General features: G+C 38.1%; 104 protein-coding genes, 3 pseudogenes and 1 riboswitch (2 of these 108 only partly in view). Of the genes and pseudogenes, 86 read left to right on the forward strand and 21 right to left on the reverse strand.

All coding sequences use genetic code 11. The features are described 5' to 3' along the window. Positions 1 to 463, forward strand: partial view of a M14 family zinc carboxypeptidase gene (locus F7731_RS11850; protein WP_246197194.1) — the final stretch only. The gene continues 686 nt to the left of window position 1, outside the view; the window shows 463 of its 1,149 coding nt (coding positions 687–1,149); its start codon lies beyond the left edge, outside the window; its stop codon occupies positions 461 to 463. Between the two features lie 96 nt (positions 464 to 559). On the opposite strand, the gene F7731_RS11855 is transcribed toward F7731_RS11850, so the two are convergent. From F7731_RS11855 to F7731_RS11870, 4 genes are all read right to left on the reverse strand, one after another. Further along, entirely contained in the window at positions 560 to 1,645 is a 1,086-nt protein-coding gene (locus tag F7731_RS11855; RefSeq protein ID WP_151534990.1) for a YkvI family membrane protein, read from the reverse strand. Between the two features lie 603 nt (positions 1,646 to 2,248). Beyond that, entirely contained in the window at positions 2,249 to 3,133 is an 885-nt protein-coding gene (locus tag F7731_RS11860; protein WP_151534991.1) for a LysR family transcriptional regulator, read from the reverse strand. 91 nt (positions 3,134 to 3,224) lie between these two features. Next, entirely contained in the window at positions 3,225 to 3,929 is a 705-nt protein-coding gene (gene cuyB / locus F7731_RS11865) for a cysteate racemase (protein WP_151534992.1), read from the reverse strand. A gap of 334 nt (positions 3,930 to 4,263) precedes the next feature. Continuing rightward, entirely contained in the window at positions 4,264 to 5,187 is a 924-nt protein-coding gene (locus tag F7731_RS11870; RefSeq protein ID WP_151534993.1) for a carbon-nitrogen hydrolase family protein, read from the reverse strand. 102 nt (positions 5,188 to 5,289) lie between these two features. On the opposite strand from F7731_RS11870, the gene F7731_RS11875 reads away from it, so the two are divergent. From F7731_RS11875 to F7731_RS11925, 11 genes are all read left to right on the forward strand, one after another. Then, entirely contained in the window at positions 5,290 to 6,168 is an 879-nt protein-coding gene (locus F7731_RS11875; RefSeq protein WP_151534994.1) for a LysR family transcriptional regulator, read from the forward strand. A gap of 290 nt (positions 6,169 to 6,458) precedes the next feature. Further along, positions 6,459 to 7,904, forward strand: a complete 1,446-nt coding sequence (gene aspA, locus F7731_RS11880) for an aspartate ammonia-lyase (protein ID WP_151534995.1) — start codon at positions 6,459 to 6,461, stop codon at positions 7,902 to 7,904. A 108-nt stretch (positions 7,905 to 8,012) separates the two neighbouring features. Beyond that, positions 8,013 to 9,314: an NAD-dependent malic enzyme gene (locus tag F7731_RS11885; RefSeq protein WP_151534996.1), complete on the forward strand. Its 1,302-nt coding sequence runs from the start codon at positions 8,013 to 8,015 to the stop codon at positions 9,312 to 9,314. Positions 9,315 to 9,389: 75 nt separating this feature from the next. After that, entirely contained in the window at positions 9,390 to 9,938 is a 549-nt protein-coding gene (locus tag F7731_RS11890; protein WP_151534997.1) for a hypothetical protein, read from the forward strand. A gap of 485 nt (positions 9,939 to 10,423) precedes the next feature. Next, entirely contained in the window at positions 10,424 to 10,693 is a 270-nt protein-coding gene (locus F7731_RS27290; RefSeq protein ID WP_151535166.1) for a DUF559 domain-containing protein, read from the forward strand. 311 nt (positions 10,694 to 11,004) lie between these two features. Beyond that, on the forward strand, positions 11,005 to 11,625 hold the full coding sequence (locus F7731_RS11900; RefSeq protein ID WP_151534998.1) for a hypothetical protein: 621 nt from the start codon (positions 11,005 to 11,007) through the stop codon (positions 11,623 to 11,625). Beyond that, positions 11,600 to 12,172 (forward strand): 7-cyano-7-deazaguanine synthase, encoded by a 573-nt coding sequence (locus tag F7731_RS11905; protein ID WP_151534999.1) that lies wholly within the window; start codon positions 11,600 to 11,602, stop codon positions 12,170 to 12,172. Before F7731_RS11900 ends, F7731_RS11905 begins: the two co-directional genes overlap by 26 nt. After that, a complete protein-coding gene (locus F7731_RS11910; protein ID WP_151535000.1) occupies positions 12,165 to 13,133 on the forward strand; it encodes a hypothetical protein in 969 nt (322 codons plus the stop codon). The genes F7731_RS11905 and F7731_RS11910 overlap by 8 nt, the downstream gene beginning before the upstream one ends. Beyond that, positions 13,134 to 14,045 carry a CBASS oligonucleotide cyclase gene (locus tag F7731_RS11915; RefSeq protein ID WP_151535001.1) on the forward strand — a complete coding sequence of 304 codons (912 nt, stop codon included), beginning with the start codon at positions 13,134 to 13,136 and terminating at the stop codon, positions 14,043 to 14,045. Between the two features lie 855 nt (positions 14,046 to 14,900). Then, a complete protein-coding gene (locus F7731_RS11920; RefSeq protein ID WP_151535002.1) occupies positions 14,901 to 15,494 on the forward strand; it encodes a hypothetical protein in 594 nt (197 codons plus the stop codon). Further along, the gene (locus F7731_RS11925) at positions 15,491 to 16,549 is read left to right on the forward strand and encodes a DUF262 domain-containing protein (protein WP_151535003.1); all 1,059 of its coding nucleotides are present in this window, start codon (positions 15,491 to 15,493) and stop codon (positions 16,547 to 16,549) included. The genes F7731_RS11920 and F7731_RS11925 overlap by 4 nt, the downstream gene beginning before the upstream one ends. A 381-nt stretch (positions 16,550 to 16,930) precedes the next feature. On the opposite strand, the gene F7731_RS26470 is transcribed toward F7731_RS11925, so the two are convergent. After that, a complete protein-coding gene (locus tag F7731_RS26470) occupies positions 16,931 to 17,095 on the reverse strand; it encodes a hypothetical protein (protein WP_170289694.1) in 165 nt (54 codons plus the stop codon). Positions 17,096 to 17,337: 242 nt separating this feature from the next. On the opposite strand from F7731_RS26470, the gene F7731_RS11930 reads away from it, so the two are divergent. The 7 genes from F7731_RS11930 to F7731_RS11960 all read left to right on the forward strand — a co-directional run bounded on the left by F7731_RS11930 (position 17,338) and on the right by F7731_RS11960 (position 24,949). Further along, on the forward strand, positions 17,338 to 19,566 hold the full coding sequence (locus F7731_RS11930; RefSeq protein WP_151535004.1) for an AAA domain-containing protein: 2,229 nt from the start codon (positions 17,338 to 17,340) through the stop codon (positions 19,564 to 19,566). A 154-nt stretch (positions 19,567 to 19,720) separates the two neighbouring features. Then, complete coding sequence (locus F7731_RS11935; RefSeq protein ID WP_425481996.1) at positions 19,721 to 20,137, forward strand: MarR family winged helix-turn-helix transcriptional regulator; 417 nt, start codon at positions 19,721 to 19,723, stop codon at positions 20,135 to 20,137. A 100-nt stretch (positions 20,138 to 20,237) separates the two neighbouring features. Then, positions 20,238 to 21,230: an LLM class flavin-dependent oxidoreductase gene (locus F7731_RS11940; protein WP_151535006.1), complete on the forward strand. Its 993-nt coding sequence runs from the start codon at positions 20,238 to 20,240 to the stop codon at positions 21,228 to 21,230. Between the two features lie 162 nt (positions 21,231 to 21,392). Further along, positions 21,393 to 21,716: a hypothetical protein gene (locus F7731_RS11945; RefSeq protein ID WP_151535007.1), complete on the forward strand. Its 324-nt coding sequence runs from the start codon at positions 21,393 to 21,395 to the stop codon at positions 21,714 to 21,716. A gap of 92 nt (positions 21,717 to 21,808) precedes the next feature. Next, complete coding sequence (locus F7731_RS11950; protein ID WP_151535008.1) at positions 21,809 to 22,063, forward strand: DUF1292 domain-containing protein; 255 nt, start codon at positions 21,809 to 21,811, stop codon at positions 22,061 to 22,063. Between the two features lie 310 nt (positions 22,064 to 22,373). Next, on the forward strand, positions 22,374 to 23,582 hold the full coding sequence (locus F7731_RS11955) for an MFS transporter (protein WP_151535009.1): 1,209 nt from the start codon (positions 22,374 to 22,376) through the stop codon (positions 23,580 to 23,582). 83 nt (positions 23,583 to 23,665) lie between these two features. After that, positions 23,666 to 24,949, forward strand: coding sequence for an MFS transporter (locus F7731_RS11960; protein WP_425481997.1), 1,284 nt, complete (start codon positions 23,666 to 23,668; stop codon positions 24,947 to 24,949). Between the two features lie 302 nt (positions 24,950 to 25,251). Here the strand turns inward: F7731_RS11960 and F7731_RS11965 are convergent, their stop codons facing one another. Next, on the reverse strand, positions 25,252 to 26,781 hold the full coding sequence (locus F7731_RS11965; RefSeq protein ID WP_151535011.1) for a class I adenylate-forming enzyme family protein: 1,530 nt from the start codon (positions 26,779 to 26,781) through the stop codon (positions 25,252 to 25,254). A gap of 442 nt (positions 26,782 to 27,223) precedes the next feature. Here F7731_RS11965 and F7731_RS11970 point away from each other — a divergent pair, with 442 nt between their 5' ends. From F7731_RS11970 to F7731_RS12020, 11 genes are all read left to right on the forward strand, one after another. Then, complete coding sequence (locus tag F7731_RS11970; RefSeq protein ID WP_170289695.1) at positions 27,224 to 28,399, forward strand: CaiB/BaiF CoA transferase family protein; 1,176 nt, start codon at positions 27,224 to 27,226, stop codon at positions 28,397 to 28,399. Positions 28,400 to 28,424: 25 nt separating this feature from the next. Further along, complete coding sequence (locus F7731_RS11975; protein WP_151535013.1) at positions 28,425 to 29,591, forward strand: acyl-CoA dehydrogenase family protein; 1,167 nt, start codon at positions 28,425 to 28,427, stop codon at positions 29,589 to 29,591. Positions 29,592 to 29,710: 119 nt separating this feature from the next. Further along, positions 29,711 to 30,583, forward strand: coding sequence for an HpcH/HpaI aldolase/citrate lyase family protein (locus tag F7731_RS11980; RefSeq protein ID WP_151535014.1), 873 nt, complete (start codon positions 29,711 to 29,713; stop codon positions 30,581 to 30,583). Positions 30,584 to 30,722: 139 nt separating this feature from the next. Continuing rightward, on the forward strand, positions 30,723 to 31,202 hold the full coding sequence (locus tag F7731_RS11985) for a MaoC family dehydratase (protein ID WP_151535015.1): 480 nt from the start codon (positions 30,723 to 30,725) through the stop codon (positions 31,200 to 31,202). A 61-nt stretch (positions 31,203 to 31,263) separates the two neighbouring features. After that, a complete protein-coding gene (locus tag F7731_RS11990; RefSeq protein ID WP_151535016.1) occupies positions 31,264 to 32,037 on the forward strand; it encodes an enoyl-CoA hydratase/isomerase family protein in 774 nt (257 codons plus the stop codon). A gap of 32 nt (positions 32,038 to 32,069) precedes the next feature. Then, complete coding sequence (locus F7731_RS11995) at positions 32,070 to 33,269, forward strand: CaiB/BaiF CoA transferase family protein (protein ID WP_151535017.1); 1,200 nt, start codon at positions 32,070 to 32,072, stop codon at positions 33,267 to 33,269. 148 nt (positions 33,270 to 33,417) lie between these two features. After that, complete coding sequence (locus F7731_RS12000; protein ID WP_170289696.1) at positions 33,418 to 34,506, forward strand: TRAP transporter substrate-binding protein; 1,089 nt, start codon at positions 33,418 to 33,420, stop codon at positions 34,504 to 34,506. Between the two features lie 177 nt (positions 34,507 to 34,683). After that, entirely contained in the window at positions 34,684 to 35,220 is a 537-nt protein-coding gene (locus F7731_RS12005; protein ID WP_151535019.1) for a TRAP transporter small permease, read from the forward strand. 14 nt (positions 35,221 to 35,234) lie between these two features. Then, positions 35,235 to 36,527: a TRAP transporter large permease gene (locus F7731_RS12010; protein WP_151535020.1), complete on the forward strand. Its 1,293-nt coding sequence runs from the start codon at positions 35,235 to 35,237 to the stop codon at positions 36,525 to 36,527. A 185-nt stretch (positions 36,528 to 36,712) separates the two neighbouring features. Continuing rightward, positions 36,713 to 37,936: a CaiB/BaiF CoA transferase family protein gene (locus F7731_RS12015; protein WP_151535021.1), complete on the forward strand. Its 1,224-nt coding sequence runs from the start codon at positions 36,713 to 36,715 to the stop codon at positions 37,934 to 37,936. Positions 37,937 to 38,036: 100 nt separating this feature from the next. Then, positions 38,037 to 39,485: a sigma-54 interaction domain-containing protein gene (locus tag F7731_RS12020; RefSeq protein ID WP_170289697.1), complete on the forward strand. Its 1,449-nt coding sequence runs from the start codon at positions 38,037 to 38,039 to the stop codon at positions 39,483 to 39,485. 406 nt (positions 39,486 to 39,891) lie between these two features. Here F7731_RS12020 and F7731_RS12025 read toward each other — a convergent pair whose 3' ends face one another. Beyond that, complete coding sequence (locus F7731_RS12025; RefSeq protein WP_151535023.1) at positions 39,892 to 41,088, reverse strand: DUF4085 family protein; 1,197 nt, start codon at positions 41,086 to 41,088, stop codon at positions 39,892 to 39,894. 96 nt (positions 41,089 to 41,184) lie between these two features. Between F7731_RS12025 and F7731_RS12030 the strand changes: the two genes are divergently transcribed. From F7731_RS12030 to F7731_RS12055, 7 genes and pseudogenes are all read left to right on the forward strand, one after another. Continuing rightward, positions 41,185 to 42,261, forward strand: coding sequence for a DUF1835 domain-containing protein (locus tag F7731_RS12030; protein ID WP_212031180.1), 1,077 nt, complete (start codon positions 41,185 to 41,187; stop codon positions 42,259 to 42,261). A gap of 1,012 nt (positions 42,262 to 43,273) precedes the next feature. Continuing rightward, the gene (locus F7731_RS26475; RefSeq protein ID WP_170289698.1) at positions 43,274 to 43,447 is read left to right on the forward strand and encodes a hypothetical protein; all 174 of its coding nucleotides are present in this window, start codon (positions 43,274 to 43,276) and stop codon (positions 43,445 to 43,447) included. A 195-nt stretch (positions 43,448 to 43,642) separates the two neighbouring features. Beyond that, positions 43,643 to 43,744: riboswitch (purine riboswitch) on the forward strand. Positions 43,745 to 43,959: 215 nt separating this feature from the next. Beyond that, positions 43,960 to 45,207, forward strand: coding sequence for a nucleoside permease (locus tag F7731_RS12035; protein WP_151535024.1), 1,248 nt, complete (start codon positions 43,960 to 43,962; stop codon positions 45,205 to 45,207). Positions 45,208 to 45,627: 420 nt separating this feature from the next. Next, positions 45,628 to 45,924 (forward strand): annotated as a pseudogene (locus F7731_RS12040) (WapI family immunity protein); the annotation flags it as partial. A 402-nt stretch (positions 45,925 to 46,326) separates the two neighbouring features. Beyond that, positions 46,327 to 46,836 (forward strand): RNA polymerase sigma factor, encoded by a 510-nt coding sequence (locus tag F7731_RS12045; RefSeq protein WP_151535026.1) that lies wholly within the window; start codon positions 46,327 to 46,329, stop codon positions 46,834 to 46,836. Next, positions 46,829 to 48,538, forward strand: coding sequence for a hypothetical protein (locus tag F7731_RS12050; RefSeq protein ID WP_151535027.1), 1,710 nt, complete (start codon positions 46,829 to 46,831; stop codon positions 48,536 to 48,538). The genes F7731_RS12045 and F7731_RS12050 overlap by 8 nt, the downstream gene beginning before the upstream one ends. A 483-nt stretch (positions 48,539 to 49,021) precedes the next feature. Continuing rightward, on the forward strand, positions 49,022 to 49,573 hold the full coding sequence (locus tag F7731_RS12055; RefSeq protein ID WP_151535028.1) for a dihydrofolate reductase family protein: 552 nt from the start codon (positions 49,022 to 49,024) through the stop codon (positions 49,571 to 49,573). A gap of 381 nt (positions 49,574 to 49,954) precedes the next feature. Here F7731_RS12055 and F7731_RS12065 read toward each other — a convergent pair whose 3' ends face one another. Both F7731_RS12065 and F7731_RS12070 read right to left on the reverse strand, forming a co-directional pair. Further along, positions 49,955 to 50,365, reverse strand: coding sequence for a DUF3021 domain-containing protein (locus F7731_RS12065; protein ID WP_151535029.1), 411 nt, complete (start codon positions 50,363 to 50,365; stop codon positions 49,955 to 49,957). Then, the gene (locus F7731_RS12070; protein ID WP_151535030.1) at positions 50,362 to 50,820 is read right to left on the reverse strand and encodes a LytTR family DNA-binding domain-containing protein; all 459 of its coding nucleotides are present in this window, start codon (positions 50,818 to 50,820) and stop codon (positions 50,362 to 50,364) included. Before F7731_RS12070 ends, F7731_RS12065 begins: the two co-directional genes overlap by 4 nt. 591 nt (positions 50,821 to 51,411) lie before the next feature. Between F7731_RS12070 and F7731_RS12075 the strand changes: the two genes are divergently transcribed. The 22 genes and pseudogenes from F7731_RS12075 to F7731_RS12180 all read left to right on the forward strand — a co-directional run bounded on the left by F7731_RS12075 (position 51,412) and on the right by F7731_RS12180 (position 77,649). Beyond that, positions 51,412 to 51,951: a hypothetical protein gene (locus tag F7731_RS12075; protein ID WP_151535031.1), complete on the forward strand. Its 540-nt coding sequence runs from the start codon at positions 51,412 to 51,414 to the stop codon at positions 51,949 to 51,951. Positions 51,952 to 52,140: 189 nt separating this feature from the next. Beyond that, complete coding sequence (locus F7731_RS12080) at positions 52,141 to 52,737, forward strand: hypothetical protein (protein ID WP_151535032.1); 597 nt, start codon at positions 52,141 to 52,143, stop codon at positions 52,735 to 52,737. Between the two features lie 268 nt (positions 52,738 to 53,005). Then, a complete protein-coding gene (locus tag F7731_RS12085; RefSeq protein WP_151535033.1) occupies positions 53,006 to 53,539 on the forward strand; it encodes an HXXEE domain-containing protein in 534 nt (177 codons plus the stop codon). Positions 53,540 to 54,467: 928 nt separating this feature from the next. Then, on the forward strand, positions 54,468 to 57,923 hold the full coding sequence (gene pyc, locus F7731_RS12090; protein ID WP_151535034.1) for a pyruvate carboxylase: 3,456 nt from the start codon (positions 54,468 to 54,470) through the stop codon (positions 57,921 to 57,923). Between the two features lie 17 nt (positions 57,924 to 57,940). Then, the gene (ystJ, locus tag F7731_RS12095; protein ID WP_151535035.1) at positions 57,941 to 59,146 is read left to right on the forward strand and encodes an NADP-dependent malic enzyme; all 1,206 of its coding nucleotides are present in this window, start codon (positions 57,941 to 57,943) and stop codon (positions 59,144 to 59,146) included. A 742-nt stretch (positions 59,147 to 59,888) separates the two neighbouring features. Beyond that, a complete protein-coding gene (locus F7731_RS12100) occupies positions 59,889 to 61,568 on the forward strand; it encodes a sigma-54 interaction domain-containing protein (RefSeq protein WP_151535036.1) in 1,680 nt (559 codons plus the stop codon). A gap of 262 nt (positions 61,569 to 61,830) precedes the next feature. Beyond that, positions 61,831 to 62,144, forward strand: a pseudogene (locus F7731_RS12105) (3-hydroxyacyl-CoA dehydrogenase NAD-binding domain-containing protein); the annotation flags it as partial. A 53-nt stretch (positions 62,145 to 62,197) separates the two neighbouring features. Then, a complete protein-coding gene (locus F7731_RS12110; protein WP_151535037.1) occupies positions 62,198 to 63,346 on the forward strand; it encodes an acyl-CoA dehydrogenase family protein in 1,149 nt (382 codons plus the stop codon). Positions 63,347 to 63,498: 152 nt separating this feature from the next. Next, positions 63,499 to 64,254: an SDR family NAD(P)-dependent oxidoreductase gene (locus F7731_RS12115; protein ID WP_151535038.1), complete on the forward strand. Its 756-nt coding sequence runs from the start codon at positions 63,499 to 63,501 to the stop codon at positions 64,252 to 64,254. 20 nt (positions 64,255 to 64,274) lie between these two features. Further along, a complete protein-coding gene (locus tag F7731_RS12120) occupies positions 64,275 to 65,510 on the forward strand; it encodes an acyl-CoA dehydrogenase family protein (RefSeq protein WP_151535039.1) in 1,236 nt (411 codons plus the stop codon). After that, complete coding sequence (locus tag F7731_RS12125; RefSeq protein ID WP_151535040.1) at positions 65,511 to 66,605, forward strand: phosphotransferase family protein; 1,095 nt, start codon at positions 65,511 to 65,513, stop codon at positions 66,603 to 66,605. A gap of 24 nt (positions 66,606 to 66,629) precedes the next feature. After that, positions 66,630 to 67,355 (forward strand): 2-phosphosulfolactate phosphatase, encoded by a 726-nt coding sequence (locus F7731_RS12130; protein ID WP_151535041.1) that lies wholly within the window; start codon positions 66,630 to 66,632, stop codon positions 67,353 to 67,355. A 408-nt stretch (positions 67,356 to 67,763) separates the two neighbouring features. Next, positions 67,764 to 67,928, forward strand: a complete 165-nt coding sequence (locus F7731_RS27295; RefSeq protein ID WP_425481999.1) for an AMP-binding enzyme — start codon at positions 67,764 to 67,766, stop codon at positions 67,926 to 67,928. Then, complete coding sequence (locus F7731_RS12140) at positions 67,929 to 69,110, forward strand: thiolase family protein (protein WP_151535042.1); 1,182 nt, start codon at positions 67,929 to 67,931, stop codon at positions 69,108 to 69,110. Between the two features lie 106 nt (positions 69,111 to 69,216). Further along, the gene (locus F7731_RS12145; RefSeq protein ID WP_151535169.1) at positions 69,217 to 70,083 is read left to right on the forward strand and encodes a 3-hydroxyacyl-CoA dehydrogenase family protein; all 867 of its coding nucleotides are present in this window, start codon (positions 69,217 to 69,219) and stop codon (positions 70,081 to 70,083) included. Positions 70,084 to 70,149: 66 nt separating this feature from the next. Continuing rightward, complete coding sequence (locus F7731_RS12150; protein WP_151535043.1) at positions 70,150 to 70,926, forward strand: enoyl-CoA hydratase/isomerase family protein; 777 nt, start codon at positions 70,150 to 70,152, stop codon at positions 70,924 to 70,926. Positions 70,927 to 71,427: 501 nt separating this feature from the next. Continuing rightward, the gene (locus F7731_RS12155; protein ID WP_151535044.1) at positions 71,428 to 72,696 is read left to right on the forward strand and encodes an MFS transporter; all 1,269 of its coding nucleotides are present in this window, start codon (positions 71,428 to 71,430) and stop codon (positions 72,694 to 72,696) included. Positions 72,697 to 72,875: 179 nt separating this feature from the next. Further along, the gene (locus F7731_RS12160; protein WP_151535045.1) at positions 72,876 to 74,207 is read left to right on the forward strand and encodes a cytochrome P450; all 1,332 of its coding nucleotides are present in this window, start codon (positions 72,876 to 72,878) and stop codon (positions 74,205 to 74,207) included. A gap of 137 nt (positions 74,208 to 74,344) precedes the next feature. Next, positions 74,345 to 75,085 (forward strand): SDR family NAD(P)-dependent oxidoreductase, encoded by a 741-nt coding sequence (locus F7731_RS12165; RefSeq protein WP_151535046.1) that lies wholly within the window; start codon positions 74,345 to 74,347, stop codon positions 75,083 to 75,085. A gap of 13 nt (positions 75,086 to 75,098) precedes the next feature. Then, complete coding sequence (locus tag F7731_RS12170; RefSeq protein ID WP_151535047.1) at positions 75,099 to 75,857, forward strand: SDR family NAD(P)-dependent oxidoreductase; 759 nt, start codon at positions 75,099 to 75,101, stop codon at positions 75,855 to 75,857. A gap of 29 nt (positions 75,858 to 75,886) precedes the next feature. After that, positions 75,887 to 76,663 (forward strand): 3-oxoadipate enol-lactonase, encoded by a 777-nt coding sequence (gene pcaD, locus F7731_RS12175; protein ID WP_151535048.1) that lies wholly within the window; start codon positions 75,887 to 75,889, stop codon positions 76,661 to 76,663. A gap of 179 nt (positions 76,664 to 76,842) precedes the next feature. After that, the gene (locus F7731_RS12180; RefSeq protein WP_151535049.1) at positions 76,843 to 77,649 is read left to right on the forward strand and encodes an alpha/beta fold hydrolase; all 807 of its coding nucleotides are present in this window, start codon (positions 76,843 to 76,845) and stop codon (positions 77,647 to 77,649) included. A 98-nt stretch (positions 77,650 to 77,747) separates the two neighbouring features. On the opposite strand, the gene F7731_RS12185 is transcribed toward F7731_RS12180, so the two are convergent. Next, positions 77,748 to 78,668, reverse strand: a complete 921-nt coding sequence (locus tag F7731_RS12185) for a LysR family transcriptional regulator (RefSeq protein WP_151535050.1) — start codon at positions 78,666 to 78,668, stop codon at positions 77,748 to 77,750. A 149-nt stretch (positions 78,669 to 78,817) separates the two neighbouring features. Between F7731_RS12185 and F7731_RS12190 the strand changes: the two genes are divergently transcribed. The 11 genes from F7731_RS12190 to F7731_RS12235 all read left to right on the forward strand — a co-directional run bounded on the left by F7731_RS12190 (position 78,818) and on the right by F7731_RS12235 (position 90,088). Continuing rightward, the gene (locus F7731_RS12190) at positions 78,818 to 80,218 is read left to right on the forward strand and encodes an acetyl-CoA carboxylase biotin carboxylase subunit (protein WP_246197195.1); all 1,401 of its coding nucleotides are present in this window, start codon (positions 78,818 to 78,820) and stop codon (positions 80,216 to 80,218) included. 124 nt (positions 80,219 to 80,342) lie between these two features. Further along, a complete protein-coding gene (locus F7731_RS12195; protein ID WP_151535051.1) occupies positions 80,343 to 81,323 on the forward strand; it encodes an NADPH:quinone oxidoreductase family protein in 981 nt (326 codons plus the stop codon). A gap of 269 nt (positions 81,324 to 81,592) precedes the next feature. Next, on the forward strand, positions 81,593 to 81,814 hold the full coding sequence (locus F7731_RS12200; RefSeq protein ID WP_151535052.1) for a biotin/lipoyl-binding carrier protein: 222 nt from the start codon (positions 81,593 to 81,595) through the stop codon (positions 81,812 to 81,814). A 27-nt stretch (positions 81,815 to 81,841) separates the two neighbouring features. Then, positions 81,842 to 83,128 (forward strand): CaiB/BaiF CoA transferase family protein, encoded by a 1,287-nt coding sequence (locus F7731_RS12205; RefSeq protein WP_151535053.1) that lies wholly within the window; start codon positions 81,842 to 81,844, stop codon positions 83,126 to 83,128. 73 nt (positions 83,129 to 83,201) lie between these two features. Next, positions 83,202 to 84,800, forward strand: coding sequence for an acyl-CoA carboxylase subunit beta (locus tag F7731_RS12210; protein ID WP_246197196.1), 1,599 nt, complete (start codon positions 83,202 to 83,204; stop codon positions 84,798 to 84,800). Positions 84,801 to 85,074: 274 nt separating this feature from the next. After that, positions 85,075 to 86,331, forward strand: a complete 1,257-nt coding sequence (locus F7731_RS12215) for an LLM class flavin-dependent oxidoreductase (RefSeq protein ID WP_151535054.1) — start codon at positions 85,075 to 85,077, stop codon at positions 86,329 to 86,331. 32 nt (positions 86,332 to 86,363) lie between these two features. Next, a complete protein-coding gene (locus tag F7731_RS12220; protein WP_170289700.1) occupies positions 86,364 to 87,173 on the forward strand; it encodes an alpha/beta fold hydrolase in 810 nt (269 codons plus the stop codon). Positions 87,174 to 87,781: 608 nt separating this feature from the next. Then, positions 87,782 to 88,489 (forward strand): riboflavin kinase, encoded by a 708-nt coding sequence (locus tag F7731_RS12225; protein WP_170289701.1) that lies wholly within the window; start codon positions 87,782 to 87,784, stop codon positions 88,487 to 88,489. Positions 88,490 to 88,718: 229 nt separating this feature from the next. After that, positions 88,719 to 88,886, forward strand: a complete 168-nt coding sequence (locus F7731_RS26480) for a Clp protease/crotonase-like domain-containing protein (RefSeq protein WP_170289702.1) — start codon at positions 88,719 to 88,721, stop codon at positions 88,884 to 88,886. A 77-nt stretch (positions 88,887 to 88,963) separates the two neighbouring features. Next, complete coding sequence (locus F7731_RS12230) at positions 88,964 to 89,464, forward strand: flavin reductase family protein (RefSeq protein WP_151535057.1); 501 nt, start codon at positions 88,964 to 88,966, stop codon at positions 89,462 to 89,464. 60 nt (positions 89,465 to 89,524) lie between these two features. Continuing rightward, positions 89,525 to 90,088: an NADPH-dependent FMN reductase gene (locus F7731_RS12235; protein ID WP_151535058.1), complete on the forward strand. Its 564-nt coding sequence runs from the start codon at positions 89,525 to 89,527 to the stop codon at positions 90,086 to 90,088. A gap of 242 nt (positions 90,089 to 90,330) precedes the next feature. On the opposite strand, the gene F7731_RS12240 is transcribed toward F7731_RS12235, so the two are convergent. From F7731_RS12240 to F7731_RS12260, 5 genes are all read right to left on the reverse strand, one after another. Then, positions 90,331 to 90,672, reverse strand: coding sequence for a MaoC/PaaZ C-terminal domain-containing protein (locus F7731_RS12240; RefSeq protein WP_151535059.1), 342 nt, complete (start codon positions 90,670 to 90,672; stop codon positions 90,331 to 90,333). Continuing rightward, positions 90,669 to 91,064 carry an FAS1-like dehydratase domain-containing protein gene (locus F7731_RS12245; RefSeq protein WP_151535060.1) on the reverse strand — a complete coding sequence of 132 codons (396 nt, stop codon included), beginning with the start codon at positions 91,062 to 91,064 and terminating at the stop codon, positions 90,669 to 90,671. The genes F7731_RS12240 and F7731_RS12245 overlap by 4 nt, the downstream gene beginning before the upstream one ends. After that, positions 91,061 to 92,158, reverse strand: coding sequence for an acetyl-CoA C-acyltransferase (locus tag F7731_RS12250; RefSeq protein ID WP_151535061.1), 1,098 nt, complete (start codon positions 92,156 to 92,158; stop codon positions 91,061 to 91,063). Before F7731_RS12250 ends, F7731_RS12245 begins: the two co-directional genes overlap by 4 nt. Next, on the reverse strand, positions 92,154 to 93,614 hold the full coding sequence (locus F7731_RS12255) for an AMP-binding protein (RefSeq protein ID WP_151535062.1): 1,461 nt from the start codon (positions 93,612 to 93,614) through the stop codon (positions 92,154 to 92,156). Before F7731_RS12255 ends, F7731_RS12250 begins: the two co-directional genes overlap by 5 nt. 132 nt (positions 93,615 to 93,746) lie before the next feature. Beyond that, positions 93,747 to 94,310: a biotin transporter BioY gene (locus tag F7731_RS12260; RefSeq protein WP_151535063.1), complete on the reverse strand. Its 564-nt coding sequence runs from the start codon at positions 94,308 to 94,310 to the stop codon at positions 93,747 to 93,749. A gap of 618 nt (positions 94,311 to 94,928) precedes the next feature. Between F7731_RS12260 and F7731_RS12265 the strand changes: the two genes are divergently transcribed. The 5 genes from F7731_RS12265 (at position 94,929) to F7731_RS12285 (ending at position 99,970) form a co-directional block, all read left to right on the forward strand. After that, complete coding sequence (locus F7731_RS12265) at positions 94,929 to 96,041, forward strand: ABC transporter ATP-binding protein (RefSeq protein WP_151535064.1); 1,113 nt, start codon at positions 94,929 to 94,931, stop codon at positions 96,039 to 96,041. A gap of 56 nt (positions 96,042 to 96,097) precedes the next feature. Beyond that, positions 96,098 to 96,979: a carbohydrate ABC transporter permease gene (locus F7731_RS12270; RefSeq protein ID WP_425482000.1), complete on the forward strand. Its 882-nt coding sequence runs from the start codon at positions 96,098 to 96,100 to the stop codon at positions 96,977 to 96,979. Then, positions 96,976 to 97,788: a carbohydrate ABC transporter permease gene (locus F7731_RS12275; RefSeq protein WP_151535066.1), complete on the forward strand. Its 813-nt coding sequence runs from the start codon at positions 96,976 to 96,978 to the stop codon at positions 97,786 to 97,788. Before F7731_RS12270 ends, F7731_RS12275 begins: the two co-directional genes overlap by 4 nt. Positions 97,789 to 97,804: 16 nt before the next feature. Next, entirely contained in the window at positions 97,805 to 99,169 is a 1,365-nt protein-coding gene (locus F7731_RS12280) for an ABC transporter substrate-binding protein (RefSeq protein ID WP_151535067.1), read from the forward strand. Between the two features lie 72 nt (positions 99,170 to 99,241). After that, positions 99,242 to 99,970 carry a glycerophosphodiester phosphodiesterase gene (locus tag F7731_RS12285; protein ID WP_212031181.1) on the forward strand — a complete coding sequence of 243 codons (729 nt, stop codon included), beginning with the start codon at positions 99,242 to 99,244 and terminating at the stop codon, positions 99,968 to 99,970. Between the two features lie 440 nt (positions 99,971 to 100,410). On the opposite strand, the gene F7731_RS12290 is transcribed toward F7731_RS12285, so the two are convergent. Genes F7731_RS12290 through F7731_RS12300 form a run of 3 tightly spaced genes read right to left on the reverse strand, consistent with a single transcriptional unit; the run spans position 100,411 to position 102,908 of the window. Next, entirely contained in the window at positions 100,411 to 101,541 is a 1,131-nt protein-coding gene (locus F7731_RS12290) for an NADH-dependent flavin oxidoreductase (protein ID WP_151535068.1), read from the reverse strand. A 53-nt stretch (positions 101,542 to 101,594) separates the two neighbouring features. Beyond that, complete coding sequence (locus tag F7731_RS12295; protein WP_151535069.1) at positions 101,595 to 102,137, reverse strand: NADPH-dependent FMN reductase; 543 nt, start codon at positions 102,135 to 102,137, stop codon at positions 101,595 to 101,597. Positions 102,138 to 102,155: 18 nt separating this feature from the next. Beyond that, positions 102,156 to 102,908, reverse strand: a complete 753-nt coding sequence (locus F7731_RS12300; RefSeq protein ID WP_151535070.1) for an IclR family transcriptional regulator — start codon at positions 102,906 to 102,908, stop codon at positions 102,156 to 102,158. A gap of 495 nt (positions 102,909 to 103,403) precedes the next feature. Between F7731_RS12300 and F7731_RS26860 the strand changes: the two are divergent. After that, positions 103,404 to 103,517, forward strand: a pseudogene (locus F7731_RS26860) (HIT family hydrolase); the annotation flags it as partial. Between the two features lie 136 nt (positions 103,518 to 103,653). Then, complete coding sequence (gene solA / locus F7731_RS12310; protein WP_151535071.1) at positions 103,654 to 104,781, forward strand: N-methyl-L-tryptophan oxidase; 1,128 nt, start codon at positions 103,654 to 103,656, stop codon at positions 104,779 to 104,781. Between the two features lie 209 nt (positions 104,782 to 104,990). Here the strand turns inward: solA and F7731_RS12315 are convergent, their stop codons facing one another. Further along, positions 104,991 to 105,791, reverse strand: coding sequence for a polysaccharide deacetylase family protein (locus F7731_RS12315; RefSeq protein ID WP_151535072.1), 801 nt, complete (start codon positions 105,789 to 105,791; stop codon positions 104,991 to 104,993). A gap of 357 nt (positions 105,792 to 106,148) precedes the next feature. On the opposite strand from F7731_RS12315, the gene F7731_RS12320 reads away from it, so the two are divergent. The 5 genes from F7731_RS12320 to F7731_RS12340 all read left to right on the forward strand — a co-directional run bounded on the left by F7731_RS12320 (position 106,149) and on the right by F7731_RS12340 (position 109,693). After that, on the forward strand, positions 106,149 to 106,850 hold the full coding sequence (locus F7731_RS12320; RefSeq protein WP_151535073.1) for an AraC family transcriptional regulator: 702 nt from the start codon (positions 106,149 to 106,151) through the stop codon (positions 106,848 to 106,850). Between the two features lie 93 nt (positions 106,851 to 106,943). Next, positions 106,944 to 107,858, forward strand: a complete 915-nt coding sequence (locus tag F7731_RS12325; RefSeq protein WP_151535074.1) for a DMT family transporter — start codon at positions 106,944 to 106,946, stop codon at positions 107,856 to 107,858. Positions 107,859 to 107,879: 21 nt separating this feature from the next. Continuing rightward, on the forward strand, positions 107,880 to 108,212 hold the full coding sequence (csaA, locus tag F7731_RS12330; protein WP_151535075.1) for a chaperone CsaA: 333 nt from the start codon (positions 107,880 to 107,882) through the stop codon (positions 108,210 to 108,212). 225 nt (positions 108,213 to 108,437) lie between these two features. Then, positions 108,438 to 109,031: a dienelactone hydrolase family protein gene (locus tag F7731_RS12335; protein WP_151535076.1), complete on the forward strand. Its 594-nt coding sequence runs from the start codon at positions 108,438 to 108,440 to the stop codon at positions 109,029 to 109,031. A gap of 218 nt (positions 109,032 to 109,249) precedes the next feature. Beyond that, positions 109,250 to 109,693, forward strand: a complete 444-nt coding sequence (locus tag F7731_RS12340) for a hypothetical protein (protein ID WP_151535077.1) — start codon at positions 109,250 to 109,252, stop codon at positions 109,691 to 109,693. A 259-nt stretch (positions 109,694 to 109,952) separates the two neighbouring features. On the opposite strand, the gene F7731_RS12345 is transcribed toward F7731_RS12340, so the two are convergent. Then, entirely contained in the window at positions 109,953 to 110,732 is a 780-nt protein-coding gene (locus F7731_RS12345) for an MBL fold metallo-hydrolase (RefSeq protein ID WP_151535078.1), read from the reverse strand. A 118-nt stretch (positions 110,733 to 110,850) separates the two neighbouring features. On the opposite strand from F7731_RS12345, the gene F7731_RS12350 reads away from it, so the two are divergent. Beyond that, entirely contained in the window at positions 110,851 to 111,261 is a 411-nt protein-coding gene (locus tag F7731_RS12350) for an Lrp/AsnC family transcriptional regulator (RefSeq protein ID WP_151535079.1), read from the forward strand. 166 nt (positions 111,262 to 111,427) lie between these two features. On the opposite strand, the gene F7731_RS12355 is transcribed toward F7731_RS12350, so the two are convergent. After that, positions 111,428 to 111,967, reverse strand: coding sequence for a GNAT family N-acetyltransferase (locus tag F7731_RS12355; RefSeq protein ID WP_212031182.1), 540 nt, complete (start codon positions 111,965 to 111,967; stop codon positions 111,428 to 111,430). A 327-nt stretch (positions 111,968 to 112,294) separates the two neighbouring features. On the opposite strand from F7731_RS12355, the gene F7731_RS12360 reads away from it, so the two are divergent. The 3 genes from F7731_RS12360 to F7731_RS12370 form a co-directional block, all read left to right on the forward strand. Beyond that, positions 112,295 to 113,674: a catalase gene (locus F7731_RS12360; protein WP_151535080.1), complete on the forward strand. Its 1,380-nt coding sequence runs from the start codon at positions 112,295 to 112,297 to the stop codon at positions 113,672 to 113,674. Positions 113,675 to 114,086: 412 nt separating this feature from the next. Beyond that, complete coding sequence (locus tag F7731_RS12365) at positions 114,087 to 114,557, forward strand: tetratricopeptide repeat protein (protein WP_151535081.1); 471 nt, start codon at positions 114,087 to 114,089, stop codon at positions 114,555 to 114,557. 132 nt (positions 114,558 to 114,689) lie between these two features. Continuing rightward, positions 114,690 to 115,343 carry the 5' portion of an alpha/beta fold hydrolase gene (locus F7731_RS12370; RefSeq protein WP_151535082.1) on the forward strand. 72 nt of this gene lie beyond the right edge of the window, so only the first 654 of its 726 coding nucleotides appear in the window; the start codon lies at positions 114,690 to 114,692; the stop codon falls past the right edge of the window.

Below are 115,343 nucleotides of genomic sequence, written 5' to 3' on the forward strand. Positions count from 1 at the left end.
AGCACCAAATGGACCGACTTTACCAAGTATTAAAAACGGCTTATACAATGACTTAACTCGCCAAATGCATGTCTATGTTTACGATGCATTAAAAGATTACGGCTATATGCATATTGATCGTTACCAAACTGGTAGTGGTGATAAGAGATACGAGATTGACATCAAAGGTGGAGTTGTTTCTGCTATGATGTTGGGCCTAAACTACAACAATATCAATCCAACAAATCACAGCAACCCAGCCATCTTCTTTGAAACGAAAGGAAACACAAGAGATGGAAATCTAGGACAAAAATCAAACGGGCATTTAATCAAGCAAAATTATCTTGGATTAAAAGCCTTACTTTACGGCTTAGCCACAGGTGAAGTTGAAAAGGTTAATCCAAACCGTTGGGATGAAGAGATTCCTGTTTATCCGCTAGCTGGTTATCAAACAGATACTGGGATTATTCCAGTAAGTTATTAAAAATATTAGTGGTGCCAAATCCCCAGTGCGTTAAAACATTGGGGATTTGGCACCTTTTTTTCGACTACACTAGCGAAGAGGCTTATATTTATTTTTTTAAAATGACGAAACTTTCTTTTCAATTTGCTGATTTCCTAACTTTCGTTTTCCACGCACCCAATAAATAATAACTGCTGCTATTAAGGCGAAGCCTAGATAACCAGTAATCGGATATAATGTTCCAACAAGCTTAGTAAATCCTACAAAGCTTGCTGCAAATCCAATAAATCCAAGGGCTGTAACTAATCCATTAAATTTCATCGTGCCAGGCTTCATCACGCGTACTGCAAATCCATAAAGCACACCTACCGCCGTATTGAAAATCATCGCTAAAAGAACGATGGACATGAAAATTCCAACAATAGGTGAAATTTCATTTGCCAAGTAAAGCATTGGAATATCTAAGCCGCCAATATCGTCTAATCTTGTGTACATCCCAACATTAATTAGAATAAGCATAAGACCCAAACCAATTCCGCCCAGAATCCCACCCATTCCAGCAATCTTTAAGTTTTTGGTTGTTCCACCCATTACTGCAAGGATCGGAATTGCACAAGTGATGTTAAATGAAACATACAATATACCCGAAAGGAACCAGTTAGAGGCAGCAGACTTTTGCCCTTGAGCTAAGTTATTAAGCTCCGCAAAACTAGTATCCATTGTGAATAGAGCATAAGCAGCTATAATCAAAACTAATACGATTAATGCTGGTGTTATACCCCCAATAATAGTAAGTACTTTTTCCACATTAAAGAAGCACGTTGCAATCGTCAGCAACACCATAATTAAGCTTCCAATCGCGCTTGGAATTCCAAATTGCTGTTCAAATGTTGAACCAGCACCCGCAAACATAATCACTGCCACACCAAATAAGAAGAAAGTAATGATAAAGTCTACTACAATTCCTAAGTATTTCCCACAAATACTATATACGACATTTTTATGGGAATCTGTTTGAAGACGGCTACCAATTTGAACAATATTCATTCCTAAAAATGCAAATAATAAGGTTGCCAAGATTGCCCCAATAAATCCTAACCATCCAAAACTAGTAAAAAACTGCAAAACTTCCTGACCAGAAGCAAAACCGGCTCCGACTACCGTCCCGATATATGCACCTGCCATTTGAATGCTTTTTTTCATAAATACCTCCAATTAGATTGAATTTTTCGGTAATTATTTTGATTAAGAGGGAAAAGGAAATACTCTCCTATTAAGCTTGAGTTAACGTTTTTTCAGTAACTGTAAATTGTTGAATTGTTAAGCGGTTTGGTACATACCCAATTTTGGGCTTGTCCGGTACGGTAATAAATTATTTTGCTACCTTTTGCTGTACCATTGAAAGCTTGCAATATTCTGACCTTTAAATTGAAATTTTTATCCGCTCACCTCCTTAACGTATGAACTCTGTTATTTTTAGTAGATCCCTTGCATCAGAACTTTCTTATCATTAGCAAACTGCTGTTTGTATGCTACTATCTTGCTTGTATTTACTTTGACCTACAATCCATCGCGGACATCTCAAGCGATATCATGAATTGAAACCCCTTTCATTTTTTTGCTCTTTAATAAAGTCCATTCTGTTTCCCATTAAAACGTTTAAATTAAATCCTTATAGTTGTTAATTATAAATTCTTTTTAACAAGTTGAGTTATAGAAGAAAGCTATTTCTGAATAGAAGATATCTATAGACTTAACAATTTAACAACCTATCAACTCTAGAACAAAAACAAACCGATTGAAAAATCAATCGGTTTGTTTTTGTTTACATATTTTATCTCTTAGGAAGTCTATAAAAACAGATTTGGGTCTCCCTTTTAAATAGATAAAATCAATACTAATATTAATTTTCACTGGAGGCGCCATTTCCACTTGGACCAATTCGCCGTTTTCTAATTCTTTTCTGACACAATGTTCAGGCAAGAAACTAATGCCCATCCCTTGTATCACTAAATTTTTCGCCGTTTCCATATTATCTACTTCTAAAGATATAGTCGGGTTTACATTATTACTTGAAAATAGCCGATGAATCATGAGCCAATCCATTGACCCATAATCAAAAAAGATAAGGGGTTGTTTACTCACATGTTCTATTGTTACTTTTTCTTCTTTTAAAAAAGTATGATTGCGGGAAACAAAAAGACCAATAGGGTCATTATAAAGACGAACTGATTCTACTTGAGGGTGTGTTTCTGTTCGTACGATCCCAAAGTCAACTTGTTTATTAATAACCTTCTGTAAAATGTCTTGCGAATGACCCGTTACAATTTTTATTCTAACATCCTTAAATTCAGATTTGAAACCGGGTAAAATTTCAGGAAGTATATTATTAGATATTGATAAGGCACTTCCAATTACCAAATCATATGGGATTGCCACTTGTTGTAACCCATACTTGGCTTCTTGATAAGATTGTAGGATTTTTTGTGCATGCGGGAAAAAATATTCTCCTTTTTCAGTTAAGGAAATCTTATTGCCGTTTCGATGAAAAAGCTTTATGTTAACTTCATGTTCTAGTGATTGAATACGTGCTGTTACAGAAGGTTGGGTTAAATAAAGAGCTTCAGCTGCTTTATTGAAACTACCAAGTTGGCAAACATAGATAAAAGCTTCAATTTTTTCAATATTCATGTCTAATGCTCCTAGCTCTTTATTATAATTTACACGCACATCGTATGTATTATAAAAAGGCGGCATACTACCGCATTCTCCGCTTTCAAATTTACACTTCTATTATTTCTTTATCTTTTTCATTAGCTATTTTAATCACTATTTTGGCTAAAATTTCTGTTGGATCAATGATGCAAATGTTTTCGGATGATTTCAATACAAGGGGAACCTCAGTGCAACCTGCTATAATAGCCTCGGCACCGTTTTCTTTTAATTGATTAGCAACCATCGAAAGATGTAAAAATCCAGCTTCCAAATTTCCACCTTTGATGGCAGATATCCCCTCCATCACTTTTTCTTGCAATTCTTTATCAGGCTCAATAACATCAATCCTATAATTCCGGCAACTGTTTTGGTATAGTTTCGACTTAATCGTCCCATCTGTAGCTAACAAACCTACTTTTTTAATATTGTTTTCTTGTACAAAACGAGTCGTTTCCAAAGGCATATGCAAGATTGGGATACTAACAGATTTTTCAGCTGCTTCATAGAAAAAATGGGCGGTATTACATGCAATAACAAGAAGCTCCGCACCTGCATTTTGAAGTCGCTGCGCTGATTGTACGATGTATGGAGTTGGATCTATTCCCTTACCCAAAATAGCGGTTGTCCGATCCGGTATTTGAGAATAGTTATCGGCAATGATATGGATATGATCTTGATCCTTCATTGCAGGTGTATAAGAAATAATTTTATTCATTAAATCAACGGTTGCCAAAGGGCCCATTCCACCAATAATCCCAACAACTTTTTGCATTTTGTTCACCACTTTTGATAATATTTTGAAAGCCAAGCCTTAATAAAATTTCCAGTATTTCTGTAAATGTATTTTGAATGATTTCCTTCATTATAGATTTCTTTTGAAGAGATGAATTATAGAAAGAATCTATACAACCATAGAAACTATGTATTGATAAGTAGTGCATAAGGGGATGTTGGTTAAGAAGAAATTTAGGTTTGCAAGGAGATGAAAAAGAAAGTTTTTGCTGAAGAATAAAATAGAAAGTGCCTGTCATCTATGTACATTAAGCACTGATTACGATGGCTGGCACACTTTTAAAAAATAAATATATTAATAGCTACTAGGCGATCTATTGCTTTTCTTCATTAACGATTAATTGAAACACATCTTTTCGTGCGTAATGTCCTACTACATCAAAATCAAAATGACCACGTGTAATGTCGTCTAAATCAAGAGTCGCAAATAGTATTTCTTCCTTTCCAAATACAGGCTCTACTAAGAATTTTCCAAGTGGATTTACTATACAACTGCCACCACGCGTCATTTCAAAAGGCATTTTTTGCATTTCCTCTGTTTCTAGTAAATCCTCTTCATACAAGTCCTTTGTAGAATATTGATTGCAAGATAAAACAAAACAACGTCCTTCAATTGCTATATGCTGCATAGAAGCAAACCAAGTATCACGCGCATCAGCAGTTGGTGCAATATAAATCTGAATCCCCTTTTCATACATAGCAGCACGTGCTAGAGGCATATAGTTTTCCCAACAAATTAGAGATCCAATTTTGCCAAAAGGTGTATCAAAAACAGGGAGCGTACTGCCATCCCCTTCACCCCAAATGAGACGTTCACTGCCTGTTGGTTTCAGTTTTCTATGTTTGCCCAGCAATTTACCGTCTGGACCAAAGAAAATCGTTGTGCAAAAGAGTGTGCCGCCACTTGTTTCTTGATCGCGCTCAATGACACCAATAACCGTATAAGCACTTGCTTTTTTCACAGCAGCACCTAATTGATCTGTTTCGGGTCCAGGTACTGTTATGGCATTTTTGGCATAACGTAAAAAGTCATTTCGACCATGATCCGAACGATTCCCAACCACTGTCCCAAAGCTCATTCCACGTGGATATGCTGGAATAAAAGCTTCTGGAAAAACGATAAGATTGGCTCCTTGTTCCCCGGCCTCTTCAATTAACTTAATTGCTTTGTCGATACATCTTTCTTTATTCATTACGATTGAACCCGCCTGAACAACAGCAACTTTACATATTGACATTTTTATCCCTCCTGTTTCCAAAAGTATAAGAGGATGCTTTTATAATGTACAATATATAATAATCATATTTAATATGCCAAAAGGGCATAATGGGGGAATTCCATGAATTTACGTGACTTCGAGGTATTTAAAACCATTGCGGAATGTGGAAGTTTTTCAAAAGCAAGTGAGAAGCTATTTATCGCACAACCATCCCTATCAAAAACCATTCAAAAGTTAGAGAAAAAGCTTGGTGTAACACTTTTTGATCGTTCTAATCGAATTTTTCGTTTAACCGATGAAGGGCAGCTTGTCTATAAAAGGGCAATTACAGTGCTTCAACATATGAAGGAGTTAAAAATAGAACTTGAGGATACAAATGAACATATACAAGGACACTTAAAAGTCGGGGTACCGCAAATTCTTGGGACCTTTTTCTTTCCAAAAGTGGCGAAAGCTTTTACGAGTAAGTATAAAGGGGTTACACTTGAAATTTTTGAAGAAGGAGGTCTGAAAGTAGAAAAACTCGTTGAAAAGGGTGAAGTCGATGTTGCCTTTGTTGTCATACCTACACAGAGCAAGGAACTAGAAGAACAGTTCATCTTTGAAGCGCCTTTTGTTGCCTGTTTACCAAAAAGCCACGCTTTAAAAAATGAACAGCAGATTGCACTTGCACAACTGCAACAGGATGACTGGATTTTGTTTGATGCTTCATTTGCATTAAGCCAAGTGGTTCTTGAAAGTTGTCGTAAAGAGAAATTTGTGCCGAATATTGCATATAGAACAACACAATGGGATTTCTTATTGGCATTAGTTCGTGACGAACTAGGCGTTACTATTATTCCAAGTCCATTAACCGAAACCTACTCACAAAACCTTTGTGTTAAACAAATCAGCAGCCAAAACATCTCTTGGAAAATTGGGATTGTCGTGAAAAAAAATCGTTATAAGACACGGGCTTTGAAGGCTTTTTTGCAAATAGTGTCAGATGTATACAAATAAGATGTGAAATGAAAAAATATCATAGCTGCTTTTAAAAGGGAGACTCAAATCTGTTTTTATTGACTTCCTAAAAGATAAAATATGTAAACAAACCGATTGATTGATCAATCGGTTTGTTTTTGTTCTAGAGTGAATAGGTTTGCTAAATTCATAGATATCTTCTATTCAGAAATAGCTTTCTTCTATAACTAAACTCGTTAAAAGGAATTTATAATTTCAATATATACAACTTCCCTTAAGCAATCTTAAAGTAGCGTAAATCAAAATAGTATATACAGAAGGAGAAAAGTATGACAGCAAACACAGAGGTAAATATAGAACAAAACATTCGAATAGAAAAAGATTTCTTAGGAGAAAAAGCAATTCCAATTACGGCCTATTACGGGATTCAAACGTTACGTGCGGTTGAGAATTTCCCAATAACGGGTTATCGCGTTCATGAAGAACTTATTAGAGCACTAGCGATGGTAAAAAAAGCAGCGGCTCTTGCCAATATGGATGTAAAACGTCTATATGAAGAGCTTGGCAATGTCATTGTCCAAGCTGCAGATGAAATCATTGATGGCGAAGGACACGATCAGTTCATTGTTGATCCGATCCAAGGTGGAGCAGGCACATCGATGAACATGAATGTGAACGAAGTTATTGCTAACCGTGCGCTTGAATTGCTTGGACATGAAAAAGGTTCATATGTTCATTTAAGTCCAAACAGTCATGTGAACATGTCACAATCAACAAATGATGTGTTTCCAACTGCCATTCATATTGCGACACTTAACATGTTAGAGAAATTATTAATTACAATGCAATATATGCAGGAAGTGTTTCGGGAAAAAGCTCAACAGTTCGACCACGTCATTAAAATGGGGCGTACTCATCTACAAGATGCCGTTCCAATTCGTCTTGGGCAAGAGTTCGAAGCATACAGCAGGGTTCTTGAACGCGATATCAAACGTATCAGACAATCAGGCCAGCATTTATGTGAGGTGAACATGGGGGCAACAGCGGTTGGAACAGGTTTAAATGCAGACCCACGTTACATTGAAAGTGTGGTTAGACATCTAGGGCAAATCAGTGACTTACCACTTATAGGAGCAGAACATCTTGTCGATGCAACTCAAAATACGGATGCCTATACAGAAGTCTCCGCTGCATTAAAAGTTTGCATGATGAATATGTCTAAAATCGCAAACGATTTGCGTCTAATGGCATCGGGGCCTCGTGCAGGGTTAGCGGAAATTACATTACCGGCTCGTCAGCCTGGCTCATCCATCATGCCTGGGAAAGTTAACCCAGTCATGCCTGAGATGATTAATCAAGTTGCCTTCCAGGTAATTGGCAATGACCATACTATATGCCTGGCCTCTGAAGCAGGCCAGCTTGAATTAAACGTTATGGAACCTGTACTTGTCTTTAACTTGCTTCAATCCATTAGTATTATGAATAACGCATTTCGAGCATTTACAGATTATTGTCTCTTAGGCATTGAAGCAAACGAAGAGCGTTTAAAAGAATTTGTAGAAAAAAGTGTAGGTATTATTACGGCGGTTAATCCTCATATTGGATATGAAATAGCGTCTCGGATTGCACGGGAGGCTACTTTAAAAGGAAAATCGGTACGCGAGTTATGTCTGCAATATAATGTGTTAACAGATGAAGAACTTGATCTTATTTTAAATCCTTATGAAATGACAAACCCTGGAATTTCAGGGGTTGCTCTATTTGACAGAGAATAAATAAGTTTTTGTAAGTGAGATGTTTAATAATTTTTAGAAAGTTATGGGTAGAGGGGGTTTTCCTCTTCTAATTCTACTAAATTTAATAATATTTGGAGGCAGTCTATCGTGATTCACAAAAACATCATTCGTACTTTCATGATCGAAATTCCCTCTACTCCAGGAAATCTTGGAAAAGTGGCAACAGTAATAGGTCTTGCGGGAGGAGATATAGGTGAAATCGAGACAATACAGGTGGGTCCTAATTATACAACGCGTAATATTACTGTCCAAGTCGAGCATGAAGAACAACTATCGGATTTGTTAGAGGCCATTCACAAATTAGAAGGCAGATTCCGAATCCACACTGTCTCTGATGAAGTCCTTCGTTCACACGAAGGCGGAAAAATTCACATGAAAAGCAAAAGGCCTATTGAATCTTTAGCTGACTTGAGACGAGTGTATACACCAGGAGTGGCAGACGTTTGTCGTGTAATAGAGGCTGAACCGGAAAAAGCAAGAATTTATACCAGTATTGGCAATACAGTGGCTATTATCACTGACGGAACTGCGATACTCGGTCTTGGAGACATTGGGCCAGTTGCGGGCATGCCGGTAATGGAGGGGAAAGCAGCCCTCTTCGACAAATTAGCTGGTATCAATGGAGTTCCTATTCTTTTGGATACGAAAGATCCTGAAGAAATCGTACAAACAGTAAAAAATATTTCCTTAGGGTTTAGCGGAATCCTTTTGGAGGATATCGCTTCCTCACATTGCTTTGAAGTAGAAGAACGCCTGAAGAAGGAGCTAGACATTCCAGTAATGCACGACGATCAGCATGGAACAGCAGTAGTAACCCTGGCTGCAGCCATTTCTGCCTGCAAAAGTGCTGGAGTTGACCTGAGAAAAGCACGGGTGGGGCAAATTGGTCTAGGGTCGGCAGGATTGGCTATCTGTCGGATGCTGATGGCTTATGGAGTAAAGAGTGTTATTGGGGCGGACAAGTCCCCAGAGGCAAAGACACGTTTGGAGAATTATGGTGGTCATTCTGTTAATAGCATCGAAGAACTTATGGAATGTAGTGACATTGTCATCGCCACTACTGGTGTTCCAGGACTTATCAAAAAGGAATGGGTGCGCCAAGGTCAAGTAATTCTGGCTTTGTCAAATCCAAAACCAGAGATTGAACCTAAAGACGCCCTGCAGGCAGGGGCTGCTTATGCTGCGGATGGACGCTCTGTAAATAATATCCTGGGGTTTCCTGGAATATTCAGAGGGGTATTGAATGCGGGATTTACCCAGATTACTCATCCGATGCTAGTCGCCGCAGCCGAAGCTATCGCCGCCTGCACGAAATCAGGAGATTTGGTACCTCATCCACTAGATCCAAACGTCCATGAAATGGTGGCTAAAGCTGTGGAGTGTACTTGAAAGGAAGTTCCTAGTGCTGTGATGATTGCAAGGTGCTCTTCCTTGCATGCTGCAGCATTCGAATGATTAGATAAGGTGCCAGACCCCCGCCACGGTAATGCTTTAAAACACCAGGGGACAGACACCATATTTAATTCCACATCCATGTCGCTTGGCGTATCATTAGCACCAAATGGACCGACTTTACCAAGTATTAAAAACGGCTTATACAATGACCTAACTCGCCAGATGCATGTCTATGTGTACGATGCATTAAAAGATTACGGCTATATGCATATTGATCGTTACCAAACTGGTAGTGGTGATAAGAGATACGAGATTGACATAAAAGGCGGAGTTGTTTCTGCGATGATGCTGGGCTTAAACTACGACAATATCAATCCAACTAATCACAGCAACCCAGCCATCTTCTTTGAAACGAAAGGAAATAGAAGAGATGGGAACCTAGGACAAAAATCAAACGGGCATTTAATCAAACAAAATTATCTTGGATTAAAAGCCTTATTTTACGGCTTAACGACAGGTGAAGTAGAAAATGTTGTTCCAGACCGTTGGGAAGAGATTCTTGTTTACCCGCTAGCTGGGTATCAAACGGATTCTGGGATTATTCCGGTAAGTTATTAAAAATATTATTGGTGCCTGACCTCATGGTGCAAAATACTTTATTTCGCTGAGGGCTGCCTTTTGTTGTTAGTGTATAAAGCTTAGAGATAAAATCTCTAAGCATTTATCGCATTATAAGCTTAAAAAATATTAAAGCCGTTAAAATGAAACATATTAGATCTATGTCAAAAGACTCGTTTATTTTACCCTTTTGATTGAACGAGTATGTCTTATTTTTATGGGTAGTAACAAACATCCAAGCAAGAATTAAATGACAAAAAAAGACTAACAATAAACCATTAATGTAGCTGCAAGTAGGGCTAAAAATCAAATGAGGCTTTATCATTCAGTCGAACTAGATGAATTGAAAAAGAGTTGTTACCGATACCAGTTATTAAGCTATTGTAAAAATCCAGCAAGGGTAAATGAAATTGTAGAGAACTTATCAGAAAAATGCGAATCTCAATTTGAGATTGAAGTATTACGTATGTTCTTAGCGAAAGGATATAGTTCAACCTCAAGTTAAATTAGGAAATTATCTTATTAATTTAGTTTTTGAAGGTATCAGAGACCGACTTGCTGTTGAATGCGATGGTGAGAGATGGCACGGTCCTGAAAAATGGGAAGAGGATATGCAACGCCAATATGATTTAGAACGAGCAGGATGGAAGTTTTGGAGAGTTAGAGGTAGAGAGTTTTTTTACAATAAAACTAAATCACTCGAAAGTTTATGGAGTAAATTAGAGGAAATGGGTATAGAGAAGGTTGCTAACTGAGATGATTATTAAATGAATTAACACAACACAAGAGTTTTGCTCTTACGCTAAAATATATCTTTAAGAACAACGAAATTTAATCGACACGAAAACTGCCAAATTAATTTTTGGCAGTTTTTTTACATCATATGTATTGAAGTAACTAATTTATATAGATTTATTGTGTATATTTGATATCATAGAATTTGATGGAATGTAATTCCAATTTACTATGACTATTATCTTGCATTATTTGAACGAGAAGTAGTTTGCCTTATTATAGGCTTCTACTTTTGTTATAAAAAAATTTGACTTTGTGGGTGAATTGGTTTATGGCAGATCCGAATAAAATAAATCAAATCAAAAAACTAAGGAAAAAAGCGGAGAATTCTAGAAATGCATACTTTATGTTATCTAAAAAATTTAGATTATCAAGTAGTTTATTGCACTTTTTAATATTAATAGGTTCTACTGTAGTTGCCATTTTAACTTTCGCCAATTTTGATGTATTTTTACCTCTGATTAAAAACTTAACAGAGGCTGTTTATAAAGTAGTTATTGGTTTATTAGCCTCTATGGTATTTATATTTACAGTTATAGAAGAGTTCTTGAACTTATCAAGAAGAGCTTCTGAATATGAAAGTGCAGGGAAGCAATTAACTTCATTTATTCGCTATGCAGATTCTATTGAAAAACGGACAAATGTAACAGATGAAGATATCGACCATTTAACCTTACATTACACATTAATATGTGAGACAACCCCCATGATACCCGATAAGTATTTTCTTATGGCTAAAAGGCATCTTTATAGGAAAATTGAGATAAGTAAGGCACTTGAACATAATCCTCACATGATTCTATGGTTGTACAAGTTTAAAAAGATGTTAATAGAACTAAAAATAGCAGAAAGGAATGAGGTGAATAATGGGGAAAGTGATGAGAAAGAGTAACACTGCGCTGGTACTGTTTAGCGGAGGTATAGATTCTACTGCATTACTTGAATACTATCTTTCAAAAAAATATGAGGTTTCAGCTTTATTTTTTGATTATGGACAACCAAGCAGTAAAAATGAAAAACAGGTAGTTCAAGAAATTTGCCGGTACTATGAAATTAATTTAATTAAATCAAACACAGGCTTTTCTTTAACGAATAATAATGGTGAATTCGTAGGAAGAAATGCATTGCTTATTACAGCAGCCCTAAGTTTTCTTCCATCAAATTATTCAAAGATTGCAATAGGGATTCATGCTGGAACTCCTTATTATGATTGCTCTCAAACCTTCGTGGAAGATTGCCAAAGAATAATAGATGGTTATTTTAGCGGTACTGTATTACTTGATGTTCCATTTCTCCAATTTACCAAAAAACAAATAATAGATTATTGCATACAGAAATCTATACCCGTCGATCTAACTTATAGTTGTGAACTTGGTCATGAGGGGAATTGTGGGAGATGTTTATCATGCAAAGATAGGAGGAGGATTCTGAATGAGTAGGTACTTATGTAAGGAAAGGTTAGTAAATGGAATAGAAGCGACTACACCAATTCTAATACCGTCCTTTTCGAGTAAAGGCATAAGGCGGTTTGATGAAATCTTTTATAACTTAAAAGACTATTTATCAGATGCTACACTATTTAGTTCTTATGATTTATATTACAAACTAATCGATGGTAAACAAATATATGAAACCGAAATACTATTTATTGATAGCGGTGGTTATGAAACAGGAATTGAACCAGATTTGTCAGAAGTTTATGATTTTCCACATAAACCATTTGATTGGAATGAAGAGTTTTATTTTAAGCAAATAGCCTGTATTGAACCGATGACCGATATTGTGTTAATTAATTACGATTATATGGGACTATCAGTAATTGAACAAATAAATAAGGCGAATTCTATTTTTAGGCAGTTCCCTTTGTTTTCCAGTGACTTTTTAATTAAAGCAGAAAGCGGAGAAGGGAAAATAAATATTGAGAGTGTCATTAATAATGTATCTAGGTTATCTTCATTTTCAATTGTGGGTTTCACTGAAAAGGAGTTAGGTTATTCGGTATATGAAAGATGCCAGAATATATATAAAATCAGGACTGCTCTTGATGATAAAGGATTAAAACAGCCTATTCATATTTTTGGTTGCTTAGACCCACTAAACATTATTGTATATTTTTTGTGCGGAGCAGATATATTTGATGGATTATCATGGTTAAGATATGGCTTTAAAGATAATAATCCTGTTTATTTTAATAGCTTTTCTATTTCAAGTGGGAAATGGAATCTAAGAACAGATGAACTAAAACTGATTTCTTATTTAGAGAACATAAAAACTTTAAATAACCTAAAACATAAAATGAAATTATTTACTCAGGAAAACGATTTGGCTGTTTTTGAATTGGATGAAATGACTGAAAGAGAGATAACCAAAATAATAGAATTAGTGAAGGAGGAGAAGTAATTGGGCAGCGGTGGAGGTTGGAATGTTCCAACGAAAAGTTTATCGGCTTTATTAAAAGACCAAGCTATTCAACAGCAAAAGGAAAACGAAAGAGCAATTAACGATTATCTTAAATCACTATTATCGGAGCTGAATAATCGTGATACAGAACAAGTTCAACGTCACTTGAATACGCTACAACGCGCAATAGAAAAAGAAGTAGATGGAACTGTTGACCTTTTATTTGGTGGCTCTATAAGTAAACATACCTATGCGCAAGGATTAAGTGATGTGGACATGTTAGTTAGGATTAATAATAGTGACTTAGCAAACGCAAAACCTCAAGATGTATTAGATTATTTTGTTAATCAAATCAAAAATAGACTCCCAAAAACAGAAGTGAAAAAAGGTGATTTAGCTGTTACTGTTAAATTCAGAAGTGGTTATGAAGTTCAATTATTACCAAGTATAAAGACAGCTACTGGTTATAAAATTGCAAAACCTAGTATTAACGAATGGAGTAACGTTATTAAGCCTAAGAAATTTGCTGAAAAGCTATCTAAGGTAAATCAATCAAATGGTGGTAAGGTTATACCGATGATTAAACTGTTCAAGAGTATTAACGACCAATTCCCCAAGAAAAACCGTCTTTCTGGCTACCATATTGAATCGTTAGCAATAGAGGCTTTCAAAAATAATCAAACATTTCCTAAGACGGTAAAAGAAGCAATCCAAAAATTTTGTCTGCATTCCAGGTCAGCTGTTTTAAGTCCGATTAAAGATAGTACCGGTCAATCTTTACATGTAGATGATTACTTAGGTGGAAAAGATAGTATCAGTAGAAAAAGAATAAGTATTAATTTCAGAATTTTAGAAAAGAAAATTAATAATGCTAGTTCAATTAATGAATGGAAGGACATACTTGGAAAATAGATGAAATGAGGCATAGGAGTCGTAGAAGCCCCTCCTCATAGCGAAAGCTAGGCAGAATAAGGTGTATTTGTAGTAGAGTGCTTGATAAAGTGAGACCTGGGCGAGCCGAGAGTATGAGAATCCTGCTCTGGGCACCTTAAATAATCCATACTCTATTAAAGCCCCAAAATTATTTGGTTATAAGATTCTATCAAATTACATCTTTCAGAGTGGATTCCACTTTCAATATCAAGATTAAAGGAAGATGACAAGTGGCAGTAAAGATTACTTTCACTTTGTGACTATAGATAAATAATATTATCTCTAAATATCCATAGGAATCTCTTGCTAAACTATCGCTTTGCTAGATTATTAAAATATTGACTTAATCATTTCTAATTCAATCATGTAATTCTTGAAGAGAGGGCTGTCCTCAATCTTATTTTTCAAGGCCGAAAAGATAGCAAGTTGTAATTATTCACTTTGAGGAATAAGTATTTTATTTTTTTGTTCATTATTCATAGAGTAAAGCAAATTGCACATTCATTTTTTGTGGTAAATACGTGGTAAATATTTAAAATTTTTTTGGATATAAATATTAACTTATTATTAAGAAGGATGGTAGAAATATTTGTCGAATAGTTTTAATTCCAAATTCCGGTATCGCAACTTGACATGGAGCCTTTATGGGCAAGCTCCTTTAGCCAAGAAGCCAACAGTCATAAGGCTGGGCTATGCTATGCTATGCCACATAGGCTAGTAGCATGCCGCCATTCTATGTAAATTCACAGCATAATTTTTTCATTGCAAAACTCTGCACTTTTATTTTGCAAAATACAATAGTTTAAAGACAATAAAAATAATATGGGTGAAAGTATGGATATAGATAAGATTCGAAAAGAAATTATAGAAAGTGACACTGATACCATATTTAGAAATTATTTAAATGGAAATGATGTATGGTATTTTAAAGTCTTCCTTGGTGACCGAGATTATTCGAGTAAATACGATGAATTCAAACGCTATGTGAATAATAAACTTAAAATTCGTTTCAATGAAATTGCCATTTTTGGAAGTGCTAAGTGTGGCTTTAGTTTATCTCCCGATAATAATCTGTCATTATTTCGTGAGGAATCTGACATTGACTTGGCATTAGTATCTAGAGATTTATATATGGAGTTTTGGGATCAATATTTAAAAAAGTTATATAGGGGTGAAATAGTAAATTACAATAAATTTGCAAAAGGTATTTTCAGAAAGTTTATTGAACTTGATCAGTTTCCAGAAGATATTTTTCTCTATCAGGAATGGGAGAAATTAGCTGATGCAGAGTTTTATCAACACCTTCAATTCGAATTTGGTATATCTCATGATATAAACTATCGTATATTTGAATCATGGGATGCTGTAGAAAATTATTATAAAGCTGGAATTTCAGAACTTAAGCGTAAATTGGAGGTTAATATATGAGAAGAATTGATTTTATAACAACTGAAGTCCAATCTGTAAAATGGTTTATGGATCGTATAAAACACGATACATTAATAATAGATCAATCATTCCAAAGAAAGTTTGTTTGGAGGATTAAAGAGCAAGTAAGACTTATAGAGACAATATTATTAGGTTTTTCTATACCTGAAATTTATATATGGATGACAGAAACCGATCCAGATACAGGAGAATCAACGTATAGTTTAGTTGACGGACAACAAAGGCTAACAACGGTAAAAGAATTTATTAATGGGAAATTTAAGTTGCATTCGGGCTACTTAGATGACGAAGAGTCAACAATATATGCCAATAAATATTTTAGTGAGCTTGATCCTGAAGATAAGAAAGCCATTTGGGATTATCCTTTTTCTACACGTGTAATTAAAAGGGAAATAAGAGAAGAAGATATAATAAAGATGTTTTTAAGGTTGAACAGTACAGATAAACAGTTAAATCCTCAGGAACTAAGAAATGCTGAATTTGGAGGATTATTTATCAAACTTGCGGATGAAATTAGTCAGCATCCTTTTTGGGAGAAGTACAGAGTATTTAGTTCTTCTCAAATAAGAAGGATGACAGATATAGAATTTATTAGTCAGATTTTAATTTTCTTACGTGAAGGGATTACGGGAGAAACTACCCAAAAATATCTTAATTTGGTCTATGATAAGTATAATGAAAAATACGATGAGTATGAAAATGACAAGAAGAATTTTTTAAAAATGATAATGGAATTGGATAAGATTATGGAGATTTCAGAAGAGAACGCTGATTTTTTTAGTAAAAGAACCCACTTATATTCATTCCTAATAATTATTTACTTTATGTTAGAAAAGGGCTTGGACATTTCTGAATACAATGAAAAAATAGGTAATTTCATCATTTATTATAATGACAAAACTGATGACTTGAATATTTCTAAGGATGAAAAGAGATTGGTAAGTGACTATAGAAAATATGTTCAAGAGGGTACACAAAGTAAAGCTAGACGAATAGCTCGGGTACGTCTATTAAAGTCTTATCTAAATATATAAATGGTTCGATAATTTCCGAATTTACCAACTTATTCAAAAAGTCTACCTAAAAAGTAGGCTTTTTCTTTACACGGATGTAGAAGAAATTTTAAGGCATTAGGACCGAGGGTTTTTTAGAAAACGTTTAAGGGAAAAATCACCTAGAAACAAACTATCGCTAAGAATTTATGGTTTAAACTAATAACAAACAAAACACCCCAGCACCCCATTTATTGCCGCATACACTCTGGATACGTAAAGTACCTAACAAAGCATATAATAAAACCTAAACAAAACAAAAAATACCAGAATCTTTGGTGCCTGCCCCCCTAGTACGGTAATTCTTTCTTCGACTAGGGGACAGTCCTTTTTTATTCTAAAAACCACTCGCTAGAGAGGCTCTTAATCCCGCATCGCCACAGCTTCCCCTGATGTCATCGCACCTTGCCCTTCACTTACATCTTTCCTAATTTTTTGTTTCACTTTCTGCAGATCCGTTCCAGCAAATCCTGATGTCATATTAGAACCAGAACCTAAATTCTTATTAGCTTGTTGATTCTGTTGCATACAAATCCTCTGCGATTGATTACTTAGCTTACATAGTATTTTCCATTACCGCTAGTATATCCGGATGGTTTACGCCCTTTCTCAAATGACGATAGTTTTTTTCCAATGATTACAATCAGAAATACGCATGCGGTTCACCGTACGTGGCAATCATTTTAATGTATAATAACCGTCAGAAGGATTTGCATGTGACGGACTTGATTGGACACAATCTATGAGTAGTAAATAACAAGGGGAAATAAATGACAACAACCAAAACATACATCAAAGAATGGCAGCAAGCCTTACAACAAGAGATTAACCACTTAAAAAAGTTTGGCGGAAGCCGTTATTCAGTTATAAATGGAAGGCTGTTATCAAACGACGGCCCGTATAGCTATTATTTTGATACAGCCATCTCATTAAGGATACCCGTTGGTTCCTCCATAAAATTGGAATGGGGAACGATGAAAAGTAGTGGGAAGGTGCTTTCCTCTGAGGGTAGGGGAATCATTCTTGCCTTAGAGCAAAACTTTGGCGATCTCATTCCAGATGCTTATCTGCTGCATGATCCGTGGGAACTACTTGAGCAATTAATCGAGCGCCTAGATGAGATCAAAAAAAGCAAGCAGAAGCGGCTGCGAGTGCAAAGACTGATGAATCCTTCTATGGAAACGAAACATCCTGAAGAGAAGATCAAGAGCAGTGTCCATGAATTGGTTTTGCGGTCCAAATACAATCCGGCCACTTTCGTCTGGGGGCCCCCGGGTACCGGCAAAACATACACATTGGCCAGAACTGCGGCTAATAAATATTTTCAGAAGAAAAAAGTGTTGATTTTGTCGCATAGCAATCAAGCGGTCGATGTGTTGATGAGTGAAGTGACTGATTTTATTAAAAAGAAAAAAAGATTACGTGAAGGGGATGTTCTCCGCTACGGAGGGAACAGTAGGGAAACTCTATCAGCCCATCACGAAATTACAACAAATTTGCTGATTGAAAAGCAGGACCCGCTCCTTGCTCAGGATAGAGAGAGATTAGTTGAAGAAAGGCGCCACTTAAAGCAAGACTTGGCTCATTCTTTCAGTAAACGAGATTCGGATCATCTGCTGGAACTGGAAACAAAAATTACTAGGATCCTGGAAAAGGTCCGGAAGAAAGAATTGGAATTAGTCAAAGATGCATTCATTGTCGGCACGACGCTGGCAAAGGCGGCTAGCGATAGCGCGATTTATGAACAGGGTTATGACCTCGTCATCCTCGATGAAGCAAGTATGGCTTATGTACCACAGGCAGCTTTTGCCGCAGCCTTGGGAAAGCGAGTCATTATTTGCGGTGACTTCAAACAGTTGCCTCCAATTGCTTCGAGCCGGGACCCACTTGTGGCCAAATGGCTGAAAGAGGATGTGTTCCATAAGGCTGGAGTTGTCGATTGGCTGAATGATGAGAAGCTTCATCCCCATCTTTTTTTATTAAAAGAACAGCGGCGGATGCACCCGGATATTTCAGCTTTTACGAATCGCTACATTTATCATTCGCTCGTGGGCGATCACGAAAGTGTTAATAAAAGCAGAAATAAAATCACAAGCCTTGCTCCATTTAAAGAGCGAGCGGCTGTGCTTGTCGATTCGAGTTTCACAGGTCTACATTGTATTAGCGATAAAACAACGAATTCGCGATTCAATCTTTTGCAGCTGCTCATGTCCTTTCAATTAATTCATGAAGCATACGTAGGTGGAGCGAAATCGATCGGGTATGTCACCCCATATCGTGCTCAAGCGAATCTCATGGAGATGCTTCTTGAAGAGATCTATGAGGAAGAGCGCAGCCAAGCGGATATCATTGCGGCGACAGTCCATCGATTCCAGGGAAGTGAACGGGATGTGATGATCTTTGATACGGTTGATAGTGCCCCTCAAGATCGGGCGGGTATGCTACTAACAGGCAAAGAAAGTGAACGTTTGATTAATGTCGCTATCACAAGAACGAAAGGAAAATTTCTTCACGTCAGCAACAGAGATTTTATCGAAAAGCATGTTTATCCAAGAAAAACGCTGCGCCAACTCGTTGACCATCAAGTAAGGAACAAACAAGCGGTCACAACAAAAGAAATAGGTTCATGGATTCACAATCAACATCCAAAATTAAGGTGGATGCATGCACGAAAATTGGAAGCTGTTTTTAAGGATCTAAGTTCGGCAAAGTCATCGATTACTATCTCCTTGCCAGAGAGAAGCAAATTATCTGAAGAATGGACAAGGCAGTTATTAAATAGAGGAAAACAAGTAAAATTAACCGTTATTTCGCATCAACAGTGGAGCGAGTGTGATGTCTGGCTGGAAGAGAGCTTTCCATTTCCGTTTGTGATTATTGACGAGAAAGTTTTATGGCTCGGACTTCCGCTCGAAGGCGCTAGAGGAATCCAGCCCCCTTATGTAGCAGCTAGACTTCGTTCGAATAAAGTGTGTGAATACTTGTTAAAACAAATTTAGGTAAGATGGTTACGAAGGTGTCATGCTCTACTGCAGTAATTCTTTAATACTGTGGGGAGCTGGCACCTTTTTTTCAAACAAATTTCTTGAAAATAAACCAATTTATCGATATGGTTAGCATACTAACTAGTTACTGCTGAAAGAAGGTATGCTTTTGATTGAGGATGAAATTCGGGAAATTCTTGATGAAATATCAACGAAAAAGCGTAGGAATTATTCGGAAATGTTGCGTCAACTCGGTCTTCATATCGGTCAAGATCAGTTATTATGCCGATTATGGAAAGAGGATGGCGTTACACAGATCCAGTTAAGTGAACGTTTGAGTTGTGAGCCTCCAACTGTTGCAAATATGGTAAAAGCATTGGAAAACTACGGTTTAATCTATCGAGAACGTGATAAATTAGATGCTAGAGTTAACAGAGTCTATTTAACACCGAAGGGTCAAGACCTAAAAGAGCCAATTGAAAAAGTGTGGAGAAAGCAGCAGGATAAGTTATTGGATGGAATGTCAACCGAGGAGCTTTTAATATTAAAAAAACTCTTGAACAAAATGGCTGAGAATTTATCATAAGCTCAGCTTTTTCAAGAAAAACGTTAGCATACTAATGAATTTCCGGATAATAAAGAGCGTAAATAATAAGTTCACAACCCGATTGGAAGGATGTTAAAAAATGCGTTTAAGTATATTAGACCAAGCCCCTATTACGATGGGAAATAAGGCTGCAGATGCTTTGAAAAAGGCAGAACAATTGGCCATTTTAGGCGATGAATTAGGTTATCATCGAATGTGGATGGCAGAACATCATGCAACCAATACTTTTGCCAGTTCAGCTCCGGAAGTGGCAACAGCACACTTAGCTGCTAAAACAAGAAATATTCGGGTCGGTACTGGGGGAGTAATGATGATGCATTATTCTCCATTAAAGCTAGCTGAGGTGTTTAAAACGTTAAGTGCATTTTCACCGGGCAGAATTGATTTTGGTGTCGGTCGAGCTCCGGGTGGGGATCAGCGCTCCATCTATGCTTTATCGGAGGGGCGACAGCCGCTGATGCATAATATGTATGAAAAATTTGATACGGCATTGCAGTTAATCAATGATGAAGTACCTATAGATGACTTATATAATCAAACCATTGCCACACCATCCCGAGTCGTTTTACCGGAGGCTTGGCTGTTGGGCTCGACTGGTAATAGTGCTATTCAGGCAGGGGTAAGGGGAGTTGGCTATTCATTTGCACAGTTTTTTAATGGGGAGATGACTAAGGAGATCTTGGATTTATACAAAAAGAATTTTCAACCCTCAGCTTTTATGGAGAAACCGGAAATCAATGTTTCCTATATGGTGACAACAGCCGAAACAAAAGAAGAGGCGGAATTCGAAGCAAAGCCTCAAGATATTTGGCGCTTACTTTTTATGAAGGGCAGAATTGCACCACTTTTGACACCTGAGGAGGCCCGTGATTATCCATTGACGGAAATGGATCGCATGACCATTCAAGAAAATCGTAAAATCCATTTAGTTGGGGATGCAAAAGAAATCGCAACATTGCTGCAAAAAGAACAAGAGCAATACGGATTTGATGAAGCGATGATTGTCAGTATTCCCCATTCACAAGAGAAACGTCTGGTTGTTTACCGATTATTGGCTCGGGAATTATTGTAAGAGAAAACTGGATATTAATGTTGAAATATTTATGAGATGGTGAAGGCAAATTATTGGCTATTGGTGAAATTTTGATAGATAAATGTTTGAGTAAATTAAGCGATTAATTTTTAATGGTTATACTAAAAATATATATGAGTAAGATAAGTAAGGAGCGACAAGATGCCGCGAAGGTCCGCACAAACAAATGAAGCGACGGATAAGGAAAATATTATTCATTTGCCAAATAATGAACAAAACAAAGATGAAGTTGGTAACCTTTCTCGTATGTTAGCAGCAGTGTTAGATTATCTGTCAGATGAAGAAGTAGAGGAGATAGATGTCCAATACATTTTGGAAAAGACGGAAGGTCTTCGTGAATGGTGGAATCTATATCGAGAAAGCAACAGGAAACTAATTGAGGAAGAAATTAGAGAATCTTTAGGTGAACTGTCTTTGGAAGAACTTCAAAGGATCCGTGAACAGATAAAAGAAAAACAGGATTGAATGTACAGCAGTTAAATTAACCTAATGGCAAACAAAATTGTTTGAAGGAATCGTTACAAAAAACATATTTAATAAAGGAGAGGGGCTATCTCATGGAAAACATTGAAGTAGGCGAAATCATTACAAATGACCAGGGCGAGGATATTGAAGTGCTGGCAGTGGTAAATTTGGAAGGGACAAAATACGTTGCACTCGGATTTGTAGAGGATCTTCAAGCAGAAACTGAGGAAGACATTGATATTTTCTTTTTAAAGCTCAACCAGGATGGAAATTTCACAGCCATTGAAAGCGATGAGGAATTCGACAGAGTTTCTTCAGCCTTTGATGAAATAATGCAAGAAGACTAATACTTTACACGATAACAAAAAACCTTGCTTTCCTTAAAAAGACAGCCAGCTAATTATATTACGCTAATAATAGCGAGCATTCGATGTCCTAGGGCAGAGAGTGCTTTTTTTCATGCTTCGTTTTCATTGGCGACAATCTTTATTTACTTACTAACCAAAAGTCATACTTAGATGTCTGAAAATCTTTTTTTCGAAAATAGATGAACACTTCACGTTTGGTAAATCGAGGCATTCATGGTTAAATAGATTGTAAGTAAATATCTGACAATTTCAAATTCATTCGAGAGTTAACTCAAGTAGGAGGAAGTATATGATTAAGGAAAGGCTTTGGACGAAGGACTTTATTATCGTTTCTTTGATCAATTTTTTATTAACGCTTGTATTTTTTTCATTGATTGTGACGATTGCTCCTTATGCTGTTGAAAAATTCGATGCCTCAACAAGTGTAGCAGGGCTCGTATCAAGCATTTTTGTAATTGGCGTTTTGATTGGGCGGTTAGTAACAGGGCGTAAGATTCAAGATGCAGGAAGTAAGAAAATTTTATTTACGGGTTTGATTTTATTTATTATCACAACCGCTTTATATTTTACTGCCATTCATTTACCGATATTGTTACTGAATAGATTCCTTCATGGATTCGCTCTTGGGGTTGCTAGTACGGCTGTGGGAACGATTATTGCCCAAATTATTCCAAAAAATAGGCGTGGTGAAGGAATTGGCTATTATAGTTTGAGCACTATTTTAGCTTCTGCCATTGGCCCGTTAGTGGGAATTCAATTCACACAATATGGGGATTATTCAATGGTTTTTATATTTAATCTAATATTATCTTTCCTTTGTCTATTAATATCTTTCACTCTGAAAATACCTGTTTTTCAATCTATAAAGGAAAATCCCGAAAAAGCTGATCATGGCTTTAAAATTTCTAATTTCCTTGAACCAATGGCGATACCCATTTCTATTGTTGGACTTGTCATTGGCTTTTGTTATTCAGGTGTGATGTCATTTCTTACTTTTTACACAAAGGAAATTCAATTAGTTGAGGCTGGGAGCTTCTTCTTCCTTGTATATGCCATCATTATCATTCTTTCAAGGCCTTTTACAGGAAGATTAATGGATTTAAAAGGGGCAAATATTGTTGTTTATCCTTGTCTCATCATTTTTTCAGCAGGAATGGTTCTATTTAGCCAAGCGCACAGTGGATTCGTTTTACTATTGGCGGGTGCACTTATTGGCTTAGGTTATGGGAACTTTAATTCTATTGCTCAAGCAACAGCTATAAAAGTCACTGCGTCTCATCGCTTAGGTTTAGCTACATCAACCTATTTTATTTTATATGATGTAGGGCTTGGAACCGGACCTTATTTGCTTGGATTCCTTGCTCCGATATTTGGCTACCGTGGTCTTTTTTTGGCGATTGCCTTCGTAGCCTTATTATCGATTGTTCTTTATTACTATCTGTATGGAAGAAAGGAAAGAGAGATCTACCAAAGCATTGCGGATAGAACTGCTTTGTAGGAATTTAATACTTAGAATCGGCTGACTCAATAGTTACGTTTTTATTCATCGAATAAATAAATCTAAGAAGGTGTATATAAGTGTTGGCGAAAGAATTAGATTCTACTGAGTATGATATAGAGTCACCCGAAAAGTTAAGAAAGTTATATAAACGAGTGTTATTTGTTGTCAGTCTATCACAAATTTTTGGTGGGGCAGGACTTGCGGCAGGTGTGACGGTAGGGGCTCTTTTGGCTCAACAAATGCTGGGAACGGATGCCTATGCAGGTATTCCTTCGGCTTTATTAACTTTTGGGTCAGCAGGAGCAGCTTTAATCGTAGGAAGGCTTTCTCAAAGGTATGGACGACGTACAGGTTTATCGACAGGTTTTATGGTTGGTGGACTGGGAGCCATTGGGGTTGTGGTAGCTGCGATGATGAATAGTGTGATCCTTTTATTTGCATCTCTCTTAATCTATGGTTCAGGAACGGCGACAAATTTGCAAGCTCGTTATGCGGGAACGGACTTAGCTGACAAGAAGCAACGAGCAAAAGCCATAAGTACGACGATGATGATGACAACATTTGGAGCGGTTGCTGGTCCGAATTTAGTAGGAATTATGGGGGATTTTGCTGTTTCCATTGGTGTACCAGCTCTTGCCGGACCATTTATTTTAGGGGCTGCAGCCTTTAGCTTGGCAGGCCTTGTCCTTTTTATCATGTTGCGTCCTGATCCATTAGAGATTGCCAAAAGGATTGCCATTTTTAAACAAGCAAATGGGCATGAAAAGAAAACAGATTCCTTAAACAAAGGAAGTAATAAAAGTGGTCTTATGGTTGGTGCCACCGTTATGGTTTTAACTCAAATAGTTATGGTTGCCGTTATGACGATGACACCAGTCCATATGAAACATCATGGGCATAGTTTATCTGATGTGGGAATTGTGATCGGATTTCATATAGGTGCCATGTATCTTCCTTCACTTGTAACGGGGATCCTTGTTGATAAAATCGGCCGAACAGCTATGAGCATTGCTTCGGGTGTTACACTGTTATTCGCTAGTTTATTAGCAGCATTTGCACCAGGTGATTCCATGATTTTATTAGTTATTGCTCTTTCTTTACTTGGATTGGGCTGGAATTTCGGCTTAATTAGTGGTACTGCTCAAATTGTTGATTCTACAGAGCCATCAACACGTGCAAAAACTCAAGGAACGCTAGATGTCTGTGTTGCTTTAGCAGGAGCTTCTGGGGGAGCTCTTTCAGGTATGGTCGTAGCGAGTACAAGTTATACTATTTTATCTTTAAGTGGAGGGCTTTTATCACTAGTTCTTATCCCTGTTGTGATTTGGTATCGCTGGAATAAGCATCATGAGGGTTTAATATAAATAACCCCTTCTAAAAATTCACTGTAAAGCAAACGGTGTGGATTTATTGCTATCTTTTGAAGTTATTTACGACTTGCCGAATCTCGATATCTAAATACATCCGGAAATTTTAAAGCAATATATGCCTTCGTCAAAAATGATCAGGGGAGGAAACAAATGACAACCAATACTATTGATGGGGAAAGAGCAACTTTCGGTACTTTCGGTGGTTCATTCACATGATAAATTAATGAAAAGAAAAGGTCTTTAAAAAGAAACACCAAAGAAATTCGTAGGAATTTCTTTGGTGTTTTTCGGTACAATCATTTATTTATAAATTGATTCCTTAATTGATTCTTTTGTATTTTTCCAATAGATGTTCTAGGGAAATCGTCGACAAAATTAATGATTTGAGGGACTTTAAAATAGGATAATTTCTCTTCACAGTATATTTTTATTTCATTTTCTGAAAGGTTTTGTCCTGATTTGATCATTATAAAAGCAGCAACAGATTCTTCTCTTAAATGATCAGGAACGGAGATTACTGCACAATCCTCTACATTTGGATGGTCACGGATGACATTTTCTATTTCAATTGAAGAAATGTTTTCACCTGCACGCTTAATCATATCTTTATTTCGATCCATAAACCAAATGTATCCACTTTTTTGATAATAACCGTTATCGCCAGTGTAAAGCCAACCATCTTTAATAGTCTCATTTGTTGCCTCTATATTTTTATAATACCCCCTCATTAAAGATGGAGATTTGATGATAATTTCTCCAGTTTGGTTCGGACCAAGTTCGATACCATTTTCATCTACAATTTTCACATCATGACCTAGTGCCGCTTTACCAATAGGGACAATTCCAGTTATTTCATCCTGAATTCTCTTATCATAACAAGGTGTAACAATGGAGGTTGTGATGGATTCTGTCATCCCATACCATTGGAATAAACGAATACCGAAACGAGATTCAAACTCTTCTAGTTCATTATATGTAACAAATAACCCATAACCTGCTTGCCTGAGGGTGTGATTTTTTTCGTTTGGATGAGAATCATTTTGTAAAAGCATCTTAATAACAGTAGCGACTAGACTTGACTTTGTGGGTTGATAACGTTGAACGTCATCCCAAAATGTTGACGAGCTAAATTTTTTTAAAAGAACAATTGAGCAACCAACGACGAGTGCAGCCATCGATGTGTAGTATTGGGAATTAACATGAAATAAAGGCAAAAAAATCAAATAGCGGTCAAATGGGGTTAACCACTGATTTCTTACTGAAGTCTCTCCAGCAAATATATAGTTCTCATGTGTAATTTCCGCACCTTTCGGCTTCGATGTTGTACCAGAAGTGTACATAATACAACAAACGTCTTTTGAACTAACATAATCAGAATGATTGTTTGTCGAGTAGTTGTTTAAAATTGTTAGCCAGTTATCTTTAACTACGTCTTTAAATAATAATTCTTTAGATTCTACAACTTCTTTTATCTTATGTGTATACAGGGGGTGCTCACCAATAAATCCAACTGCATCGGAATGATCAATAAAATATTCTATTTCATATGATGTGGAGGCCGTATTAATAGGAACTAGAATAGCACCTATCGCCCCGCATCCAAACCAAAAATAATAAAATTCTGGTGAATTACTTAGCAATACAGCTATTTTGTCCCCCTTTTTAACACCTTTTGTTTTTAGATAGTGCGCAGTCTGATTGACTCGAAATAATAATTCTTCATACGTAATACATTGCTGTTGAAAGTATAGAAATATTTTTTTTGCATGCAGTTCTTTCTTTTCTTTTACTAACTCATATATCGTTTTATCTCCAGTTATAAGCATGACAACAACCCCCTGAAACAAATTTGGAATAAATGGTATACCTAGGCAAGTGATTTAAATGAAGAGAATGAATGGAGCAAGGATAAAAAGCTTTAAAAGTAGTTTTGCATAGTACAATAAATTAATTTAGCCAATTCTGAATTATTTGTTTATTGTGGGTATTTGAGAAATCATATCAAAAAATCAAAGGACAATCAATCATTCTAAAAATTAGAATTGAATTCTATTTTTTAGAATACTAGAAATAAAGAGCGTTTTAGATTAGTAACTAGAAAAAATTTCTAAATATTAGAAATGTATTATCAGTGAAATAGCTCCTTTTGCTGTATTCAATGACTTTTTAGAATTGGCATACATCTTGCATTATATAAAGACAAGGCAAATAAATAAAATGGTTCCTGGTTTAAAGAAGTATGATTTTCTTATCAAAGGGGTTGGAGATATGTTCGAAAATATACGTGTGTTAGATTTTACTCGAGTTTTTTCGGGGCCTTTTTGTACACAGATGCTTGCTGAGCTAGGGGCTGAAGTAATAAAAGTTGAAGTACCTAAAAAAGGAGATGAAACCAGAGGTTGGTATCCTCTTAAGCAGGATTGGAGTGGGTACTTTATGGCATTGAACAGAAGCAAAAAGTCAATTACCTTGAATTTAAAAGAGGAAAGGGCAATCACAATTGTGAAGGAAGTTGTTAAAACTTGTGACGTAGTCGTTGAAAACTTTGCCCCTGGTGTTGCTAAAAGACTAGGAATATCTTATGAAGATCTCAAAGAAGTAAATCCAGATCTTATTTATCTTAGTTTATCCGCTTACGGTCAGTCAGGTCCAAATAGTAAATTAAAAGGATATGACCCAATCATTCAAGCTGATACAGGTGTAATGAGTTTAACTGGGGAGAAAGGAGGTTCACCAGTTAAAACTGCGTTTCCGATTGCGGATATATCCTCAAGCCTATATGGGGCATTTGCTATAGCAGCAGCTTTATATAAGCGATCGATCACAAATGAAGGTGAATACATAGATATCGCTTTATATGATTCAGTTGTTTCCTTAATGGGGATCATTGCGGCTATTCCCTTTTTCAAAAATGAAGTCCCACAGCGGATGGGGTCAGAGCATCCCCATCGTGTACCTAGCAGAAACTATTTAACAGGTGATGGTTCATACATTCACGTTATTAGTAATGAAAGTCAATGGTTCATTCTTTGTGACTTATTAAATTTAGATGAAAAATATAGAAGAAAACCATATACAACAGATCTAGGCAGATTAGAGAACAGGGAAGAAGTTGATAATCAGATCCAAAACGCACTGTTGAATAAATCGGGGAAAGATTGGGTTGCATTATTTAAGGATTATGGGGTTCCATGTTCCTTGGTTAATAATCTTGACCAAGTATTAAAAAGTGAACAAACAAAGTCACGGGAACTTCTTATTAGTTGGACTCAAGATAACTTAGGGGAAGTAACTGGTTTAAACTTCCCCTATAAATTCCTTCATTCGCAATCAAAAGTAACAAGACCAGTACCTAAATTAGGTGAACATACAAATGAAATTCTTAAAGAAATAGGATACACATCCTCCCAGATTACTAATTTAAGGAATGAAGGAATTATATAAACCAACAAACAAGGAGGAATAAAAAATGAATTTTGAATTGACACAAGAACAAGTGATGTTAAGAAAAGTAACTCGAGATATTTGTAAATCTTTTGATGATGAATATTGGAGAAATATTGAAAAGGAACATATCTTCCCTACTGAATTTTGGCAAGCATGTGCTGATGCGGGGTTAATTGGTGTATTAATCTCGGAAGAATATGGAGGTGCAGGGCTAAAGATTACGGATGCAGTCATTATTTTAATGGAGATAGCCAAATCAGCAGCAGGGATGGATGGAGCTTCAACTATACATTTATCAATGTTTGGAGCGAACCCCTTATATTATCATGGGAATAAAGCTCAATTGCAAAAATATCTACCCGACGTTGCCAGTGGAAACCTTCACGTATGTTTTGGGGTAACAGAACCTAATGCTGGAACAGATACAGCAAGGATTACCACATTTGCAAAAAAGCAAGGAGATAAATACATTATCAATGGTCACAAAGTATTTATTACAAAGGCACAAAAGGCAGATCGAATGTTACTACTTGCCCGTACAACTCCTTACGATGAGGTCAAGAAAAAAACGGATGGTATGTCAATTTTCTTTGCTCCGATGGATCGTTCAGCTATTACAATCAATGAAATTGAAAAAATGGGTCGCAATGGAATCGATACGAATGAACTCTTTATTGAAAATTTAGAAGTTGATGAATTTGATTTAATTGGGGAAGAGGGGAAAGGGTTTTACCATCTATTGGACGGATTAAACCCTGAAAGAATACTAATTGCAGCCGAGGCCGTTGGGATGGGATATGGAGCCATTGAAAGGGCTTGTCAATATGCCAATGAAAGAATAGTATTTGGACGTCCGATTGGTCAGAATCAAGGTGTACAATTCCCATTAGCAGATGCATATTCGCATTTGAAAGCAGCGGAAGCATTGATATATCAAGCTTGTTGGTTATACGAGCAAGGTAAACCTTGTGGGGCTGAAGCAAATATGGCGAAATTACGTGGATCAGAAGCTGGATTCAATGCGGTTGATACGGCTTTCCAAACATTCGGTGGATATGCTTATGCTAAAGAATACAATATTGAACGGATCTTCCGGATGGCCCGACTTCCAAGAGTTGCACCTATTACCAATGAATTGGTTAAAAGCTTTGTTGCAGAGAAAGTGTTAGGGTTACCAAGGTCCTATTGATTCGAATAGTGCTATAATAATAGTTTGAAAATTCACTAAGTTAATAGATCTAGTTTCTTTTTTCATATAATTACACAAGGAAATCATCTTATAAATAAAAAATAAGTGAGGGGAAAAGAATGAAACCAATCCGCAGTATGTTATTCGTACCGGGATCTAAGCCAAATTGGTTTAGCAAAATACCTTCTTATAATTCAGACGCAATCATTCTAGATTTAGAAGACAGTGTGCCAGTAAATCTTAAGTCTGAAGCCCGAAACTATGTAGCAAAGGCGATTGCCCCATTAAAGGAACAAGTTCAGAGAGTTTATGTACGAATCAATAGGGGTCCATATGGGTTTGATATAGATGATTTAAATGCAATCGTTCAACCTGAACTCGAAGGTATATTGATACCAAAGATCAATGGACCAGAGGATGTTGATACACTATCTAGTATTGTTTCTGAAATAGAATACAACAAGAATATGGAAATTGGCTCTACGAAGTTTATAGCTACACTTGAAACAGCCCGTTCTATATACCTAGCCTATGAAATTGCTATGAAAGATCGGGTAATTGGTATAGCTGGAGTTAGCCCTAAAAATGGTGATGTATCCCGATCCGTAGGTTATCAATGGACACCTGAAGGATTAGAAAGACTATTTATTCGATCAAAAGTAATATTAGCCGCACGGGCAGCTAATGTAATTCCGATCGGTGGTCTGTGGCAAGATATTCACGATTTAAAGGGATTAAAAGAAGCGGCTCTCTTCAATCGGCAGCTAGGGTTTTTAGGAGAAGTGGTTGTGCATCCTTCAAATGTTTCAATCATAAATGAAGTATACTCTCCATCTAATGAAGAGATCGCATATTATAAAGGAATAATCGAAGCATTTGAAACAGCCCTTAAGGAAGGAGCTGGGGCCGTTTTATATGAAGGCGAACATATAGATTATGCTCATGTAAATACTGCCAAACAAATGCTGAAATTTGCAGAAAATTTCAAATAAAAATAATATAAGGGGCTATTATAATCCAATTTGGCTGTGTGAAATACTAGGTACCTCGCGTTATTTAATAGATCATTAGTTCTTTAAAATTCACGGAAATATTATGTTTCTACTGAAATAAAAACTAGGAGTGATTCTAATGACTGCTGGTAAATTTTACGAAGAACTAATTGTAGGTGACATTTACGAACATCCGATTACTCGTACAGTAACGGAAACAGATAACTTGCTATTTACTACTTTAACACACAATACTCAACCCCTCCATCTCGATGAAGAGTTTGGAAAGTCTTCAATTCACGGAAGTATTATTGTTAACAGTATATTTACCATGGCATTTGCTGTGGGTGTTTCGGTTTCTGATCTTACATTAGGTACAACATTAGGGAATCTAGGATTCGATGAAATAATTTTCCCTGCACCAGTAAGAATTGGAGATACCCTTAGAGGAGTGACTGAGGTGGTTGGGAAAAGGGAATCAAAGTCAAAACCTGATCGGGGAATTGTTTGGTTTGAGCATAGAGGGTACAACCAGAAAGGAGAACTAGTCGTAAAAGCCAAGCGGGCGGCGCTAATGGCAAAAAATAAACAGATTAAGTCACCCCAGAACATATCGTAACATTTGTATTCATCCCAATCGGATCATTGATTGTGATATTTCCTAAACTGGAGGTAAGTTCATGTCAATTAATTTTGAAAAAAGAGGATCCATTGCCGTAATTACTATTAATAGAATTGAAGCTTTAAATGCAATGGACCCACAAACTTATAGAGAATTATCTACTGCTTGGGTAGAAGTTCGAGATAATCCAGATATATGGGTGGCCATTATCACAGGCGCAGGTGATAAATCCTTTACAGTTGGTGCTGATCTGAAGAAAACAATCCCAATGGAAGAAGAACACTGGGAATTTTGGAAGACCCAAAACAATCAATTATTAAATAGTGGTCTTGAAGTATGGAAACCAGTAATTGCTGCTGTCAACGGATATTGTTTAGGAGGCGGCATGACACTTTTATTAGCGACTGATATTCGGATTGCATCTGAAAATGCAACGTTTGGCTTATCAGAAGTGAAAAGAGGTTTACTACCAGGAAACGGTGGGACCCAAAGAACATTAAGACAACTACCGTATCCAATTGCAATGGAATTACTTTTAACAGGAGATTCAATTAATGCAGAAGACGCACTTAGATTCGGACTAATAAATAAAGTGGTCCCTCAAGATGAATTAATGGATACCGCAATGAATTATGCCTTCCGAATATGTGAAAATGGCCCACTAGCTGTAAGAGCTATTAAAGAATTGTCCATACGCTCACAATATATGCATTTTCAAGATGGATTGCGCATGGAAACAGCCATGCAAAAGATTCTAAAACAAACGGATGATGCAATAGAGGGACCTCTAGCTTTTGCCGAAAAAAGACAAGCGAATTTTAAAGGGAAATAAACTCGACAATGGTATGAAAAAGGAGTTATTTCATGAAAATCTTATCACGTATTAAAGTAATCGACATGACTGAAGGGGTTGCTGGTCCTTACGCTTCAACTATTTTGGGGGATATGGGAGCTAATGTAATTAAAATTGAGAGACCTGATGGTGATTGGGGAAGAAGTTCCGGTAAAAAGAGAGGATATGATGGGGATTTAAATTCTCAATTTATAGCTTTAAATCGGAATAAACGAGACTTAGGCTTAGATTTAAATAAAAATGAAGGACATGTCATTTTAAGTAGATTATTAAAAAACGCAGATGTCATCATTTCTAATTATCGTCCTGGTGTTATGAAGCGTTTCAATCTTAGTTATGAAGATTGTCGTAAGATTAGTCCCAATATTACTTACTGTACAATATCGGGTTTTGGACAAAAGGGGGAGATTTCTCACTTACCAGCAAGTGACACAGTTGTGCAGTCAATAAGTGGCATGATGGATATGATTGGGGATAGAGACGGGCAACCATTACGAATTTCTTTTCCATTAATAGATATGTTTGCTGCAAATAATGCGGTCCAGGCCATATTATTATCTCTTTACTCTAAGAAGAATGAAGAAAAAGGAGCGAAAATAGATATAAGTTTGATGAATACAGCATTAGCAATGATGGCAAACCCTTTATCTGAATATTTGATAGAAGGTAGATTACCTCAGCGTCACGGTAATCAGAATCCTTCTTTATCACCAGCAGGCTCATTTCAAACTGCAGATGGAAAGTATATTACGATCGCAGTGTTAAGGGAATCACATTGGGAAAAGCTTTGTTATGCGATCGATCATTCCCACTTAATAAGTGACGATTATTTTAATACGAATATGAAGCGATTAGAAAATCGCGAGAAGTTAAATCAACTATTAGAATCAGTCTTTAAAACAAAATCTTCATCAGAATGGATTCAAAAGTTGCAATCCGCAGATGTATTAAGCGCACCATTGAATAATTTTGAGGATATTATTAAGGATCATCAATTCACTTCTACTATGCCATTAATAGAGTTTAATCTCCCGACAGAAACAGTAAGGGTAATTGGAAATCCAATTAGTTATAATGAAAAGTTCTTTTCCGCAGATATTCATCCGCCCCAAAAGGGTGAACACACTACTGAAATTCTTTCAGAGGAAGGTTATTCATCGCTTCAAATAAAGGATCTATATAACAAAGGGATTGTTTTTGGAACAGATTGAAAGTGATACGATCCCATCCTTATTCAAGCCAGTGAGCAAAATTACGTTTATAAGATCAAAGTACATTTAAAGGGAATCTTTAAGCGCACACAAAATAAAAGATTGTATGACCCATCAAAAAACTGTAATAAAAAGGGAGGAATGCAATTTGAAAAGAACGGCTAGAAAAATTTTCGTGGTATTGTTGCTGTTCATGTTAACAGTAGGGCTTGTTGCTTGTAATGCGGAGAAAACTCAAGGGAATAATAACACTAAAAATACCAATGGAGCGAATAATGATGCACAAGTCATTATCAAAATTGCTGATAATCTTCCTAAAACACATTTGATTTCTACACTTGGCACACTGCCTTGGATCGATAGAATTGAAGAGTTAGGAAAAGGGAAAATAAAAGTGGAGTATTACCCAGCGGAACAATTAGGAAAGGCAAGTAGTTTATTAGATATAGTGAAAAATAAAGTGGCTGATATCGCTTTAATAGGCCCGCAGTGGATTGGTGATGTAATGCCATTGTCAAGTGTTAGTGGGAATCCTGGTCTTGTAAAGGATGCTGTAAGTGGTTCAAGAGCATTTAATAAACTTGTTCAAGAAGATTTATATGAGTTAGAGTTTAAACCAAATAAAATAAAACCTCTATGGGCGGCTACTACAAATCCATACCAAATTGTAAATTCAAAGCATCCGGTTGAGGCAATCAAAGATTTTAAGGGTCTTAAGATTAGAACTGCGGATGGGTTACAAGAGAAAATCATGCACAGTTGGGGAGTGACTGCGGTGACTATTCCTGGCCCAGAGATGTACACTGCTTGGGATAGAGGTACAGTAGATGGGACACTATTATCTTTATTTAGCTGGCCTGCCTATCAATTAGATTCTATAGCAAAGTATGCAACTGTCAATGCATCGTTATCTGCCTTTGGTTTAACCTTTTCGGTAAATGAACAAGTTTGGAATAGTTGGCCAAAAGATGTCCAAGATGCGGTGTGGCTAGCTAGTCAAGAAATTGTAGATAAATTTGGAAATGGGGTAGTGGAACACGAAAATGAGTTAATGAAGGAATACGTTGAAACATCACATGTTGAGTTTTACACATTACCAGAAGATGAATTACAGGAATGGAATAACGAGTTACAGCCTTTTAATAAAAAATGGGCTGAAGACTTAGATGCAAAAGGTTCACCTGGAACAAAGATTTTAGAGAAGTTTAAACAATATAATGAGGAGTTTAGTAATTAAGAAATCATATTATCTTTGCAAAATAAGTTTTGGGGCTATTGATGTTTTGGGAACAATAGCCCTATTTTCCTCGATGTAAGCTAGTATGTTTTTCCAGAAAATCAGTTAAAACTAACAAAATATGAATCTCATCAGTCCTAAATTTTTTTTAAGAACTTAACACTAAGGAGTGTTTAAATGAAAAAGGTAATTGATGTATTTGATAAAATAGATTCCTTCTTATTTTTCATTGCCCAAATTGCTGTCCTCATCATGATGTTGCTTACAACAGCTGATGCCGTCATGAGGTATATATTTAGTAAATCAATTACTGGAGCTTATTTTTTTACTGAAAAATATTTAATGGTTATCGTAGTGTTTCTTAGTATGAGTTATGTGATGAAAATGAAAGGTCACATTCGAATTGATTTGTTTATTCAATACTTACCTAAAAGATTAGTAAAAGTAATGGATATCATATATACGCTGTTAGCGGCTGTACTGATGTTCGTTATTGCCTATCAAGCGATGTTTATGACCGAAGAAGCATTTGTTAATCATTATGTCGCAACTGGACTTATTCCTTGGCCAATATGGCTATCATGGATATGGGTACCTATTGGGGCTTATATGTTCACCTTACGTTTATTACTGATCGCTTTCCAAAGTCTATTAAACTTTAATACTACTGATGAAAATAATGGTCAAAACCATATTTCAGTTAAAAATGAATAGGGGGGATTAATAAGATGATAGTTGCTATTCCGTTGATATTGTTATTATTATTTATAGCTACTGGAATGCCCATCGCTTTCTCTATGGCTATATCCGGCGCAGTTGGCTTAATTCTTATAGGGGGATTGGATTTATTTTTAGGTATTGCCCAAACCACACCATATGAAAATGCTGCAGTCTTTTTATTTACAACCATCCCTATGTTTATTTTAATGGCAGAACTAATGACAGCAAGTAATATGACAAAAGATCTTTTTTACGCTTCAAACAAATGGCTTGGTCATTTACCAGGAGGTTTAGGTATTGCAACAGTGCTTGCCGGTGCTGGGCTAGGGGCAATAAGTGGTTCAAGTACAGCAGCTGCAGCAACACTCGCTACTTCAGCCGTTCCTGAGATGAAGAAATATGGTTATAAGACCCATTTTGCAATGGGGGTGGCTAGCATGTCAGGAACACTTGCCATTATGATTCCCCCTAGCATTGTTCTTATTCTATACGGAATCATAACGGAAACGGGTGTCGGTGGTCTGCTAATTGCTGGTATTATTCCAGGGATTCTTACCGCTTTAGGATATATGGTCACCATTTATTTTTGGGTAAAAAGAAAACCTGACGTTGCACCAAAACTAGTAGAAAAGCCTTCAATAAGTGAGCGCTTCCGATCCCTTAAGACTGTTTGGCCTGCTTTGATACTTATGACTGTGGTGATAGGAGGTATTTATTCAGGCATCGTTACTTCTACTGAAGCAGGCGCTTTTGGAGCTTTTGCAACGATTGTTATTGCTTTATCCATGCGCAGATTAACATTTAAGAACACACAAAACGCTTTTCAAAGAACTCTAAAATCAACAGCAATGATCATGACAATAATCATCGGTGCAATGATATTTGGTTATTTTTTGACCGTTTCTCAAGTTACACAAGATGTAATTCATATAATAGTTGATTCCGGCATGTCAAAATGGCTCGTGCTCACCTTTGTAGTCATTCTATACCTAATATTAGGTGTGTTTATGGATCAGGTGGCCATTCTTATCTTAACACTCCCGTTCACCTTTCCTTTGATGATTTCCTTAGGATTTAATCCTATTTGGTTTGGTATTATTGTAACAAAAACAGCAGAAATTGGGTTAGTTACACCTCCTGTTGGTATGAATGTATTTGTTGCCTCGGGTGCAGCAGGGGTAAGTACGTCAGAAGGCTTTCGGGGAGTGACTAGATTTGTAATAGCGGACCTGATAATTCTTCTTATCTTAATTCTATTTCCTTTCTTATCTACATGGTTGCCAGGAATGATGATGAATTAAATTTTAGAAAGTTAAAGCTATAGATTACTATTTGATCAAATGTTTGTAGATTAAATGTCCTATCCAGATCAAGTAAACGTATTAAAATATAAAAGTTGACAGGTCTTAGAGTGATAGTGTCAAAAATTCTATGAAAATTAAAAGTCTAGAATTTTTGACACTAATTAGGTGAGGAGGAGCAAGAAATGAAAGGTCCTTTATCAGGTCTTCGTGTTTTAGATTTGACATCAATTATTATGGGCCCCTATTGTACACAAATATTAGGTGATATGGGGGCGGATGTTATTAAAGTAGAAAGCATAGATGGAGATGTTACTCGTTTTATCGGTCCTGCAAGACATACTGGGATGAGCAGCACTTTTTTACATCTTGGCCGGAACAAACGGAGCATCGTATTGAATTTAAAGAAAGAAGAAGGGAAGAAAGCATTATTTAAACTTGTTGAAACTGCCGATATATTTGTTCATACTATGCGTCCCAAAGCCATCCAAAAACTAGGGATTTCTTATGAGGAAATAGTAACGGTTAATAATAATTTAATTTATTGTGGTGCATACGGATTTAGTAAAAATGGCCCTTATGGGGATAAGCCAGCGTATGACGATATGATTCAAGGGGCATCTGGATTGGCCGCAGCACAGACTGAATTATCTGGTTCTCCTCAATATATGGGTACAGTTATGGCTGATAAAACAACGGGTCTAATGATGTTAAACGCTATTTTGGCAGCACTTTATCATAGGGAAAAAAGTGGGGAAGGACAAAATATCGAAGTTCCGATGTTCGAAACGATGTCTGCTTATACTCTAATTGAACATATGTATGGACTCACATTCGATCCACCTTTGGACTCATCGTTTTATCCACGCGTCATTTCAAAATATAGGAAACCGTATCAAACGGCTGATGGATATATTAGTGTCACTATTCATAGTGATAAACAGTGGTCTAATTTTTTTACGCTATCTGGTAACACTGAATTAATACATGACGAACGTTTTCAGGATATTGAGGCAAGAACGAAGCATACTGATGAACTATATATGATGATTGAAGAGATCATGATTTCAAAAAAGACAAGAGAGTGGTTAAATATACTTGAAAAAGCAGATATTCCAGTAATGCCTATTTTAAAGCCGGAAGACTTGTTAGTTGATCCCCACCTACAACAGATTAATTTCTTTGAAAAGGTAAATCACCCTTCAGAGGGAGATATTTGGAACATTAACTTTCCTGTACAATTCTCTAAAACCCCCATTTTAATAGAACATTTTGCACCTCGTCTAGGTGAACATAGCAAAGAAATACTTTGCGAAATTGGGTATTCTGAGCAAGAGACCATCCACTTGTTTGAACAAGGAGTTTCGTTTGAAAAATTATATTTTAAAGAAAATAGGATTAAACATTAAAGGAATTAATATATATTTGACGAATAGAATTGGTATATATAGTGTAGGGGTTTGTTCTATTCCCAATAAGCAAAATCCTTTGTAGATGCGAGGTGATCACTTGAATAATATAGACTTGGTATCATCATTAATTAAGGAAGATTCTATTAGCTCTATTTTTCATCCCGACTCTTCAAGGCTTTCAAAAGATTTAATATTATTTTACAAAAAAAGTAAAGAAACTAAGCTACTAGAAGCTTTATTGGAATGTATTCCTGAAGGTGTTGAAATTTCCGACGAAAGTGGAAAGATTTTGTATGTTAATGAAAGTTTTGAGAAAATTACTGGTATAAAAAAAGATTCACGTATTAGTAAAAATATTTATGAAGTTAACCCTAAAAGTATTCTTGCACGGACATTAAGGGAAAGAAAAATAATTAATGATAGATTAACCACTGCTCCTGATATTAATAGAGAAGTGGTTGCTAATGGATCGCCTATTTTTTTTGATAATAAAATGATAGGAGCTATTATATTAATCAAAGATATCTCTCAAATTATTCATCTTGCAAAAAAGTTAAATCAAACAACACATTATCTTAATGAAATGTATAACAGGAATTCCGAACATTACAAATTCACAGATATTATAGGGGGTAGTTCCTCGATCCAAAACGTGATTCAGCTTGCTAAAAAGGTTGCACCTATGGATTCAACTGTGTTAATTGAAGGCGAAAATGGAACAGGAAAAGAATTATTTGCTCATTCGATTCATGAATCAAGTTTACGGATTGATAAACCATTCTTTCGAGTGAATTGTGCTGCTATTCCAGAACACTTACTTGAGAGCGAATTTTTTGGACACGAGAAGGGTTCCTTTACTGGGGCGAGTAATAAAAAAGTCGGCATTTTTGAGTTAGCTAATGGAGGGACTCTTTTTTTGGACGAAATAGGGGATATGCCTATACTCCTACAGTCAAAACTATTACGTGTACTACAGGAAGGAGAAATACGACGAGTTGGGGGTTCTAAGACAATTAAAGTAGATGTCCGAATTATTACCGCGACTAATCGCAATTTAAAAGAAATGGTAAGTAAGGGGAGATTTCGCGAAGATCTTTACTACCGTATAAATGTGATAACCATAAGAATCCCTTCTTTAAAGGAACGGGTTGAAGATATATTGGAATTAACGGACTTTTTTATTAGAAAGTATAATAAGAAATTTCGAAAAATGATATTGGGCATAGAACCTAAAGCTTTTGAAAAGCTATCGGAACATTCGTGGCCCGGAAATGTTAGAGAATTAGAAAATGTCATAGAATATGCGGTTTTAACATCAGACACTGAAATATTAGGACTGGAACATTTTGCGGCGAAAATTCCTGCAAAAAATATCGCTAATAATAGAACTGGAATTATTCCTCTTGTTGAGATGGAGAGACTTCATATTCATAAGGCATTAAAATTATATGGTAATACCTTAAAAGGAAAAAAACAAGCTGCCCAAGCACTAGGCATATCCCTCGCAACTCTTTATAACAAATTAAAAAACAATGGGATAGGTTAATAAATCGATCAAATCAGGCAGGGTTTGCAAAGAAAGTACAAGGAAGTGTTAATACAAAATTGATTTTTAGAGCATACAACAAGCACTTGGAAGTTTTATTTAATTTTCCTAATGTATGTTTTTAAAAATTTTGACTCATAAGCGTCAAAATGATCTTGGACAATAATAGTAAACTGTATTTTACTGCGTAAGCCCGTATTCAAACAACGCATATAAATAAAAACAATAGGTGGGGGCTGAGGATCAACTAAGAACGTCATGTCCTGTGCTTTGAAGAACCCCCACTGAATGAAGTTTCACTTTATTTCTTAGAAACTATAAATTTGCATGTTGCTTATAATTTTGTGAAAGATTTTCATTAAACCGATTTCGTTTTCCATTCATACAATTAATCAGTAAGGTATTGCTAATCAATTAGCGCATGATACTTTTCTATAATTCCTTCTGTCAATATCCCTTCTTTATAAAAATGCCTTGTATAAACACTTAACATCATTTCATTTTCTTCCGTAATCTCTATTTCCCATAAAATACGATTGATGATGTCTGCGAGTTCAGCCGGCTGGGTATACATTGTATTCCAAGCGCGTACTTGTAATTCTAAATTATCACTTATCGCCGCTGCTTCGATTTCATCAATTGGCACAGGCTCGTAAAAATGAGCATACGGATCTTCATATATGTCCGTGTAAATGAACTTTATAGGATGATACTTATCTAACTCATACGTAAATTGTTCATTCCCTACTGTAACAATGAATTCATTTTGTGCAAATTCAATTTTTCCGTTTTCTAGTATTATATTTTCCGAAAATGATTTAATGGCACACGTCACATTCGGTGAAATAAACCAATATCGATAACTTGGATTTAATTGCGCAACATATTCCGCAAGTGATGTCTCTTCAATTTTTCCTTCATCTCTCAATCTCGCAAATGCAAGCGGACGATAATAATACTCGGCATCCATCTCCTTCATTGCAATCGTCCATTCGGCATCAGGACAATCGAATAACACGCGGAACACAAATCCATTCACCGTTTTCTGGAGTTCATAGTAAATGAACCATTGCCCAACTTGTATGGGGACATCTGTTTCTTCAGTAATGACATTTTGAATTAGGAGATGAATATAGGATTTCGTTGAAAATCCGCCTTCTGTATTAATGTAAAGATGAATCGAATCCCCTTCCCGTTCAATTCGCTCAATGGTTGAGTCATGTAAACTTTCAGCAAAAACACTCTGAACCGCTGGTGATAAAAATGTAACAGCTTGTTTCGTATGGTTAAATGCAGCATCTAAAACCTGTTCAAATTCCTTAGCTGCTTCTCGAATCCATTGTAAATAATCTTCGCGCACTGTTTTTGGTAATGACGGCTGATTTAATGTTCCATTTTCCACATAAGGAATGAAGCGACTGGGTAAGATCTTTAACAATTCTTCTTTTACCTCTTCAAGTGATTCTTTTAAAAGAGTAATGAGATCTTCCCCATTCTCATTGGCTTCTCTTAATATAGTTTCCCAGTCGTTGTCGGATTCATGAATGGGAAGAAGATGGCATTTTAAAAATTTTTCTTTTGCTTCTTTTGATATATTCCACATAACAGCACCTCGAAGTAGTTGGTAAAAATAGTATAATATAGGGAATGGAAATGTTATAGCAATAAAAATTCTATTTAATATAGAAGGGGGAAGCTCATGAGCAGTGTAACGAAAATAGAAGAACTCAAAAAGGTGTTCGAACATTTGCCGGCAGCGGAAGCAAAATCCATCCTATTTCACGTTTTATTGCGATTGAACCTTATAGAAGAAACGGAGTATTCAGAGTCCGAGTTTGTCAATGACATAAAAAATATATATGCAACAAGTGTGGAGTTATCAAAAGAACGGTCAGATATGAACGAATTGCGGAATTTTCAAATGATACATATTCTTTTTGGGGATTACCCAGCAGGAAGTTTAAGAGTGGCTTTAAAGGAATTAGGCAAGTACAAATTAGAACAGATTATATCTTTTAGAGATATGTTTTCGATTGGTCCGGTCCGGAAGCTGCATGAAAAGTCAGGGCAAGAAGCTAGATTAAAATGGACGAAAATAGCTTTGAATGACGAAAATGATGATTTTCCAGATTTTCAACAAAAATTCTATAAGGCAATTAATCAAATATATTCAATTCCAAAGGATGTCCCAATTACTTTATGGGTGGCCGATAATGCCCATGAACAGACTGGGCTTCGTTATGTTCTGCACTTATTAAAAAACAAAACAAATGACATTAAAGTGGTGAACACAACAAAGATGTATGCGGAGCACTGTAAACGACCAAATATCGAATACACTGTCCTACAGTCAGGAGAATTATCTCCTGAAAAACTCCAGGTCATCTATGAGCAAAGTAAATTAACTTCGACCTTGTCAACACTTAAAAGGAAGCAACTAGAAGAAGAATGGTTGGCTCTTGCTGAAAGTCAGGAAACATTACGTATTTGGAGCAAAGGAAGGATAAAGAGTGTCAAAGAGGATCATTATGACCAATATATGATCAAAATGGCGAAAAAACTTCAGGCTGAGCGCGAACATGAACATGAACCAGGAGATTTTATGAAATCTGCAAGATTAATTGGTGAAGTGTTAGGGCATTTAGACCAATATGTTGGGGATGAATTCCTCGAGTATCGGTTAAGAAAGTTGATAGAAAAAGGCGATTTTGAGATGGAAGGCAGTTTAAAGGCGATGAGGTTTTATAGTGTTAGATTAAAACGGGGATTCCTATAATGAGGAGGTAAGATGTTTCTGGCAATTTACTCATGTATGTTTCGGCAGTATAAATATTAATCTTTATCAATAATTTCTCAAGAGAAAATGTATGACAATTAATATTTATAAAGATTTTTTTCACACTGTGCTTATTGAACAAACGGGCCAGACCTAGATATTTATGTTAAGTAATATGTAATATGCTTATGTCTTACGAACATCTTGTGCTGAATATATTTATTAATAAATTCATTCGAGGTGATTTGTTATGGAGCGGAAACCAGATAAGCTATTACACTTAATACTAATATATGTGATGCTCAGTGGGTTTACATACTGGTTGCCCACAATAAGAGGCTTATTCGATGGACCATCTTATTCGTGGTCAGGTTGGTTGGGGATAGGTGGAACAGGAGTAGGTGGGCAGTATTGGCTTTTATTAATATTTACTGCCCTAATGACCACGGTAGTTATTTTGGGATGGAGAGACAATCACAAGCTATTTCGTTGGTTATTATTAACATGGTCTATGATTTTAGTGATTGAATCAGGATCATGGTTCTTCTCTTTAGAAACTGTCCATATTAAAGGAGATACTTTAGGATTAGATTTGTCCCCAGGAAAAGTAATTTTTCCTTTAGATATCCTTTTTTTGTCTCTATCTTGTGTATGGATTTTTCGTGATATGAGGTCGAAGCATTCTCCTCATTCGCCTTCATGGAAAAGGTTAAATCGCAATCTATTGATTCTCTTTTTCTGCCTTTTGCCATTACAATTCATTTTCCTAAGATTTTTTGATAATTACAAAATACTTGATCAAATTGGGGTATTCCTTACTATATTCCAATGGATATTGCTAAACCTAACGTTCTATCCATGGAAAACTCAATCACCTAGAAGCTGACACTTTCATAGGTGAAATTATAAAACACTATAATGATTCTTCTAGAATAGGGCGCAATTCTGAAGCAAGGAAGGTGTGTGTGTGAAAACCTTTATAGGTGGTTGTGTTGTTGGGATGGTGATCCTAATGTTAGTAAGTAGTAAGATTGCAACAAATTATTACGTTGTTCGGACAAACATTGAACCATTTTCAAAAAGTGCTTCTTTATTAACTTTAATGTTTATACTCTTTTTCTTTCTTGGGGTTATCTTTACTGGTGTCGTAGTATTAATGTGGGAACGATTTTTTAAGGTAAGATAGTGAAGATTAATGGCTGACCAACCTTTTGGTGCTTAATTGAGGAATTTGGGTCTTTCAGCCACATTGCAAAAGTGTAAAGAAGAAAAGGGAGAATAACATTGCAAACGCTTAATAAAACGAATGATTTCTATGGAACAATATGGAAATATTCGTGATTTGGTTGAAAGAACCCTAAATTATTGCTATTATAAATACGAATTAAATGTCGAATTACGTCGTATAATATTGGGGATATGGCCCAAGAGTTTCTACCAAGCCACCGTAAAGGGCTTGACTACGAGGTAAGTGTTAAGTGGAAGAAAGCTCAACTCTTACACATGCCCTAGTCAACGCTCCGGTAGTAATCGGAGCGTTTTTTATATTTTAATAATTTATTTATTTCAAGGTGTTTATATAAGCAATCATACGAAGCGGCACGTCAAGCAAATTTCGATGGCTCTTAGTGTGGAACAAAATATGACGTTTTTCGAAAGTTCAACGAGGAAAAAGTCTAAGTTCAGCAGGAGGAAACAATGACAATCAAATCTCGGCTTAAAATAATGATTTTTCTCCAGTTTTTCATTTGGGGATGTTGGCTTGTTACGCTTGGTTCGTATATGATTAAAACTTTACATTTCTCTGGCTCAGAAGTTGGAGTCGTTTATAGCTCAATTGGACTTGCTTCTCTCATTATGCCAAGTCTTGTAGGGATTATTGCTGATCGCTTTATAAAAGCAAATAGATTATATGGGATTTGTCATTTTCTAGGGGCGATTTGCTTATTTATCGCTGCACAGACTTCAGACCCAACCCTTATGTTTTGGGTGATGCTTGTTAATTCTATGGTTTACATGCCTACGATTTCATTATCGTATACCATTTCCTATTTTGGTTTAGAAAAAGAGGGACTCGATACCACAAAAGCCTTCCCATCTGTTCGTGTTTATGGAACCATTAGTTTTATTCTTGCTATGTGGGCCGTTAGTCTTGGCGGATTTGAGCTAAGCAATATCCAGCTATACATTGCAGCGGGGGCTACCATTTTACTTGTACTATTTTCATTTGCACTGCCTGATTGTCCAACATCAAATGTCAAGAAGGACCAGTCAGTTATCAGTCTTTTAGGACTGGATGCCTTTGTACTGTTTAAACAAAAGAAAATGGCCATCTTCTTTATTTTTTCTATGCTGATTGGTGCTGCACTGCAAATTAACCTTGCATTTGCTGACCCATTCCTGCATGATTTTGCGTTAAATCCTGACTTTAAAGACAGCCTTGCTGTTAAATATCCGGCCATTTTATTATCCATTGGACAAATTTCAGAAGTCTTCTTTATTATTGCCATACCACTGTTCTTACGCAAATTTGGGATTAAAACGGTCATGCTGTTGAGTATGGTGGCCTGGACATTGCGGTTTGCTTTATTGGCCTATGGTGACCCATCCGGCGGAGGGTTCATCTTATTACTATTATCTATGATTGTGTATGGTGCAGCATTTGATTTCTTTAATATCTCCGGATCGATTTTTGTGGAAAAAGAAGTGGATCGTCGAATTCGAGGGAGTGCACAAGGCTTATTTATGACAATGGTGAACGGAATCGGTGCCTATTTAGGTGCTGTTATAAGTGGAAAAATAGTGGATTATTTAACTGTTGACGGTGTAAAAGACTGGCAGCATATCTGGTTAGTTTTTGCAGCCTATACAATTGTTCTAGGAATCGTTTTTGCAGTAAGCTTTAAATACAAAAAGGACCATGATGCCTTGACCCCTGTAAATTAAGCCGCTTGATCATTATGATTTGGGGTCACGTTCGTATACAAGCTAGTGCAGCCATCTAATATATCCATTTGGCAGAACGGAAGATTGAAGAGCTTGAAATTGAAGCTAAAGCCCAACCTTCAGATGAACCAGAACTGCCATCTTTAAGGAATAATCGAATATAAAATAAGAAACAGCTAAACAGTAAAAATGTTTAGTTGTTTTTTTATGTTTTCCATATGGTGAATGATCTGTTTTATTTGTCCAAAGGGATAGAACCAATTTTGATAAACATTTTTAATTTTATTTTCTATTAAACAGTTGTTTCAATAAGAAGGCGAAAGGAATTTCCAATGGTATGTAGAAGTGAATGTAAGGAAAAAGGGGTAGAATATCCTGGAATTTCAACCTTTACATTTGAAATAACCCAATTTCCATCATGTTGATTTTAATGCTAGTTTAAGGACAGATGACATTAGAGATTTTGTAAATGACTTGAAGTTAATGAATAGGCAATTATCAGGAAAAGCTATATTGAAAAACTTAGATAGTTTTATACATTTTGAATGTAAGATGAATAAGCTAGGTCATATAAATTGGTCTGGAGAGACTTGCTATCCAGCAGGAAGTGGTGCTGTACTTAACTTTGAATTTGTATCAAATCAATCATATTTAGAAGATTTAATTAAAGAATTAGAGGATATTAACTATGTATATCCTGTAATAGGTAAACCGTAGTTATTCAACTAACGAGCGCGAGGTGTCTCTTTCTTATTCAATTAACTGCCAATTAGTTGTATGAGAAAGGACATAACATATTAGTCATATAAAATATGTTATGTCCTTTAATTTATCTATACTTTTTAAATTTAGGTCGTGATAAGTTTTAAAAGTTCGGTTATTTAAAATAAAGATTGATTAAAAATCCTGTGTTATATGCAGGATTTTTTCTTGTCTCACAGTCGGGCCATATTATGGAATATATTGTATATACATTTGATAATTTGATTAGATTTAGGATGTTTTTTGCTTGAAGAATAACTATTCCAAAAAACGTGAAAAAGAATTTTTATAAACTGTAATTTTAACAAAAAACTTTCGTCTCATTTACAGATATTCATAATTCAGGAGGAAAGAGTTTTGGCAGATAACGACATAATCATTGATTGGTTTCATGAGTATAGTAATGATATTTTAAATTTTCTTATCTATTACACAGGGAGGACTGACGTGGAAGACATGGTTCAAGAAACCTTTATAAGAGCTTTAAGACGTTTGAATACATTCAACGAGCTGTCTAACCCTAAAACATGGCTTTTTAGCATCGCACGAAATATTGCAATTGATGAAATGAGAAAACAAAAGAAGGAAAAAGATAAGCAACAAAAGCTATCAAATTTTTATGAACAAAGCCATATTGAATCTCCAGAAGAAATCTATCGGTTAAATGAAACAAATAAGGAAATCTATCTAGTAATCCAAACTTTAAAGCAAAATTACCGTGACGTTCTAATTTTAAAAGGGATAAAAGAACTCAGTGTTAAAGAAACTGCGGCTATCCTACATTGGAGTGAAAATAAGGTAAATGTCACATACCACCGAGCATTAAAAGCTCTTGAGAAAAAGTTAGGAGGCTTTACTAATGAATAAAAAATTATCGGATAGATTAAATTCATTTCCCAAAGATTATCAGCTAAATCAAGAAACAGAATTAAAAATTGAATCTATTTTACAGGAAGAAATAAAAAAAATGGAGAAACAAGCAAAATCGAAAGGTCTTAAAGATTTTCTAAAAAAATTAACAATCCCGGTTTCTGGAATAACCGCCATGGCTATCGTTACACTTTTGTTATTATCCTCGCAAAATATCGATATATTCCAAAAAGGTCTGAATGGGAGTTCAAGTAATGCTGAGACAGAAGTGGGATCGGTTGAGGATAAACAAAAAATTAAAGAGCTTTCTACCGTTTGGGCAAATGCACTCAAAACAAGAGATGGAAAACCTCGTTATGAAATGATGTCTGAGAAAGCGAAAGAAAAATTTGTACAAGAACAAATAATTAGAAGTGGGGAAAACTGGAATTATAATATCGGTGAATCAAGTCCATGGGTGGTTGATTATGAAATTGAAATTGATGGTATGAACGCTGTTATCACATATAAGACACAAACAAGTATCCCTAGCTTTTATCATACAAAGGAAACTCTTACTTTTAAACGAGAAAACAAGAAATTTGTCGTAGATGATTATCAAACAATTTTCGAAAATAAACCCATTGAAGAAAATGAACTATTAGTTGATGGGGATGAAAAAGTAACTGAACACATGCATCAAATCATTTCTGATTATATTATTGCTAAACACCAAATGTCTGATTATCAACAAACAGATATACAATTCGAAGTGCATAAGATCTACGGAACTATGGAAGTAAACGATACGATAACAGTATATTTATGGTCGTATTATAATAGTTTCAACAAAATAACCGGAAGTGAGACAGTCACGGGTGTATCCTTACCAATGGCTATAAAATTGATGAAAATGTCCAAAGATTATGAAGTAGTTGATTTCATGGTGCCTAATGATGGAAGTGAATATGTTTCTTCCTTAAAGAGCGTGTTCCCAGAAAAATATGTGGATATTGCGATCCAAAATGCTGGGAACATTGAAGATTTAAAAAGTGAAATGAAATCAAAAATTGAAGAGTGGTTAGAGCAACCGGAACAAGAGACAGACAAAACTATTACATGGTCTTCAAAAAATAATGAAGTGAATCTTATACCTGTTAAGGATACTAATGATGAATACCAGGGTGTAACTGTAGAAGTGAATAATGTTAAGAAAGAGTTTAGCTGGAGTTTCCCAAAACTTGAAGAATCTAAACCTCGAGTTTTCTTTACTGATGTTACAGGTGATGGGGATGAAGAAGCGATTATTATTCTTAACAAAGGAAAAGGCACTGGCTTAAGTACTGATGAATTACATGTGCTGAACAGTAAGGATCTCTCAGAAATAAAAGTGCAAAACTTTGAGGGAATTCTTGCAGAACATGTTGAAACGAATGTTACTAAAAGCGGGGAAGGCTTAACAATTAAAGTTAAAGTGCAAGGAAAAGAATCTAAATTTGATTATGATTTCGATCCAGCACCGGATTTAAATCAGGATAAACTTGCTTTCGGCGGCGTAGTTTTGTATACATTGGAGAATAAAAGAATAAAATTATACGTCCCTGGATCTATCGGAGTGTCCCCAACGTATGTGGCTGATTTCAATATCATATACAAATTCGATAGTGCAAAGAATGAATTCACTGTTAATCAAATTGAATTTGTACCTATTGACAAATAGTAAAAGAGCACTTCAGAAATAGTATTCTGGGGTGCTTTTTGTATTTAGTGAATCTACTAAGAGGGATATATCAAAATCTACAAAGATTCATAGCAGCCGTTCTACTTTTTTTCTAGATATATTAGAAACATGTCGGGGGAAACTGTGGAAAACCTTTATATACCAATGGTTTGAGCGTTTTAATTTTGCTGATCTATTGCAGTAAAATATCTCTACAACATAAGAGGGCGTTGATCCAACATGGGATAATCCCTCGTTTTATTGAACTAAAGGGGCAGGTAAGATGGAGAGTATGGTTGTGCCTTTGTTCAACAATCGGGCGCTTTTCTGAAAAATAAGGAAAGCGTCTTTCTTCATGAAAAGGGCCATTTAATGGAATAAAGCTTATTGAGTTAACGGGACAGGTTGATTAATAAGAAAAGGAAATGAAACCGGTTTTATAGAATTAATTTAGATAACTCATTTTCTTGGAGGGATGACTGAATGGCTGAATTGATTTATCATGTTGCAGTTTCACTAGATAACTTTATTGCGGATCAAGGTATGTTAGATGGAAATATTAATAATTCTAGCTTTTTATTTGATGGGGACCATGTCCCAGACTTTTTATCAGATATTCAACAATACGATGCCGTATTGATGGGTGGAAAAACATATGAGTTTGGATTTCAATTCGGTGCTAAACCAGGTGAACCTGGCTATAAGGGCATAAAACATTACATATTTTCAAACTCCATGCAGTTTGAGTCAAACGAAGAGGTCGAACTTATCAAAGGTGATGCTATAGGATTTATTAAGAATCTCAAACAGCAAGCGAAAGGTAAAATTTGGTTATGTGGAGGTGGAGAATTAGCTGGATCGTTGATTAAACATAAACTCATTGATCAATTAGTGCTGAAGGTTAATCCAATTATAGTCGGTGAAGGTATTTCTCTATTCGGAAGCGTAAAGCCACGTCTTAACTTAAAGTTAGTGGACATGAAACAGTACTCTAGCGGAGTTATCAAACCGACTTACAATATTATTTATACTTAGGATTATCCTGGAGAACCCCTGTCTTTTATAAATTTTCAACAAAAAAATTTTAACCAATTGTTCAATAAAAGGGTGCTTATCTTCAATAAGCTAACATAAATGATCTTCCACAATCGGGCGCTTTCCTTGAAAATGAACTGCCCCCCAAATGTTAGATTCGTGTCTAACATTTGGGGGGCGGTTCATTTTAGGAGCTGCTCTTTTAATAACTAAAAGTACTTCTGGTAAAAGTCTTTTCTATGCTTACCACTTAACTGAGCATAAATGTGAGTCGTTTCATTCTTTTCATGACCAATTAAACTTTGTATAAACTTCTCATTCTTTATCTCATATCCGCCATAAAGAGTATAAGCAATCCCAGTACCTCATAAATATCAATTCTCATAGTTTCTTTAAATCATCATTTAATTTCCGTGCTTGATTTTTGAAGTAAAGATAAAATGCAACCCAAAAGATCGTATAGACGACAATGGAAATTAAGAGTGTTAACAAAATATTTATGATATTAAATGGGATCCATCCGATCGCGAGTGCCAAGATGAGGTATAGGATCATGACGGTTAAAAAATGAAGAATGGTCTGTTGAGAAAGTTTCAAATTCCTGTTTTCAAAGTACATAGGACTGACAGTAAAAAACCAGCCGCAGAGAATAGAACCTATGGAGTTTTTTAAAAATAATGGCCCATCTATCATTTCGAAGCCACCGAAAAGGATATTCAAATTGGTGATTAAAACCGCAATAAAGCCTCCGAAGAAAATACCGATAAAACTACGGATAATAAATGTTTTCATTTTACTTTCCTCCTATTCAATTTTAGAGCTTCTTTAATCGCAGGGACATAGGTACGAGAGACATATTCTTTCTTTCCTGATTTGAAGTAAACGCAGAGTGTACCATTGAATGATGCTTCAAAACGGCTCAATTGATTCAAATTGGCGATAACCGATTTAGATAGGCGGATAAATTTTTTAGAAGGGAGCATGGCCTCGAGCTCATATAATTTCTCTTTTAAAATAAAAGAATCTGTTTCCGTTACGGCGATAATATGATCGTTTTCAGTATGAAAATAGTGGATGTCATCCGGTTTGAGAATATGTTGCATTTCTCCCTTTTTTCCAATCAGGAATTGTTGCTCCCTTTCATAGATGAAGTCAATGAGTTCCTGTATATTTTCATCCAACTCAGGCCCTTCGATGGTAACTCTCGTTTCTTTAAGTGCTTTGTCAATATTAAGGGAAAGTTTCAAATTTCAGACACCTCTTTTCACCTAAAAGTATAATCGTTTCAGCTCTCGATGACTGTCAATAAATGTTCTTTTAATTTCCTTCTCTCATTGACTTTCTAAACAAATTGTATGATGAAATTCCTTTCAAGTCTGCAAAATTCCAGTAAGTGGAGGAAAAATGAAAGGTAACTTGTGGAAAATAGTTGGTGACTTACATAATAGGAATCCCATGCTCCGTTTAACGAAACAACAATTTGTTGAGGTAGTTATAAAGAAAGCCATAAAACCTTCAACTGTGAGAGAAGAATTGTTACAGTATTTTTTGAAAAGTATTATTCATTACTTTGTGAAGTATTGTACTTAAAATAACGAGGGCGTTAGTTCAATTAGATTCTTTGAAATATCCTTCCGTAAAAGAAGGGCAATAGAGGAAGAAAATAATAATTTCATATAAGATTCTCTTGAAATCAAGTCTTCTGTTAAAGGGCGCTTTTCTGAAAAAAGGAAAGCGTCTTTCTTCATGAAAAGGGCCAGTTTACGGAATAAAACTGAAACTTATTATGAACTCGACCAGTCTAATATCACAAAGTGTTTGGAACAGGAGGGTAATCAGTGAAAAGGATTTTTCTTTTTGTAATCGCATTTTTAGTAATCGCCTCATTGATGGGGTGCGATACAAATGACAAAAACACCACAAATTTGTCTGATGAAGGTGGTCAGGCCATTGAATTTAAATTAATAGCAAGTGAGAAAAACTTGCCTTCCAACTTTGATGATATTGCGTTTGAAAGAAAAGAAACACCGCATTTTCAGTATTTAGTGAAAAAAGTCGAAAATCAATCCGAATATGAGGATATGTGGAATTTATATGGATTTGAAAATGAAATACCTAACGTTGACTTTAACAAGAAAGCCACTTTTTTTGTTGGAGTCCATGAGTCTGGGAGTTGTCCCTACAAGATAAACAATGTTGAATTAAGCTCTGACAACAAAACTATGACACTACCCTTGAAAGAGCCAGGAGGTGCTTGCAACTCTGATGCAACACCGAGAACATTTGTAATCCAGATTGATAAAGAAATATCCAAAGAAATAGGAAACGTAGTTATTGTTCAAAGCAGGGTAGGAACGAACGTACCGTTTGAAAGTTAAAAAGTAGACAAAGTTAAAATTTCAACAAAGGGAGCGATATTTCAACAATTTTGATCGCTTATTTTTATCTAATCAAGAGCAGATTTGTTCATGTAGGAAATAGTATTTTAATTAATGGCAAAACTTTTTAGCAACTTATTATGTTCCTAACCCGTCAATTTCTATAAAAGAGTAGAAGGTGGAATTGAATTGGAAAATAGACAATCAATTAGTCGTAAGGCTACCACTTGGTTACTGTTATTAAGTATCTGTACTTGTGTAGCCGTTTTTTATATACCTACATCTACTTACGCTTGTTCTTGTGCTGAACCTGTTAGTGTTAAATCAGAACTTTCACATTCGAAGGTAGTTTTCAGTGGTAAGGTTCTAAGTGTAAAAAATAAACGTTCTTTAAATGGATATGTTACAAAGGATGTCATCTTTGAGGTTTCACAAACTTGGAAAGGAGTTAAGGAATCTCAAATACAAATCACCACAGGTCTAGGTGGCGGTGACTGCGGTATCGAATTTAAAAAAGGTGAAGATTACCTAGTTTATGGACGTGATTCTGATATATACGGAAAGAAACAATTGGTAACTTTATTGTGCGATAGAACGGTTGAATTAGCTTCAGCAAAAGAGGATTTAGGATACCTTGGGGACGGAAAGCCTCCAACTAAACAAATAGACTCAGCTTCGGACAATAGTAATATGACATTTTTGTTTCGTACATTTGTTATTGTTATCGTTATCGTTATCGGAGGGATTATTGGATTCTTTAGTTGGAAAAGAATTAATAATTCGTAAATTTCTTATTCAGCAAAAGGGCGCAATTCTAGAATAAAAATTGGCGCCGGTTTTTATGTATAGGGACAGATTGCCGAGTAAAAGTGCTGAAAGCGAATAATTCATAATTATAAACTAATATCTTTATAGTCATTTAATAATTGGATATTTATGTTAGAATTGTAGAGGAGATCGCGAATAATATCTAAGTTAACATTAGTATTTAGTTGAAGAAGGAGTACAAATCAAAAAGTAAATAAAATAAGAAAGATTCACAAGGGTGGAGATTATGGAACAATGGCTTGATGTTCAAACACTCATCTGGTTATTTCCGATTATGTTTATCCTTCATGATTTTGAAGAAATTATTATGGTTGAAAAGTGGATGAAACAAAACTCAGATGTCATTTATGAAAGATTACCAAGAAAAATTGCTGATAGGGTAATCAAACAATTTTCCATGACGACAGCACAATTTGCAGTAGCAGTTTTAGTAATATTCTTATTCGTAGCTAGTTCAACAATTATGGCAAACCAATTTGTGATTCAAGGATCACTTGGTAATATTCATATTTTTACAATTATCACATTGACTTTTTTTCTGCATTCCTTTATTCATATTGGCCAGTCAATATTTCTTCGTTCCATTACTCCTGGTTTATTGACATCAATGATTATCATAATCCCATACAGTTTGGTTTTATATAAAGCATTATTATTAAATGAAGTTCTAACATGGAAAATTTTTTTTGCATGCTTGCCATTTGTCTTTTTAATCATTCCTATTGCTTTACTTGCTCATTGGATAGGAAAAAAAGTTTAATATCTAAAAATGGAGCCTGAAGTATGGCTCCATTTATCATTTTAACTAATATTTCTTCTCTATCACACTTTCTCCCAATCACCCAATTCTTTGGTGTCTCTCCTAATCTATGGTGCTGGAACTACGACAAATTGGAGTTTCTAGTTCGAGTTCCATCTGCAACGTCACTTCTAGCAGTTCTTGACGGATGGGCTCTAGATTTTGGGGCTCATGTGCGTTTCTTGAAGAAGATCTTTGAAGTCGTCCCTAAAAAGAGATGGCTTTTTTTATTTTAGTCTTCATAGCTCACAAGTTATGAATCTGTTTTGTTTAACGAATTCAAAAAGAGTCGATTCCTAAGTTTTGGGAATGGCATTTAAAAAGTTTTACATTCATGAATAATACCTGGCCTTAACATGTCCCATTTTTGTTAACGATGATGAGTGATGGAACGAAGACAAAAGAGGAAAAGGAGCGAGTCAAAACCATGGATATAACTGAAATCATAGGAGAAATCCTTGGTTTGTTAAAACCGTTAAATGATTTTGAGAGAGATTCAACCATAATGAATCATCTGAATTTTTAATAAATGATTCAAAGTTGAATTCTAAGTCATAAATAACTCAAGGATTTATTGAAATATAGAAGAAACAATTCAATTATTAATCGAAACTATTCATCATTTGCAAAAAAGGTGTGTCATTCCTATTTTTGTGATTTGGCACGGAAATTGCTACTAAAAAAAGTAACAGCGCGGATATATGAGTAGCATGACATGAAATGAAGGATTCGTGATAAAAGGCAAATAAAAATGAAATCCTTCATTTACCGGACTTGTCTTCCATGCAGTACAGTATTCACATATTCGCCTGAGATGAAGAGATCAGAATCTATTTTTAACGGAAAACTTAGAGTAAAAGAAAAATTAAATGTAGAGGAGAAGGCAAATATGGATAGGCAGGTTAAGCGATTTAATAAAGTATTAGTAGCCAACCGGGGAGAAATTGCAATCCGTATCTTTCAAGCCTGTACGGAGCTCGGGATTCGTACAGTTGCTGTTTACTCTGAACAGGATCAAGCTTCACTTCACCGTTTTAAAGCGGATGAGGCTTATCTGATAGGCGAAGGGAAGGGCCCAATCGAAGCTTACTTGGATATAGAGAAAATCCTTGAAGTAGCCAAGCGGTACCAAGTTGATGCCATTCACCCTGGATACGGCTTTTTAGCTGAGAATGCGCAATTCGCACGGAGATGCCAGGAGGAGGGGATCATTTTTATCGGTCCAACTCCCGATCATATCCATATGTTTGGGGATAAGATTGAAGCAAGAGCCATGGCCATTAAGGCTGGAACTCCGGTTATTCCAGGGACAATCGAACCAATTCAGAGCCTCCAAGAAGCTATGCAGTTTGCAAGGGAGCAGGGATATCCGCTTATCATTAAGGCGGCCTTAGGTGGTGGCGGCCGCGGGATGAGAATTGTCCGAAGTTCGGATGAACTTGAAGATGCACTCGATCGTGCCCGTTCAGAAGCGAAGTCCGCATTTGGCAATACCGCAGTTTATATAGAGAAGTATCTGGAACGTCCAAAGCACATAGAGGTACAGATTATTGCCGATCAATATGGAAATACCGTACATCTATTTGAACGGGATTGTTCGGTTCAAAGAAGGCACCAAAAATTGGTGGAGGTCGCACCTAGCGTATCTCTTCCAGAAGAGTTAAGGAATAGCATATGCAATGCCGCAATTCAGCTTATGAAAGAAGCGGGTTACTGTAATGCTGGAACCGTAGAGTTTTTAGTAACACCTGAACATCAATTTTATTTTATAGAGGTCAATCCCCGTGTCCAAGTGGAACACACGATCACCGAATTGATTACGGGAATTGACATTGTTCAAACGCAAATTCGCATCGCAGAGGGTAACGCCCTTAGCGATCCGGAAATTGGCATTGACGGTCAACACGAAATTATCCCAAACGGCGTCGCGATCCAATGCAGGGTAACAACTGAAGATCCTGCACGAAATTTTCTGCCTGATACCGGGAGATTATTGGCCTATCGTTCCGGTGGTGGATTTGGGATTCGACTGGATACGGGCAATGGATATCCTGGAGCGATTATCTCGCCGCACTATGACTCTTTACTGGTTAAAGTTTCTTCCTGGGCGAAGACATATAGCCAGGCAGCGAAGAAAATGCACCGTACACTTCGGGAGTTCCGGATTCGGGGAGTAAAAACCAATCTCCCGTTTCTTGAAAATGTCGTACAGCATCAAGATTTCTTGAATGGGCAATATGATACGATGTTTATCGAGTGTACTCCTGATTTGTTCGAATTCCCGGAACTTAGAGACCGCGGGACAAAGCTGCTTACCTATCTTGGGGAGACCATCATCAATGGGCATCCTGGGGTACCGAAGGGCAAGAAGCCAATCTTCGTGGCACCTCGAATTCCCATCACATCTGCCAAGCAGGAATATCCAGCAGGAACAAAGCAAATCTTGGATGAGCGGGGTGTGGAAGGGCTCATCGATTGGATTAAATCAAGCCCTCGAATGCTTGTTACCGATACTACATTCCGGGATGCCCATCAATCTTTGTTTGCAACAAGAGTTAGAACTATTGACCTGCTCAACATATCTGAAGCTACTAGCAAGCTGGGTGCGGATTTATTCTCATTAGAAATGTGGGGAGGAGCCACTTTTGATACGAGCATGCGTTTTCTTAGTGAAGATCCGTGGGAGCGTTTGCGTTTGCTCCGTGAAAAAATTCCAAATATCTTGTTCCAAATGCTATTCCGTGGTGCCAATGCCGTAGGCTACACGAATTATCCTGATAATGTCATCCATAAATTTGTTCGGATGGCAGCGGAAAGCGGAATTGATATCTTTAGGATTTTTGATAGCCTAAATTGGGTACCGGGAATGCGTGATGCGATAAATGCTGTGCGGGAATCAGGGAAAGTGGCGGAAGCAGCCATTTGCTATACCGGAAATATAGATGACCCCAAACGGGACAAGTATACCTTACAGTATTATGTCGATTTGGCAAAGGAATTGGAAAAATCGGGTGCCCATATCCTTGCCATCAAGGATATGGCTGGTCTGCTTAAACCGTTTTCCGCCTATCGACTAGTTAAAACACTAAAGGAAGAAGTTGGAATACCTATCCATCTTCACACTCATGATACGAGCGGAAACCAGATGGCGACTTTGCTTAAAGCCTATGAAGCGGGAGTTGATATTGTTGACACCGCTCTCAGCTCCATGTCGGGACTCACCTCACAGCCGAGCTTGAATGGACTCGCAGCTGCTCTAGTTGGGATGGAACGCGAAACAGGGATTGATCTTGAAGCACAGCAAAAATTATCTGACTATTGGGAGGATACACGCAATTACTATGAGATCTTCGAAAGTGGCATGAAGGCTCCAAGCTCGGAGATTTACCTTCATGAGATGCCTGGGGGCCAATATACGAATCTTCATCAGCAGGCCAAAGCGGTAGGACTGGCCGACCGTTGGGAAGAGGTCAAAAAGGCATATGCGTCCGTCAACTTAATGTTTGGCGATATTGTCAAGGTAACACCCTCATCCAAAGTAGTAGGGGATATGGCTTTGTTTATGGTTCAAAACGATTTGACAGAAGAAAACATTTACCAGCGGGGAGAATGGTTGGATTTTCCGGAATCCGTCATCCAGTTTTTCCAAGGCTATCTAGGGCAGCCACCAGGTGGATTCCCCGAAAAACTACGAAATCTTATCTTGAAAAACCGGGATTACCTCACTTGCCGACCGGGCCAGCAGCTGCCGCCGGTTGATTTTGCGGAAGTGAAACGAGATTTAGAAGATAATCTGGGGCGGACTGTGAATGAGTTTGATGTGATGTCATTTGTAATGTATCCGCAAGTATTTCTGGATAAAGAAAAGATTGCGGAGAGCTATGGAAGTATTTCCTGCCTGGATACGCCTACTTTCTTTTACGGATTACGACCAGGTGAAGATATCAAGGTAGATATTGAACAAGGGAAAACGCTCATTGTAAAGCTTGTTGCAGTAGGGCCATTGGCTGAAGATGGAACCAAGACGATTTACTTTGAACTAAATGGTCAACCGAGGGAAGTGGAAATTCGTGATCGCGCGGCCAAAGTCGAAAATATTTCCCGCCCCAAAGCAGATTCTACGGATGTCTGCCAAATTGGAGCCTCCATGCCGGGGAAAGTGCTTAAAGTCATGGTAGAACCGGGCGATCAGGTGAAGAAAGGGGAACATCTGATTGTCACGGAAGCGATGAAAATGGAAACGACCATACAAGCACCGTTTGATGCTACCGTAACAGACGTAAAGGTGAAGCTGGATGATACCATAGAGACAAGGGATTTACTGATTGTGCTAGAAATGAGGTAGAAAAGGTAGGAGAGGAAATGAATAGTTTAAGAGAAGAGGCGTTACAACTCCATAGTCGATACAAAGGTAAATTGAGTGTAGAAACAAAGGTTCAGGTCGAAAATGCCAAAGATTTAAGCTTAGCTTATTCGCCAGGAGTAGCAGAACCTTGTAAAAAAATATTTAATGATCCAGAAAAGGTTTATGAATATACAGTTAAAGGAAATCTAGTAGCCGTAGTTACCGATGGAACAGCTGTTTTAGGCTTAGGGAATATTGGTCCTGAAGCAGCTATGCCCGTTATGGAAGGAAAAGCCGCGCTTTTTAAATCGTTTGCCGGAATTGATGCTGTTCCTATCTGTTTAAAAACAGTAGATCCAGTAGAAATTGTAGAAACAGTTAAAAGACTCGAACCGACCTTTGGCGCCATCAATCTGGAGGATATTGCCGCCCCTGGATGCTTTTATATCGAACAGAAATTAAAGGAAGAATTGAATATCCCTGTTTTCCATGACGATCAGCATGGCACTGCGATTGTTACGGCAGCGGGCTTAATCAATGCCATGAAACTGGTCAGCAAAAGCTTTCAAGAAATAAGGGTAGTCATCAATGGAGCTGGTTCTGCCGGGATTGCGATTACGAAGCTGTTGCTGCAATTGGGGGTAAAGGATATCATCTTATGTGATACAAAGGGTGCCATTTATGAGGGGCGCGCTAACGGGATGAATCCGATCAAGGAGGAAATCGCTGCGTTAACCAATAAGGAAAGAATAAAGGGAACGCTTGGCGAGGTAATCTGCGGAAGCGATGTATTCATCGGTGTTTCAGTCGCCGATGCCCTATCCAAAGAAATGATACAATCCATGAACATAGATCCCGTCATTTTTGCCATGGCTAATCCGGATCCGGAAATCTTGCCATCGAAAGCGAAGGCGGCGGGGGCAAGAGTGATTGGTACGGGTCGTTCCGATTATCCGAATCAGGTCAATAATGTGCTTGCATTCCCAGGTATTTTCAGAGGAGCACTGGACGTTTTAGCATCGGAGATCAATGATGAGATGAAACTCGCAGCCGTCCATGCGATTGCTGACATTATTGATTCAAGCGAACTGTCCGAGGATTATATTATTCCTCAACCTTTTGATAAGCGCGTGGCTCCGCAAGTAGCTCAGGCTGTTTCGGAGGCAGCTATCTCGAGCGGGGTGGCTAGAAAACTCTCGAATAGGGTTAAGGAAACTGTTTAGTTCCACTGAGTTATGTCAAGTATTCAAGATAATAAAAAAATATTAGAATTCTGAATGTTGTAAAATCGATATTGTTTTTGCCTTTACAATAACTTCTTTTCATGCAATCGCTACATGGATTGTACTGGAAAGAAGTTATTTTTTTTGGCATGATACTTGATTATTAAGCAATTAAGATAGGGAAAAGCGTCAATCATTCTTTTAAGAAGGCTGTTTTCGTAAAGTTTGTTGCATTATTAGTCTGATTTTAATTTAACTATCTGAGTTGATTGGAGCGGAGGGCGCTTGACTCCTCCAAAATGCATACGCATTTTGTCGTGCGGTGTTCATTCAAGGATGTTAATTCAATGTCCTGCGGGAATGGAGGGAAGCGGGAGACCCCGCAGGCGGTAGCGCCGAGGAGGCTCCCGTCCCTCCCCGCGGAAAGCAAGTGCCCGCAGCGGAAATCAACGGTCAAACTTCGAAGGCATAAAACAACAATATATGCGAAAACAGCCTTTAAGAATAACAGATAAGATGGAAAACAGTATCATGCAAATTATTAAACAAATATTGACGTAAAGATCATTGCTAGGTACGATGGTAGAAATGTTTGTGAATTATGTATTTTCAAATATTTTTGAGATCCGCGGAATAATTAACCACATTATTGTACATTCATAGGACCTTCAGATTAGAAGTTCCCTTTCCCGGCAAGCTGTACGATAATTTGACTATAAAAGATCAGAAGAGGAGATTGCTGATGAACCAAGTACAAGCCTTCTTGGAGTTCTTTCCATTTCCAATCATTCTTGCAAGTTCAGATGGCAGAATCGAATATAAAAATCAGGTTTTCTCTAGTCTATTCAAAGAAGAACCCATTCAGGATTCATTAAAAGAACTATTTGACACTTGGGAAGATCATGGAAATCAGACAGTTTATGTCACATTAAACCAATGTCCCTTTCTGTTAATCTATCAGTCAATAACCGTCGAATCCCATGAAAAATGGCTATATGTCCTCTTAGATGGTACCCAAATTAAGCGCTCACAGAAAAAACTGCGAGATTTGGATAACTTAAACCGCGAATTGGATGCGATCATTGATAATTCGTATGATGCCATCTATATAACTGACCGTGAAGGAACGGCACTAAGAACCAATTCGGCGATCGAAAGGATTACAGGAATTCCGGAACATTACTATATTGGAAAAAAAGTGCAGTATCTCATTGAAAGAGGGTTCTTAAAGGAATCCATAACGTTTAAAGTAGTGGAACAAAAAAAAACCGTCAGCCAAATACAAAAAAATTATTCAGGACAAGAAACATTGTCAACAGGCTCCCCCATTTTTGATGAAAATGGGGAGGTCGAAAAAGTCATCATCAATATCCGTGATCTTTCTGAATTGAATGAATTGAACCGGGAACTAAAAAAAGCGTTGGATTTAAACGACCAATATCGAAAAGAACTAGAGAAATTACAGACAAAAACACGTCAAGACCCGGATATGATTGTGGAAAGCAAACGAATGTTGGACATCTATGAGATGGCTGACCGTATCGCTGATTTTGACGCTACGGTTTTAATACTAGGGGAGACCGGAGTTGGGAAAGATGTGTTAGTACGACACATCTATCGTGCAAGCAGTCGGCGTGAAACCGGAGAATTTATTAAAATTAATTGTGGAGCCATTCCCCATGATCTGCTGGAGTCCGAGTTATTTGGCTATGAAGCGGGCGCCTTTACCGGAGCTAACCGGACTGGTAAGCCAGGTATGTTCGAACTGGCTCATAAAGGGGTTCTGTTTTTGGACGAGGTCGGCGAACTGCCTTTAGCCCTACAGGTAAAATTACTCCGTGTTTTGCAGGAGAAGCAGATTCAACGGATTGGAGCAACTAAACCGATAAATGTGGATGTTCGGCTAATCGCTGCAACGAACCGCAATTTAAAAAAAATGGTAGAGAAGGGTGAGTTTAGAGAGGATTTATATTATCGTTTGAATGTCATTCCTATTTCTATCCCGCCACTAAGGGCACGTAAACAGGATATTCTTCCCCTTGTACAATATTTTCTGAAAAAGTTTAATGAGAAATATCATCTTTCCAAGGAATTTGATCGAGGTCTGAAGGAATTTCTTTACCACTATCCATGGCCAGGTAACGTGCGCGAGCTGTCGAATATGGTAGAACGTTTAATTCTTACGGTACCCGCGAAAACCTTAACGGTTGAAGATCTGCCTTTTGAATATCAAAAGAAAGAAGATGTTCCTGTTCCAATTCACTATACCAGTAGGATGACATTGAAAGAAGCGACAGAGATTGCTGAACGGGAGATTTTGGCTCTTGCGGTTCAAAGGTATGACAGTACGTATAAAATGGCTGAGGAACTTGGGACAAGTCAGTCGACCATTGTAAGGAAACTGCAAAAGTATAATCTGTAAATGCTGGTGATTCAAAAATAACTTATAATGCAAAAACAACTCATGATTATCGCATTTTAATTTATTTTTGAATTAATACAATTAAGTAAAGTTCACTCGAATAGCCTTGATGTGGTCTAAATGCTGAAATTAGCAATAGATTGCATCGAGGCTATTCTTTTTGGAAGTTGGCATAAAAATTGCATTAATAATAAATGATATCGTCAGAAAATTACAATATTGGGTAAGGGGGTTTTTGAGATGATTAATCCTATCGCTGTGATTGGCAGTGGTTTTGGAATTGATGGAACTCAAAATCAACATTTTTCAGCAATTGGATGAATGGACTCCTCCCCATGCGATCCTTGCCACAAATACCTCTACTATGAGCCCGACAGAAATTGAGGCATCGACGAAGAGGCCTGGTCAATATGTAGCGATGCACTTCTTTAATCCGGCCCACCGGAACTAGCTGATCTGGTTGGATTAGACAGCCGATTACGCAATATGGAGTATTTATATCACCATTTAGGAGAAAAATATCGTCCCTCCCCCCTGCTGGTGAAATATGTTAAAGCCAGGCGTTTAGGAAAGTAATCAGTTCAAGGATTTTACAGTTATTCGATTTAATAGAAAGGACCGTGAACAACATGGATTTCCGATTATCAGAGGATATTACATTTTTAAAACAAAGTATTCGAGAGTTTATTGATAGTGAGGTAGACCCCCTTGCGATGGAAATCGAAGAAAAGGATGAGATTCCGGAGCGAATCATGCGGATGTCTAAGGAAATGGGATTATTCGGCTTAAGTATCCCTGAGGAATACGATGGTATAGGGATCGGGATGGTCGGAAAATGTGCCATCTATGAGGAATTAGGAAGAACACATAATGGCTATACCACCGTCATTGGAGCACATACCGGAATCGGTTCTGTTGGGATTGTGGAGATGGGGAACGAAGAACAAAAGCGAACGTACTTGCCGGCGATGGCAAGAGGCGAGATGATTGGCGCGTTTGCATTGACCGAACCGAGTGCAGGATCCCACGCAACCAATTTGAAAACTACTGCGGTTCGAAAAGGGGATAAATTTATATTAAATGGAACTAAGCATTATATTACCAATGCCCCGATTGCCGACGTCTTTACGGTCATGGCTGTCACCGATCCTTCTAAAGGGGCCAAGGGGATTACTTCTTTTATTGTAGAAAAAGACTTTCCAGGGTTCCATTTAGGGAAAAACGAAAAGAAAATGGGGCTTCGCGGGTCACATTCAGCTGAAATATTCTTTGAAGACTGCGAAGTGCCGGTAGAAAATGTGCTCGGCCAAGAGGGACAAGGGTATGTGAATGCACTAAAGATTCTCGCCAATGGACGAGCGGGGCTTGCTGCACGGAATCTTGGTTCTTGTGCAAAGCTGCTAGAGATGTCCATTGATCACGCACATACAAGGATCCAGTTTGAAAAACCTATTTTTGAACAGCAAATTATCCAGCATTACTTAGCCGAGATGGCCTTAGATGTAGAAACCCTTCGTTCCATGACGTATCGCGTGGCATGGATGGTAGATCAACAAATGAAAGTAATTAAGGAAGCTGCGATGGTAAAATTACTAGGTTCTGAGATTTATAACCGTGTAGCGGATAAGGCTGTACAGATCCATGGTGGGATTGGCTATATCTCAGAATTTCCGATCGAACGTTTTTATCGAGATGCGAGAATCACTAAGATTTACGAAGGTACGTCAGAAATTCAAAAGAATATTATCGCTTCTCAATTACATCAAGAGTACAAGTGATCACTGTGAAGGAAAAGCAAGCTAAAATAGGGGCGCTCTAATACTAATGATCCTGATTGGCACAGAAATTGCCTTTATTAATATTCGAAGGCTAAAAGATGAATTTGCCACCCTTTGGGTCTATGAAAAAATGAAATACGGGGGAGAGGTTTATGAGCAGATTCGACTTAAATGAACGGGTGGCCATTGTAACCGGAGGAAGCAAAGGGTTGGGTGAAGGAATGGCCTATGCTTTGGCAGAACAAGGAGCGGATATTGTTATTGTAAGCCGTAATCAAGCAGAAGGGGAACTAGTTGCTGCGAAGATCCGTGACATGGGGCGCAAGTCTATAGCACTTTCGGTAGATGTGCAAGACATTTCCTCTATTAACCAAATGGTAAAAACCGTAAAAGAAAAGTTCGGAAGAATAGATATTCTTATCAATAATGCTGGAGTCGGGATAACTAAGTTTGCTCTAGAAGTGACCGAAGCGGAGTGGGACAAAGTTGTCGACACGAACTTAAAAGGGGTATTTTTCTGTGCTCAAGCTGTAGCTAAGGTCATGAAGGAACAGAAATATGGCAAGATTATCAATATTTCTTCCCTAGCAGGATTGAAGGGCAGTAATGCAATGGCTCCATATTGTGCAAGCAAAGCTGGAATCATTAACCTTACAAGAGCATTGGCTAAAGAATGGGCTAGGTATCACATCAATGTCAATGCCATTGCCCCAGGGTATATTAAAACGGCCTTAAACGAGGAGGAACTTTCCAATGAATCGTTCCGAAATAAGATGCTTTCCGCAATGGCTATTCAACGTTTAGGCGAACTGGATGACCTGGCGGGGTCAGTGATTTTACTTGCTTCCGAAGCATCGTCCTATATGACTGGTCAAACGATTGTTATTGATGGTGGAAGACTTATATAGATTACTAGGAGGGTATAAACATGAATTTTGAATACAGTGATAAAGTGAAAGAATTGCAGGAAAAGTTAACATTATTTATGGATGAAGTCGTTTATCCAAATGAAGCTGTTTATGAACGTCAATTGAACGAAGGCGTGAGTCGATGGGATGAGCCTCCGATTATGAAAGAAATGCAAGCAAAGGCGAAGGCTGCTGGATTATGGAATTTATTTTTACCAGACAGCGAATATGGGGCTGGTTTAACAAATGTTGAATATGCTCCACTTTGTGAAATTATGGGGCGTTCCATGATTGGTCCGGCTGTTTTCAATTGCAGTGCACCTGACACGGGGAATATGGAAGTGTTGGTTCGTTATGGTACGGAGGAACAAAAAGAGAAATGGCTACTTCCGTTATTAAATGGGGAAATTCGTTCTTGTTTTTCAATGACAGAGCCTGGTGTAGCATCCTCTGATGCAACAAATATGGAAGCAACGATTGAAAGGGACGGGGATGAATATGTGATCAACGGCCGGAAATGGTGGTCTTCCGGTGCAGGGGATTCCAGATGTAAGATCGCTATTGTAATGGGGATAACGAATCCAGAAGGGCCTAAGCATGAAAGGCATGGCCAGATTTTGGTACCGCTAGATACTCCGGGAGTAAATAATGTCAGACAATTACCTGTATTTGGCTATGATCATGCACCGCACGGTCACTCTGAAATTGAATTCAACCAAGTTCGGGTTCCGGTTTCTAACATTATCTGGGGTGAAGGCAAAGGCTTTGCAATCGCACAAGGAAGACTTGGCCCTGGTCGGATTCATCATTGCATGCGTTTAATCGGGGCGGCCGAGCGGGCACTTGAAATCATGTGCAGCCGGGTACAAGAACGAGTTGCCTTTGGTAAACCGCTTGCAGAACAAGGGGTCATCCAGGAATGGATTGCTGAGTCGCGAATGGATATTGAACAGGCACGTCTTCTGACTTTAAAAGCGGCCTATATGATGGATACTGTTGGGAATAAGGTGGCTAGAAAGGAAATATCTATGATTAAAGTTGTCGCTCCGAATATGGCCCTAAGGGTACTAGACCGAGCGATACAGTCTCTTGGTGGAGCAGGAGTGAGCGATGATTTCCCGCTTGCCGCAGCTTGGGCAAAATCAAGAACACTTCGATTCGCAGATGGCCCTGATGAAGTCCATCGATCCGCTATTGCCAAAATGGAGCTGAGATCGCAAGCAAAAACTCAAGAAAAAAAGCAGGTGATGAGCTAGATGAGTAAGAATCAGGCCACTTGGAATCCAGCGGATGATGATACGATCGTTGTCCGCCAGGGAGAGGAACTACACCTAGAGAGATTGGATACCTATCTCCAAGGGAGTTTTGGACATTTGGATGATTCACCATTGGTTGTCAGACAATTCGGCAAGGGTGCTTCCAATTTAACCTATCTATTGAGCAAAGGGAATTGGGAGGCTGTGCTTCGCAGACCTCCCCATGGACCGGTGGCACCTAAGGCACATGACATGGCCCGGGAATACAAACTGCTCAAAAGGATTCATGCGGTTTATCCTCTTGCGCCGGAGCCGTATTTATTCTGCGATGACAAGGGAATCATTGGAAGCGACTTTTTACTGATGGAACGACGGACAGGAATAGTTTTGGATACGGAGTTTCCCGCTTCTCATAACCCAACACATGAGATCTGCGGCAAAATCTCAGAAACCATGGTCGACCGTCTAGTTGAACTGCATCAAATTGATTATGAGGCGGCAGGCCTTCTGGGATTGGGCTATCCCACAGGGTTTATGGAAAGACAGGTGCATGGCTGGATTGGCAGGTACAATCGGGCTAAAACGGCCGAAATCGAAGGGGTAGAAGAATTGACAAAATGGCTGGCGGATCATGTCCCGGTTTCCCAGAAGGGTACCATCATCCATTATGATTATAAATTAAATAATGTGATGTTTGATTATCAGGATTTAGGTAAAATGACTGCGATATTTGATTGGGAAATGACAACCATTGGAGACCCCCTGGCCGATTTAGGCAGCGCCATGAGTTATTGGGTTCAAGAAGATGATCCGGATATCTTGAAAAACAGGGGGGGTAAAAAGCCTCCGGTCACGATCTTACCTGGCTTTATGACCCGAGATCAATTTATTGAAGCATACGCGAAGAAAAGCGGACGGGACGTATCCCAAATCGATTTTTATTTAGCGTTCGCCTACTTTAAACTAGCAGTGATTGTCCAACAAATTTTTTTTCGGTGGAAAAACGGGCAAACGTCGGATGAACGTTTTTCTACTTATGAAGATGCTGCTCGTGGATTAATCCAGATAGCACTTGGGTTATTAAACAGAAAATAAGGTCAAGATGCAGAGGTGTATACAATGGGGAAAATTCATCTGCTTTTTAAAAAAGAAGAGATAGATGAAGAAAAAATGAAAAATCATGTGGCCGTTGTCTTTGACGTACTTCTAGCTACGTCAACGATTACAGCGGGACTGCATTTCGGGGCTAAAGAAGTGATACCAGTCCGTCAAGGGGAAGAAGCCTTGAAAGTGGCTAAGGGAAGAAACGAAGACAGTTTTTTGCTTGTTGGGGAATATAAGGGGAAAACGATCGATGGATTTCACGCCCCGCAACCATTGCCGTTAAGAGACGAAGTCAGGGGAAAAAGCATCATCCTTTCCACAACAAATGGTACAGTTGCTGTCCGCAAGGCATCTACTGCTACTCAAGTTTATATAGGCTCCCTTTTAAATGGGCAGGCAGTTGCAGAGCGAATTCTCGAAAAGCATCGTGAGGAGACGATCATTCTTATCTGTTCGGGTACGGATGGGTCCTTTTGTATAGAGGATTTTTATGGAGCAGGTTACTTATTGGATTGCTTATCAGAGGGTGGACAGCAAGTTTGGGAATTGACGGATGCTGCCCAGGCTGCTTTGCTCTTCTATCAAGCCAATCGGAATCGAAGTGAAGAGATCCTACAGACATCTAGGGTAGGACAAAGGATTTTGGGTCGTGGTGCGGAAACCGAATTGAGTTTTGTGGCTCAATGTGGGGTGTTATCAATTATCCCCTATTTTGATGGAAAAAGTATTCAAGTTTCATAGTGTAGAAGAGAAGTATCGTGCCCCCTTAAAGTAGACTTTGGATAAAAACCATTAGGGATTTATCTTAAACACTTTATGGGGGCATTTTTTTGATTTTAGTTACAGCCTGCATTGGCGGTGGACAGGGCATAGCCCTTATTTTAGAGCGATAAGAGTCTTTTTTGAGCAGTATCCGAATACGAAGTGATTCAAAAATAAATTATAATGCAAGAATAACTCAAGATTATCCACTTTTTAAGTTATTTTTGAATTAATACAATCAAGCAGCTGAATGGTTGAAAAGCCGGAATGGGATTTATAGTCTAAAATTAGCAAAATGTTGCATCTAAGCTATTGTTTTTGGAGGTTGGCATAAAATTTGCATTAATTTATTTTAAATATTCTTAATTGATATAGAGTTCTGGTATTATTCAAGTTCTTCGTCAGGGAAGCGATTTGGGTGAAGAAGAACTGATCCAATGGTGTAAATACCGCATCGCAAAATATAAGGTACCCAAATACGTGGTGTTTTTAAATGTACTGCCGAAAACAGCGGTCGGTAACAACGATAATTTTTCTAATGAGGTGAAGTAAATGAAGGATGACATTGTGATTGTATCAGCGGCCAGGACGGCCATTGGGAAATTTGGTGGGACGCTGAAGGACATTGATTCAGGAAAGTTAGGAGCAGTGGTTATTCGTGAAGCGATTCAGCGCGCGGGCATTTCACCAGAGTATGTTAGTGAGGTCATCATGGGCGAGGTACGGCAATCGACCCAATCCTCCAATATGGCTAGAGTGGCTTCATTACGCGCAGGCGTACCTGAAACCGCTTCGGCGTTTACGGTAAATCGTCTATGTGCATCTGGCATGCAGGCCATTGGTTCGGCTGTTCAGCAGATTGCATTCGGACAGGCGGATGTAGTAATAGCCGGGGGAGCTGAAAGCCTTAGCTTATCTCCCATTTATCTCAGGAATTCACGATTTGGCGAGGGAAATCCCACTTTGGTCGATTCTAACTTGGAAAATGCGCAGCAGCCGATCGAAATCTATGGCCCTCAACTCGGTATGGGTATGACGGCGGAAAACGTTGCAGAACGGTATGGTATTTCTCGTGAAGAGCAGGATGCTTTTGCCTTGCAGAGCCAGCAGAGGGCTGCTGAAGCCATCAAGGCTGGAAAGTTTAAAGATGAAATCGTGCCTGTGGAGGTTAAACAGAAGAAAAACACCTTCCTATTTGATACGGATGAATTTCCTCGCCAAACTTCGTTAGAACAGTTGGCCGCTCTGAGACCGGCATTTAGGAAAGATGGATCTGTAACCGCCGGAAATGCGTGTGGAAGAAACGACGGTGCGGCGGCACTGGTAATCATGTCTAGAGCAAAGGCAGAAGAGTTAGGCGTGAAGCCAATGGCCAAAATTGTGGATTGGGCTACAGCTGGCGTATCTCCCGAGGTGATGGGAATCGGTCCGATTCCAGCTGTGAAAAAGCTGCTAACCAGAACAGGAACCAAATTACTCGATTACGGACTAGTGGAGCTGAATGAAGCCTTCGCAGCCCAAGCTCTTGCTGTCATTCGGGAATTGGACTTAGATACCGATAAGTTGAATGTCAACGGGGGAGCCATTGCTCTCGGTCATCCGCTCGGAGCCACTGGAGCAAGAATTATCACTACACTGCTTTATGAAATGAAGCGCCGTAATGAACAACTGGGTTTAGCTACTCTATGTGTAGGCGGCGGACAAGGAATGGCGATTGCCATTGAATTAATATAAAAATAGGTTAATAGAGAGTTCTTCGAAATAATCATCTCACAACGTGTATTAGAAGAATGCTAGGAAAGTATAAAAAAATTTGAAAGAGGGGCAATGTGAAAAAGATATGGATATCAATCAAATCAAACATATCGCTGTGATTGGCTCCGGAGCAATGGGTTCGCAAATTGCCATGGTTTGCGCCCTGGCCGGATATCAAGTAACCCTGCAGGACATCAATGAAAAAAGTCTAGTAAAAGCGAAGCAATCTTTAAAAGGACATATGAAGCGGAGAGTAGAAAAAGGCAGATTGTCACAAGTCCAAGTGACAAGTGCCTTTGATCGGATTCATTTCGAGAGTTTGTTAGAGGAAGCAGTAAAGAATGCAGATTACGTGATTGAGGCAATTGTGGAAAACTTGGAAGCCAAACGTGTCCTTTATGCTGAAGTGGACCGTCTAGCCCCTGCCCATACTATCATCGCCAGCAACAGTTCCACAATCGTCAGTTCGAAAATGGCCGATGCAACCTGCCGTCCAGACAAGATATGCAATATGCACTTTTTTAACCCTGCTTTAGTCATGGAATTAGTTGAAGTAGTGCAAGGGCCTCATACATCCGAAGAAACGGCACAAATCACATTTGAATTAGCAAAGCGAATCAATAAGGTTCCCATTTTATTAAAAACAGAGATCACCGGTTTTGTAGCCAACCGAATTTTAGGAAAGTTGATGGACGAGGCGATTTACCTGCTGGAAAATGGTGTCGCCACAGCGGAGGAAATCGATCTAGCTTGCACTAAAGCGCTAAACCATCCAATTGGTCCGTTCGCTCTGATTGATCTGACTGGAATCGATGTACACTATTATGTTCGGATGCAGCGTTATCAGGAATCAGGTGATGAAAATATGAAGCCATCCCGAGTCGTAACAGAGTTATTTGAAAAAGGCGATTTGGGACGTAAAACTGGAAAAGGATTTTATACGTATTCTTAGTCATGAAGATGCATTGAAGAAATGCCTGTCGTTGTCGAATTAGTTATGTTAGGAAGGTGAGAAAACATGGAATTTGAAAATGTTTTAGTGGAAAAAGAAGGGCGGATTGGTGTAATAAAAATCAACCGGCCTGAGGTTAGAAACGCTTTGGATGGTAATACATTAAAGGAAATCGAACGGGCTCTAGAAAGATTGGAACGTGATGAGGAAGTTGGAGTTATTGTTTTTACAGGTGAAGGGGAGAAGTCGTTTGCCGCGGGGGCAGATATTCGCCAATTGAGAGAAAAAACAGCAATGGATGCCCTCCTGCCAAGCATGTCAGCTACTTACCGACTCATTGAAAACTCCAGTAAGGCAACAATTGCTGCGATTAATGGATTTGCGCTTGGAGGCGGGTGTGAGCTTGCGATGGCCTGCGATATTCGAATCGCTGCTGAACATGCCAAAATTGGGCTGCCTGAATTAAATCTTTCGATTATTCCTGGGGCCGGTGGTACACAACGCCTAGCGCGAATCGTAGGAAAAGGAAGAGCGCTAGATATGATCCTTACTGGAGATATTATCATGGCAAAGCATGCTGAAGCGATCGGACTCGTATCCTGTGCGGTACCAATGGGAGAACTATGGAGTACCGTGAAGGAAAAAGCGGATAAGCTTCTTACCAAAGGTCCGCTCGCCATCAGACTAGCTAAGCTAACGGTAAATCGCGGTCTTGATTTGGATATGGATACGGCATTGATGATGGAAAAATTATCTCAGGCCATTCTATTTAATTCCGATGATAAGGATGAAGGAACTCAGGCATTTTTGGATAAACGATCAGCGGTATTCAGTGGAAGATAGTAATTCAAAAATGCATGGCTCATATAAGATGTACCCTCAGTTTATATAAATTGTACTTATATAGATATTGCGGATCTGTATTTTACATTGAATCTACATATCTGTATGTTATATAGTAATCAATTGTAAAATACAGAGTGTTCAAAATATTTAATATAATCATAAAGCCGATGATTACATGGCATAAGTCGATCTTAGAGGAGAATTTGCTAGAGCTTTATGGAAAATTGCAATGACAGCAGATTTGCGGGTGATGGAACCACTAAAGACGGGGATACCGATTAGGAACCTTTTTGATGTGGAGTCCGGATCATTATTCCAGAGCGTGTAGGATGATCATTCGTTTACGGCTGATTTAGATATGGAAGGGGAGGATCTATCTGGATGATATATCGTAACAAACGAACAGGGAAACCTGCAGCCAAAAGATGAAAGCGCAACCATTTAGAAGCAAATGCGTGTTAAGGGGATAGATTCTAATTTTGAAGGAGTGAATTGTTTATGCGCTGGAGAATAGTTATATTTTTGTTTATAGGTATGGTGATAAACTTTGCTGACAAAATGGTTGCGGGATATGCAGCGGTCCCAATTATGGAAGAGTTTAATTTATCATACACGCAATGGGGATTGTTAAGCAGTAGCTTTTTCTGGCTCTTTATGATTTCGGGAATTTTCGGATCGGCATTAAGTGACCGGATTGGAACCAGAAATTTATTGACTATCATGCTTCTTGCCTGGTCGGTCATTCAGTCCGGCGCATTTCTCGTTACGGGGGTATTCGGTTTGATTATCATGAGAGTGGCGTTAGGTGCTTTCGAAGGACCGTATTCTCCCACCTCGAACAATCATTTAAGCAAGTGGTTTAAGCCGGAACGCCTCAGTTTTGCCATTTCCCTCGTCAATGCCGGCAGTGCGGTAGGCGGTTTGATTTGTGCTCCTTTGCTCGTTCTCGGTATTCAGGAATTGGGTTGGCGGCAGACGTTTGGCGTTTTAGGTGCGATTAGTCTAGTTTGGGTTGTCTTGTGGTTATGGTTAGGGAAGGAGAAGACGGTTTCGGAGAACGCCGGGGCGACGGAAGTAAAAACGATGCCGGTGCCGAAATTGAAATGGTCGGAAACCTACCCTGTATTACTGTCTCGTCCTTTTGTAATGGTTTGTCTGATGCTCTTTTCGACCTATTGGGTTTTGGTGTGGACACAATCCTTTTTACCTGCCTATTTGGTAAAAGCGGTCCACTTGACACCGACTGAGATGGGGAATTTTTCATCCATCTTGGGGGCTGCGTATATTGTGTTAATGATATTAATTGCTTGGTATTCTGATCGTTTATTCCAGAAACATAACAGCCTGCGCAAAGCGCGAGTTATGGTGGCCGGTATCGGTGCCATACTGTCAGGTGTCCTGTTCTACTCGATGACCATTTTTACCAATCCCGTCTATATACTTATCGCCATGATTTTAGCTAAAGCCATGGTACATGCCGTGTTTATCCTGTGGGTGCCGATTGCGCTGAGCTTGCTGCCTGAAAGGAAAGGGTTAATCCTTGGTGTGGGAACGGGCTGCGCCCAATTCGCAGGGGTTGTTGGACCCGTTGTGACCGGATTCATTGTGCAATTTGCCGGTACGAATGAAGCGCTTGGATTTGACTATTCGATCTTATTTATGGGCTCGCAATTAGTGTTAGCCGGTTTAGTTTTCACCTTATTATGTAAGCCGGATGTGTATGTAAGAAAGACTGTACATCACAGTGAAGAAGTGTCGGCGGGTTAAACAGGGGCAAGTTATCTTTTTTTCTCTATTAATTATATACCCTAATTTAAGGGGAGAGACGGCTCCTGCTAGTGTATGATACTATTTTGATAGAAGCGGTGTAAGAAAAGTAAGCCATAAAAGTTGCGGTGAGATCCTAATGTGGCCTTTATATTTGGGCTCCTAGGGTTTCCCTCACTTTGTTACTGCAAATAGCTCGACTTCAAAGTAGCAAACATGATTTTATTGAAGGAGGAAAATGTATGATTCTTGAGAATAATGCTGCATCCATTAGCAAATGTCCGTTTCATGGCGCGGGAAGCGAATTTAAACCTTTCGACCAAACCTATTGGGCAGATCCCCATCCTTTTTGGAAAAATGCTCGACAGAACGAACCCGTGTTTTTTCACCCTGAGTTGAACTATTGGGTTGTCACTCGCTATGCGGACATAAAAAAAATTCTTGCAGAACCAGCTACGTTTTCGTCGAAGATTCTTAAGGAAGCCATCCGTCCGTTATCCCAACGGGCCATCGAAATCCTTAGGGAGGGCGAGGTTAACCCGAAAAATACTGTCACCAATGATGATCCTGAACATAAAAGAATTCGCAGACCTATTAACTTTGCCTTTGTCCCGAAGCGTGTGAATGAAATGGAATCGAAGGTTCGGGCTCTCGTTACTGAACACATTGATCGATTTATTCACAAGGAAAAAGCCGATTTAGTCGCGGAAATGTTCTTTGAATTACCCGCAGAGGTTCTCTTTGAATTCCTAGGTTTTCCGAAAAAGTATATGTCTGAAATTAAGCTACTCTCCGAGAAGCGTCAGTCATTGAAATTTGGTGACCTACCTCCAGAAGAGCAAGAGATGGAAGCCCATGCAGCAGTGGACTTTTGGAAATTATCTAAAAGCATGGTAAAAGAGGTCGCAGATGCCGAGGTTACGCCGGATAACTTCTTGGGAGACTTGCTCCGTTATCGGAATGGGGATGATAACATATTATCTTTGGAAGACATCGCGGGAATCCTATATGGCCTTCTTTTTGCAGGACATGAGACGACGACTAACCTAGCGGGCAACGCAGTTCGTACCTTGCTCACCGAACGGCATGCTTGGGATGAGATTTGCGCTAATTCAAGCCTCATTCCAAATACTGTAGAGGAAGTTATGCGCTACAATCCTCCTGTTTTCTACTGGCGGAGGCGTGCACTGAAGTCGGTAAATATCGGTGGTGTAGAGATTCCAGAGGGTGGAAACATACTGCTGGTGATGGCTTCATCAGGCCATGATGACTCCATGTTTGAAGACCCAGAAACGTTCGATATTCACCGTGAAAATACGAAGAACCACTTGGGCTTTGGCTTTGGAAAGCATTTCTGTATCGGTGCTCCACTTGCCCGCCTTGAGGTGCGAGTGATTCTTGAGGAGTTAGCCAAACGGTTGCCAAACCTCCAGCTTTCTGAGGATGAAGTAAAAACAATCTCTGTTAATCTATTTGCACGTGGACCGAAAGAGCTTTGGGTTAAATGGTAGATCGTATGGTCATTGAAAATTCCCTTTAATAACAATAACACATATAAAATTTTCTGATAAAAATGAATAGTGTAATTTCCCTAAACAATCCAAAATAGTAAGACTGGATACGAGTTTATGAGTGGAGGTTAACAAGTATGAATGAAAAAGAAAAGGTAATTGTTATTACGGGGGCAGCCAGTGGGATTGGTCGAGCGACAGCACGTAAATTTGCCCGTGAAGGAGCGAAAGTGATCGTCGCTGATCTTAACGAAGCTGGCGGAATGGAAACAGTTGACTTGATAAAAAAAGCTGGTGGAGAAGCAGCGTATATCAAAACCGACGTGGCAAACGTACAGGATGTGGAAAAAGCAGTTAATTTTGCAGCGGAGATATATGGAAGCATAGATATTATGTTTAATAACGCTGGAATAGGTGGAAGAGCGCCACTGCTTGAGCATGATCCGGAGAAGTATGATCGTGTTATTAAAGTAAATCAGTATGGTGTCTACTATGGCATTTTAGCAGCAGCACGCAAAATGAAAGATCTTGGCATCCAAGGAGTAATTGTTAATAATGGTTCAACATTTGGTTTTCTTGCATCTAGCGGAGGAATTATTGGTTACCATACATCCAAAGCTGCTGAGAAAATGATGACCCAATGTGCTGCGCTTGAGCTGGCACCATACGGTATTCGTGTTGTCGGGATAGCACCAGGATACGTCGATACACCTATCAGTAAACGGCCCAAAGATAGGGCTTCCGGCAAGCACATGCGAAATGAGCTTATTCAACCGGAAGCTATAGCAGATGCTGTTTTTCTACTTTGTCAGGATACGGCAAATGTTATTAATGGAAGTACCGTTATGTTGGATGACGGTTACGCCGAATTTAAGTAAGGAGGGAACTTAGGTGGAATTTGCAGATAAGGTAGTAATCATTACGGGGGCTGCTGGAGGAATCGGTAAGGAGGCGGCTCGCCTGTTTGCCAAACAAGGGGCAAAACTAGCATTGGTAGATTTAGATCAATCCGTCCTGGAATCCGTTGCGTCGGAACTAGAACTAGAAGATTACTTGGCGATAGGAGCTGATGTTTCAAACGAGAATCAAGTGATGAACTACGTTCAGGCGACAAAAGAGAAGTACGGCAGGATTGACATATTCTTTAACAATGCCGGCATTGTAGGCAAGTTGGCAAGAATGACGGAAATCACTGCTGAAGATTTTGATAAGGTTATCAACGTAAATGTAAAAGGTGTTTTTTATGGTTTAAAACACGTGTTGAAAGTCATGCAAGAACAAAACTCAGGAAGCATCGTGAATACGTCGTCTGGTCTAGGATTGCATGGCGGTGTCGGACTATCCGCTTACTCTGCTGCTAAGCATGGAGTCATCGGGCTCACCAAATCAGCCGCTCTAGAGTCGGCAGGTTTTGGGGTCCGGGTTAACGTTATCTGTCCATCTGCTGTATATACACCTATGATAAATATAATCGAAGAGTTTCGTTCACCGGAAACAGAGAAGGTAAGGGAGCAAGCCGAGCAGCGTATTCCCTTGAAACGTTATGCTAGGCCAGAAGAAATTGCAGAGCTCGTTTTATTTTTGTCATCTGAAAAAGCCTCTTTTATAACAGGATCAGAATACAAGATTGATGGTGGGTCGAAGGCGTAAATAACACTATCAATTTAAGGAGATAAGGTATGAATTTTATTAATGTAAATGGAACTAAATTGCATTATCGATTTGACGGTGCGGAGGGTCTGCCTGTCTTAGTTCTCTCCCATTCGCTTGGAACCGATCTTTCCATGTGGGATTTGCAGATACCAGAATTCACACAACATTTTCGGGTGTTGCGCTACGACATGCGTGGGCACGGTGCGTCGGAGACGGCCCCTGGACCTTATACGATAGAGCAGTTGGCATTGGATGTAGTGGGCTTATTGGATGGTTTGGAAATTGAGCGGGCAAATTTTTGCGGCATTTCGATAGGTGGTATGATCGGAATATGGCTGGCCGGGCATGTTCCTGACCGCCTGATGAAAATCGCTCTTTGTAATACTGCGGCATATAAAGGGCAGGCTGAAGTCTTTAATTCGCGCATTGAATCCGTTCTCAAGGGCGGGATGGATGCTGTTGTCGCTGGAAGTTTAAAGACTTGCTTAAGTGCTTCCTTTCATGATAAAGCACCAAACGAGGTAGAAAAGTTAAGAAGAATGGTATTGGCAACGTCACCAGAGGGTTACGCAGCTTCCTGTGCAGCAATCCGGGATATGGATCAAAGGGGTACCGTTTGCCGTATAACTGTTCCGTCATTGTTGGTTGCGGGCAGTGAGGACTTATCCATGCCTCCGAGTGTTGTGCAATCTATTGCTGATCAGATTCCTGGTGCCAAATACCTTGAATTGGAAGCTGCTCATTTGTCGAACATTGAAGCAGCCGAACCATTCACGGCCGAAATCGTGAAATTCATGCAGTGATTTGATAGTTTTGTTGTTTTAAAGAGGATTATCTCTAAAAATCTACATAAATAGTGGATTTTAGAACATGCCATTTACTTACAGGTCTTGTCTTAAGTATTATTCTAAAGCTTCAAGTGGTAATCGATTTGGAAAAATCTATTTTTATTCGAAAAAATGAACGAATCAGGAGGGGTACTATGTTTCAAAGCAAGTATGTAATGGTGGGGAATATACGGACTCACTATTTAGAGGCTGGTCAAGGAGAACCATTAATGCTGCTACACAGCGGGGAATATGGAGCAAGTGCGGAAAACAGTTGGGAGTACAATATTGAAGTATTGAGTAAACACTTTCATGTGTATGCTTTAGATATGGTTGGATTTGGGGGTACGGATAAATTATTCAGTTTTGATGACGCTCAAGGTTTACGTTTTAATCATATCCGGGAATTCATGCGAGTGATGTGCATACAAGAAGCCTCCTTTATAGGAAATTCAGTAGGTGGAGGTATGATTTTAGCAGCGGCTTCACAAGACCAACCGATCTTGCCGATAAAAAAGCTTATCACGATTAGTGGGGGAGGCCCAATCAACCCCGAAGTTTTCGAAACTTTGAATAATTATGATTGCAGTAAGGAGTATATGGAGAAAATTTTAGATCTCCTTTTTTATGAAGATAAGTGGAAATCTGGAGAATACTTAGACAAGAGATATGAAACAAGTCTGATTCCTGGCACTTGGGAAGCTGCTACCGCTGCCCGCCTAAAATCACCTGCTGCTAAGGAAAAGGAGCGCCATATTCCTGACTATGGAAAGATTAAAGTTCCAGTCCTAATCTGTGCAGGAGAACACGATACATTAAAATTCCCAGATTATGCGGAAAAACTACAAAGTAGTATACCGCATGCTAAAGTTCAAGTGTTTAAAAATAGCTCTCACTGTGCACATATTGAACAAGCAGAGCAATTTAATGAAATAGCCCTTGAATTCCTATTAAATAATTAAAAAGACAGTTCATTTCCCCTAATTGCTGTAGGCAGGAAAAAGATGACTTCAGAACTCATTCGAAGTCATCTTTTTCCTGGTCACGTGTCCAAATTTCCCTAGAAATCTACACAAATGGTTGATTTCAGAACTTTGATGAATTCTCTACTAGTCGTTGAGAGATACTGGTCTTTTAACTTGATCCAGCCAAATGCAGACCTCTTTTCCTCTCCGGAGATTTGCAAGGGAATAATTTTACCCTTAAGTACATAGGGATCGTTTTTTAGTTCCAAATCTGTATAAAATCCAATTCCTAATCCTTCGGCTATAATTCGTTTGGAGGCTTCTGTGTTACCCGTTGTTAAAAGAATGTTGGGTTCACCGTACTTTCTAAGCAATGCTGTTATTTTATGATACATTTTATAATCGGAGTTGGAAATAACGATCGGATAGTTAAGTATTTCTTCGGGAGAAACGGAATCGTTACGCGATAAAGGTGATTGTTGGCCTACACATGCGAGAGTCTTAAAGTCGTGCAATTTTTCAAAGGATAATTTCTCCGAATGTTCCCAATTTTTTTGCTCATAGTTTCCATTGGAAATGATTCCAATATCGATTTTTCCATTTAGTACATCGCTCTCAATCTGTAATGAACCTTGTACAGTAAGTTCGATCTTTACCAAGGGAAACCTATCTTTATATGCGGCCAATGTTTTAGGTAAGACACTCATACATACGCTTGGAATAACAGAAAAAGAAAGTGTTCCGTTTAATTGGTCGGATTCAGCATTGGAAACTTCTTTTAATTCCTCAAATTTGCCTAAAATCTCTTTAGCAATTTTGATAGCTTTTTTCCCATCCTCCGTCGGTTTCGTACCCAATCTTTTGGAACGCTGAAATAATTTCGTGTTCATCTCTTCTTCCAGACTATCAATAGCTTGACTGATGCCCGGCTGTGAAATGTGAAGCTGCTCTGCTGCTGATGAAATAGATCCACATTTCGCTATTTCGATTAAGTAGATTAGCTGTTCAATACGCATGTTATCACACCTTATAAGTAGTAGTTATATTAATATTCAATATTATTAGTTTACATTATATATCTTTATAAGTTAAGTTAAAATTATAATATTAAAAATATTCATATATTAACCCTATTCAACCAAACTTAAAAAAGAGGTGTTGTCAATTGAATCTAGAAACACAACGGATCGATAAAGGAGAGCGCAAAACGAGGGGGATTCATCAATTTCATAAGGTAGTAGTAGCGAATAGAGGGGATGTGGCCAGGCGTGCGATCCGTGCCCTCCGCACGCTCGGCATCCGTTCTGTTGCCGTTTACTCTGAGGCCGATGCGGGGGCACCGTATCTTGCAGAAGCAGATGAGGCGTATCTGATTGGAGAAGCACAGGCTCAAGCCAGTTATCTGAACCAGGATGCGCTATTAAAAGTACTTAAAGATACGGGAGCAGATGGTGTGCACCCCGGTTATGGGTTTCTATCTGAGAACACAGAATTTGCTGCACGTGTAGAAAATGCTGGTGCGCGTTTTATAGGACCGGCACCCCGTTGGATTGACGCGATGTCCCACAAGAGTCAAGCGCGCGAGTTGATGGCCAAATACGGTATGCCAATTGGGCTTGGATCGGGCATACTTAGCGACGTTCAAGAGGAAATCATCGCGCAAGGGCGTCAAATTGGCTTCCCAGTGTTGGTCAAACCCGCTGGTGGGGGGGGCGGAATTGGTATGCTTCCGGCACATGACGAGGAAGAATTGCTTAAAGTTGTGGAAAGAGCCCGTTCTTTGGCATTTCGATCGTTTTCAAACAATCAAGTTTACCTAGAAAAATATATGGTTCAACCTCGCCATATAGAATTCCAGATACTTGGCGACCAACATGGAGGAGTACAGCATTTGTTTGAGAGGGATTGCTCAGTGCAGCGACGTCACCAGAAAATCATCGAGGAAGCACCAGCACCTGCTGTAGATCGAAAAGAAATCGATGGGTTGGCACAACAAATCACAAAAGTACTGCAAGACATCGGGTACGACAATATCGGAACAGTTGAGATGCTGCGGGGAAGTGATGGCTCCTATAGTTTTCTGGAAATGAATACCCGTCTGCAGGTGGAGCATGCTGTCACGGAAGAGATTACGGGAGTGGATCTCGTTGTGGCGCAGATCCGTTCCGCTGCGGGTGAACGATTAAGTAATATTTTACCTGCAAACATCGAGCGTAATGGCCATGCCATTGAGGTAAGGGTGTATGCGGAAGATCCGAAGAATTTCTTCCCATCTCCAGGTAAACTCAATACTTTCCGTACGCCTAGCGGTAATGGCATTCGTGTGGAAACGGGATACGCAGAAGGAATGACAGTAACTCCTTATTACGATCCAATGATTGCTAAAGTGATTGCCCATGCGGAAAACCGCGAAAAAACGATCGAAATCTTAACAGAATCACTGAAAGAATTTGACGTCTCAGGAATAAAGACGAATATTCCTTTCCTGCTCAAATCGCTTGCCTCAGAACAGTTTAGGGCTGGCGAGGTGCATACGGGCCTTTCCTCAACTATATTGTCTAGTTAAGGAAACATAGGAAGACCGATGTTGTCATAACTAAGCCTTATATTGATATTCTGTATTAGTATTTTACATTAAAACACTATATATGCTTTGATAGATTTATAGATTCTAAAGGAGGAAATCATAAATGCGTAGTTGGGTAGTTGCTGAAAATGGAAATCCAAGTGATGTATTGCAAATCAATGAGGTACCTAAACCTAGTTTGGGAACAGGACAGGTATTAATAGAGGTTAAGGCAATGGCATTAAACTTTTTTGATATCCTGCTGTGTCAAGGAAAGTATCAATCAAAGCCACCGCTGCCATTTACACCAGGTGCAGAAGTTTCTGGTATTGTCCAAGCGGTTGGTGAAGGAAGCTTATATGTTGTTGGTCAACGGGTATTTGCCAGGCCTCAGTTGCCTGCTGGAGGTCTTTCCGAATGGGTAGCTGTTTCAGAAGGATCTGTTTTTCCGATACCTGAATCCATGTCTTTTGAAGAGGCAGCAGCTCTGTTTATCACTTATCAGACATCTTACTATGCGCTCCACAAACGAGGAAATCTCAAAGCTGGTGAAGTATTGCTTGTACATGCGGGATCTGGCGGTGTGGGGTCTGCAGCGATTCAATTGGGAAAAGCAGCTGGAGCCCGTGTGATTGCAACCGCAGGTGGACCGGAGAAGACTCAGATTTGCAGGGATCTAGGCGCTGACGTGGCCATCGATTATCTCTCGGAGGATTTCATCAAAATCGTCAAAGAAGAAACAGGAGGTCGCGGGGCAGATGTGATAGTCGATCCGGTTGGTGGCGATACCTTTGATCGCTCCAGAAAGTGCATTGCATTTGACGGTCGCATCCTAGTTATTGGTTTTGCCGGGGGACGCATTGCGGATGCCCCAACTAACCATGCACTCGTTAAGAACTATTCTGTAGTTGGGGTACATTGGGGATTATTCCGGGACAAATTCCCAGAACAGGTTAGAGAGATTCATAGGGACCTTCTGGCCCTATATGAACGTGGCGATGTACGCCCTCTCATTTACAATCCTCAGCCATTCGAAGAAGTACCACAAGCTTTAGATCTTTTAGGAAGCCGTAAAACGTGGGGCAAGCTCGTGGTTAAGCCGTAAGTAAATCAGCAAGATAGTAAAATCATAACAAAAGGAGCTAAGTGCAGAAAGTAGCACACGGCTCCTTTTTTTATACAATGTTAAGTCTTTCACAACAATGCGGACTTGTTGAAACTGGAAGCCGAACCACTATAAATCATAACTCATACTTATATTGATATTATAAATTTGTATTTCACATCGAAATTCCTTATATGTTTAAATAATATACAAATAATATAAAATTTAAAATCTTTTAAATATTAATGTAACTGGAAGGTGATGCACACATGGCACAAATCGAAGTAAGAGCAGAAATATCAGGATCTGTATGGAAAATTGAAACAAAGGAAGGCCAACGGGTAATGGAAGAGGATGTTTTACTAATAATGGAATCAATGAAGATGGAGATTCCGATTATGGCGCCCGCTGAAGGTATTGTCAAGGAAATCAAGGTAAACGAAGGAGATTCCATAGCAGAGGGTGACCTTACAGTGATTTTGGAGGATTAAAGCACTTTAAAGGAGGGGTTGATTGAAATGTCTCAGGAACATCAAAAAGCGAGTAACGATACACAATCAGTTCTAAAACCAAATAAGCCGCAAGGGCCTTTGACTGGGTATCGTGTTCTGGAGCTGGGTTCGACTATTGCCGGTCCGTTCTGCGCACGCCTAATGGCTGACTTCGGCGCAGAGGTCATCAAAGTTGAACCGCCAACTGGTGATCCGGTCCGAAATATGGGACGGCATGCCGACGACGTTTCACTTTATGGGGCTTCAATTCTGCGCAACAAGCGACTTATTTCCGTTGATATGAAGACCGCCGATGGACAAAACGTTGTACGCGAACTGATGAAAAAAGTCGATATCGTGATCGAAAACTTTCGCCCTGGTACGCTAGCCCGGCTGGGACTGGAATATGAGGAAATCGCCAAAGAAAATCCGGGGCTTATCATGGTACGCATTAGCGGTTATGGGCAAACTGGCCCCTACAGTCCTCGTCCAGGTTACGGTGTTACCTGCGAGGCAGTGGGTGGCGTAAGACATATGGTAGGGGAACCGAACCTGCCTCCAGCTCGGGTGGCACTTGCCGTTACTGACCATCTGACTGCCGTTTACGCTGCTTTTGGTGCGATGATGGCACTTGTTGAACGGGATAAGACAGGAAAAGGACAGGTTATCGACACATCTTTATACGAAGCAGCATTCAGCTTGATGGAGCCGCATGTTCCCGCTTTTGAACAGCTTGGTATTGTACCAAAAAGAGTTGGTGCAAAGTTGCCGAATACCGCTCCCAATAGTCTTTATTCCACAAAGGATGGCGAATATGTATTGATCGCCGCCAACAACGATGCCATCTTCAGGCGGCTTACAGAGGCAATGGGACAACCGGAGCTTGCTGATGACCCGCGTTACAGCACACAAAAGTCACGCTCGGTTCGGGTTGATGAAATGGATGAAATCGTTTCATCGTGGACGAGAGAGCGCACGGGCAAAGAAATTGAAACCGTTTTACTTGAAGCGGCGGTACCAACCTCACGTGTTTACACCATTGCTGATATTTTTGCTGACCCCCATTTCAGGGAGCGTGAACAGCTCGTTGAAATGCCTCACGAAAAATTTGGCAAACTGACCGTCATCGGGGTTGCCCCGAAGCTTTCTGACACCCCTGGCGCCATTTATCAGCTTGGCGGTGAAGTAGGACGAGATACACGCAGTGTGCTAGCAGATTTACTGGGCTTTAACGAGTTGCGCATCGCGGAGTTGGAATCTCGAAATGTGGTTTTTTCAGCAGAAATGGCCAAAAATGTGCATGTTGGAAAGTGACGGCGCGGAATCGCCAGATGGGAAGACACTTTGCTGGAGAGTGAAAAAAATCCAAAATAAAGGAGAAAGATTGATGGAAACGACAGAAAAAAAGAAACCTGAAGTAGCATTGGATTGGACCCCAGAGCTGGAGGAGCTTCAGTACCGACGCGAGGCAGCTGATGGACTGGGCGGACCTGAATCGATTGCCTATCAGCATAGCAAAGGTAAGCTGACTGCCCGTGAGAGGATCGATCTTTTACTTGATGAGGACAGCTTTCGCGAAATAGGGAAGATTGCGGGAAAAGGTAAATACAACAAGGATGGAGATCTGGAATCGTTCACGCCGTCTAACGCGATTGCCGGTACAGGACGAATTGAAGGGCGCAAACTTGTTGTCACGAGTGATGATTTCACGATACGTGCCGGTTCATCTGAGTCTGCCGTTCCTGAAAAGTGGGTCTATGCTGAGCGCATGGCACATGAGATGGAGATGCCGCTCATTCGGTTAGTAGACACGGCCGGTGGGAGTGTCAAAGATCTTGAAAGGTTACAAGGTACCAAGATTCCAGGGTATCCAATGTGGTCAAATGTCTCTCTTTTAGGTCGTGTTCCTGTTGTCGGCGTTGCGTTAGGGGCTTGTGCGGGTCTTGGTGCCATAAGAGTGGGACTTTCGCACTTTTCCGTGATGGTGAAGGATATGAGCCAGGTTTTTGCTGCTGGTCCGCCAGTGGTGAAGCAAGGTCTGAACCAGGATGTGACCAAGGATGAACTGGGAGGTTCGTATGTTCACACCCGATTGAGTGGTGTGGTCAATAATGAAGCTGTCGATGAAGCTGATGCATTACGCCAGGTGCGTCAATTTCTCTCTTATATGCCACGAAATGTTTGGGAAGTCCCTGAGCGCAAGATGACGAATGACGACCCGTGGCGTGTCGATAAAGATTTGAACTCAATCATTCCAAAAAACCGCCGAAAAATCTACAGACCACGTAAGATACTCGAAACTGTGTTCGATAAAGGATCATTGTTTGAAATCTCAAGGTACTTTGGTGGTTCCACTATTACGTGCCTGGCGAGGTTGAACGGTTATACGGTAGGTGTGATGGCAAGTGACCCGGTTGTTATGGGAGGGGCATTGACTCTGCAGTCGGCGCGAAAAATGGAGCGTTTTGTTGATTTGTGTGATACTTTCCATATTCCGATTATTAATTTCGTTGATCAGCCAGGAGTGATGACAGGACTCGAAGCCGAACGCAACGGTACGATGGGTGCGGCAATGCGTGCGATCGCAGCAATTGAACAGGCACAAACTCCGTGGTGCTCAATCATTGTTCGCCGTGCTTTCGGAGTCGGCGGTGGTGCGCACGGGCCGAAACAAGGTCCGGAAGGCCGCTCGCTAAACCATCGCTTTGCTTGGCCGTCGGCGCGCTGGGGGTCGGTTCCAATCGAAGGCGGCGTTGCCGCAGCTTATAAAAAGGAAATTGCTGCGGCAGAAGATCCGGTTGCACGCCGTGAAGAGATAGAGAGCTACTACCACAAGCTTGCTTCTCCTTTCCGTACCGCTGAAAAATTCGGAATTGTGGATATTATTGAGCCGAGCGAAACACGCGCAGTACTGTGTGACTGGGTGGAAGACGCTTACGAGCTAACTAAACGCCAGGTAGGATTAAGCAGCCGAACTATGCGGTAATCTGGAGAAACAAGGTGCCTTAATTCCGATAACAAGCCTCATAGAGGTAAGATCCTGCAACACAAGATTAGGAGAGAGGTTAATACTAGCGAGAAGTCATTTACCGCAAACCGGATCATCATTTGAGATACATTGTACATCTCAGTAAAATATATAGTAGAGTTAAACTAAATGGGCAATCCGCCAACTTTAAGTGATAGATAGCTTCGTAGATAGATTTTACATACAGGAGGTTGGCGGATTATAAAACTAGTAAATTCAGGAGGAAACCAATATGAAGTTTATTGCTTTTCATTTCATGCCGTATCGCGCATTACCTTCAGATTTTGAAGAAAAGTACCCAAGCGTATGGGTAACACCTCCCAAGACACTCTTTGATCCGGAGCTGGGACACCGCATGTATCATGACTATCTGGATGAATTGGAGTTTGCGATTGATTTGGGCTTTGATGGAGTCGGTGTCAATGAACACCACAGCAATGCCTATGGCATGATGCCATCCCCGAATCTGATGGCGTCCATTTTATCTCGAAAAATAAGAAATAGCGACAAAACTAGCCTACTCATACTCGGTAACAGCTTGGCTGCATATAATCCTCCAATACGGGTAGCTGAAGAAATGGCGATGCTCGATGTCTTGTCAGGCGGAAAGCTGATCGCTGGATTTCCAGTAGGTACCTCCATGGATGGAAACTACGCGTATGGAATAAACCCGGCAGAACTGCGGGAACGTTATTATGAAGCGCATGACCTGATTATGAAGGCGTGGAAGAGTGATGAAGTCTTCATGTGGAATGGCAAGTACAATCAATTGCGCTACGTCAATCCATGGCCGCGTACGGCTCAACGACCGCATCCGCCGGTCTGGATTCCCGGCGGCGGCAGTGTGGAAACCTATGATTTCTGTATTGAAAATCAATATTCTTTCTCTTTTCTCAGTTACTTCGGCCATAAGTATGCCAATAAGGTGTTGGGACCATTCTGGGAGCGTAACGATGAGTTAGGTGGGGATAGGAATCCGTATAAAACAGGAATCTGCCAGTTTATTTTTGTATCCGAGTCAGATGAGCGAGCTCAAATAGAATATGAGGAACATATCCGCTACTTCTTCAGTAAGTGCATGCACACCGATCGCCGATTTGCCGAAGCTCCAGGTTATCGAACGGTCAAAAGTCTGCGGGCAGGACTTCGTTCCCAGTTTGACGGAACTAAAAAAAGACCGGGAGACATGCTCAAAGACGGTACGATGACCTGGCAGGATTTGATTGATGAAGGTTTTATCATCGCAGGTTCACCGACTACGGTTCGCGATCGGTTGAGGGAAGTCCTGGGGAGTATTCGGGCCGGAAACGTTGTCGCTTTATTGCACGCTGGTTCCATGCCGCATTGGCTTACACGGAAAAATATGCAGATGTTTGCCGAAGAAGTAATGCCGTATGTAAAAGATATTCACAGTGAATGGGATGACTCACAATATTGGCCTAAAGGGATTTCGGAAGAAAAAGTACAAGAAACGGTAACACAGCCGTAGTGTCAATTTAAATGGATGAGGAGGGCGAAAACATGGCACAGCCGATCAGCAAAATTATTAAGATAAATGAAAACGTTTCTTTTGAAGTGAAAATTGCGGGGCAGGGAGAGCCCGTTGTGTTTTTGCATAATATAGGAGGGTTGAAGTGGAACCGGTTTCTCGATCAACTTTCCGATCATTACCAGGTGTATGCCCCTCACTTACCTGGAACAGGGGCTTCGACAGGGCTTGAGACAATCAATAATTTATGGGATTTGATTCTCTGCTATTATGATTTGTTCGATGAACTCGGACTTGAATCGGCCCATGTCATCGGCCATTCGCTTGGTGGCATGATCGCGGCGGAACTGGCGGCAACAGATCAAAGCCGGGTGAAGCAATTAGTGGCTATCGCCCCGGTAGGATTGTTTCTAGAAGATCATCCGATTCCGGATATGTTTGCTATGCTGCCGGAGGAACTTAATAGACTACTCATACTGGATCAAGATTCGCCTGAAGCGCAAATGATGCGCTATGTTCCGGATGATCTCGATGATCGCACGGAGTTGATGATTGAGCGGATCCAAAACCAGGTAGCGGCAGCCAAGTTTTTATGGCCTATCCCCGATAAAGGGTTAAAGTCGCGAATACACCGGATTAAAGCACAAACGCTGTTAGTCTGGGGCAAACAAGACGGATTAATCCCAGTCGTGTATGGAGAAGAATTTAATCGCCGTATTGCCCACTCGGAGTTGAAAATCATTGAAAGCGCTTCACATTTAGTCGATGTTGAACAGACTGAGAAAGTGATTGCACACATTCAAGACTTTCTGAAAACCAGCATTGTTGCTTCCTCTCGGTAAGCCTTAACACCTATTACAATTTTGTTGGGCTGATTAGGTAACCATCTATTATACGCAGGTATAAGTGGTCATTGCTGATCTGGAGAACAATATGGATTACCAGTTCCGGGAGGCGAATGGTACCGATTTGATCATTACGGAGGGAACGGAAGGGAGATCTCATTCCTCACGCTCTTCGACCAGTGCGTTGCGCAGTTGCTCAGTCTACTTCCAGAGATGCCGTTCTTTGCGGTTTGGCTAGGAAACTTCCTAGGAGGGATCGATAAACTGTTAATGGCTAGATTTCTTGCAAAATAGTCATTTTTTAGCGCCACCCCACGTCATAAAGGACTGACTCTGGCTTTTTAGTCAGTCTCTTTTATTCCCTTGCTTTTAAGGAATAGGATCAAAAAAGTTAACTATTTAATAATAGTTAACTTCTCGAAATTTTAAAAATCTTTTCGTCACCATATTCCTGTTTAAAAATTATTAAGATATGGGGTGGGAAAATGGAATCAGGAAAGGAAAAAAGGCAGCTGAAAATTTCCAAAAAGCCCAAGAAGCAATCCGTCCCTAATGCCTTTTCAGCTAAACAAGTGGCTATGCTTCTACGAAAAAGGAGGATACGTATGGCTCCGGTCCTTAGTACGCTTGAAGGAGTCGTGATAAAAGGCAAGCAGTTGGGGAGAACGATTGGATTCCCGACCGCCAATCTATCTTTGACCTCTCCGACTCCCCTACTTAAACTTGGGGTTTATGGCGTATCGGTTACTCTTTCTGCTAAGCAATTTTACGGCATCATGAATATTGGCATAAGGCCGACTTTTCATGATCATAGCCAGATCAGTTATGAAGTTCACCTGTTTGATTTTAATCAGGACATTTATCATGAACGATTGACAGTCGATCTTCACTTTTTTGTAAGGAAAGAGATTTCTTTTCCGGATAAGGATGAATTGGTTCAGCAAATCTGTCGGGATGTAGAACTTGTTCGAAACAGATTCGCTTTGCTGGGAATGAAGAAATCTTCTCAACCTATTTTTTGCCGGGAACCTAGGGGGATTCCTAATCAAGATGAAATCCCTCATTTGCCTGATTTGTCTTTCGTGCAGTTATGTGAAGAGGAATTTGGCGTCAATCGCGGGGTATATAATGTCATTGACTCTTGGTTTTATCATAAGGGAAGTGTGGATATCCTGGAGCGGCGGAACAAAATTATTCATTTCCTCCTCTATATGCATCATTCCAAGGAGATTAAATCGAATGGCCGAATGAAAATCGGCAAGAATGGATTGTCCACGATGTTTGATGAATTCTTGAATTATATAAGTATATAAAAAAATATTGAGAGTATTGCTGTAATCATGATGCTGCCAATTGTTTCTCCCAAAATTGAGTGGAGGGAAACTTTAAAGCGTGTAGGTAGTATGTGGTAATTCTCTCAAGAAGCCATGATTTAAAATTGGGGTGGGGGACGTCTTTTTAGTTTATTATTGTTAATTCCTATTTGGGATATCCATCATAAAGGATTTGTCCTTATTTTAGCTGCTGGCTTTGTTGGGGGACATGGTACGCGCTGAAACGATGGCCAAAAAAATGGCGGGACTTTCCTTACAAGCTTTAAGCCGAATCAAGAAAGCAGTAAATGAAGGGGCAGAAAAACCCTTTGACACTGCAATTGATCTTGAAGTCGATCTATTCGGGGACATATTTTCTACAGATAATGTTAGATAAGGGGTAGAAGCATTTATAGAAAAGAGGACCGCAAGATTTACTCATAGGTAAAATATAGGAAGGACAGGTGATATTATATGAAAGAAATCATTGATAAGGTTAGTGTATTTAAGCAAATTATGGGTTTATATCCAACGGGAGTTACGATTGTAACTACGATGGATGAACATGGAACTCCAGCTGGGCTTACGGTAAATTCTTTTGCCTCTGTATCTCTTGATCCTCTTATCGTGCTTTGGAGTATTGATAAAAGGGCATCTTCATTAGATAAATTTATTAAAGCAAAAAACTTTGCTGTACACACATTATCTTCAGATCAGGCAGATGCTTGTTGGGCATTTGCTGGTAAAGAACCGGATCGTTTTTCAAAGGTTAATTGGAAGACTTCTGAGCATGGATTGCCTATTATTATAGATTCATTAGGAACATTTGAGTGTAAAACCATTCAACAAATTGACGCAGGTGACCATGTAATCCTTTTAGGTGAAGTAATAGAACTAAACAAACAAGACAAGGCACCATTACTTTATTTCAATAGAAATATAGGTCCGATTCCAGAAAATTGGCCGAATAAATAATGAATTTCTAATTTTTTATGAGCCGGGGCTTCAAATAATTCTAAATGGGAGCAGTGAATTATGAAAATATTAGGGATTTCGGGAACGCTTACTGGATCGAAAACATTAATAGTAATAAATAAAGTAATGGATAAAATAAGGGAAATTTTACCTGAAGCCGAAGTAGAAGTGTTAGACCTAAAGCAGTACAATGTTCAGTTTTGTGATGGGCGTCCGCCATCAGATTATTCAGGAGATACCCGGAAGGTAATTGATATGATTACATCTGCTGACAGTTACATCTTTGGGACTCCTATATTTCAAGGATCATTTACTGGTGCATTAAAAAATTTAATCGATTTGGTTCCTCCATCTGAATTTAGCAATAAAGTAATAGGCTTTGTTGCTACAGGTGGAAACAATCAACATTACCTTGTAATTGAAAATCAATTAAAACCTATTGCAGGTTATTTAAATGCCTATGTTGCACCTAGTTTTGTTTTCGCACATACTGGTCATTTTAATACTCAGAATGAAATTGCAGATTCAGAATTACTGAAAAAAATTGAAATGTTTTCTCATCAATTCGCATTTATGCATGCTAATTTAATAAAGCAAAATATGAAAACTGTTGATAGTTTGTAATTTGCCATCAGTCATACATCCGATTATCTGAAGTTTTTGAATGGTAGGATTGGTTGGAGTTAGTACTTAGGTAAATTATTGTGTTCTACAGCAATGATGATTAATAGATTTATATTACTATAAAATGTGAAACCGAATATCATAGAGTAAAGATCAGTCTGCAGATACGTAAAGGAGTGCGGACTGATCTTTTTAAGTTGATTATTAATAAATACTACAGTCCTAGAGACTGACCCTAAAAACTAAATAGTAAAGCTCCCTTTAGCAATAATTTTCTCGTTACTCTTGCACTCGAACCGGTACTCATCTTCTGCGCGCTTTACATCAATGGTTACTTTATCGCTAATATAAACTGGAGAGACAAAAGAAATTTCATAATGCTTTGGTATATGATACGGCAGGAGAAAATCCTGTGATAGTACGCTCCATATCTTCGCCATTGTTAGCATGCCGTGTGCCACCTTGTTACTAAATCCTTGACGGTTTGCTTCTGCCAAATCTAGATGAATCGGATTATCGTCACCCGACAGCTTCGCATATTGTTCTATATCTCTATCAGTTATTTGAAAAGTAATGCTTTTCATATTAAACCACCTGTAATCAACTGGGAAGTTCCTTTGAAACAAAGGATTCGATCTTGGTCATATAGGTAAAGCGATTGTTGAATAAAAGTAAATTGTTTTCGTTGATATTGATCTTCTAGTTTCACAAATGCGTGATAGGTTTGATTGATGTACATTGTGTGATAATTGGTGCAATGTTGCTTTCGATGGATCACCGGATGCTGCAGCTGCCATGGTGTCTTAATCCGTTTATACGCGATCATCGGCATGGTTGGAGGGAGCGGGATCGATTGAAACCCATTTGTTTTTGCCGTCTTTATGCTTTGATAAATCGGATTTTGATCTCCGAGCAATTGAACAAATTGTTGCACCTCTTCCATATTAAAAATGATATCTGCTTCCTCAGATTTCATGATATCACCTCAAATAGTACTGCTACGCCTATCCCGCCGCCGCTTCCAATGGCTGCTAGTACATAATTAATATTATTTCTCCTTTGTACTTCATAGAAAAGCCGAGTAACCAAGATAGCCCCAGAGGCAGCATAAGGATGTCCAAAAGATAATGCCCCGCCACAAACGTTAAGCTTTTCATATGGAATAGAGAGCTCCATGGCACATGCTACAATTTTAGAAGAAAATGCTTCATTTATTTCAATTAAATCGACATCTTCGATAGTCAGATTATTTCCCTCTAATAGGGCCTGAATGGCTGGAACCGGCGCAAACCCAGGAAAATGAGGATGGACACCTGTCACTTTACTATCAACAAATCGCAAAATTGGCTTCATGCCCAGTTGATTTGCTGTATCTTCTTCCATCACCAAAACGGCAGCAGCTCCATCGTGGATCCCACAGCTGTTTGCGGCTGTTACCGTACCATTTTCATTTTTAAAAATCGGCCTTGCTCGTCTTAAAAGAGCTTCGATGTTCCTTTTCCTAGAAAACTCTTCATCAAAATGAACATCACTAAACGGAATGATTTCTTCTTTTATTAACCCTTTATGAAAAGAATCCCAGCTCCGTTCATAACTAAGACGTGCATATTCATCCTGCATGTTCCTAGAAATTCTACATTTTTCTGCTACATATTCAGCGGCAACTCCCATATCAGGATCGCCAATTTGATCAGGAGCAAATCGGGCTCTTGAAGGAAAAGGAGAAGTACTTGTACTTTCCACACCACCAGCAATGTAGCAGTGACCAGCTCCACCTTGAATGAAATAACTGGCCATTCTTATTGCCTCAAGTCCTGCACTGCATTGCCGATCAATGGTTATACCAGGAATAGGGAGAGGAAGCCCGGCTTCTAAAACAGACACCCGAGCTATATTGCCGCCTGGTCCAACCACATTGCCAATAATGATGTCATCTAACATTTCCTCGACCCCATTCGCTAATTGCTTAAGGAGCGGTGCTGCCAAATGCTGTGGCTGAAGCTCCCGTAATGCTCCATTTACTTTTCCAATCGGGGTTCGTTTCGCATTTACGATGACAGCTCGTTTAATGACTATTCACCTTCTTTTCTATTATTTCTTTTAATTGAGAACGTGCAATTTTCCCGCTCGTTGTATATGGTACTTGATCGATTAAATACCATTTTCGAGGAATTTTATAGGAAGATAGATGAAGCTTGCATAATTTTTTTAACTCCATAGTGTCCGCCGTTCCTTTTATGACCGCGGTGACAATTTGCCCCCAGTATTCATCAGATATTCCAATAACAGCCACTTCCTCTACATTCGGGTGTAAGGAAATCACTTTTTCAATCTCTTCCGGAAAAATATTAATCGCACCATATAAGATCATATTATTTTCCCGGCCAGTAATATAGACGAATCCGTCTTCATCTAAATAGCCCATATCGTTAACAGATGCCCACCCATCCTCATCTTGAATAGATTGAATCCTTCGAGTCTCAGGATTAAGATAACCTGAGAAAAACAATTTACTTCTGACGTATATTTTTCCAGTTTCATAGGGTTTGGCGATCCTATTGTTAGCTTGACGTATTTGGATTTCTACACCAAAACAAGGCCTGCCGACTGAGTCAGCTTTACGCTTGCTGTCATCATCAGATAAAACGGATATAAAGCTAAGCTCACTTGCTCCATAGAATTCGAACATCTTTAAATTTGGGAACATGTCACGAATTTGAAGTTTTGAATTCTCTGCCCATTTTGCTCCAGAAGAAATGATTTTGAACGATTTCTCTATTCTTTTCTCTATATTAAGAAGGGATTCGACCATTGTAGGCACAACATAAACAGTCGATATTTTTTGTGTCTGCAAGATGCTTAACGTCTGAATAGGGGAGAATTTCTCAAGTAAATAAACCGTTCCACCTAAAGCTAATGTACTGATTGCCCCATACAGAAAATGAGAATGGACCAATGCACCTGGAATGAGAACATGCTCATTTTCATCCATACGGAAATCGTAACGATTGCATGCAAAGCTAGCCACCCATGACTCATGAGAGCGGACAAACGCTTTTGGATCCCCGGTCGTTCCAGACGTGAAGCCCATATAAAATTGCGGATTTTCTTCATTTGTTGGAACTTTTGTAGAATTTGATTGTTTTATTTCTTTCAGACAATCATCCCAAACTTGGACATTGGGATGGTTTATTCGGTGAGATAAATCTTTATTTGTAATGATAATTGAAGGATTAGCAAGCTTCAGACGTTTATCTAAATCGGCACCGTTCCACTTTAAATCCAATGGCAAAGACGTCCATCCTGCCATCGAAGCACCAGCGAAAAGCTGCAGCAAAGGAATACCGTTTGGCAAAAGGAGTGCAATGATTTTATTTGGTGATTGCTGAGAATGCAGCCAATTCGCTGTTTTACTAATCATTTCATTCCATTCTTTATAGCTTATTTTCCAGCCATTTGTGTAAACAGCCATTTTTTCAGGGAAATCGGCAGCATGCTTTTTATAAGAATCAGTAATATTAGTCAAAAGGATTCTCCTTCCAATAAACGAATATATTTTTTTGCAATTTATCGCAGTTTAAAGGACATTGAATTCTACTTTGTACAAAGTAGAGTTGAATTGCATATTACTGTCCTTTTCTAAGTAAAATGAGACACATTAGAATGTCTCTGAGATTTTAGATATTTTTTGAGAAAAGAATGAATGCTTTCTAAGTCTGTATACGAGAAGGGAAGCTAATACGGCTTTAATAGTATCTCCTGGAATATATACTAGACTTAGGCCTACTGCTTCAGGAATTGAAATGTTCATCATAAAAGCTTGAATAGGAATACCGATGAAATAAATTAAGAAAATACCGATAGTAAGATTGACAAGCAAAACATTGTGCAATTTTAAAGTTTTAAACTTTGATAATATGTAGCCTAAGCAAAAAGCAGTAATAGGCCATGAAAGTAAATAGCCTGCGCTTGGCCCAAAAAATACGCCAATTCCGCCTCTGCCGCCAGATAGAAGAGGAACCCCTACAGCTACCAAAAGAAGGAACAACGTTTGACTAATAGCCCCAAGTCTAGCACCCAATACACCTCCGGCAAGAAGGACACCAAGTGTTTGTAATGTAATTGGAACAGGTGTAAAAGATAAGAAAATTGGCGGAACGACTCCAAGTGCACCCATAATTGCAGCAAATAAAGCAACGAATGTGATTTCTTTAATTTTCATAACATATCTCCATTTTTAAAGTAATTAGATTATTAATATTTATTTTAATAGTTTTTTGATTTATATGTCAACCAATTCTTATTTTTGGTTAACATATATCTTCGCAAACCGTCTATTAAATTATCAAAAGGAGCAGCTAAAAAGCTTTGGGAACTGCTTAATGTTAATCAAATTACTTATCCATGAAATCATACGCTTTAGCTAATTGTTGAGGAATGTTGAATTTAGATTGTCCCAGGATCCTGAAAAAGAAGGGTTTTCTTCTGTACTTAGAGGGAATTAACAATACTTTACAATAGGAAGAGTTTAAAGTGAGATTTTACTAATAAGGAGAGCATTAATTTATTCTTCTTCTTTATTAAGTAATAATTTTGGTCGAATCTGCGTTTCTTATATTTACACAATATTAACAAACATCTACATTCTCCCCACATTTACTTAATGTTAGGGATGTACCATTTAATCATTGATATTAATAACAAACTATAGAAAGATAGGCTTTAATCTTTTGAATCCCTTTTTTTTTATGGTTTTTTCATTTGATAAACTCGCTTAAAAATATAGTCTTAAAGCTTAGTTAAAGTGCTAAAAGGGTAGAGCGAAAGGGGAATATGTAGCTTGAAACGTGTTGAACTTGTTGGTGTAAGTAAATCTTATGATGGAAAATCAAATGTCATTCAAGAGATCAATGTCTCAATAGAGCCAGGTGAATTTTTTGTATTAGTTGGGCCATCAGGATGTGGGAAAAGTACAATGCTTCGCATTATTGCTGGACTTGAAGAAGTGAGTAGTGGATTGCTATTCATAGGTGATGCGAGTGCAAATCATTTGCCACCTAGTCAACGTGACTTATCCATGGTTTTTCAAAACTATGCACTCTATCCGCATTTAACTGTTGAACAAAATATACGATTTGGTTTACATACGAGAAAAGTTTCCAAAAAGGAACAAATAGAAAGATGTATAGAAGCAGCCGACATGTTAGGACTATCAGACTTACTTAAGCGTAAACCTCGCGAGCTTTCAGGTGGTCAGCGCCAAAGGGTAGCATTAGCGCGAGCAATCGTAACGCAATCACCTATCTGTCTTATGGATGAGCCATTATCAAATTTAGATGCGAAATTACGTGCCAAAATGCGTTCTGAAATACGCCAACTTCAAAGGAAATTAGGAATCACGATGATCTATGTTACGCATGACCAGATAGAAGCCATGACAATGGCGGATCGTATGATGATTCTTAATGAAGGAATGGTTCAACAAATGGGTCGTCCCCTTGAGATTTATAATCAACCTGAAAACACATTTGTTGCTTCATTTATCGGTTCTCCACCTATGAATTTTGGGGATGGAGAAGTCGTTCGTGAAGTTTTAGAATTGGCATGTGAGCGATCAAAAAAAACGGAAAGACTCTTAAATCATAAACAAGTCATGGTAGGAGTGCGTCCTGAGCATATTCAGCTTACGAAACCGGATCAGGTGGGATTCTCTGCAGAAGTTCTAAATGTAGAAATCTTAGGGACAGAAACATTGTTAACTTTCGATATTGGAAAGGGAGAGCAATGGATTGCCAAGTGGAACGGTCAATGGGATATACGAATTGGTGAGAAGGTATCGATTTGTATAGACGATAAAAACCTTTGTTTTTTTGATAAGGAAGATGGAAAGCGTATCAACACCAGAGCCCCATTTTCAGAAATGCAAGCTCTACTTAATGGGGGTTTAGTATGAGTAGTTTACCTGAAGCACACGCAAAGATCTCACTTGGGTCTGTAAAAACAACAGGTATGAAACGTAGACGATTACATCATACGATTATTGGTCTGCTTTATTTGTTGCCATCGATCATTTTATTTGCCGTATTTCTTTTCTACCCAATGTTACGGACACTTTATTTGAGTTTTTATTTAACAGATGGACAAGGTGTACCAATCACCTTTGTGGGACTGGATAACTTTACATACTTACTGGATTCCCCTTCTTTTCACACAAGTATAAAAGCAACACTTTTATTTGTTTGTTACACAGTGCCGGCAGGAATTATTCTTGCACTCATATTAGCTTTACTTGCCAATGAAAAGCTGAAGGGGATAGGTTTTTTCCGTACAATGTTCTCTTCTACGATGGGGATGAGTGTAGCTGCCTCTTCTGTTATTTGGATGTTTATGTACAACCCATCCATTGGTATTTTGAGCAAAGTTGCTGAATTTCTTGAACTCCCGGATATTCAATGGTTGTTAGATCCTCAATATGCACTTTTGTCTGTATCAGTTGCAACTATTTGGATGAACACAGGTTTTGCCTTTTTGATTTTGCTAGGAGGGCTTCAAAATATCGATGAGCAACTGTATGAGAATGCACAAATTGCCGGTGTGAGCTATTGGTACCAACTTCGAAAGATTACATTGCCAATGCTTTCTCCAACATTGTTTTTTATCATTACGGTTTCATTCATCAATGCCTTTCAGACGTTTGGGCAAATTGATATTTTAACGAAGGGTGGACCGATTGAATCAACCAATGTAATTGTTTATTCCATTTATAAGGATGCTTTCATTAACTTTAATGTCGGTTCTGCGAGTGCCCAAGCGACCATTCTATTCTTCTGTATATTAATGGTTACGATTCTTCAATTTAAGCTAGGGGAAAGGAAGGTACATTATCAATGAGTTTGACAAAAAAAGCCTTTCTCTACGGATTACTCATTGTTTTTACGATTTTTATGATGTTCCCAATACTATATGCGTTCATGATTAGTTTCATGAAAGGTGGGGAAGTGCTACAAGGGAATTTACTGCCTGAATCGTTTACTTTAGATAATTATCAGTCAGCATTTAATAAAGTCCCTCTCCTCAATTATTTATTTAATAGCTTTTTCGTTTCAATGGTTGTCATGCTAGGCCAGCTAATCATTTCGAGCCTTGCAGCTTTTGCGTTTGTCTTTATTCCTTTTAAGGGCAGGGATGCTCTCTTTTTTATCTTCATTTCGACGATGATGATTCCCTGGGAGGCAACGATGGTCCCGAATTTCATAACCGTGCAAAAACTAGGTTGGATCAATCATTATTTAGGATTAACCATACCATTTTTTGCTCTTGCATTCGGGACCTTTTTATTACGACAGCAATTTAAAACGATTCCTAAGGAACTCTTTGAAGCATCACAAGTTGCTGGAATCAGCCGCTTTCGCTTTTTCTGGAATATTGTGTTGCCTGTCTCCAAAACTAGTTTAGTTACATTAGGGATTTATAGTTTTCTCACAACATGGAATATGTATCTTTGGCCGCTGCTTGTCACAAATAATGAGAGTGTTCGAACGGTGCAAATTGGCTTAAAGCAGATGCAGACACAAGAAGTTTCAACCGAATGGGGGGTGGTCATGGCAGCAGTCATCGTTGTGATCCTCCCGACATTAATTCTCTTATTTTTAGGACAGAAACATTTACAAAAAGGGTTAACTCAAGGTGCGATTAAATAAAAGGAGAGTTCGTTAAATGAAGAAATTATTGGTTATTTTATCAGCCTTATTTTTACTAATCATGAGTGCATGCTCCAGTTCAGGTACAACGTCAACAGATTCAAAAGAAGCGGGAGATGCCTCTAAGCAGGATTCTCCTGGAAAGACAGAGGTTGTCTTCTGGCATGCGATGAGTGGTGAACTAGAGACGGCATTAAATGAAATTGCAAAGGAATTCAATGAATCACAAGAAGAAATTGAGGTAAAACCAATATTTCAAGGTACATATGAAGAATCATTAACGAAATTTAATACAGTTGCAGGAACAGAAGATGCTCCTACCATTATGCAAGTCTTTGAAGTTGGGACAAAATATATGATTGATAGTGGGAAAATTCAGCCTGTTCAAAAGTTCATCGATGAAGACAATTACGACACTTCTCAATGGGAGAAAAACATCTCAAACTACTATTCTGTCAATGGAACACAGTATTCTATGCCATTTAACTCATCCACTCCAGTAGTTGTGTACAATAAGGATGCTTTTAAAGAAGCGGGTCTAGACCCAGAAAATGCTCCGATGACCTATAGTGAGTTAAAGGAAGCGGCAAAAAAGTTAACGAAAAAAGATGGGGACAAAACGACGCAATATGGATTCTCCATTCTTAATTATGGCTGGTTCTTTGAAGAATTGCTAGCCTCTCAAGGTGGACTATATGTTGACCAAGAAAACGGCCGTAAAGGGGATGCAACAAAAGCAACATATAATGATGAAAAAGGATTAAAAGTATTTTCATTAATTAGTGATATGTACAAAGAAGGTACATATTATAATGTAGGACAAAACTGGGATGATATGAGAGCTGCATTCCAATCTGGAAAAATTGCGATGTACTTAGATTCATCCGCGGGTATTAGAGCACTAGTTGACAATGCACCATTTGAAGTAGGTGTCTCCTATTTACCTGTTCCAGATGATGCCGAACGTCAAGGGGTTATCATCGGTGGAGCATCTGTTTGGATGTCAAATGGCATTAGCGAGGAAAAACAAAAAGGTGCATGGAAGTTCATGAAATACTTAACTACTCCAGAAGTACAGGCAAAGTGGCATGTTAAATCAGGGTATTTTGCCATTAACCCTGCAGCTTATGAAGAGGAGATGGTTAAACAAGAATGGGAAAAGTACCCACAATTAAAAGTAACAGTCGATCAGCTTCGTGAAACAAAAGCGAATACAGCTACCCAAGGTGCATTAATCTCTGTCTTCCCAGAATCAAGACAGAAGGTAGTAACGGCCATGGAAAGCCTCTATCAAGGGATGGATCCTAAGAAAGCTCTTGATCAAGCAGCTGAAGAAACGAATCGCGCTCTTGAAATGGCAAACAAGAAAAAAGGGAAGTAAGATATATCTCCACTGACCCAAATTCAAATCCAGAATGCGGGTCAGTTTTTTATTAGGAAGGATGGGATTAAATTGAGAAGTAATATAGGAATTTATGGGCACCGTGGTTTCAGTGGTTGTTATCCGGAAAATACGATGATCGCCTTTGAGGAAGCTGAATCCATTGGGGTAGATGGTATCGAGCTGGATGTGCAAATGACAAAAGATGGGGAACTGGTTGTCATTCATGATGAAAAGGTTGATCGTACGACAAATGGTGCTGGGTATGTAAAAGATTTTTACTATAATCAGATCCGCTTATTAGATGCCGGGAGCTGGTTCGATCCTAAATTTTCTAATCAGATCATCCCTTCTCTTTCAGAGGTGTTAGCGTGGGTAAAAGGATTGGATCGAAAATTAACCGTTAATATTGAATTAAAAACGGACCGAATCGATTACATAAACATAGAGAAGAAAGTATTATCAAAGGTTTATGAATATCAATTAAACGATCAAGTGATTATCTCATCTTTTAATCAAAATAGTTTAAAAAGGGTTAGAGAGTTAGACCCATTCATTCAGACTGCCCTCCTATTTATAGGTGTTCCGGCAAATGTGCTAGAAGAGGCAAGAATTTTGAGAGTCAATGGTATTCATTGTGAAGCACAATTTGCACTTTCGATTGAAGGACAAAAAATGAGGGAAAACGGTTATCCCCTGCGCGTCTATACAGTCAATGATCCAAGCTATGTAAACGCGTTAAAAAAAGCTCGAGTTTCAATTATTATGACAGACTTTCCAAATCGGTTTCTTTCACTCTAAAGAGCTATATTGTGCCCGGGGCCAGGCCCAGGCCCTCCTTGCCGGAGGGAAGCAAGTGAATATACAAAAATTAGTATATAGTTAATGTTATAGGCAGTAGCCTTCTCCTTTCTGAATATAGACACATACACTATCTTGATTAATTTCAGGAGGAGATAAAAATGGAAAGACAATTCTTTGGAGGATTTGGGGGTTATCCTGGAATGGGCTTTGGCTATCCAGGTGTGGGGTACGGTTGCGGTTGTTGCTACCCAATATATTATTGTTGTTAATATTATAATTTAATATAAAAAAGAAAATTATATATAAATTGAAGCCCTTTCCAATGGGCTTTTTTTGATTCTGAAAGAAGCTGTGAAAAATAAGACCAAGTAATACTGGTTGAAGAAGTGTGCAAAAAAAGTAGCTTATAAAGCTACTTTTTTGTATTACAAATGCTCCTATCGTACAACTGGAAACCAACCCTCGACCTCTAAAATTAACTTCCATAAGGGAGTTGGAATAACAGCTTGATGTTGATCGGTAGTTGTTAGTTGGTGTCTAATGTTTTCTACTTCATTATGTTGTACTTTTTCTACCCAATGAGGATCAACCACTAATGCTCGTCCAAGTGCTACAAAGTCTGTTTTTCCTTTCTCAAATACAAGTGCTGCTTCATCTGGGGTATGAATATTTCCAACACCAATGACAGGCACACGCCCGTTAATATATTCTGCAATTAATTCTGTACGTGATTTTTCGCTATCAATTCCTCTACGTGGCTTAGCCCAAGCGTTCGTTGTGGCAATATGAATATAATCAATATCTGCTTTAGTTAATTCATCAAGTAACTCAAATGTTTCTTTCATGGTGATTCCTGGTGTTTCGGGTTCTTCAGGTGAAAAACGATAACCAATTAAGAATGGCTTTGTTGCATGTTCTCTGATAACACGCTTCACTTCATCAATTAGTTTTATTGCAAATAAATAGCGAATTTGGAACTCGTCTGTTCGATGATTCGAATGCGGTGAAACAAACTGCTGTAATAAATAACCTGTTGCACCGTGCAATTCTACTCCGTCAAATCCAGCTTCAATTGCACGGCGTGTTGCATCACCAAAGTCTTTTATAATTTCATATACTTCTTCCGTCGTTAATGCTCTCGGTGTTTGCCCGATACTATAAAATCCACGGTCTCCAAGGGGGGCAACAGCGTTTGCACTTACGGTTTCTCCATTTGGAATCAGTCTTGGGACTGCTAAACGTCCTCCATGATAAAGTTGAACAACTGCATTCGCACCACCAGAGTGAATAACTTCTGCTAATTTAGAAAGACTTTCAATAGTCCCATCATGATCAATGCTCATTTGACCATCGAAACCTTTACCACTTTTCGAAACATATGCACATGCCGTAATGATTGTACCGACACCATTTGCCCGTTCCTTGTAGTAATCAAGTTCTTCCTGTGAAACATAATCATTTTCATCTGCAGAAAATGTTGTCATTGGTGCCATTATGAGACGATTTTTTACGTGAACACCACTTTTAAATGTATAATCTTGAAAAATATTTTGATAGTTATCTTTCATAGAAATTCTCCTTTTAAAAACACCTCTTCAAGTGAAAGAAGAGGTGTAAATTTTTATACGTATTGTTTCATCCATTCTTGGAAGTTTGCGATAACGCCGTCTAAAAAGGCGTTTGTTGCTTCATCTGTTAAATTTCCTTCAGTATCGAATTTCTCGTGGACAGAACCAACATATACTTCGTTTCCACCAAGTACTGGAGAATTTAGTCCACTTGCAAATAAAATGTCGCGCAAGTGCATTTGTGCTTTTACCGAACCTAAAATACCCATTGAAGAACCCATAATAATAGATGGTTTACCATTCATTACTTTATCTACACGACTTAACCAATCAATCGCATTTCCTAAGACACCTGGAATGGATGAGTTATATTCTGGTGTTACCCAAAGAACGGCATCAGCTTTTTTTACTTTTGCTTTGAAATCAAGAACTTCTTGTGGTGCTTCTAATTCAATGTCTTGGTTATACATTGGTAGGGGAGCTAAGTCTAAAATCTCTACCTCGAATTGATCTGCATAACGTTTTTGAACATGCTTTGCTAGTTGTAAATTATATGACTCTTTACGAATACTTCCTACAATTGCTACTACTTTCATTTCGCTGACCTCCAAATGTTAGATGTTGACGAGGGTTTCTATTTCTTTTGTAATGGCTTTACTACCTACATGAAGCTTTGTAGCAATGTGTTTAATATTGCTACGAGAAATTTGATCGGCAGGTGCTGCAATTGCTAAAGCAGCTATCACTTCTTGATTGCGAAAAACAGGAACGGCGACACAACGGATCCCGACAATACGTTCCTCATCATCAAATGCAAAACCATACTCGCGAATAGCCTTTAAATGGTAATGGAATAGTTGTGAGTCTTGAAACGTATTTTTCGTTGCACGTTCAAGTGACAGTTTACCAAGTAAAGAAGCTAAAGGTTTTTCGTCTAAATTAGCTAAAATTACTTTACCTAGTGCAGATTGATGTAGTTTTGATCGATTTCCAATTTCTTCGTCTGCTGAACTCTCATATGGAGCGTGCACAACTTGTGTCATAACAAGATCGGTTCCGTCCACTTTTCCAATAAAGGTACTCATCTGTAAATTTTGTGCCACTTGGTAAATCGAACGTATTGAAGCCCAATCCATTTCGGAACGCTTTTCAAAGCTTTCGCAAAACATTTTATGATGAATAAAATATTGAGTTTGAAGTTTATATACGTAACCCATTTCTTCTAAGGTTGTTAAAATCCGAAATGCCGTAGATTTACTTAAATTCAGTTCATCCAGCACTTCTCGTAACGTAATGCCTTTTCGCTGTTTTACTAATTCTAAAACTAGAAGTCCTTTTTTCAATGTCGATACTTCATTCTGTGCCATTTCATCACCTCAGTCACCTGATAGTATAGATGATTTATTTTATTGACTCAAAAAATGCAGAAGGAGTTTCATTATATGAAACTTGTTTAAAGAAACCTGTGAGTTCATTTTAAGAAACTATGATATAGATAATCAATGATAGAAAGAGAAAACAATGAAATATACAACATTAAAAAAATCTAATCTTGAAGCATTAGTAATTGAACTTTGAACAAATGGAGACCAAGCTGGTTTGTAGGAAGCCGGAGTATAGAGGCGGGTCTGATTGGACCCATCCGCATCCATGACGTAAATCTCATAGAGATGCATTAAGTCCTCTTTGATTAACTGATTTTAATTTGCGCAGATTGATCTTCCATAAACATGGTGGAGTAAGCTGATATAGGAAAGACCGTTTCGGCGTTTAAAGCAGTTTTTTAGAATTGGCCTTTTTGGGGTGAAGAATTATATTTAAACTACCATGAAAATAAACTTCTCTAACTTCGAAAAAAGGCAATACCAAACTGTGATGAAGTATTAAGTGGTAAAACACAAGTAAATAAAGTGTTCGAGACAGAAAACGTTTTAGCCTATTATCATACTAGACCTTATTATCCAGTCCATACTGTTAAAGATTGTACTTAAGCTAAACGAAAGCTGGTTAGCGTGATTGTTCAGTGTTAGAATATTGCTAAAATAGGAGAATATTAGACATACTTAAGGCTTTAGTTGTAGGGGAATTTATTTGCAAAGGGGGTAACGTAATATGCATTATGATGTAATTGTCATTGGAGCAGGTTCGATGGGAATAGCGGCAGGTTACTTTTTATCAAAGAGTGGGAAAAAAACTTTATTAGTAGATTCCTTTAACCCGCCACATAACAAAGGGAGTCATCACGGAGACACGAGAATCATTCGGCATGCGTATGGTGAAGGTGAAGAATATGTTCCGTTGGCGCTCAAGGCTCAAGAATTGTGGAACGACTTAGAGAAGGTGACTGGAAAGCAATTGTTTCTCCAAACCGGGGTTCTAAACGTGGGCCATGAAAAAACGAATTTTATCCAGAACATCATCTCAAGTTCAAAAGCCTATTCATTGCCACTTGAGGTTTTAGATTCAAGTGAAGTGAATAAGCGTTGGCCGGGCATCGCTTTACCGGACAAGTACATTGGGTGCTTTGAACCCACATCAGGAGTGCTGAAATGTGAGGAATGCATTAAAGCCTATCGAGAACTTGCTGAGCGACACGGAGCTACCATCTTAACCAATAGCAAAGTGAAAGAATTATCAGTTAACGATAAAAGAGTTACCGTCAAAATTGAGGATCAAACTTTTAATGCTGATGCGTTAGTCGTTTCAGCAGGAGCATGGTCAGGAAGTCTCCTTTCTATATTGGATTTAAATCTTCCTCTAAACCCAGTAAGAAAAACATTTGCTTGGTTTGATGCCAATGAAGATTTGTATAATTATAAGAATTTTCCTGCCTTTTCGTTTGAGACATCTCAAGGACAATATTATGGTTTTCCAAGCATCAATGGTTCCGGATTAAAAGTAGGCCGACATGATGGAGGAGAGACAATCAATCCAGATGAAGCCATCCCGGGATTTGGTGAACGAGAGGAAGACACGACAGATTTAAGACAATTTTTACATCACTATATGCCTTCTACCCAACAATTGAAGTACGGTAAAACCTGTATGTATACACTTACTCCAGATGAAGATTTCATTATCGATTTGCATCCTAACTATTCAAACGTTGCCATAGCATCAGGCTTTTCAGGACATGGCTTTAAATTTAGCAGTGTGGTTGGGCAAATTTTAAGTGAATTGATTATTTCAGGGAAGACTGAACAAAACATTTCTCCTTTTTCAATCAATCGATTTAAATAAACTTCTTTAACTAAAAGAGTGCGTCTGTTGAAGAAGAATTAAGTGATTTTAGGACTGAGTCTATATGTTAGTAATTCTATTTAAGGGGGCTTTCCTGTAATAAGAATTAGCGCTTATTTTCATTATTGGGCCAGATTGTGAAATAACTTTTTACAAGATCTATCTAGAATAGGGATTTCTTATTTGACAAATTATGCGAAAAAATACATTTAAAACATTAAATCAATGTGGGAATTTTCCCCTTTCTTTGAAGGATAGATTTCGAAAGATTCTGGAATTAGTTGTGTTGAACGGTAGAGCAATTCAGATACAGTTACACTTTTATACCCGTTCTTGTCTAAATAGTCCAAAATGTTATCTAATGCTTCAACAGTAGAACAGGTTTGAGTATATTCGCTACCATGCCAATCATGAAACAGAATGATATTACCTGGCTTTACTCCTTTTTTTATATAATTGCACATTTGATTTACCGGAGGATTTGCCCAATCACGGGAATCTTGATCCCATGACCATAATACGACCGTTTTACCATGTTTTAAAGCTGTATTGATAATTACATCATTATAAAAACCTCCTACAGGCCGATAAAGTGACGATTTTAACTCAGTGAATTGCTTAATTATTTTATCTGTTTCTTCTAATTCGGATGATAGTTTTGCCGAGGTTATATTTCCATAAATATGGTTGAAAGTATGATTAGCAATTTCATGTCCCTCTTTCACTTCTCTTTTTAAAAGATCAGGAAATCTGACTACTTTATTGCCAGCTACAAAAAAGGTAGCTTTAGCATCATGTTTTGCCAATATATCAAGTATTTGTGGAGTCAAAACAGGATGAGGTCCATCATCGAAAGTAAGGGCAACTAACTTTTCCTTTGTGTTTACTTCCCAAATAACACGCCCTGTTTTTTCATATGCTTCTCGACTGTTAGTGGATGCATCCGCATTTACTTGAAAGGAGAATAAAGGAATTAATAAAAGAATGGTAATGATTAAAATTTTTTCCATTGGATAGGCTCCTCCTTTATGATGAACTTATTTTTTGCATTCTTTAATAAAAATATTTAACGAAAACAGGTTATTTAGTATTTTGGATCTAGTCGTTTCATGGTACAGAGATTTTATGCAATAGAAGAGGAGATTCTTCCATAATCGGGCGCTACTTCCTACTCCGACTACTGCTATAATAAAACCAAATAAAACAAGTTCAACCAGTGAAAACTGGTTAAACTTATATTACGATCGGGCGCAATTCTGCAGCAAGAAATGCGCTCTTCTTAATGAAGCGGGCCATTTAATGGAGGAAAAATTTTTATTACATCTATTTATAGGACTATAATATAATTTATGGTGAGGGGATGAAAAATGAAAACTGTAAACCACGTAACATGTGAAAAAAGATCCTATACTAGAGAGTTTACTTCTCACCAACATGAGTTTGGACAATTTCTATTTCCATTAAAAGGCTCCCTAGATATACAAACGAAGTTGCAAGAAATCAATCTTAACCCAGATTATTGTTTTTATATTCCTCCCAAGTTAGAACATAATTACCGTTCTATGGATAGAAATGAATTCTTAATTTTAGATATTCCAATAAAATATTTGCCAGAGAATACGAGTGACATGTACATACGGTTGGATAAACAATGGGGTTCTATCCGATATTTGCTATTGGAAGAGGCGAAGAGTCAGGAAAGTACATCCTCCTTAGTAGATTTGACAAGATATGTAACCAGCAAACTACAAATTTCTAAGCCACTTTCTATTGAATACATTCATAAACATTATAAAGAGTCAATTAGACTAGAAACTTTAGCAAAGATAGAGCATTACCATCCAGTATATTATTCAGCATGGTTTAAGGATAAAACTGGTAAAAGCCCAAAGGTTTATATATCTGAACTTCGTTTGAATGAGGCCAAACAACTTTTGATTTCAACAGGATGGTCCATGTCGAAGATTAGTGAAGAATTAGGTTTTGAGAATTCTTCGTCGTTTACTAGATGGTTTGTCCGTTGTGAGGGGCTACCTCCACAAAAATTTAGAATTCTTAATAATAGATAAAAAGTATATTAAACTTGGTATAGAAAAGTTTTTATGGAATTTTCTATTATAAGTTTATATTTCTTTTTATCTTTTTTTATTGGGGTGAACAAAATGAAGGAGAAATTTGCTCCTTTTTTAGTATTACTTGCCGCAATACTTTGGGGGACTACGGGTACAACACAGGCACTTGCACCAGAAACGGCACACCCGATTGCGATCGGGGCTACTCGCTTAGCAGTCGGAGGAATATTTTTAGTCATAATTGTTCTAATAACGGGAAAATTCAACTTTACAAATTGGCCAGTCAAGACAACAATATTAGCTTCCTTGTGTATGGCATTGTATCAGCCATTATTTTTCTCTGCTGTTTCAATTACAGGAGTGGCCATTGGAACAGTAGTAGCCATTGGGAGTGCGCCGGTTTTATCAGGTCTCATAGAATGGTTATTTTTAAAAATTCGTCCTTCTAAAGTTTGGTGGTATTCTACTTTTCTATCCATCTTAGGTTGTCTATTGCTCTTTGGTAACAAAGAATCAGCATATTTAGATCCTGTTGGAATCTTAATGTCATTAGGTGCTGGGTTATCCTTTGCAAGTTATACGATTATCAGTAGAAATTTGGTTGTAAACCATTCGTCTTTATCAGTAGTAGCAGTCATTTTCACTCTTAGTGCAATCTTTTTATCTCCATTTTTATTTATTTTTGATATGTCTTGGATAATGAGTTTCCGAGGTGTAAGTGTAAGTCTTCAACTTGGAATTGTGGCGACTGGGATCCCATATTTGCTTTTTGCCAAAGGACTTATCCATGTCTCATCATCCAATGCAGTGACGCTCACGTTAGCAGAACCATTAACAGCAGCGTTATTAGGGGTTTTAATAATAGATGAATACTTAACTATCACTTCTTGGTTTGGGATTATCCTCTTAATGCTAGGAATCGGAATATTAATATGGTCGTCCAAAAATTCTAGTGGCCAAAAGGAGCTTGAGATGGTTCAGAAAAGAGTAATTTTAAAAAAATGATTAAAAGGTGGTTATATTTCTATGGCAATCATTGAGGACTTTATTAAATTAGATATTCGTGTGGGCACGGTTATTAACGCCACACCTTTTCCTGAAGCAAGAAAACCTGCAATAAAACTACAAATTGATTTTGGAGAAGAGATCGGTATAAAACATTCTTCGGCCCAAATTACACGAAGATATTCATCTGAACAACTTTGTGGGCGTCAGGTGGTAGGAGTAGTTAATCTCCCTCCAATGCGTATTGCAGGGTTTAAATCTGAGGTATTGGTAATAGGGGGGGTTCCGGAAGAGGGGGATGTTGTTCTTTTAAAACCCGATGAGCCAGTTACAAATGGAACATGCATCTCATAATATTTGACTTTAAAAAAAGGATGCCTATTTATTCCTAAAAACGCTATTAGAAACTGATTTTTATTCAATTATAGGGCGCAATTCTGCAGCAAGAATAACGCTATTTCTTTATGTTAAAGGCTATATTCTTGAATAAGAGAAGGAAATACATCGAACTCTCATTAACGGATCAGGTTGAAATGATATAATCATTAACAATGTGAAAATCATTTAAGGGTGAATAGAATGCTTAAAATAAACAAAAAATCCGATAATTTAATTATTGTCGTTCACGAAATATATGGAATTAACCAACATATGGTGGATTTATGTGAATTATTATCAGAACAAAATTTTGATCTCATTTGTCCAAATCTATTTGAACAAGAAATACCCTTTGATTATTCTCAAGAGGAAAAGGCTTACCATAATTTTATGAATAATGTTGGTTTTACAAACGGATTACATAAAGTAAAAAATATATTATTAGCTATTCAAGATCAGTATTCAAAAATATTTATCATTGGATTTAGTGTAGGGGCAACGGTTGCTTGGTTGTGTAGTGAGGAAGAATGTGTTGATGGTATCGTTGGATACTATGGTTCACGTATTAGGGACTATGTAAATATAAATCCAAAATGCCCGGTGTTGTTATTTTTTCCGAAAGTGGAAAAATCATTTAATGTTGATGAATTAGTTTCAACTTTAGATAAACCAAATATAGATGTACATATATGTAGTGGTGAACACGGATTTAGTGATCCATACTCTACTAAATACAATGAAGAATTAGCTCAAACTACATTTAGAGAAACATTGCATTTCTTCAAAAATAACTGAAATTTTATTCCGCAAATGGGTGAATTTGTGTAATATCATATGCAACTATTTAGCTGAAATTATTGTTGTACGATCTTCAATTATAGTAGTATTACACTTAAACAATCGGGTAGCTTAGTGGAACTATATGATTAATTTTCCATTAAAAGATTTGTGGTTAATTCTGTCATAATGATAGTAGGGAAAATGATAAAAAAGGTAAGAAGTGAGGTGGAAAAATGTCTTATACGGGTTACAAGCTGATTTTTATTAAAATTATAGCTGCTATTGTTTCAGCCGTTGCATTTAGTTTTGGGGGTGCTTGGCAAACATACACACCAATATCCGAAAGACTGCCTGATATAGGGTATTACTCTTTTAGTGGTTTATTTGCTATCAATTTCGTTCCAAGCTTTTTTATTTTTATAATATTAGGTGTTATCTTATCACCTGTTATTGATAGCATGATTATTAAGAAGTTTAATTTGAAAGGGATCAAAGGTATCCTTACAATGGTATTGGCTTACTTGTTGCTGGGTGTTGTTAGTGGCGTTATATTTTCCATTTTCTTTTTTAGAATTGATTTTATTATTAACTACATTTTTATTTCAATTTTAGGTGCCATGATTTTTCTCTTTTTTCAAACCGTATTTCAGTTTGGTTTTTATAAATTAGCTAAATAAAATAAATTCGTTATTGTATTAACGGGTTGCTTTAGTGAAAGAAGAATAAATTGATTATATTTCACAATCTTGCGCTTTTCTGAAATAAGGAACGCGTCTTTCTTCATGAAAAGGGCCAGATTGTGGAATAACGCTTAGTAAGTTAAATGGATATGGTGAAGCAATCTACTTAAACTAAAGTATGCAGATTAGTTGAATAGAACTCATTTTGAAATAATAATGAAAAACAGACAGAAATTTTTTCTGTCTGCTTTTTCTCCTAAAATGAATATGATTCTCCGTCATTTGGCACTAAAACATTAGAAGAGGTTCCTTTTTCATTAATAAAGCTTTTTAATTCTTCTCTTGATAATGTCCAATGATTGACAGCTTCTAAATGGCTCGCAATAATTTTGGCGTTAGGGGCAGCCTTATACACTTCATAGACATCATCTTTCCCCATTACTAGAGAACCTCCTTCTAGGAATTGATTATCCCCAGCATTTACAACAATTATTTCTGGCTTGTGTGTTTCGATTACTTCCTGAACAGCTTCATACCAAACCGTATCTCCAGCTACATATAAAGTTTTTTCATTTGAATGTTTGAAGACAACACCACACACTTGACCAGCAAGTTTTACCATTTCGCCTCTCCCATGCTCGCCTTTTGTTTTAATTAATTGGATACCTTCAAAGACTGTATCCATTTTTAAAACCTCTACATTTTTGAAACCAGCGTCTCGAATTTCTGACGCATCCTCATCATTTTGGGCAAATAATTTAATTTCTTTTGGCAATGCTTCTTTGGCAGCATCATCCCAGTGGTCTAAATGCAGATGAGTGACAATGACAGCATCAATATTAGATATAATATTGTCAATGGACGTTGGTAAGCTAACTAAAGGATTATTTTGATCTTGTCTTAATGCATCGGGATAGCCTACACCAGGTCCAAAAGGTGGATAAGTCCCTTTCTCTGCTAACATTGGATCTATTAAAAACTTTTTGCCTGCAAATTCTACAACTAGTGTTGCATTACGAATTTGTTGAATATTCATGTTCAAAACTCCTTTTTCTTAGATTCACAAAAAGTTTATACTATAACCAATTAACGATTACATAGATAAAATCAAGTCTTTTGGGAGTTTGACTTGATAAATGAAAGGATTTGAATAAATGTTAGATAGCACGGATATGCATATCTTAGATGAACTATCCAAGAACAGTCGCATCACTATGAAAGAATTGGGTGAGAAAGTCCATTTGACTGGACAAGCTGCTTCGGCTAGAGTGGCAAAATTAGAGGATAATGGAGTAATTGAGGGTTATACAATTAAAGTTAATCAAGTTAAATTAGGATGTTTTATACATGGATTTATTACGATCTTTACACAAAGCACTTATCATCAACCTTATCTGTCGTTTATAAAAACACAAGAACAATACATAATACATAACTATAAAATCAGTGGAGATGGTTGTTATCTTCTCGAATGTAAATTTCCATCTAATGAAATATTAGATAAATTTTTGGAAGACTTAAACGAGCATGCAAATTATAAATTATCAATTGTTATTAAGAAATAGTGCATCTAGTTATGCCATTAACGCGGAGAAAAAGTAAAAAAACAATAAGAAAAACAAACCAATTATCAACCGAAATCGCACACTAAATAACAATGTAACAGTGAGAAAAAGACCGACTTTTGAGTCGGTCTTCAGTATATCAAGTAACATTAAACTTATTCACTCATTAGCAACATAAATTCCCTAGTTTCTTTTCCCGCCTGTTCCCAATATAACAACCTTCTTGTACTTCACTAACATAGATGTATCCAAGTCTTTCATAATACTCGTTAAGCTTGATGTTTGAAGCCTGACAGTCTAATCTAACCGCATCGACACCGTTATCAAGTGCCATCTGTTCACATAAGTTTATAATTTTTATCCCAACACCTGGAACCTCTGTATCGCTAACGAGGTTGTGAATATAGTAATTTTTTGACCCATCGTTAGTCCATCGCTTATCTTCTTCGAGCAATACAACCGCACCAACAACCTTACCAGTCAGTTTATCTTTCATAATGTAAAGTTGACCAGCTTCAACTTTGTTTTCAAAATAGTCTCTTGGATACGAATCGAAATAATTTGTTTTATTCCACTGATTTATATTGTTTTTATCCATCCATATAATCCGCTTTTCTATAAGTTGATATATTTCATCAACATCTCTTGTTACTGCTTTCCTGAAAGCATATTTATCCATACTTGACCGAGTACCATCCTTTGCCATATTGTTCTTACCTGCCATTTACTTCAAGTCTATTAATTTTAACATAAAAAATACAAATCCTTGATTTTTCAAAATTAGACCCAAATTGGCATAACAAATAACAAAATAGTACCCTAATTCGCACGCTGACAACAACTATTGTCAGGATGCTATTTGTAGTGCGATTCATTATGCCATTTTGAGGTATATTCCGCTTAAAATGTTGATGTACCAAAGTAAAAAAGCATACCAATGAATGTTGAAAATAAAAGAAGAAGATACATATTAGTGCCTTGAAAATCATATTTAGTAACGATTGATGATAAATAAATTTTGGAGGCTATTATAATGAATGAAAAACATCATAAACAGAGGCAAACTTTATTAGAGGAAAGCCATTATGAGAACCGAGACCTCTCCAATGATCCAGCTAAACTTCATTCCCAGACGATTGGCTCTAGGGGACCTGTACTGGATCAAGATAGTGTACTACACGAAACCTTACAAGAATTTATTCATGAAAAGATTTTAGAAAGACCTGTTCATGTAAAAGGATTTGGTGCATTTGGTTATTTTCAAACAATATATTCGATGTCCGAACATACAAAACTGAGCTTTTTACAAAATTCTAATCAGAAAGTTCCTGTTTTGGTACGCTTTTCTTTAGCTGTCAGTACAAAAGGAACACCTGATACATCTAGAAATGTAAGAGGTTTTTCTACAAAATTCTATACAGAAGAAGGCGTTTTTGACCTATTATGTAATCACATTCCTGTCTTTTCTATTCGTGATGCGATACGATTTCCGGAATTTATTAAAGCAATCTTGCCTTCACCAAAAAATAATTTAAGTGATCCTAATAGATTTTGGAGCTTCGTAGCAAGAGCGCCTGAATCGATTCATTTTGTAGTACGTTTATACTCTGATGCTGGTACGGTAAAAAGTCTTCGCCACATTCCAGGACATAGTGTAAATACATATGTTTGGAAAAATGCTCAAGGTATTAGGAAGTATGTTAAATACCATTGGTACCCATTTGAAGGTGTGCAATACATTGGTCGCGAAGAAGCAAATAGACTTGCAGCTGAAAATCCTGATTACACTGGTAAAGATTTATACGATGCGATTGCGGGTGGTAACCCGGTGGAATATGGCTTATATGTTCAGCTCATGGACCCAAAGGATGAAGCAAATCTTTCTTATGATCCTTTAGATGATACAAAAGTATGGGATGAAAAAGAGTATCCCCTAATACCAGTAGGCAAAATGGTATTAAATAAAAATCCTGATAATTATATGGAACAAGTAGAAAAAGTCGCCTTCTCCCCTTCTAATTTACTAGACGGCGCAGAATTATCTGATGATAAAATACTGCAGGGCCGTGCCAATATTTATAGTGATTCTCAAAGAAGAAGAATTGGAGCTGAATTTCGTAAATTACCGGTTAACCAACAGCAAAATTGGACACCGGCTAATCAAATTACAAGTGGTAATGGAAGATATGTTGGAGGCAAACTAGAAAGAACCTCTATTACAAAGCAAAATGATTTTGGGCAGGCTGGTGAATTCTATACGAGGTTAACCCAAATAGAAAAAGAACATCTTGTCGAAAATTTGGCTAGTGATTTGAAAGTCATATCTGATGATATTAGAAAGAAAGTTATGGAGTATTTCAATAAAGTATCATCTGACTTAGCAAAGAGAATTGAAATTGAATTGAAAAAGTGATAAGAAGATTAAAAACGTCATTATTACGATTAATATGACGCTTTTTTGTATAATATTTATTAATTTCCAACATGGTCTTAATAACGTACGGGTGCTTTTGTGCGATATCATATGCAGCTATTTAGCTAAAATTATTGTTATATGATCTTCAATTATAGGGCGCGTTTATTTAGGAACGCGTCTTTTTTATTAAAGGGTCATTTTATGGGGGAAGAATATCAAGAAAAATTGAATACTTATGGTAATGATAGTATGGTGTTTATGAAAGTTTGAACTTATACTAACAGGCAGAATTCTTTAAAGGAGATAGTTTAGGTTTATCTTGATATTATTGGTGGTGTTTAAAATATTCGTAATTATATGTACAATAAAGGAGTGCTTAGTAAAAGAATAGAAGGAGAGTAGAGTATTTATGAAAATCAGGAATCTTATCTTTATTTTTGTATCATTGATTTTCGCAGTTGGTTTATATCTTTTATTAGATTTTGAAAAGGATTATAGCAAACTTTCAATGGTAGAGTTACACGAGTTGGCACAAAAAGAAGATGCAGTAGCACAAGGGATGTTAGCGTACTATTTTCAAGAAGGAATAGGAGTAGAGGTTGATTACGTAGAAAGTTTAAAATGGTATGTTAATAGTGCTAATAATGGAAATACATCGGCTATGGTTAACTTAGCTTATCTTTATGGAAATGGAATTGGTGTAGAAAAAGATTTACCAAAAGCATTTGACTGGAATTTGAAGGCGGCTAAACGTGGAGATTCAAGTGGTATGTTTAATGTTGGTAAGAAATATGAGCTTGGCATTGGTGTAGCTAAAGATATGGAGAAGGCTAACTATTGGTTAGAAAAAGCTAAAAAAGCAAAGGGATCTCTATTATAGTCTTGTTGAACTAACAGGTGTGATAGTTCAACAAGACAGGTACTTATGACCTTCTACAATTGGCGCGTTTATTTGAGAACGCGTCTTTTTTTTTGAAAGGGCCATGATGGGCTAATGAGAGGAATGGACTAAATGACTAAAGAAATGTTTGTGAAAATAAGTAATTGTAAACTATATGCTAAATTGGTGGGAGAAAATAATGGAAAACCAACAGTCATAATGGACGCGGGATATGGAGATTTTTCCAAGGCTTGGGATTCAATAATTGGGGATATTTCAAAGCTCTCTAATGTTCTAATTTATGATAGAGCAGGACTAGGGAAAAGTAAAACAAGTTCTAACCCCAGAACCAGCCGTGAGATGGTAATAGAATTGAAGGAACTTCTTATTGAAGCCAATATTAAACCTCCCTACATATTAGTCGGTCATTCGTTTGGTGGAGTTAATATGCGGATGTATGCAACTGAATATCATAATGAAGTTTGTGGACTTATCTTGGTTGACTCTACGCCTGAAGATTACAGAGAAAGATTTCTCCCATCGATGTCACTAGATTTTCAACAAGCATACAACAAGCAATTCGTTTATGAAGGCAATTATGATGAATTTATGGAAAGCCTAAAGCAGTTAAAAGAAACCAGACTTAAATTAAATGTTCCATTAATTGTTCTCTCAGCTGGTAAAAAAGCTCATTATTCAAAGGAATCCCAAGAGTTATGGAATGAAATGCAGAGAGAGATTCTTGAAGTATCCTCAGATGGTGAATTAGTGATTGCTGAAAACAGT

The organism is Cytobacillus depressus (assembly GCF_008923245.1).
GTDB lineage: Bacteria > Bacillota > Bacilli > Bacillales > Cytobacillaceae > Cytobacillus > Cytobacillus depressus.

Bases quoted from the DNA above. Each gene is read 5' to 3' on its own strand.
- F7731_RS11905 (WP_151534999.1), top strand. From the start codon at position 11,600: ATGGGGAAAGTGATGAGAAAGAGTAACACTGCGCTGGTACTGTTTAGC.
- F7731_RS12245 (WP_151535060.1), bottom strand. From the start codon at position 91,064: ATGAAATCTGAGGAAGCAGATATCATTTTTAATATGGAAGAGGTGCAA.
- F7731_RS26475 (WP_170289698.1), top strand. From the start codon at position 43,274: ATGTTAGTAAGTAGTAAGATTGCAACAAATTATTACGTTGTTCGGACA.
- F7731_RS11995 (WP_151535017.1), top strand. From the start codon at position 32,070: ATGAAAATCTTATCACGTATTAAAGTAATCGACATGACTGAAGGGGTT.
- F7731_RS11950 (WP_151535008.1), top strand. From the start codon at position 21,809: ATGGAAAACATTGAAGTAGGCGAAATCATTACAAATGACCAGGGCGAG.
- F7731_RS12225 (WP_170289701.1), top strand. From the start codon at position 87,782: ATGGCTCCGGTCCTTAGTACGCTTGAAGGAGTCGTGATAAAAGGCAAG.
- csaA (WP_151535075.1), top strand. From the start codon at position 107,880: ATGGCAATCATTGAGGACTTTATTAAATTAGATATTCGTGTGGGCACG.
- ystJ (WP_151535035.1), top strand. From the start codon at position 57,941: ATGAATAGTTTAAGAGAAGAGGCGTTACAACTCCATAGTCGATACAAA.
- F7731_RS11955 (WP_151535009.1), top strand. From the start codon at position 22,374: ATGATTAAGGAAAGGCTTTGGACGAAGGACTTTATTATCGTTTCTTTG.
- solA (WP_151535071.1), top strand. From the start codon at position 103,654: ATGCATTATGATGTAATTGTCATTGGAGCAGGTTCGATGGGAATAGCG.
- F7731_RS12350 (WP_151535079.1), top strand. From the start codon at position 110,851: ATGTTAGATAGCACGGATATGCATATCTTAGATGAACTATCCAAGAAC.
- F7731_RS12365 (WP_151535081.1), top strand. From the start codon at position 114,087: ATGAAAATCAGGAATCTTATCTTTATTTTTGTATCATTGATTTTCGCA.
- F7731_RS12050 (WP_151535027.1), top strand. From the start codon at position 46,829: ATGAATAAAAAATTATCGGATAGATTAAATTCATTTCCCAAAGATTAT.
- F7731_RS12315 (WP_151535072.1), bottom strand. From the start codon at position 105,791: ATGGAAAAAATTTTAATCATTACCATTCTTTTATTAATTCCTTTATTC.
- F7731_RS12280 (WP_151535067.1), top strand. From the start codon at position 97,805: ATGAAGAAATTATTGGTTATTTTATCAGCCTTATTTTTACTAATCATG.
- F7731_RS12185 (WP_151535050.1), bottom strand. From the start codon at position 78,668: ATGCGTATTGAACAGCTAATCTACTTAATCGAAATAGCGAAATGTGGA.
- F7731_RS12140 (WP_151535042.1), top strand. From the start codon at position 67,929: ATGAAGGATGACATTGTGATTGTATCAGCGGCCAGGACGGCCATTGGG.
- F7731_RS12120 (WP_151535039.1), top strand. From the start codon at position 64,275: ATGAATTTTGAATACAGTGATAAAGTGAAAGAATTGCAGGAAAAGTTA.
- F7731_RS12030 (WP_212031180.1), top strand. From the start codon at position 41,185: ATGAGCAGTGTAACGAAAATAGAAGAACTCAAAAAGGTGTTCGAACAT.
- F7731_RS12355 (WP_212031182.1), bottom strand. From the start codon at position 111,967: ATGGCAAAGGATGGTACTCGGTCAAGTATGGATAAATATGCTTTCAGG.
- F7731_RS12335 (WP_151535076.1), top strand. From the start codon at position 108,438: ATGCTTAAAATAAACAAAAAATCCGATAATTTAATTATTGTCGTTCAC.
- F7731_RS12180 (WP_151535049.1), top strand. From the start codon at position 76,843: ATGTTTCAAAGCAAGTATGTAATGGTGGGGAATATACGGACTCACTAT.
- F7731_RS26470 (WP_170289694.1), bottom strand. From the start codon at position 17,095: ATGCAACAGAATCAACAAGCTAATAAGAATTTAGGTTCTGGTTCTAAT.
- F7731_RS12360 (WP_151535080.1), top strand. From the start codon at position 112,295: ATGAATGAAAAACATCATAAACAGAGGCAAACTTTATTAGAGGAAAGC.
- F7731_RS12115 (WP_151535038.1), top strand. From the start codon at position 63,499: ATGAGCAGATTCGACTTAAATGAACGGGTGGCCATTGTAACCGGAGGA.
- F7731_RS12325 (WP_151535074.1), top strand. From the start codon at position 106,944: ATGAAGGAGAAATTTGCTCCTTTTTTAGTATTACTTGCCGCAATACTT.
- F7731_RS12300 (WP_151535070.1), bottom strand. From the start codon at position 102,908: ATGGCACAGAATGAAGTATCGACATTGAAAAAAGGACTTCTAGTTTTA.
- F7731_RS12200 (WP_151535052.1), top strand. From the start codon at position 81,593: ATGGCACAAATCGAAGTAAGAGCAGAAATATCAGGATCTGTATGGAAA.
- F7731_RS11860 (WP_151534991.1), bottom strand. From the start codon at position 3,133: ATGAATATTGAAAAAATTGAAGCTTTTATCTATGTTTGCCAACTTGGT.
- F7731_RS11925 (WP_151535003.1), top strand. From the start codon at position 15,491: ATGAGAAGAATTGATTTTATAACAACTGAAGTCCAATCTGTAAAATGG.
- F7731_RS12085 (WP_151535033.1), top strand. From the start codon at position 53,006: ATGGAACAATGGCTTGATGTTCAAACACTCATCTGGTTATTTCCGATT.
- F7731_RS11945 (WP_151535007.1), top strand. From the start codon at position 21,393: ATGCCGCGAAGGTCCGCACAAACAAATGAAGCGACGGATAAGGAAAAT.
- F7731_RS11900 (WP_151534998.1), top strand. From the start codon at position 11,005: ATGGCAGATCCGAATAAAATAAATCAAATCAAAAAACTAAGGAAAAAA.
- F7731_RS12220 (WP_170289700.1), top strand. From the start codon at position 86,364: ATGGCACAGCCGATCAGCAAAATTATTAAGATAAATGAAAACGTTTCT.
- F7731_RS12290 (WP_151535068.1), bottom strand. From the start codon at position 101,541: ATGAAAGATAACTATCAAAATATTTTTCAAGATTATACATTTAAAAGT.
- F7731_RS12150 (WP_151535043.1), top strand. From the start codon at position 70,150: ATGGAATTTGAAAATGTTTTAGTGGAAAAAGAAGGGCGGATTGGTGTA.
- F7731_RS11940 (WP_151535006.1), top strand. From the start codon at position 20,238: ATGCGTTTAAGTATATTAGACCAAGCCCCTATTACGATGGGAAATAAG.
- F7731_RS11870 (WP_151534993.1), bottom strand. From the start codon at position 5,187: ATGTCAATATGTAAAGTTGCTGTTGTTCAGGCGGGTTCAATCGTAATG.
- F7731_RS11980 (WP_151535014.1), top strand. From the start codon at position 29,711: ATGAAACCAATCCGCAGTATGTTATTCGTACCGGGATCTAAGCCAAAT.
- F7731_RS12155 (WP_151535044.1), top strand. From the start codon at position 71,428: ATGCGCTGGAGAATAGTTATATTTTTGTTTATAGGTATGGTGATAAAC.
- F7731_RS11920 (WP_151535002.1), top strand. From the start codon at position 14,901: ATGGATATAGATAAGATTCGAAAAGAAATTATAGAAAGTGACACTGAT.
- F7731_RS11970 (WP_170289695.1), top strand. From the start codon at position 27,224: ATGTTCGAAAATATACGTGTGTTAGATTTTACTCGAGTTTTTTCGGGG.
- F7731_RS12165 (WP_151535046.1), top strand. From the start codon at position 74,345: ATGAATGAAAAAGAAAAGGTAATTGTTATTACGGGGGCAGCCAGTGGG.
- F7731_RS12015 (WP_151535021.1), top strand. From the start codon at position 36,713: ATGAAAGGTCCTTTATCAGGTCTTCGTGTTTTAGATTTGACATCAATT.
- F7731_RS26480 (WP_170289702.1), top strand. From the start codon at position 88,719: ATGGTACGCGCTGAAACGATGGCCAAAAAAATGGCGGGACTTTCCTTA.
- F7731_RS12065 (WP_151535029.1), bottom strand. From the start codon at position 50,365: ATGAAAACATTTATTATCCGTAGTTTTATCGGTATTTTCTTCGGAGGC.
- F7731_RS12145 (WP_151535169.1), top strand. From the start codon at position 69,217: ATGGATATCAATCAAATCAAACATATCGCTGTGATTGGCTCCGGAGCA.
- F7731_RS12215 (WP_151535054.1), top strand. From the start codon at position 85,075: ATGAAGTTTATTGCTTTTCATTTCATGCCGTATCGCGCATTACCTTCA.
- F7731_RS12110 (WP_151535037.1), top strand. From the start codon at position 62,198: ATGGATTTCCGATTATCAGAGGATATTACATTTTTAAAACAAAGTATT.
- aspA (WP_151534995.1), top strand. From the start codon at position 6,459: ATGACAGCAAACACAGAGGTAAATATAGAACAAAACATTCGAATAGAA.
- F7731_RS12100 (WP_151535036.1), top strand. From the start codon at position 59,889: ATGAACCAAGTACAAGCCTTCTTGGAGTTCTTTCCATTTCCAATCATT.
- F7731_RS12270 (WP_425482000.1), top strand. From the start codon at position 96,098: ATGAAACGTAGACGATTACATCATACGATTATTGGTCTGCTTTATTTG.
- F7731_RS12260 (WP_151535063.1), bottom strand. From the start codon at position 94,310: ATGAAAATTAAAGAAATCACATTCGTTGCTTTATTTGCTGCAATTATG.
- F7731_RS12275 (WP_151535066.1), top strand. From the start codon at position 96,976: ATGAGTTTGACAAAAAAAGCCTTTCTCTACGGATTACTCATTGTTTTT.
- F7731_RS12055 (WP_151535028.1), top strand. From the start codon at position 49,022: ATGGCTGAATTGATTTATCATGTTGCAGTTTCACTAGATAACTTTATT.
- F7731_RS11975 (WP_151535013.1), top strand. From the start codon at position 28,425: ATGAATTTTGAATTGACACAAGAACAAGTGATGTTAAGAAAAGTAACT.
- F7731_RS11985 (WP_151535015.1), top strand. From the start codon at position 30,723: ATGACTGCTGGTAAATTTTACGAAGAACTAATTGTAGGTGACATTTAC.
- F7731_RS12195 (WP_151535051.1), top strand. From the start codon at position 80,343: ATGCGTAGTTGGGTAGTTGCTGAAAATGGAAATCCAAGTGATGTATTG.
- F7731_RS12125 (WP_151535040.1), top strand. From the start codon at position 65,511: ATGAGTAAGAATCAGGCCACTTGGAATCCAGCGGATGATGATACGATC.
- F7731_RS12025 (WP_151535023.1), bottom strand. From the start codon at position 41,088: ATGTGGAATATATCAAAAGAAGCAAAAGAAAAATTTTTAAAATGCCAT.
- F7731_RS12035 (WP_151535024.1), top strand. From the start codon at position 43,960: ATGACAATCAAATCTCGGCTTAAAATAATGATTTTTCTCCAGTTTTTC.
- F7731_RS12240 (WP_151535059.1), bottom strand. From the start codon at position 90,672: ATGAAAAGCATTACTTTTCAAATAACTGATAGAGATATAGAACAATAT.
- pcaD (WP_151535048.1), top strand. From the start codon at position 75,887: ATGAATTTTATTAATGTAAATGGAACTAAATTGCATTATCGATTTGAC.
- F7731_RS12010 (WP_151535020.1), top strand. From the start codon at position 35,235: ATGATAGTTGCTATTCCGTTGATATTGTTATTATTATTTATAGCTACT.
- F7731_RS12320 (WP_151535073.1), top strand. From the start codon at position 106,149: ATGAAAACTGTAAACCACGTAACATGTGAAAAAAGATCCTATACTAGA.
- F7731_RS11965 (WP_151535011.1), bottom strand. From the start codon at position 26,781: ATGCTTATAACTGGAGATAAAACGATATATGAGTTAGTAAAAGAAAAG.
- F7731_RS12205 (WP_151535053.1), top strand. From the start codon at position 81,842: ATGTCTCAGGAACATCAAAAAGCGAGTAACGATACACAATCAGTTCTA.
- F7731_RS12235 (WP_151535058.1), top strand. From the start codon at position 89,525: ATGAAAATATTAGGGATTTCGGGAACGCTTACTGGATCGAAAACATTA.
- F7731_RS11930 (WP_151535004.1), top strand. From the start codon at position 17,338: ATGACAACAACCAAAACATACATCAAAGAATGGCAGCAAGCCTTACAA.
- F7731_RS11875 (WP_151534994.1), top strand. From the start codon at position 5,290: ATGAATTTACGTGACTTCGAGGTATTTAAAACCATTGCGGAATGTGGA.
- F7731_RS11855 (WP_151534990.1), bottom strand. From the start codon at position 1,645: ATGAAAAAAAGCATTCAAATGGCAGGTGCATATATCGGGACGGTAGTC.
- F7731_RS12340 (WP_151535077.1), top strand. From the start codon at position 109,250: ATGTCTTATACGGGTTACAAGCTGATTTTTATTAAAATTATAGCTGCT.
- F7731_RS11990 (WP_151535016.1), top strand. From the start codon at position 31,264: ATGTCAATTAATTTTGAAAAAAGAGGATCCATTGCCGTAATTACTATT.
- pyc (WP_151535034.1), top strand. From the start codon at position 54,468: ATGGATAGGCAGGTTAAGCGATTTAATAAAGTATTAGTAGCCAACCGG.
- F7731_RS12345 (WP_151535078.1), bottom strand. From the start codon at position 110,732: ATGAATATTCAACAAATTCGTAATGCAACACTAGTTGTAGAATTTGCA.
- F7731_RS12210 (WP_246197196.1), top strand. From the start codon at position 83,202: ATGGAAACGACAGAAAAAAAGAAACCTGAAGTAGCATTGGATTGGACC.
- F7731_RS12130 (WP_151535041.1), top strand. From the start codon at position 66,630: ATGGGGAAAATTCATCTGCTTTTTAAAAAAGAAGAGATAGATGAAGAA.
- F7731_RS12230 (WP_151535057.1), top strand. From the start codon at position 88,964: ATGAAAGAAATCATTGATAAGGTTAGTGTATTTAAGCAAATTATGGGT.
- F7731_RS12295 (WP_151535069.1), bottom strand. From the start codon at position 102,137: ATGAAAGTAGTAGCAATTGTAGGAAGTATTCGTAAAGAGTCATATAAT.
- cuyB (WP_151534992.1), bottom strand. From the start codon at position 3,929: ATGCAAAAAGTTGTTGGGATTATTGGTGGAATGGGCCCTTTGGCAACC.
- F7731_RS12005 (WP_151535019.1), top strand. From the start codon at position 34,684: ATGAAAAAGGTAATTGATGTATTTGATAAAATAGATTCCTTCTTATTT.
- F7731_RS11910 (WP_151535000.1), top strand. From the start codon at position 12,165: ATGAGTAGGTACTTATGTAAGGAAAGGTTAGTAAATGGAATAGAAGCG.